The organism is Rhizobium esperanzae (assembly GCF_014197615.1).
GTDB lineage: Bacteria > Pseudomonadota > Alphaproteobacteria > Rhizobiales > Rhizobiaceae > Rhizobium > Rhizobium esperanzae_A.
Genome location: NZ_JACIFY010000001.1, coordinates 165,852 through 279,396, shown reverse-complemented (window position 1 = coordinate 279,396; position 113,545 = coordinate 165,852). Strand labels below are relative to the sequence as shown.

103 protein-coding genes, 1 tRNA gene and 4 pseudogenes (2 of these 108 only partly in view) are annotated in these 113,545 nt (G+C 61.9%); 59 read left to right on the top strand and 49 right to left on the bottom strand.

Annotation, left to right across the window (positions count from 1 at the left end; translation table 11 throughout):
* A protein-coding gene (locus GGD57_RS01405) for a LysR family transcriptional regulator (protein WP_184466132.1) crosses the window boundary here: on the bottom strand, positions 1-682 show its 5' portion. Its footprint begins 218 nt before the window's first position; only the first 682 of its 900 coding nucleotides appear in the window; the start codon lies at positions 680-682; its stop codon lies off the left edge, out of view.
* Between the two features lie 113 nt (positions 683-795).
* Here GGD57_RS01405 and GGD57_RS01400 point away from each other — a divergent pair, with 113 nt between their 5' ends.
* The 6 genes from GGD57_RS01400 (at position 796) to GGD57_RS01375 (ending at position 7,273) form a co-directional block, all read left to right on the top strand.
* Positions 796-1,728, top strand: a complete 933-nt coding sequence (locus GGD57_RS01400) for a VOC family protein (RefSeq protein ID WP_184466130.1) — start codon at positions 796-798, stop codon at positions 1,726-1,728.
* Between the two features lie 322 nt (positions 1,729-2,050).
* Positions 2,051-2,740 carry a hydrolase gene (locus GGD57_RS01395; RefSeq protein WP_184466129.1) on the top strand — a complete coding sequence of 230 codons (690 nt, stop codon included), beginning with the start codon at positions 2,051-2,053 and terminating at the stop codon, positions 2,738-2,740.
* Positions 2,741-2,805: 65 nt separating this feature from the next.
* A complete protein-coding gene (locus tag GGD57_RS01390) occupies positions 2,806-3,093 on the top strand; it encodes a XapX domain-containing protein (RefSeq protein ID WP_184466127.1) in 288 nt (95 codons plus the stop codon).
* Positions 3,093-5,075, top strand: coding sequence for an amidohydrolase (locus tag GGD57_RS01385; RefSeq protein WP_184466125.1), 1,983 nt, complete (start codon positions 3,093-3,095; stop codon positions 5,073-5,075). Before GGD57_RS01390 ends, GGD57_RS01385 begins: the two co-directional genes overlap by 1 nt.
* Before the next feature lie 159 nt (positions 5,076-5,234).
* Positions 5,235-5,678: a DoxX family protein gene (locus tag GGD57_RS01380; protein WP_184466123.1), complete on the top strand. Its 444-nt coding sequence runs from the start codon at positions 5,235-5,237 to the stop codon at positions 5,676-5,678.
* Positions 5,675-7,273, top strand: coding sequence for an MFS transporter (locus GGD57_RS01375; RefSeq protein WP_184466121.1), 1,599 nt, complete (start codon positions 5,675-5,677; stop codon positions 7,271-7,273). The genes GGD57_RS01380 and GGD57_RS01375 overlap by 4 nt, the downstream gene beginning before the upstream one ends.
* 164 nt (positions 7,274-7,437) lie before the next feature.
* Here the strand turns inward: GGD57_RS01375 and GGD57_RS01370 are convergent, their stop codons facing one another.
* Complete coding sequence (locus GGD57_RS01370; protein ID WP_184466119.1) at positions 7,438-8,505, bottom strand: cyclic nucleotide-gated ion channel; 1,068 nt, start codon at positions 8,503-8,505, stop codon at positions 7,438-7,440.
* A gap of 499 nt (positions 8,506-9,004) precedes the next feature.
* Positions 9,005-11,092, bottom strand: coding sequence for a DNA topoisomerase IV subunit B (parE, locus tag GGD57_RS01365; protein ID WP_184466117.1), 2,088 nt, complete (start codon positions 11,090-11,092; stop codon positions 9,005-9,007).
* 222 nt (positions 11,093-11,314) lie between these two features.
* On the opposite strand from parE, the gene GGD57_RS01360 reads away from it, so the two are divergent.
* The 5 genes and pseudogenes from GGD57_RS01360 (at position 11,315) to GGD57_RS01340 (ending at position 16,087) form a co-directional block, all read left to right on the top strand.
* On the top strand, positions 11,315-12,214 hold the full coding sequence (locus GGD57_RS01360; protein ID WP_184466115.1) for an alpha/beta hydrolase: 900 nt from the start codon (positions 11,315-11,317) through the stop codon (positions 12,212-12,214).
* A gap of 138 nt (positions 12,215-12,352) precedes the next feature.
* Positions 12,353-13,123, top strand: a complete 771-nt coding sequence (gene tpiA, locus GGD57_RS01355) for a triose-phosphate isomerase (RefSeq protein ID WP_184466112.1) — start codon at positions 12,353-12,355, stop codon at positions 13,121-13,123.
* 118 nt (positions 13,124-13,241) lie between these two features.
* Positions 13,242-13,772 carry a preprotein translocase subunit SecG gene (gene secG / locus GGD57_RS01350; RefSeq protein ID WP_184466110.1) on the top strand — a complete coding sequence of 177 codons (531 nt, stop codon included), beginning with the start codon at positions 13,242-13,244 and terminating at the stop codon, positions 13,770-13,772.
* Between the two features lie 144 nt (positions 13,773-13,916).
* Positions 13,917-15,545 (top strand): CTP synthase, encoded by a 1,629-nt coding sequence (locus tag GGD57_RS01345; RefSeq protein ID WP_097612815.1) that lies wholly within the window; start codon positions 13,917-13,919, stop codon positions 15,543-15,545.
* A 73-nt stretch (positions 15,546-15,618) separates the two neighbouring features.
* A pseudogene (locus GGD57_RS01340) lies at positions 15,619-16,087 on the top strand (SRPBCC family protein).
* A gap of 39 nt (positions 16,088-16,126) precedes the next feature.
* Here GGD57_RS01340 and GGD57_RS01335 read toward each other — a convergent pair.
* Positions 16,127-17,215, bottom strand: a complete 1,089-nt coding sequence (locus tag GGD57_RS01335; protein WP_184466108.1) for a citrate synthase/methylcitrate synthase — start codon at positions 17,213-17,215, stop codon at positions 16,127-16,129.
* Between the two features lie 84 nt (positions 17,216-17,299).
* Between GGD57_RS01335 and GGD57_RS01330 the strand changes: the two genes are divergently transcribed.
* The 5 genes from GGD57_RS01330 to GGD57_RS01310 all read left to right on the top strand — a co-directional run bounded on the left by GGD57_RS01330 (position 17,300) and on the right by GGD57_RS01310 (position 23,846).
* Positions 17,300-18,445, top strand: coding sequence for a citrate synthase (locus tag GGD57_RS01330; protein ID WP_184466106.1), 1,146 nt, complete (start codon positions 17,300-17,302; stop codon positions 18,443-18,445).
* Between the two features lie 137 nt (positions 18,446-18,582).
* Entirely contained in the window at positions 18,583-19,101 is a 519-nt protein-coding gene (locus GGD57_RS01325) for a FecR domain-containing protein (RefSeq protein ID WP_184466104.1), read from the top strand.
* A 3-nt stretch (positions 19,102-19,104) separates the two neighbouring features.
* Entirely contained in the window at positions 19,105-20,961 is a 1,857-nt protein-coding gene (locus GGD57_RS01320; protein ID WP_184466102.1) for a CHASE2 domain-containing protein, read from the top strand.
* 98 nt (positions 20,962-21,059) lie between these two features.
* A complete protein-coding gene (locus tag GGD57_RS01315) occupies positions 21,060-23,045 on the top strand; it encodes a DEAD/DEAH box helicase (protein WP_184466099.1) in 1,986 nt (661 codons plus the stop codon).
* 96 nt (positions 23,046-23,141) lie between these two features.
* Entirely contained in the window at positions 23,142-23,846 is a 705-nt protein-coding gene (locus GGD57_RS01310; RefSeq protein WP_184466503.1) for a class I SAM-dependent methyltransferase, read from the top strand.
* Here GGD57_RS01310 and GGD57_RS01305 read toward each other — a convergent pair.
* The 5 genes from GGD57_RS01305 to GGD57_RS01285 form a co-directional block, all read right to left on the bottom strand.
* Positions 23,815-25,038 (bottom strand): molybdopterin molybdotransferase MoeA, encoded by a 1,224-nt coding sequence (locus tag GGD57_RS01305; protein ID WP_184466097.1) that lies wholly within the window; start codon positions 25,036-25,038, stop codon positions 23,815-23,817. The two genes, GGD57_RS01310 and GGD57_RS01305, sit on opposite strands and share 32 nt — an antisense overlap.
* Entirely contained in the window at positions 25,035-25,532 is a 498-nt protein-coding gene (gene moaC, locus GGD57_RS01300) for a cyclic pyranopterin monophosphate synthase MoaC (protein WP_184466095.1), read from the bottom strand. Before moaC ends, GGD57_RS01305 begins: the two co-directional genes overlap by 4 nt.
* A 1-nt stretch (position 25,533) precedes the next feature.
* Complete coding sequence (gene trpC, locus GGD57_RS01295) at positions 25,534-26,346, bottom strand: indole-3-glycerol phosphate synthase TrpC (protein ID WP_184466093.1); 813 nt, start codon at positions 26,344-26,346, stop codon at positions 25,534-25,536.
* A 9-nt stretch (positions 26,347-26,355) separates the two neighbouring features.
* Entirely contained in the window at positions 26,356-27,372 is a 1,017-nt protein-coding gene (gene trpD, locus GGD57_RS01290) for an anthranilate phosphoribosyltransferase (protein ID WP_184466091.1), read from the bottom strand.
* A 121-nt stretch (positions 27,373-27,493) separates the two neighbouring features.
* The gene (locus tag GGD57_RS01285) at positions 27,494-29,386 is read right to left on the bottom strand and encodes a peptidylprolyl isomerase (protein WP_184466089.1); all 1,893 of its coding nucleotides are present in this window, start codon (positions 29,384-29,386) and stop codon (positions 27,494-27,496) included.
* A gap of 219 nt (positions 29,387-29,605) precedes the next feature.
* On the opposite strand from GGD57_RS01285, the gene GGD57_RS01280 reads away from it, so the two are divergent.
* Entirely contained in the window at positions 29,606-29,887 is a 282-nt protein-coding gene (locus tag GGD57_RS01280) for a hypothetical protein (RefSeq protein ID WP_184466087.1), read from the top strand.
* Between the two features lie 81 nt (positions 29,888-29,968).
* Here GGD57_RS01280 and GGD57_RS01275 read toward each other — a convergent pair whose 3' ends face one another.
* Positions 29,969-30,223 (bottom strand): GlsB/YeaQ/YmgE family stress response membrane protein, encoded by a 255-nt coding sequence (locus GGD57_RS01275; protein WP_010067678.1) that lies wholly within the window; start codon positions 30,221-30,223, stop codon positions 29,969-29,971.
* 551 nt (positions 30,224-30,774) lie between these two features.
* Between GGD57_RS01275 and GGD57_RS01270 the strand changes: the two genes are divergently transcribed.
* From GGD57_RS01270 to GGD57_RS01260, 3 genes are all read left to right on the top strand, one after another.
* Positions 30,775-30,930, top strand: a complete 156-nt coding sequence (locus tag GGD57_RS01270; protein ID WP_184466085.1) for an entericidin — start codon at positions 30,775-30,777, stop codon at positions 30,928-30,930.
* Positions 30,931-31,440: 510 nt separating this feature from the next.
* Positions 31,441-32,313 (top strand): transglutaminase family protein, encoded by an 873-nt coding sequence (locus GGD57_RS01265; protein WP_184466501.1) that lies wholly within the window; start codon positions 31,441-31,443, stop codon positions 32,311-32,313.
* A 105-nt stretch (positions 32,314-32,418) separates the two neighbouring features.
* On the top strand, positions 32,419-33,237 hold the full coding sequence (locus GGD57_RS01260; protein WP_184466083.1) for a transglutaminase-like domain-containing protein: 819 nt from the start codon (positions 32,419-32,421) through the stop codon (positions 33,235-33,237).
* Between the two features lie 15 nt (positions 33,238-33,252).
* Here GGD57_RS01260 and GGD57_RS01255 read toward each other — a convergent pair whose 3' ends face one another.
* On the bottom strand, positions 33,253-33,477 hold the full coding sequence (locus tag GGD57_RS01255) for an alkylphosphonate utilization protein (protein WP_010035073.1): 225 nt from the start codon (positions 33,475-33,477) through the stop codon (positions 33,253-33,255).
* On the opposite strand from GGD57_RS01255, the gene GGD57_RS29055 reads away from it, so the two are divergent.
* Positions 33,476-34,087 carry a hypothetical protein gene (locus GGD57_RS29055; RefSeq protein ID WP_246713522.1) on the top strand — a complete coding sequence of 204 codons (612 nt, stop codon included), beginning with the start codon at positions 33,476-33,478 and terminating at the stop codon, positions 34,085-34,087. The two genes, GGD57_RS01255 and GGD57_RS29055, sit on opposite strands and share 2 nt — an antisense overlap.
* Positions 34,088-34,499: 412 nt before the next feature.
* Here the strand turns inward: GGD57_RS29055 and GGD57_RS01245 are convergent.
* The 3 genes from GGD57_RS01245 to GGD57_RS29050 form a co-directional block, all read right to left on the bottom strand.
* A tRNA-Ser gene (locus tag GGD57_RS01245) sits at positions 34,500-34,589 on the bottom strand.
* A gap of 169 nt (positions 34,590-34,758) precedes the next feature.
* The gene (locus GGD57_RS29360; protein WP_281423709.1) at positions 34,759-34,884 is read right to left on the bottom strand and encodes a hypothetical protein; all 126 of its coding nucleotides are present in this window, start codon (positions 34,882-34,884) and stop codon (positions 34,759-34,761) included.
* A 140-nt stretch (positions 34,885-35,024) separates the two neighbouring features.
* On the bottom strand, positions 35,025-35,498 hold the full coding sequence (locus GGD57_RS29050) for a hypothetical protein (RefSeq protein ID WP_246713521.1): 474 nt from the start codon (positions 35,496-35,498) through the stop codon (positions 35,025-35,027).
* Between the two features lie 289 nt (positions 35,499-35,787).
* Here GGD57_RS29050 and GGD57_RS01235 point away from each other — a divergent pair, with 289 nt between their 5' ends.
* The 4 genes from GGD57_RS01235 (at position 35,788) to GGD57_RS01220 (ending at position 39,995) form a co-directional block, all read left to right on the top strand.
* Positions 35,788-36,894 (top strand): septal ring lytic transglycosylase RlpA family protein, encoded by a 1,107-nt coding sequence (locus tag GGD57_RS01235; RefSeq protein ID WP_184466081.1) that lies wholly within the window; start codon positions 35,788-35,790, stop codon positions 36,892-36,894.
* A gap of 73 nt (positions 36,895-36,967) precedes the next feature.
* On the top strand, positions 36,968-38,161 hold the full coding sequence (locus GGD57_RS01230; RefSeq protein WP_184466079.1) for a D-alanyl-D-alanine carboxypeptidase family protein: 1,194 nt from the start codon (positions 36,968-36,970) through the stop codon (positions 38,159-38,161).
* Between the two features lie 135 nt (positions 38,162-38,296).
* Complete coding sequence (gene tmk, locus GGD57_RS01225; protein WP_184466497.1) at positions 38,297-38,977, top strand: dTMP kinase; 681 nt, start codon at positions 38,297-38,299, stop codon at positions 38,975-38,977.
* Positions 38,970-39,995 (top strand): DNA polymerase III subunit delta', encoded by a 1,026-nt coding sequence (locus GGD57_RS01220; RefSeq protein ID WP_184466077.1) that lies wholly within the window; start codon positions 38,970-38,972, stop codon positions 39,993-39,995. Before tmk ends, GGD57_RS01220 begins: the two co-directional genes overlap by 8 nt.
* Before the next feature lies 1 nt (position 39,996).
* On the opposite strand, the gene GGD57_RS01215 is transcribed toward GGD57_RS01220, so the two are convergent.
* Positions 39,997-40,785: a sulfite exporter TauE/SafE family protein gene (locus GGD57_RS01215; RefSeq protein WP_184466075.1), complete on the bottom strand. Its 789-nt coding sequence runs from the start codon at positions 40,783-40,785 to the stop codon at positions 39,997-39,999.
* Positions 40,786-41,019: 234 nt separating this feature from the next.
* Between GGD57_RS01215 and metG the strand changes: the two genes are divergently transcribed.
* Genes metG through GGD57_RS01200 form a run of 3 tightly spaced genes read left to right on the top strand, consistent with a single transcriptional unit; the run spans position 41,020 to position 44,186 of the window.
* Positions 41,020-42,570 carry a methionine--tRNA ligase gene (gene metG, locus GGD57_RS01210; RefSeq protein ID WP_184466073.1) on the top strand — a complete coding sequence of 517 codons (1,551 nt, stop codon included), beginning with the start codon at positions 41,020-41,022 and terminating at the stop codon, positions 42,568-42,570.
* 4 nt (positions 42,571-42,574) lie between these two features.
* Entirely contained in the window at positions 42,575-43,357 is a 783-nt protein-coding gene (locus GGD57_RS01205) for a TatD family hydrolase (RefSeq protein ID WP_184466071.1), read from the top strand.
* Positions 43,358-43,361: 4 nt separating this feature from the next.
* On the top strand, positions 43,362-44,186 hold the full coding sequence (locus tag GGD57_RS01200; RefSeq protein ID WP_184466069.1) for an MBL fold metallo-hydrolase: 825 nt from the start codon (positions 43,362-43,364) through the stop codon (positions 44,184-44,186).
* A 15-nt stretch (positions 44,187-44,201) separates the two neighbouring features.
* On the opposite strand, the gene GGD57_RS01195 is transcribed toward GGD57_RS01200, so the two are convergent.
* Entirely contained in the window at positions 44,202-44,810 is a 609-nt protein-coding gene (locus tag GGD57_RS01195) for a TerC family protein (RefSeq protein ID WP_010065724.1), read from the bottom strand.
* A 271-nt stretch (positions 44,811-45,081) separates the two neighbouring features.
* On the opposite strand from GGD57_RS01195, the gene GGD57_RS01190 reads away from it, so the two are divergent.
* Together GGD57_RS01190 and GGD57_RS01185 are read left to right on the top strand one after the other, a co-directional pair.
* On the top strand, positions 45,082-45,795 hold the full coding sequence (locus tag GGD57_RS01190) for a hypothetical protein (protein ID WP_184466067.1): 714 nt from the start codon (positions 45,082-45,084) through the stop codon (positions 45,793-45,795).
* A gap of 76 nt (positions 45,796-45,871) precedes the next feature.
* On the top strand, positions 45,872-46,249 hold the full coding sequence (locus GGD57_RS01185; RefSeq protein WP_085737285.1) for a hypothetical protein: 378 nt from the start codon (positions 45,872-45,874) through the stop codon (positions 46,247-46,249).
* 58 nt (positions 46,250-46,307) lie between these two features.
* Here the strand turns inward: GGD57_RS01185 and GGD57_RS01180 are convergent, their stop codons facing one another.
* Positions 46,308-46,832, bottom strand: coding sequence for a PAS domain-containing protein (locus tag GGD57_RS01180; protein WP_184466065.1), 525 nt, complete (start codon positions 46,830-46,832; stop codon positions 46,308-46,310).
* Between the two features lie 255 nt (positions 46,833-47,087).
* Between GGD57_RS01180 and GGD57_RS01175 the strand changes: the two genes are divergently transcribed.
* From GGD57_RS01175 to GGD57_RS01155, 5 genes and pseudogenes are all read left to right on the top strand, one after another.
* Positions 47,088-47,780, top strand: a complete 693-nt coding sequence (locus GGD57_RS01175) for a DUF599 domain-containing protein (protein WP_184466063.1) — start codon at positions 47,088-47,090, stop codon at positions 47,778-47,780.
* 102 nt (positions 47,781-47,882) lie between these two features.
* Positions 47,883-48,062, top strand: a pseudogene (locus tag GGD57_RS01170) (helix-turn-helix domain-containing protein); the annotation flags it as partial.
* A gap of 337 nt (positions 48,063-48,399) precedes the next feature.
* Positions 48,400-48,791: pseudogene (locus GGD57_RS01165) on the top strand (epoxide hydrolase); the annotation flags it as partial.
* Between the two features lie 133 nt (positions 48,792-48,924).
* Entirely contained in the window at positions 48,925-51,075 is a 2,151-nt protein-coding gene (locus tag GGD57_RS01160; protein ID WP_184466061.1) for a mechanosensitive ion channel family protein, read from the top strand.
* Positions 51,076-51,384: 309 nt separating this feature from the next.
* Complete coding sequence (locus GGD57_RS01155) at positions 51,385-51,594, top strand: TOBE domain-containing protein (RefSeq protein ID WP_184466060.1); 210 nt, start codon at positions 51,385-51,387, stop codon at positions 51,592-51,594.
* 4 nt (positions 51,595-51,598) lie between these two features.
* On the opposite strand, the gene GGD57_RS01150 is transcribed toward GGD57_RS01155, so the two are convergent.
* Positions 51,599-52,090: a GAF domain-containing protein gene (locus tag GGD57_RS01150; RefSeq protein WP_184466058.1), complete on the bottom strand. Its 492-nt coding sequence runs from the start codon at positions 52,088-52,090 to the stop codon at positions 51,599-51,601.
* Between the two features lie 268 nt (positions 52,091-52,358).
* Entirely contained in the window at positions 52,359-53,231 is an 873-nt protein-coding gene (locus GGD57_RS01145) for a LysR family transcriptional regulator (RefSeq protein WP_184466495.1), read from the bottom strand.
* A 102-nt stretch (positions 53,232-53,333) separates the two neighbouring features.
* Here GGD57_RS01145 and GGD57_RS01140 point away from each other — a divergent pair, with 102 nt between their 5' ends.
* The 3 genes from GGD57_RS01140 (at position 53,334) to GGD57_RS01130 (ending at position 58,455) form a co-directional block, all read left to right on the top strand.
* Positions 53,334-54,344 carry a YeiH family protein gene (locus tag GGD57_RS01140; protein ID WP_184466056.1) on the top strand — a complete coding sequence of 337 codons (1,011 nt, stop codon included), beginning with the start codon at positions 53,334-53,336 and terminating at the stop codon, positions 54,342-54,344.
* A 111-nt stretch (positions 54,345-54,455) separates the two neighbouring features.
* On the top strand, positions 54,456-57,701 hold the full coding sequence (locus GGD57_RS01135) for an adenylate/guanylate cyclase domain-containing protein (protein ID WP_184466493.1): 3,246 nt from the start codon (positions 54,456-54,458) through the stop codon (positions 57,699-57,701).
* Positions 57,702-57,774: 73 nt separating this feature from the next.
* A complete protein-coding gene (locus GGD57_RS01130) occupies positions 57,775-58,455 on the top strand; it encodes a peroxiredoxin-like family protein (RefSeq protein ID WP_184466054.1) in 681 nt (226 codons plus the stop codon).
* A gap of 143 nt (positions 58,456-58,598) precedes the next feature.
* Here GGD57_RS01130 and GGD57_RS01125 read toward each other — a convergent pair whose 3' ends face one another.
* The gene (locus GGD57_RS01125) at positions 58,599-61,442 is read right to left on the bottom strand and encodes a M16 family metallopeptidase (RefSeq protein WP_184466052.1); all 2,844 of its coding nucleotides are present in this window, start codon (positions 61,440-61,442) and stop codon (positions 58,599-58,601) included.
* A gap of 312 nt (positions 61,443-61,754) precedes the next feature.
* On the opposite strand from GGD57_RS01125, the gene GGD57_RS01120 reads away from it, so the two are divergent.
* Positions 61,755-62,744: a substrate-binding domain-containing protein gene (locus GGD57_RS01120; RefSeq protein ID WP_184466049.1), complete on the top strand. Its 990-nt coding sequence runs from the start codon at positions 61,755-61,757 to the stop codon at positions 62,742-62,744.
* A gap of 62 nt (positions 62,745-62,806) precedes the next feature.
* Here the strand turns inward: GGD57_RS01120 and GGD57_RS01115 are convergent, their stop codons facing one another.
* The 7 genes from GGD57_RS01115 to GGD57_RS01085 all read right to left on the bottom strand — a co-directional run bounded on the left by GGD57_RS01115 (position 62,807) and on the right by GGD57_RS01085 (position 68,738).
* The gene (locus GGD57_RS01115; protein ID WP_184466047.1) at positions 62,807-64,072 is read right to left on the bottom strand and encodes an ABC transporter substrate-binding protein; all 1,266 of its coding nucleotides are present in this window, start codon (positions 64,070-64,072) and stop codon (positions 62,807-62,809) included.
* A gap of 26 nt (positions 64,073-64,098) precedes the next feature.
* Positions 64,099-64,935 (bottom strand): carbohydrate ABC transporter permease, encoded by an 837-nt coding sequence (locus GGD57_RS01110; protein ID WP_184466045.1) that lies wholly within the window; start codon positions 64,933-64,935, stop codon positions 64,099-64,101.
* Positions 64,932-65,855: a carbohydrate ABC transporter permease gene (locus GGD57_RS01105; protein WP_184466043.1), complete on the bottom strand. Its 924-nt coding sequence runs from the start codon at positions 65,853-65,855 to the stop codon at positions 64,932-64,934. Before GGD57_RS01105 ends, GGD57_RS01110 begins: the two co-directional genes overlap by 4 nt.
* Positions 65,848-67,029, bottom strand: coding sequence for an ABC transporter ATP-binding protein (locus tag GGD57_RS01100; RefSeq protein ID WP_184466041.1), 1,182 nt, complete (start codon positions 67,027-67,029; stop codon positions 65,848-65,850). Before GGD57_RS01100 ends, GGD57_RS01105 begins: the two co-directional genes overlap by 8 nt.
* Positions 67,026-67,856, bottom strand: coding sequence for a metallophosphoesterase family protein (locus GGD57_RS01095; RefSeq protein ID WP_184466039.1), 831 nt, complete (start codon positions 67,854-67,856; stop codon positions 67,026-67,028). Before GGD57_RS01095 ends, GGD57_RS01100 begins: the two co-directional genes overlap by 4 nt.
* A gap of 187 nt (positions 67,857-68,043) precedes the next feature.
* Positions 68,044-68,439 (bottom strand): hypothetical protein, encoded by a 396-nt coding sequence (locus GGD57_RS01090; protein WP_184466037.1) that lies wholly within the window; start codon positions 68,437-68,439, stop codon positions 68,044-68,046.
* Between the two features lie 110 nt (positions 68,440-68,549).
* Positions 68,550-68,738 carry a hypothetical protein gene (locus GGD57_RS01085; protein WP_010068214.1) on the bottom strand — a complete coding sequence of 63 codons (189 nt, stop codon included), beginning with the start codon at positions 68,736-68,738 and terminating at the stop codon, positions 68,550-68,552.
* Between the two features lie 621 nt (positions 68,739-69,359).
* Here GGD57_RS01085 and GGD57_RS01080 point away from each other — a divergent pair.
* From GGD57_RS01080 to GGD57_RS01055, 6 genes and pseudogenes are all read left to right on the top strand, one after another.
* A pseudogene (locus GGD57_RS01080) lies at positions 69,360-69,638 on the top strand (calcium-binding protein); the annotation flags it as partial.
* 130 nt (positions 69,639-69,768) lie between these two features.
* Positions 69,769-70,071 (top strand): hypothetical protein, encoded by a 303-nt coding sequence (locus tag GGD57_RS01075; RefSeq protein WP_184466035.1) that lies wholly within the window; start codon positions 69,769-69,771, stop codon positions 70,069-70,071.
* A 41-nt stretch (positions 70,072-70,112) separates the two neighbouring features.
* Positions 70,113-70,616, top strand: coding sequence for a winged helix-turn-helix transcriptional regulator (locus GGD57_RS01070; protein WP_184466033.1), 504 nt, complete (start codon positions 70,113-70,115; stop codon positions 70,614-70,616).
* Between the two features lie 12 nt (positions 70,617-70,628).
* Positions 70,629-71,894 carry a beta-ketoacyl-ACP synthase II gene (gene fabF, locus GGD57_RS01065; protein ID WP_184466031.1) on the top strand — a complete coding sequence of 422 codons (1,266 nt, stop codon included), beginning with the start codon at positions 70,629-70,631 and terminating at the stop codon, positions 71,892-71,894.
* 81 nt (positions 71,895-71,975) lie between these two features.
* Positions 71,976-72,404, top strand: a complete 429-nt coding sequence (locus tag GGD57_RS01060; RefSeq protein ID WP_126910686.1) for a DUF4864 domain-containing protein — start codon at positions 71,976-71,978, stop codon at positions 72,402-72,404.
* Between the two features lie 109 nt (positions 72,405-72,513).
* On the top strand, positions 72,514-73,599 hold the full coding sequence (locus tag GGD57_RS01055) for an acyltransferase family protein (protein ID WP_184466029.1): 1,086 nt from the start codon (positions 72,514-72,516) through the stop codon (positions 73,597-73,599).
* A 107-nt stretch (positions 73,600-73,706) separates the two neighbouring features.
* Here GGD57_RS01055 and tgt read toward each other — a convergent pair whose 3' ends face one another.
* The 5 genes from tgt to coaD all read right to left on the bottom strand — a co-directional run bounded on the left by tgt (position 73,707) and on the right by coaD (position 77,667).
* A complete protein-coding gene (tgt, locus tag GGD57_RS01050; RefSeq protein WP_085737258.1) occupies positions 73,707-74,837 on the bottom strand; it encodes a tRNA guanosine(34) transglycosylase Tgt in 1,131 nt (376 codons plus the stop codon).
* On the bottom strand, positions 74,834-75,919 hold the full coding sequence (gene queA, locus GGD57_RS01045; protein WP_184466027.1) for a tRNA preQ1(34) S-adenosylmethionine ribosyltransferase-isomerase QueA: 1,086 nt from the start codon (positions 75,917-75,919) through the stop codon (positions 74,834-74,836). The genes tgt and queA overlap by 4 nt, the downstream gene beginning before the upstream one ends.
* Before the next feature lie 69 nt (positions 75,920-75,988).
* The gene (locus tag GGD57_RS01040) at positions 75,989-76,498 is read right to left on the bottom strand and encodes a peptidylprolyl isomerase (protein WP_085737256.1); all 510 of its coding nucleotides are present in this window, start codon (positions 76,496-76,498) and stop codon (positions 75,989-75,991) included.
* Between the two features lie 28 nt (positions 76,499-76,526).
* Positions 76,527-77,099, bottom strand: a complete 573-nt coding sequence (locus GGD57_RS01035; protein WP_085737255.1) for a peptidylprolyl isomerase — start codon at positions 77,097-77,099, stop codon at positions 76,527-76,529.
* Between the two features lie 73 nt (positions 77,100-77,172).
* On the bottom strand, positions 77,173-77,667 hold the full coding sequence (gene coaD / locus GGD57_RS01030; protein ID WP_184466025.1) for a pantetheine-phosphate adenylyltransferase: 495 nt from the start codon (positions 77,665-77,667) through the stop codon (positions 77,173-77,175).
* A gap of 90 nt (positions 77,668-77,757) precedes the next feature.
* Between coaD and GGD57_RS01025 the strand changes: the two genes are divergently transcribed.
* From GGD57_RS01025 to GGD57_RS29355, 3 genes are all read left to right on the top strand, one after another.
* A complete protein-coding gene (locus GGD57_RS01025; RefSeq protein ID WP_184466023.1) occupies positions 77,758-78,048 on the top strand; it encodes a hypothetical protein in 291 nt (96 codons plus the stop codon).
* A gap of 131 nt (positions 78,049-78,179) precedes the next feature.
* Positions 78,180-78,335: a hypothetical protein gene (locus GGD57_RS01020; protein ID WP_003539654.1), complete on the top strand. Its 156-nt coding sequence runs from the start codon at positions 78,180-78,182 to the stop codon at positions 78,333-78,335.
* 36 nt (positions 78,336-78,371) lie between these two features.
* Positions 78,372-78,506, top strand: a complete 135-nt coding sequence (locus GGD57_RS29355) for a hypothetical protein (RefSeq protein WP_259671381.1) — start codon at positions 78,372-78,374, stop codon at positions 78,504-78,506.
* 180 nt (positions 78,507-78,686) lie between these two features.
* On the opposite strand, the gene gyrA is transcribed toward GGD57_RS29355, so the two are convergent.
* Entirely contained in the window at positions 78,687-81,509 is a 2,823-nt protein-coding gene (gyrA, locus tag GGD57_RS01015) for a DNA gyrase subunit A (RefSeq protein ID WP_184466021.1), read from the bottom strand.
* A gap of 236 nt (positions 81,510-81,745) precedes the next feature.
* On the opposite strand from gyrA, the gene GGD57_RS01010 reads away from it, so the two are divergent.
* Positions 81,746-82,393 (top strand): MarC family protein, encoded by a 648-nt coding sequence (locus GGD57_RS01010; protein WP_085737251.1) that lies wholly within the window; start codon positions 81,746-81,748, stop codon positions 82,391-82,393.
* Positions 82,394-82,476: 83 nt separating this feature from the next.
* Here GGD57_RS01010 and GGD57_RS01005 read toward each other — a convergent pair whose 3' ends face one another.
* A complete protein-coding gene (locus GGD57_RS01005; RefSeq protein ID WP_184466019.1) occupies positions 82,477-82,995 on the bottom strand; it encodes a single-stranded DNA-binding protein in 519 nt (172 codons plus the stop codon).
* A 282-nt stretch (positions 82,996-83,277) separates the two neighbouring features.
* On the opposite strand from GGD57_RS01005, the gene uvrA reads away from it, so the two are divergent.
* From uvrA to GGD57_RS00990, 3 genes are read left to right on the top strand one after another with little or no spacing between them, the layout of a single operon-like run.
* On the top strand, positions 83,278-86,199 hold the full coding sequence (gene uvrA, locus GGD57_RS01000) for an excinuclease ABC subunit UvrA (protein ID WP_184466017.1): 2,922 nt from the start codon (positions 83,278-83,280) through the stop codon (positions 86,197-86,199).
* Positions 86,196-86,657 (top strand): GNAT family N-acetyltransferase, encoded by a 462-nt coding sequence (locus GGD57_RS00995; protein ID WP_184466015.1) that lies wholly within the window; start codon positions 86,196-86,198, stop codon positions 86,655-86,657. The genes uvrA and GGD57_RS00995 overlap by 4 nt, the downstream gene beginning before the upstream one ends.
* Positions 86,658-86,681: 24 nt before the next feature.
* Positions 86,682-87,488 (top strand): DUF72 domain-containing protein, encoded by an 807-nt coding sequence (locus GGD57_RS00990; protein ID WP_184466013.1) that lies wholly within the window; start codon positions 86,682-86,684, stop codon positions 87,486-87,488.
* A gap of 92 nt (positions 87,489-87,580) precedes the next feature.
* Here GGD57_RS00990 and GGD57_RS00985 read toward each other — a convergent pair whose 3' ends face one another.
* Positions 87,581-89,053: an NAD(P)H-hydrate dehydratase gene (locus GGD57_RS00985; protein ID WP_184466011.1), complete on the bottom strand. Its 1,473-nt coding sequence runs from the start codon at positions 89,051-89,053 to the stop codon at positions 87,581-87,583.
* Positions 89,054-89,397: 344 nt separating this feature from the next.
* Between GGD57_RS00985 and GGD57_RS00980 the strand changes: the two genes are divergently transcribed.
* From GGD57_RS00980 to hspQ, 3 genes are all read left to right on the top strand, one after another.
* Positions 89,398-89,736: a P-II family nitrogen regulator gene (locus GGD57_RS00980; RefSeq protein ID WP_003539626.1), complete on the top strand. Its 339-nt coding sequence runs from the start codon at positions 89,398-89,400 to the stop codon at positions 89,734-89,736.
* Positions 89,737-89,815: 79 nt separating this feature from the next.
* Entirely contained in the window at positions 89,816-91,225 is a 1,410-nt protein-coding gene (gene glnA / locus GGD57_RS00975; protein WP_028756888.1) for a type I glutamate--ammonia ligase, read from the top strand.
* Between the two features lie 159 nt (positions 91,226-91,384).
* A complete protein-coding gene (gene hspQ, locus GGD57_RS00970) occupies positions 91,385-91,714 on the top strand; it encodes a heat shock protein HspQ (protein ID WP_003559363.1) in 330 nt (109 codons plus the stop codon).
* Positions 91,715-91,872: 158 nt separating this feature from the next.
* Here hspQ and GGD57_RS00965 read toward each other — a convergent pair whose 3' ends face one another.
* Positions 91,873-92,535 carry an invasion associated locus B family protein gene (locus GGD57_RS00965; RefSeq protein ID WP_184466009.1) on the bottom strand — a complete coding sequence of 221 codons (663 nt, stop codon included), beginning with the start codon at positions 92,533-92,535 and terminating at the stop codon, positions 91,873-91,875.
* 284 nt (positions 92,536-92,819) lie between these two features.
* Here GGD57_RS00965 and GGD57_RS00960 point away from each other — a divergent pair, with 284 nt between their 5' ends.
* From GGD57_RS00960 to GGD57_RS00950, 3 genes are all read left to right on the top strand, one after another.
* The gene (locus GGD57_RS00960; RefSeq protein ID WP_184466007.1) at positions 92,820-94,622 is read left to right on the top strand and encodes an extracellular solute-binding protein; all 1,803 of its coding nucleotides are present in this window, start codon (positions 92,820-92,822) and stop codon (positions 94,620-94,622) included.
* Positions 94,623-94,684: 62 nt separating this feature from the next.
* Entirely contained in the window at positions 94,685-95,356 is a 672-nt protein-coding gene (locus GGD57_RS00955; RefSeq protein ID WP_184466005.1) for a DsbA family oxidoreductase, read from the top strand.
* A gap of 8 nt (positions 95,357-95,364) precedes the next feature.
* Positions 95,365-95,922, top strand: coding sequence for a GrpB family protein (locus GGD57_RS00950; protein WP_184466003.1), 558 nt, complete (start codon positions 95,365-95,367; stop codon positions 95,920-95,922).
* Positions 95,923-95,931: 9 nt separating this feature from the next.
* On the opposite strand, the gene GGD57_RS00945 is transcribed toward GGD57_RS00950, so the two are convergent.
* From GGD57_RS00945 to GGD57_RS00935, 3 genes are read right to left on the bottom strand one after another with little or no spacing between them, the layout of a single operon-like run.
* A complete protein-coding gene (locus tag GGD57_RS00945; RefSeq protein ID WP_184466001.1) occupies positions 95,932-96,399 on the bottom strand; it encodes an OsmC family protein in 468 nt (155 codons plus the stop codon).
* A gap of 16 nt (positions 96,400-96,415) precedes the next feature.
* The gene (gene mfd, locus GGD57_RS00940; RefSeq protein WP_184465998.1) at positions 96,416-99,916 is read right to left on the bottom strand and encodes a transcription-repair coupling factor; all 3,501 of its coding nucleotides are present in this window, start codon (positions 99,914-99,916) and stop codon (positions 96,416-96,418) included.
* Positions 99,913-100,218 carry a succinate dehydrogenase assembly factor 2 gene (locus GGD57_RS00935; RefSeq protein WP_126910665.1) on the bottom strand — a complete coding sequence of 102 codons (306 nt, stop codon included), beginning with the start codon at positions 100,216-100,218 and terminating at the stop codon, positions 99,913-99,915. The genes mfd and GGD57_RS00935 overlap by 4 nt, the downstream gene beginning before the upstream one ends.
* Positions 100,219-100,310: 92 nt before the next feature.
* Here GGD57_RS00935 and recG point away from each other — a divergent pair, with 92 nt between their 5' ends.
* Entirely contained in the window at positions 100,311-102,416 is a 2,106-nt protein-coding gene (gene recG / locus GGD57_RS00930; protein ID WP_184465997.1) for an ATP-dependent DNA helicase RecG, read from the top strand.
* 57 nt (positions 102,417-102,473) lie between these two features.
* Here the strand turns inward: recG and GGD57_RS00925 are convergent, their stop codons facing one another.
* The 10 genes from GGD57_RS00925 to GGD57_RS00880 all read right to left on the bottom strand — a co-directional run.
* Complete coding sequence (locus GGD57_RS00925) at positions 102,474-103,181, bottom strand: DUF502 domain-containing protein (RefSeq protein ID WP_184465995.1); 708 nt, start codon at positions 103,179-103,181, stop codon at positions 102,474-102,476.
* Between the two features lie 134 nt (positions 103,182-103,315).
* Positions 103,316-105,142 (bottom strand): glutamine--fructose-6-phosphate transaminase (isomerizing), encoded by a 1,827-nt coding sequence (gene glmS, locus GGD57_RS00920; RefSeq protein WP_184465993.1) that lies wholly within the window; start codon positions 105,140-105,142, stop codon positions 103,316-103,318.
* Between the two features lie 113 nt (positions 105,143-105,255).
* Complete coding sequence (gene glmU, locus GGD57_RS00915; protein ID WP_184465991.1) at positions 105,256-106,617, bottom strand: bifunctional UDP-N-acetylglucosamine diphosphorylase/glucosamine-1-phosphate N-acetyltransferase GlmU; 1,362 nt, start codon at positions 106,615-106,617, stop codon at positions 105,256-105,258.
* A 179-nt stretch (positions 106,618-106,796) separates the two neighbouring features.
* A complete protein-coding gene (locus GGD57_RS00910; protein WP_184465990.1) occupies positions 106,797-107,567 on the bottom strand; it encodes a FadR/GntR family transcriptional regulator in 771 nt (256 codons plus the stop codon).
* A gap of 16 nt (positions 107,568-107,583) precedes the next feature.
* On the bottom strand, positions 107,584-108,552 hold the full coding sequence (gene yjfF, locus GGD57_RS00905) for a galactofuranose ABC transporter, permease protein YjfF (RefSeq protein ID WP_184465988.1): 969 nt from the start codon (positions 108,550-108,552) through the stop codon (positions 107,584-107,586).
* Positions 108,549-109,562 carry an ABC transporter permease gene (locus tag GGD57_RS00900; RefSeq protein WP_184465985.1) on the bottom strand — a complete coding sequence of 338 codons (1,014 nt, stop codon included), beginning with the start codon at positions 109,560-109,562 and terminating at the stop codon, positions 108,549-108,551. Before GGD57_RS00900 ends, yjfF begins: the two co-directional genes overlap by 4 nt.
* On the bottom strand, positions 109,559-111,082 hold the full coding sequence (ytfR, locus tag GGD57_RS00895; RefSeq protein ID WP_184465983.1) for a galactofuranose ABC transporter, ATP-binding protein YtfR: 1,524 nt from the start codon (positions 111,080-111,082) through the stop codon (positions 109,559-109,561). Before ytfR ends, GGD57_RS00900 begins: the two co-directional genes overlap by 4 nt.
* Before the next feature lie 218 nt (positions 111,083-111,300).
* Positions 111,301-112,263, bottom strand: a complete 963-nt coding sequence (ytfQ, locus tag GGD57_RS00890) for a galactofuranose ABC transporter, galactofuranose-binding protein YtfQ (RefSeq protein ID WP_126910658.1) — start codon at positions 112,261-112,263, stop codon at positions 111,301-111,303.
* A 143-nt stretch (positions 112,264-112,406) separates the two neighbouring features.
* A complete protein-coding gene (locus tag GGD57_RS00885) occupies positions 112,407-113,483 on the bottom strand; it encodes a BMP family ABC transporter substrate-binding protein (protein WP_184465981.1) in 1,077 nt (358 codons plus the stop codon).
* A 49-nt stretch (positions 113,484-113,532) separates the two neighbouring features.
* Positions 113,533-113,545 carry the 3' end of an ABC transporter permease gene (locus GGD57_RS00880; protein WP_184465979.1) on the bottom strand. It continues 908 nt past the right edge of the window, so the window shows 13 of its 921 coding nt (coding positions 909-921); its start codon lies beyond the right edge, outside the window — the gene reads right to left on this strand; it ends in the stop codon at positions 113,533-113,535.

The window sequence follows — 113,545 nt, the reverse complement described above, 5'->3', positions numbered from 1 at the left end:
TGTCCGCCAGTACCTCGCCACTGTTGGCGCTGAAGGCTCGGCCTGCCGAAATGGCGATACTCGAGCCGCCGTCGGAAAGAACCCAGTTCTCGCGCCGGCTCTCGCCACTATAGGCGAGGCAATCGTCCGGCTTTAGTTCGTTGGGATGTTGCATATCGGCAAAACGGCTCCCTGGTGCCGCGACCAGGATGCGCGGCACCACTCTGATCTTTCTCCAGATCGTGTACTTGTCCGAAGGCTGTGATGAGATGCGGATCGCCAGGTCATAGTCGTCATCGACGATATTCACCAAACCGTCGGACAACGAGATCTCGAAGCTCATCTTCGGATAGCGTTCCTTGAAACCTGACAGGATCGGCGGCAGCACTGTCTTGCCGAACCATGTGGGCGCGCTGATCCGCAGCCGCCCTTCGTCAGCCTTGTGTGCATTCATCACATCGCGCCGCGCCTCTTCCAGCGTCTTCACCGCTGGCTGGATCTGGGCGGCGAAGATTGCGCCGTCAGTCGTCAGCGAGACTTGCCTCGTCGTTCGCACGAAAAGCTGCACGCCAAGTTCCGCCTCGAGCGCTGCGATCGCGCGTGTGACAGCCGCGGGCGTCATGTCCAACTCACGGGCAACCTGGGCGAAGTTACGTTTCTCGGCGGCGAGGAGAAAGGTTCTGAGGGCTTTGTAGTCGTTCATGTCATTGTTTCAGGATTTGCAATTCAGTCCAGAGGAATATTGCAATTCCGGATGGCGATCAACGGGCGTAGTTTTGAGATCAACAATTTAAACGCCCACTGAAAGGCACCGACATGATCAAGGACATCAAGGGACTGCACCACGTGACTTCGATGGCATCGGACGCACGGCAGAACAACTGCTTCTTCACTAACACGCTTGGTTTGCGCCGGGTGAAGCAGACAGTCAACTTCGATGACCCGAGCGTCTATCACCTCTACTACGGTGATGGGACCGGGTCGGCTGGGACAGTGATGACTTACTTCCCGTTCCCGAACATGATGCTCGGCCGGCCCGGCGTCGGCGAAGTCGGCGAAACACAGTTCTCTGTGCCGAAGGGCTCGCTGAAATTCTGGCAGGATCGCTTCACCATGCAGGGCGTGGACGGACTGGAACTCGACACCGTGTTTGGCGCCAACCGGCTTCGCTTCATGGGGCCGGACGGCGACGGTCTTGCGCTGATCGAGTCCTCCGACGACACGCGGGCTCCGTGGGTTGCAGATGGAATCCCCGACGATGCGGCCATTCGCGGTTTCGCCGGCGCAAGATTCAGCCTTCATGACACCACTGCGACTGAAGAACTGCTCAGCTTCATGGGCTATCAGCGCGCAGGGAAGGAAGGCGACGTGACCCGCTTCGTCATCCCCAACGGCAATGGGGCGGATACCATCGATCTCGCAGCGTTGCCGAAGACGCCTTTTGCGCGTCCGGGCGCAGGTTCGGTGCACCACATCGCGTTTGCCGTCGACAACCGGGAGAAGCAGCTTGAGGTGCGTAAGGCCCTAATGGATACAGGCTATCAGGTCACGCCCGTCATAGACCGCGATTATTTCTGGGCCATCTACTTTCGCACCCCCGGCGGGGTGCTGTTCGAGGTCGCCACGAACGAGCCGGGCTTCAACCGGGACGAGGATACAGCGCATCTTGGGGAGGCTCTCAAACTCCCGAGCAGATACGAGGATTACCGCGACGAGATCCAGGCCAACCTTGTGCCGCTGGCAGCATGAGGAGCAATCTCCCCGACAAAGCCGCGATAAAAAGCGCCGCGTTCCGAAAGGGCTGCGGCGCTTGCCATTTCAGCAGCGCTAACAGTCTAACAATTGTTGCGTACATCGCAATTCAATAGAAATTTTTATTGCAATTCCGCGTGCTTCAGCTGCGCGATAAGTTCGTTTTCAGCAGCCAAGACAACGACTGAGCGGCTCCCAGACGGATCTAGGAACACTTCAAGGATTGCAGAACGAGCGTCGCACGGACGTCTGATCAAATGGCTGCTGCCCATTTATAACTCCGCAACAGGCGGTCCAAACAACCCAAGAGGAAGTGACCATGTCCAAGCTCGAAGTCCTGACCCCCCGCAACAGCCAGCTCATCTTCATCGACCAGCAGCCGCAGATGGCGTTCGGGGTCCAGTCGATCGATCGGCAGACGCTGAAGAATAACGTCGTCGGCCTCGCCAAGGCTGCCAAGATCTTCAACATCCCGACCACGATCACCACGGTCGAGACGCAATCCTTCTCGGGCCATACGTATCCGGAACTGCTCGCCGTTTTCCCGGAGAACGACCTTCTCGAACGCACCTCGATGAATTCCTGGGACGACCAGAACGTTCGCGACGCGTTGGCGAAGAACGCCGCCGAGGGCCGCAAGAAGATTGTCGTCTCCGGTCTCTGGACCGAAGTCTGCAACACCACGTTTGCTCTTTCCGCTCTCCACGATGTTCCGGATTACGAGATCTACATGGTCGCCGATGCTTCCGGCGGCACTTCCGCCGACGCGCACAAGTACGCGATGGACCGGATGGTGCAGGCAGGCGTGATCCCGGTCACCTGGCAGCAAGTCCTGCTCGAATGGCAGCGCGACTGGGCGCAGAAGGAAACCTACGATGCGGTCACCACGCTGGTGAAGGAGCATTCCGGCGCGTACGGCATGGGCATCGACTACGCCTATACGATGGTTCACGGCGCAGAGGAACGCGTCAAGCACGGCAGGCGCATCGGCCCGAACCCCGCAAAATAAGGGCCTGATCCGGCCGCTCCGACAACCCCGTCGGTGCGGCTCTTTCCGCAACCGGAGAACATCCCATGAAAGTCTATTTCCTCTCACTTGGCGCAGGCCTGCTTGTCGGTATCGTTTACAGTCTGTTGAATGTCCGGTCACCCGCGCCACCTGTCGTTGCCCTGGTCGGCCTTCTCGGTATTCTGGTCGGCGAGCAGATCCTTCCGCTCGCGAAGTCGCTTTGGACAAAGGAGCCGGCGGCCATTTCTTGGATCCATCAGATCAAGCCGCACGTGTTCGGCCACCTGCCGAAGGGCACCGATCGTATCGAGATTGCCCATCAGGCGAAGGCGAATATTGAGGGGCGGAGTTGATGACGACGCGTCGATCCTTTCTTGGAGGCGCATCGAGCCTGGCGTTCTCGAACCTCATCTCCCCGGCAAAAGCCGCCAATCCCAACCCGACCAGAGTAGGCACCATGCATCCCGACCTCATCCTCCACAATGGCCGCGTGACGACCCTTGACCGGACCAATCCGAATGCGACGGCGATCGCCATCAAGGATGGGCTGTTTCTGGAAGTCGGATCCGACAGCGAGATCATGGCGCTGGCTGGTTCCGGCACCAAGATCGTCGACCTCAAGGGCAAGCGTGTTCTGCCCGGCCTGATCGACAACCATACCCACGTCGTTCGCGGTGGCCTGAACTACAACATGGAACTTCGCTGGGACGGCGTGCGCTCACTTGCCGACGCGATGGACATGCTGAAGCGCCAGGTGGCGATCACGCCCGCGCCGCAATGGGTTCGCGTCGTCGGCGGATTCACCGAACATCAATTCGCCGAAAGGCGACTGCCAACCATCGAGGAGATCAATGCGATCGCGCCCGACACCCCGGTTTTTCTGTTGCATCTCTACGACCGGGCACTCCTGAATGGCGCGGCCCTGCGCGCCGTCGGCTACACTCGCGATACGCCGAACCCGCCGGGTGGTGAAATCACGCGCGATCCCAACGGCAACCCGACTGGCATGCTGCTCGCGAAGCCGAATGCGGGCATTCTGTACTCGACGCTCGCCAAGGGGCCGAAGCTTCCTCTGGACTACCAAGTTAACTCGACCCGTCACTTCATGCGCGAAATGAACCGCCTCGGCGTGACAGGCGTGATCGATGCGGGCGGAGGCTTCCAGAACTATCCAGACGACTACGAGGTCATCCAGAAGCTCTCCGATGAGAAACAGATGACGGTGCGTCTGGCCTACAACCTCTTCACCCAGAAGCCCAAGGAAGAAAAGCAGGACTTCCTGAAGTGGACGCGGTCGGTCCAATACAAGCAGGGCAACGACTACTTCCGCCACAACGGTGCGGGCGAGATGCTTGTCTTCTCGGCCGCCGACTTCGAAGACTTCCGCCAGCCCCGTCCGGAGATGGCGCCGGAAATGGAAGGTGAGCTGGAAGAGGTCATTCGCGTCCTCGCGGAAAACCGCTGGCCCTGGCGCCTGCATGCCACCTATGACGAGACAATCTCCCGCGCCCTCGACGTGTTCGAGAAGGTCAACAAGGACATTCCACTCGAAGGATTGAACTGGTTCTTCGACCACGCCGAAACCATCTCGGATCGCTCGATCGACCGTATCGCCGCCCTCGGCGGTGGCATCGCCACCCAACACCGCATGGCATATCAGGGCGAATACTTCGTTGAGCGCTACGGGCACGGCGTGGCGGAAGCGACCCCGCCGATCAGGAAGATGCTCGACAAGGGCGTGAACGTCTCGGCCGGTACCGATGCTACCCGCGTCGCCTCCTATAATCCGTGGGTCTCGCTGTCGTGGATGGTGACTGGCAAGACGGTCGGCGGAATGCAGCTCTATCCGCGCGCCAATTGCCTAGACCGGGAGACGGCGCTCAGGATGTGGACCGAGAAAGTGACCTGGTTCTCCAATGAGGAAGGCAAGAAAGGACGCATCGAGAAGGGTCAGTTCGCTGATCTCGTGGTTCCGGACAAGGATTTCTTCTCCTGCGCCGAGGACGAAATCTCCTTCCTCGTTTCGGAACTGACAATGGTTGGCGGCAAGATCGTATACGGCGCAGGTGACTTCAAGACGCTCGATGAGAACGACCTTCCGCCCGCGATGCCTGACTGGTCGCCTGTCCGCAAGTTCGGCGGTTACGCGGCTTGGGGCGAAGCGGAAGGGGCAGGCGCTCGTTCGCTGCGGCGCACCGCGATCTCTACATGCGGATGTGCGAGCAATTGCGGCGTGCACGGCCACGACCATGCCGGAGCCTGGACATCCAAGCTGCCGATCGCCGACATCAAGGGGTTCTTCGGCGCTCTCGGTTGTTCTTGCTGGGCGGTCTGACCAGGCCTCAACTCGGGTGACATAAAGTCTCGAGCGTCGTCAATAATTGCGGATTTTGCAATTAAATCGAAACTATTGCTGCAATTGTTGGCGACGCGGTAGCCAGCCAATATCGCTCCATCGAACACAGCCGCTTGCGGCGAACATACAGGAGCCGACATGACCTACCAATCTCAACCTTCGAATCCAGTCCGGAGCAGTGTCACAAACGTGGTTGGCTCGCCGGTTGCTCGGAGAATGTCTCTCCTCGCACTTTGCGCGGCCTACATCCAAGGCCCGATCACCAAGATCCTCAACTTCAACGGTGCCCTGGCCGAGATGGATCACTTCGGTCTTCGCCCAGCCGCTTTCTTCGCGGTCGCCGTCATAGTGTTCGAACTGATGGCCTCCGCGATGGTGATCTCCGGTTTCCTGCGCTGGGCAGGCGCACTCGCACTCTCCGGCTTCACGCTTATCGCAACTCTCATCGCCCTGCGCTTCTGGGAGATGGCGCCTGGTATGGACCGGATGATGGCGTCCAACGCCTTCTTTGAACATATCGGTCTTGCTGGCGCATTCGCCTTCGTCGCCGCATTCGACCTCGCGAAGGGAACAGGCAGGTGAGCGCCGCAAAAGCATCCGGGGGAACCTTTGCGCCCCTTGCCCAGCCTGTCTTCGCGGTCCTCTGGATCGCCACCGTGATTGGCAACACCGGAAGCTTCATGCGCGATGTCGCAAGCTCCTGGCTGATGACGGATCTTTCGGCATCGCCGGCCGCGGTCGCCATGGTCCAGGCGGCCGGAACTCTGCCGATTTTCCTGCTTGCCATTCCGGCAGGCGTTCTCACCGACATCCTGGATCGCCGCAAGTTCCTGATCGCCGTTCAGGTGCTACTGGCCTCCGTGAGCATTTCGTTGATGCTCCTCTCGCAGACCGGCACGCTCTCGGTCAGTGCTCTCGTCGGGCTGACCTTCCTCGGCGGGATTGGAGCCGCGCTGATGGGGCCGACCTGGCAGGCGATCGTTCCGGAATTGGTGAAGCGCGAGGACGTGAAGAGCGCGGTGGCGCTGAACTCGCTCGGTATCAACATCGCCCGCTCCATCGGCCCTGCCGCAGGCGGCCTGCTTCTCGCAGCCTTTGGCGCGGGGATCACCTATGGCGCGGACGTCGCCAGCTACATCGTGGTGATCGCAGGTCTCGTCTGGTGGCCGCGCGCCAAGAACGCGAACGACGCTCTCCAAGAGAATTTCTTTGGCGCGTTTCGAGCCGGACTTCGCTACACCCGCTCAAGCACGCCACTGCATGTCGTCCTCCTGCGCGCCGCGATCTTCTTCGCCTTCACCAGCGCCGTCTGGGCTCTTCTTCCGCTCGTTGCCCGCCAATTGCTCGGTGGCGATGCCAGCTTCTACGGTATCCTGCTCGGTGCAGTCGGTGCAGGCGCGATCGGTGGAGCGCTGGTGATGCCTAAGCTGCGCCAACGCCTGAGTTCCGATGGCCTGCTTCTCGGCGCAGCGGTTATCACCGCCGCAGTCATGGGAGTCCTTGCTCTCGCTCCACCGAAGTGGGTCGCCATCATCGTCCTTCTCTTCCTCGGTGGTGCATGGATCACCGCCCTGACAACGCTCAACGGCACTGCGCAGTCCGTCCTTCCCAACTGGGTGCGCGGTCGTGGGCTTGCCGTCTACCTGACCGTCTTCAACGGTGCGATGACTGCCGGAAGCCTCGGCTGGGGTGCGGTCGGCGAGGCTGTCGGTATCCAGTCTACCTTGATCATCGGGGCCATCGGCCTGCTCATCGCCGGGTTCATCATGCACCGGGTGAAGCTTCCGGCCGGCGATGCCGACCTGGTGCCGTCCAACCACTGGCCCGAGCCTCTGGTCGCCGAACCCGTTGCCCATGACCGTGGCCCGGTTCTGATCCTCATTGAGTACAAGATCGAGACCCAGAACCGGAGCGCCTTCCTGCATGCCCTCGACCATCTTTCCAAGGAGCGCCGCCGGGACGGTGCCTACGGATGGGGCGTCACCGAGGACTCGGCCGACCCGGAGAAGATCGTGGAGTGGTTCATGGTTGAATCCTGGGCTGAACATCTTCGCCAGCACAAGCGGGTGTCCAACGCCGACGCCGACCTGCAGGGCAAGGTGCTGGCCTACCATGTCGGTCCTGAGAAGCCCGTCGTCCGGCACTTCCTGACAATCAACCGACCCGCGGCGGCATAACGTAAAAGCAAGAGGTGGCAGCTACGGCTGCCTCCTCCAAGGCTTCCGAGTTTATCGAGAATCAGGGAGCAGACACCGTCTCGACTACCTGCAGAAATTTACTGAAGTACCATCACCTTGGGCGCCGGCGGGGCGGTTTGGCGATGCCCAGCCATCAGGTTGGATTATTCCCTCGGCGGCCCGCTCCGCCGCTCCAGCGCCGTCTTGCGGATGGTCTCCGCGATCTCCGGACTACTGCTCGACAACATCTGGAAATCCACGGCGTAGAGCGACAGCAGCGATACCTCGGTCGCTGCGCTGACCGTCGCTGAGCGCGGTTCGCCACTGATCAGCGCCATCTCGCCAAAGAAGTTTCCGGCACCGAGTTCCACTGGATGGTCGGGTGTCGCCACGGTGACCCGCCCCTCGACAATGAAGAACATCTGATCGCCAACATCGCCCTTGCGGCAGATCACGGCACCTGCAGGGACAATGCGCGGTCGCAACGCCCGAACGATCTCGATCAGTGCAGCGGAACCAAGCTTCCGGAACAGGGGTACGGCAGCGACCAATTGCCAGTTGCGAACGAAGTCTTGGCGACGAACCTCTTCGTAGAAGCCGGTGGCGAGGATGCCGGCCCAAAGTGCAAAAATACCGATCCCGCTCATCATCACCAATCCGGCCAGAACTCGACCTGCAAGGCTCTGCGGAATCTCGTCACCGTAGCCGGTCGTCGACAGCGTCACGACCGCCCACCACATCGCCTGCGGGATGCTGCCGAACCTATCGGGCTGGACGTCTCGCTCGATGATATAACCGCCCAACGCAGCGCCAAAAAGAACGATGCCGAACACCGATGTCACGCCAAGCAGATTGCGCGATTCATTCGCGACCACCTTTGCCAGCAGCCTGAAAAAGGTCGAGTCGCGCAACGGCTTGAGAAGCCAAATGGCGCAATAGAGGTTTCGATCACGGGACCCAACGAACAAGAATGCAGCAGCCGGAACCAGAACCGCGAGCAAATCGATCACCAGGGTCGGCATCCCGCCTGGCAAGCGGTGTCGCCGTGAAAGCAATGTCCCGCTCAATTGGAGGACATAGACCAACCAAATTGCCGCAAGTAGTAGCTCAAGGACAAGCCTCTCCTGTCCAGTAAGGCCCTGCGTCGTCAGTGCGGCAACGACCAAGAGACCTATTGTCACGAACAGCGCGTTGAGCGGCGTCGAAATCGTTGAGAAAGGCATTGCCGACATTAGATACTCCCAACCGCCCGGCATTCGTCGACAATAGATATCTTCGGGTTCCACGCAAGGGAACACGGGACGGATGCAATGTGCCTTCGCACCAAAGATTTGGCAGCCGGAACGCGTTACAACATTTTATAGGGATGCACCCGAGCTGTGACAGTGGTGCGCAGAACCTCGTCGTGCAGTTACAGAGATGTGCCTTGCGCGTCTGTCCGGACGATCCGGTGTCAAGACGTGGCGTGCGGTCTAGGATTGGGCGCAAACCGCAAACGCCATCGGAGAGACTTCGTCGAAACGAACTTCGTTGTTGAACTCGTTCATCATTCGGCTGATCAAAGGCGGTTTGCGGGAGCTAGCCCTACCTAAGCCAGTTCGTAGAGACATTAGGGAATGTCGAGTAGGATCATCAGTTCCCGCCCACGCTCCGATGCATTCTCCCGTTGGCTGACGATGGCTTCAACACAGGCCAGTTTTAGCGGTGGCCATAACCACCCTGGGTTTCTCATTAGATATCGAGATTCTCCGCGAAAGCCGCGCGTTCCTGGATGAAGCGGAAGCGGGCTTCCGGCTTGGTGCCCATCAGATCGTCGACGGCGCTGCGGGTGCCTTCGAAATCCACCTCGTCGATCAGCACCTTGAGCAGGGTGCGTTTGGACGGATCCATGGTGGTTTCCTTGAGCTGGGCTGGCATCATCTCGCCGAGACCTTTGAAGCGGCTGATCTCGACCTTGGCCTTGCCCTTGAAGTCCGTCTGCATCAGCTCGGCGCGATGATTGTCGTCGCGGGCATAGGCGGATTTCGCTCCTTGGGTGATCTTGTAAAGCGGCGGCACGGCGAGGAAGAGATGGCCTCCGCGCACCAGCTCCGGCATCTCCTGATAGAAGAAGGTGATGAGCAGCGAGGCGATGTGGGCGCCGTCGACGTCGGCATCGGTCATGACGATGATGCGCTCGTAGCGCAGGTCTTCCTGCCTGTATTTCGAGCGCGTGCCGCAGCCGAGCGCCTGGATGAGATCGGCGAGCTGCTGGTTGGCGCCGAGCTTTTCGCGGCCGGCGCTGGCAACGTTCAGGATCTTGCCGCGCAGCGGCAGAATGGCCTGGTTGGCGCGGTTGCGCGCCTGCTTGGCCGAACCGCCTGCCGAGTCACCTTCGACGATGAAGAGTTCGGCGCCTTCGGCGGTGTTCTGCGAACAATCGGCGAGCTTGCCGGGCAGACGCAGCTTGCGCACGGCGGTCTTGCGGTTGACTTCCTTTTCCTTGCGGCGGCGCAGACGCTCCTCGGCGCGCTCGATCACCCAGTCGAGCAGCTTGGCCGACTCGTTCGGGTTGTCGGCAAGGTAGTGGTCGAAGGGGTCGCGCAGCGCGTTTTCGACGATGCGCTGGGCCTCGACGGTGGCGAGCTTGTCCTTGGTCTGGCCGACGAACTCAGGCTCGCGGATGAAGACCGAGAGCATGCCGACGGCCGAGATCATCACGTCATCGGTGGTGATCTGGGCGGCGCGCTTGTTCTGCGTCAGCTCGGCATAGGCCTTCAGGCCCTTGGTTAGCGCGATGCGCAGGCCCGCCTCATGCGTGCCGCCTTCAGGGGTCGGGATGGTATTGCAGTAGGAATGCACCTGCGGATCGCCGCCATACCAGGTGATCGCCCATTCCATCGAGCCGTGGCCGCTCACCTTCTCGGTCTTGCCGGCGAAGATTTCGCGGGTGACGGTGAATTCCTTGCCCATCGTCGCCTGGAGATAATCCTTCAGGCCGCCGGGGAAATGGAAGACCGCCTTGTCGGGCACCTCGGAGCCTTCGGGCAAAACACCCGCCTCGCAGCTCCAGCGGATCTCGACGCCGCCGAACAGGTAGGCCTTCGAGCGCGCCATCCGGAACACCCGGGCAGCGTCGAACTTCATGTGATCCCCAAAGATCTGGGGGTCGGGGTGGAAACGCACGCGCGTGCCGCGGCGATTGTGGACGTCGCCAAGCTCTTCCAGCCCGCCCTGCGGCAGGCCGCGGGAAAAACGCTGGCGGTAGAGCTTGCGGTTGCGCGCCACCTCGACCTCGAGGTCGTCGGAGAGCGCGTTGACCACGGAGACGCCGACGCCGTGCAGGCCGCCGGATGTCTCGTAGGCCTTGCCGTCGAATTTGCCGCCGGCATGCAGCTTGGTCATGATGACTTCGAGCGTCGATTTGCCCGGGACCTGCGGATGGTTTTCGACCGGGATGCCGCGGCCGTTATCGGAGACGGTGAGATAACCCTCAAGGTCAAGATAGACCTCGATGAAATTGGCGTGCCCGGCGACTGCCTCGTCCATCGCATTGTCGATGACTTCGGCAAAGAGGTGATGCAGCGCCTTCTCATCGGTGCCGCCGATATACATGCCCGGGCGCATGCGCACCGGCTCCAGGCCTTCGAGGACGCGGATCGACGAGGCGCCGTACTCGTCCGCGTTCGACGCGGCGGGTGCGGGACGTGCAGGCGCCGAGGGGGCAGGGGCCGGCGCGACAGCGACGGGCGGCCGTTCACTCGGCGCGGCAGGCTTTTGTGCCTCCTCGCGTTTGTCAGAGAGGGGCACTGCGGAAAAGAGGTCGTTGCTATCGTCCATGGAGCCGTTCAGATCTTCATCCTGTCTTGGGTCTGGCTTGGGGCTTGCATCCTCCGCCGACCCAAAATCACCGCATTTCATGTCACGTTTGCGAATCAGGCAGATTTTGCCAGAAAGCACCTCTATACGCGACACCGCCCGTTTTGGCGGGGCTTTTCATACATGATTTGCGTTGCCGGGCGCGGAATGGCAAGCGGCGGCAGGCTTCAGGAAACCATCCGCATGCGAATGTCCACAAGTCATTACACTGTTATATCGGCAATTGCGGCGTTTTTCCTGTCCGCGGCCGTGCTTTCCGCCGGCGGACCGGCGCAGGCGGGCGATGCGCTGCCACCTTTCAAGGACGATCTGTTCTCGAAACAGACCGTGCTGCAGACAAGCGACGACGGCGCCTTCGACGTCATCGACTATGACGAGATGCGCGATATCAACGGCCGCGACCAGATCCCGCAAAAGCGGGTGCAGCAAAAATATGTGGCGCTCGGCATCCGCAAGACCCAGGCCGACGAGACGCTGTCGCTCGACGGCATCGCGCTCGATGTCACCAGGGTGGGACCGGCTCAGAATGCCGCCTTCACGGTGATTTTCATCCATGGCCGCGACGGCGACCGCCGGCTGGGGGCCAACGACTACAGTTTCGGCGGCAATTTCAACCGGCTTAAGAACCTCGTCGCCGGCAATGGCGGCGTCTATTATTCACCGACGGTCAGGAGCTTCGACAGCAACGGCGTTGCCGCGATCGCCGGCCTCATCCGTTATGCCAGCGCCCAGTCGCCCGGCCGGCCGATCATCCTTTCCTGCGCCTCGATGGGCAGCCAGGTCTGCTGGGGCATTGCGCGTGACGGCGAAAGCGTCAAGCGGCTGAAGGGCATGCTTGTCATGAGCGGCGTCACCGATCCCGATTTCACCAGGAGCGCCTTCTACAAGGCGAAGCTACCGCTGTGGTTCGCCCATGGCAGCCGTGACCCGGTCTATGCGGCAAGCGACCAGCAGGCACTGTTCGAAAGCCTGCACAAGGCAAAATACCCGGCGCGCTTTACACTGTTTCAGACCGGCAACCACGGAACGCCGATCCGGATGATCGACTGGCGCCGGGTGTTGAACTGGATTCTTGCCGGCTGAAGCGTGCTGCCCGTCGTTTTTCGGCAGAAATCTGCACGCGATCGCAGCTATTCCCCTTACGTCCAGGGGCATGATGCTTTTCTTTGCCGCAAGCTTTTGATATTGCCGCAGGCACAGACAGATTTTGGGAAGGCCGGCATGACACCTGACGTGCGACCGCTTGTGGCGGGAAATTGGAAAATGAACGGCACGCGTGCCTCGCTGGATCAGATCAAGGCGATCGCCGAGGGCGTGCGCCCGCCGCTCGTCGATAAGGTCGAGGCGCTGATCTGCCCGCCGACGACGCTGCTCTATGTGGCAACCGCGCTCTGCACCGACAGCCCGCTTTCGATCGGTGCGCAGGATTGCCATCAGAAGGCCTCCGGCGCGCATACCGGCGACATCTCTGCCGAAATGATCGCCGATGCTTTCGGTACCTATGTCATCGTCGGCCATTCCGAGCGGCGCACCGACCATGCCGAAACGGATCATCTGGTGCGCGCCAAGGCGGAGGCAGCCTTTGCCGCCGACCTGACGGCGATCATCTGCATCGGCGAGACGGCGGACGAACGCCGCGCCGGGCAGGCGCTCGACATCATCAAGCGCCAGCTTTCCGCCTCGGTTCCGGACGGCGCCACCGCCGAGAACACCGTCATCGCCTACGAGCCGATCTGGGCGATCGGCACCGGTGTGACGCCGACATCAGGCGACGTGGAAAAGGCACATGCCTTCATGCGCGCCGAGCTCGTGGCCCGCTTCGGCGATGAAGGCCGCAAGATGCGCCTGCTCTATGGCGGCTCGGTCAAGCCGGCCAATGCCGGCGAGCTGATGGGCATTGCCAATGTCGACGGCGCGCTGATCGGCGGGGCGAGCTTGAAAGCGTCCGACTTCCTCGCCATTTACCGGGCCTATGAGGCGTTGCTCGCCTGAGGCATTGTTCATTCCCAGTTTATTCCGGGCTGAAGGGCTTGGAATAGACGAAAGCCTCATGTAAAGAGCCGCCAGAATTCTTACTTATGTCCGTCTCCAGGCGGGCAGGACTGGACCCATGCAGACCGTATTGATTGTCATTCATCTCATGATCGTGCTCGCCCTCGTCGGCGTGGTGCTCATCCAGCGTTCGGAAGGCGGCGGCCTCGGCATCGGCGGTGGTTCGGGCTTCATGTCGGCCCGCGGCACGGCCAATGCGCTGACGCGTACGACCGCGATCCTTGCGACCCTGTTCTTCCTGACCTCGCTCGGCCTCGGCATTCTGACGCGTTACGAAGGCCGCCCGAGCGACATTCTCGACCGCATTCCGGCAACAGGCGGCCAGGGCAACGGCATTCTCGATTCGCTCGGCGGCGGCGCGCAGGCCCCGGCAAATCCGCCGGCCGGCAACGGCGTTCCGAGCAGCGGGGCGGCAACGCCCGCACCGCAGGCTCCGGCTGCACAAGCTCCTGCAACGACTTCACCGGCAACTCAGGCTCCGGCTGCCACTGCACCGGCGACGACCACCGCTCCGGCGGCGACTGCGCCTGCAGCTCCTGCCGCCACGCCGGCGCCGGCTCAGCCTTCCGGCGTCCCGACGGCACAATAAACCGGGCTTCGACATAAACCGCCGGCAGGCCCCAGGGTCTGCCGGTTTTCTTTTGTTCAGATTCCTGCGCGACGCTCCGAAAATTCCGGAAAAGAATTTTTGGGGCTGGTGGAATCGTTTTTGAAAAGGTATCCGGTGAATCCCATGGCGCGATACGTATTCATCACTGGCGGCGTGGTTTCCTCTCTCGGAAAAGGAATTGCGGCCGCGGCTCTCGGAGCGTTGCTGCAGGCCCGTGGATATCGGGTCCGGCTTCGCAAGCTCGATCCCTATCTGAACGTGGACCCGGGCACGATGAGCCCGACCCAGCACGGCGAGGTCTTCGTGACCGACGACGGCGCGGAAACCGATCTCGATCTCGGTCATTACGAACGCTTCACTGGGCGTTCGGCGACCAAGACCGACAACATCACCACCGGCCGCATCTACAAGAACATCATCGACAAGGAACGGCGCGGCGACTATCTCGGCGCGACGGTGCAGGTCATTCCGCACGTCACCAACGAGATCAAGGATTTCGTTATCGAGGGCAATGACGATTACGACTTCGTCATCTGCGAAATCGGCGGCACGGTCGGCGATATCGAGGCGATGCCGTTCATGGAGGCGATTCGCCAGCTCGGCAACGATCTGCCGCGCGGCACCGCCGTCTACGTCCACCTGACGCTGATGCCTTACATTCCGGCGGCCGGCGAGTTGAAGACCAAGCCGACGCAGCATTCGGTCAAGGAATTGCAGGCGCTCGGCATTCATCCCGATATCCTGCTGGTACGCGCCGACCGGGAAATTCCGGAAGCCGAGCGCCGCAAGCTGTCGCTGTTCTGCAATGTCCGCCCGTCCGCCGTCATCCAGGCGCTCGACGTCGCCAACATCTACGATGTGCCGATCGCCTACCACAAGGAAGGGCTTGATGACGAAGTGCTGGCCGCCTTCGGCATCGAGCCGGCGCCGAAGCCGCGTCTCGACCCTTGGGAAGAGGTCTGCAACCGCATCCGCACGCCGGAAGGCGAGGTGACGATTGCGATCGTCGGCAAATATACCGGCCTCAAGGATGCCTATAAATCGCTGATCGAGGCGCTGCATCACGGCGGCATCGCCAATCGCGTCAAGGTCAAGCTCGAATGGATCGAGTCCGAGGTCTTCGAAAAGGAAGATCCGGCGCCCTATCTCGAAAAGGTGCACGGCATTCTCGTGCCCGGCGGCTTCGGCGAACGGGGCTCCGAGGGCAAGATCCATGCAGCCCGTTTCGCCCGCGAACGCAAGGTGCCGTATTTCGGGATCTGCTTCGGCATGCAGATGGCTGTCATCGAGGCGGCACGCAATCTCGCCGACGTGTCCAGCGCCTCCTCGACCGAATTCGGTCCGACCAAGGAGCCGGTGGTCGGCCTGATGACCGAATGGGTCAAGGGCAACGAGCTGCAGAAGCGTACCGCGGCCGGCGATCTCGGCGGCACGATGCGCCTCGGCGCCTATAAGGCCGCGCTGAAGAAAGGTACGAAGATCTCGGAAATCTACGGTTCCACCGATATTTCCGAGCGTCATCGCCACCGCTACGAGGTCAATGTCGACTACAAGGACCGGCTCGAGAGCTGCGGCCTCGTCTTCTCCGGCATGTCGCCGGATGGCGTGCTGCCGGAGACGATCGAATATCCCGATCATCCCTGGTTCATCGGCGTTCAGTATCACCCGGAACTGAAGAGCCGGCCGCTCGACCCGCATCCGCTGTTTGCCAGCTTCATCGAAGCGGCGACGGAACAGAGCCGCCTCGTCTGACGAATGCCGGCACCAGATCGCGCGATTTCAAGCGCGATCTGGTCAATATTCGTGCTCGCGCTATGTCGCCGGCATGACCACTCCACGCAGCACCACCGTCTCACGCTTCATCGCCGCACCACGCGAGCGCATCTACCGGCTTTCCTCGACGAACAGGCGGTTGCCGCCTGGCTTCCGCCGGATTCGATGAAGGGCATCGTCCATGCCTTCGAGGGCAGGGAAGGCGGCGCCTTCAGCATGTCGCTCGTCTATCCCGACGACGAGACGTTTCAGTCGGGCAAAACCTCTGACAAGACCGACAGTTCGAAGGCCGTTTTGCAGGGCTCGTGCCTGACGAACAGATCGTCTGGGCGACGGTCTTCGATTCCGAGGATGAGAGTTTTTCCGGCGAGATGACGGTCAGCACAACATTGTTACCCGCCGATGGCGGCACTGACGTGACGATGGTCTGCCACAACATTCCCTCCGGCATTCGCCTTGAAGACAATGAGGAAGGCTGCCGTTCGACGCTTGACAACCTCGCCGTCTTCGTCGGCGGTTGAGCGAGGCGGCAGGGCATGCCCCACCGCCGCATTCCATCTTCAGGCGGCGGCCGGCAGCGGGCCGATATAGACCGAGCGCGGACGAATCAGCCGGCCGTCAAGCGCCTGTTCGCGGGCATGCGCCAGCCATCCGACGGTGCGGCCGATCGCAAAGACGCCGGTGAAGGCCTGACGCGGGAAGCCGAGCGTTTCGAGCAGCAGTGCGGTATAAAATTCGACATTGACGTCGAGCGGCCGGTCCGGCTTGCGCAGTTTGAGGATCGCCAATGCCGCCGCCTCCACGGCTTCGGCCAGAGCGCTGCGGGCGCTGTCCACCTGTCCTGATGCGATCAACGGCTTCAGCGCACCTTTCAGCGCATCGGCGCGGGGATCGCGGACCCGGTAGATACGGTGGCCGAAACCCATCAGCCTTTCGCCGCGATCGAGCGCTTCGCCGAGCCATGGCCCGGCATTCTCCGCGGTTCCGATCGCATCCAGCATGTCGAGGACCGGACCGGGCGCACCGCCATGCAGCGGTCCCTTCAGTGCGCTCAGCGCCGCCAGGACCGAGGAGGTGAGACCGGCCTGCGTCGAGGCGATGACGCGCGATGCGAAGGTCGAGGCGTTGAGGCCGTGATCGGATATCGTCACGAGATAGGCGTCGAGTGCGGACGTCTGCTCCCGGGTCGGCAATTCTCCTGTGAGCATGCGGAGGATGTCGGCCGCCTGCGGCAGCGAGGCGTCGGGCGCGATCGGCCCTTCACCGCGCTGCAGCCTGAGAATGGCCGGCAGGAAGACTGCGGGCGCGGCCAGCAGGCTGAGCGCGGTATCGAAATCGTCGCCGTCGGGCAGCCGGGCAATCAGCGCCCGCAGCGCATCGACGGGAGGCAGGGCCAGCAGGGCGGCGTCGGCGGCCCCGATATGGCCGAACACCTGTTTCCGGGCTTTCGCCAGCCAGTTGCGCAACTCCGCTTCGCCGAAGCTTCGTTCCATCAGCCCGTCGAGTAGCAAGGCTGCTACACCTTCATAGCTGCAGTCTGCGACGAGATGATCGAGCGATACGCCGCGGATGATCAGCCGTCCCGCTTCGCCATCGACATCCGACAGCTGCGTTTCGGCGGCGATGACGTCTTCCAAGCCATTTTTCATGTTGTTTTCTCCTTTACGGCCTGAATGATCCGACCTACTCTCATTGACGTCAATCTTGATGAAAATGATCAATGTGAGGCTCCGATGTCGTGGTTGACTGCCGAGGAGGCGCTGCAGGCGCTGAAAACCAAGCCGCAGACGCTCTACGCCAATGTCAGCCGCGGGCGCATCCGCGCCAAGCCGGATCCCGCCGACCCGCGCCGCAGCCTCTACCAGTCTGCCGACGTGCAGCGGCTGGCCGAACGCCATGCCGGCCGGCGCAAGACGGAAACCGTTGCCGCCGAGGCCATCCGTTGGGGCGATCCGGTTCTCTCTTCGGCAATCTCCACCATCATGGATGGACGGCTTTTCTATCGCGGACGGGACGCCGCCGATTTCGCCGAGGCGGCGACGCTGGAGCAGACGGCAGCACTGCTCTGGAATGGTGCCGAAGCGCTGTCCTTGAAGGCTGAGGCCGGGCACGCCGCCCCGTCGCTTGAGGCGGCGTTCGTGGCGCTTGCCGGGCAGGTAACATCGGATCTGCCGTCGCTCGGCCGGTCGCAGGCGGCCCTTCGCCGCGAGGCGCAAGCGGTCCTTTCCACCGTCGCCGATGCGCTGGCGCCGGGGCCTTCGGAGCAGCCGCTGCATCTCAGGCTTGCCGCAAGCTGGCAGCGGCCGGATGCCGCCGATTGCCTGCGCCGGGCGCTGGTGCTACTTGCCGATCACGAACTCAACGCCTCGGCCTTTGCGGCGCGGGTCACGGCATCGGCGGGTGCCGCCCTTTCGGCCGCCGTGCTGTCGGGTCTGGCAACGCTGACAGGGCCGCTGCATGGCGCTGCATGGCAGGGCGTCGACGCGCTGATCGAGAGGGCCTCAGCGCTCGGAGCCGAGCAGGCGATCCGCCGCTCGCTCGTCCAGGGCAATCACCTTTCAGCCTTCGGCCATCCGCTCTATCCCGATGGCGATCTCAGGGCTCAGGCGCTGCTTTCGCACTTTCGCCTGCCACCGCAGTTTGCCGAACTCCTGGAGGCGGGCGAGGAGATGGTCGGCGAAAAGGTCAACGTCGATTTCGCGCTTGCCGCTATGGCGGTCGCCTTCGATCTGCCGCGGGAGGCGCCGATCATTATTTTTTCGCTAGCCCGTTCCACCGGCTGGCTGGCACATGCGATGGAGCAGATCGGGAGCGGAGAGTTGATCCGGCCGCGGGCGCGTTATGCCGGGCCGGCGCCTGCAACAAGGAGCGCCCCTTAGGAATCCGCCTGCGATGACGCCAGTCTGCTTTTTCGCATAGGGAAATATCCGAATTCGGCTATCATGCCCGGTATGGGAGAAGACGGTTGGCGGGCGCTTTCGACATGAGCCGCTCCGCACGGTCATGGGGGCTTTCCATGAATATCACGCTTCGCTGCCTGTTTGCCGGCGCACTCGCGGTCGGCCTGTTTCCAGAAGGGGCGGCCTTTGCGCAGTCCGCCGGCTGCACGATGTCGCGCGAGGCCGACGGGCGCCAGGTGTTCACTTGTCCGGGCGGCGTCAAGGTGACGGCGGAGGCCGGCGCCTCCTTCCGCCTTGCCGACCGCAATGGTGACGGCAGCCCCGATTCGGCATCGCTGCGGCGCAAGGCCATCCTCGTCGATGTCGACAGCAGCCAGCATGCTGGCGGCTTCCAGGTGGTGACACCGCAGGCGATCGCCGCCGTGCGCGGCACGCAATGGGCGGTCGACGTCGCCGGCGGCAAAACCTCGGTGCTGGTCGTCAGAGGCAGCGTCGCGGTGCGGCGGCCGGCCGGCGAGCAGGTGGTGCTGTCGCCTGGCGAGGGCGTCGACGTTTCGGGCGGAACGGAGCCGCTCGTCGTGCGCCGCTGGCCGGCACCGCGCGTTGCCGCTCTTCTTGCCCGTCTCGGCCAATAATCCATGAACCATCGCCTGCAGACCGTGATCGCGCTGCTGCTCGCCGGTCTCTGGGCGACAGCACTCGGCTACGTCAACCTCAATGGCGGAAGCGGCCTACTCGACCGGATGGAGGCTTCGCTTGCCGATATTCGCAGCGCCGTCATCGGAGCAAAGACACCGCCGCCGGTCGTGTCGATCGTCGCCATCGATGACCGCACCGCCGCCGCCCACGGCTATCCGCTGGATCGGGCAACCCTTGCGCGGCTGATCGGCGCGATCACCGCGTTGAAGCCGAAGGCACTGGCGCTCGATATTCTGCTGGTCGATCCGGGGCCGGAGCAGGGCGATGCGGCGCTGGCAACCGCCCTTGCCCAGGGGCCGAGCGTGATTGCTGCGGCCGCCACCTTCGCGCAAAGCCGCCAGCAGGTCACCGATGCGGCGAACGATCCGCTTGCCGCCATTCCCGAGGCGAGCCAGCTTCTCCTGCCGCTTCCCCGCTTTGCCGAGGCGGCCGCAGTCGGCATCGTCAATGTCGCGACCGATCAGACCGGCACACCACGCTTCATTCCGCTGATTTCGCGGGCGGCGGACCGGCTGGATCCGGCCTTTCCGCTGCGGACCGCTTCGGTGTCACTTGGCGTCGACCCCACGATCGAACCCGGTGCCATCATGCTCGGCAAGCTGCGCATTCCCACCGATATCGGCCAGCAGCTGCCGGTGACCTTCTATGGCGGGCACGGCAGCATCGCCACGTCAAGCGCCGCCGATGCGCTCGACGGCAAGCTGGCGGCGGATGCGGTCGCCGGCCGCATCGTCGTCATCGGCTCGACGGTCACCGGCGGCGGCGACGTTTTCCCGACACCGTTCGATCCCGTCATGCCCGGCGTCGAGGTGATGTCGACGGCAATCACCCATTTGGTCACTGGCGACGGCATGGTGCGCGACCGCGGAACCAGACTGATCGATGCCGGCATCGCCATCGGCCTGACGCTCGTGCTGGTTTGCCTGATCGCCTGGCGCCGGAGTGCGGCAGGTTATGTCATCATCGTGCTGACGCTGATCGTCTGGGCGATGCTTAATCTGTCGGCCTTCGCGCATGGCTACTGGCTGAGTGCGGCGCTGCCGATCGCCGCTGCCTTGCCGCCGGTGCTGATCCTCGGCGCGGCCGAACTCTGGCTCGACCGCGGCCGCGCCCGCCATTTCGCCGAGCAGAGCGCGCTGCTGCAGCGCATCGAAGCGCCGGGCCTTGGCGAGTGGCTGGCGCGCGATCCGAATTTTCTGGCTGAGCCGGTGCGCCAGAACGCTGCCGTCATCTTCATCGATCTCTCGGGCTTCACGGGCCTCAGCGAAACCCTCGGACCGGTCAAGGTGAGCGAGGTGCTGAGCGGCTTCTTCGAAATAATCGACGAGGAGGCGCGCGCCCATGGCGGCGCCATCACCAGCTTCATGGGCGACGGGGCGATGATCCTGTTCGGCCTACCGGAGCCTGCCGAGGACGATGCCGCCCGGGCCGCCGCCTGCGCGGTCAGCCTTTGCGAGCGCACCCGGGCCTGGCTTGGCGCCCATGCCGGCTTTGCCCAAAAGAAGATCGGCTTCAAGGTCGGCGCCCATTGCGGCCCGATCGTCGCCTCGCGTCTCGGCACCGGCGACAGGCAGCAGATCACCGCGGCGGGCGACACCATCAATGTCGGCAGCCGGCTGATGGAGGTCGCAGCCCGCCACGGCGTCGAGCTGGCGCTGAGCGCCGAAATCGTCCGCGCAGCAGGCTCTGACAGCGTGCTTGCGCAGGCTGGCCGGATGGAGGGGCCGTTGGAAACGACGCTGCGCGGCCGGACAAGCCATATCGACGCCTGGCTGTGGCGCAGCCGCACGCTTTGACAATCGCCGCGGGAGCGGCTAGGAACGGCGCAAATATCCCGCCGGCTGGCTCCGGCCATGGCGCATTTCGCGCCTGACAGCTCCGAAAGATCGAACTCATGACAGAATTCAACGGCGTCGTTCCGGCGATCGCCAAGGCGTTGCAGAAGCGCGGTTACGCCGAACTCACCCCGGTGCAGAAGTCGATGCTCGATCCGGCGCTTGCCGCTTCCGACGCGCTGGTCTCGGCCCAGACCGGCTCCGGTAAGACCGTCGCTTTCGGGCTGGCGCTGGCGCCGACGCTGCTTGAGGGCAGCGAACGCTTCGGCAATGCAGGCGCCCCGCTCGCCCTCGTCATCGCTCCGACCCGCGAACTTGCCCTGCAGGTGAAACGCGAACTCGAATGGCTCTATGAAATGACCGGCGCGGTGATATCAAGCTGCGTCGGCGGCATGGATATCCGCAGCGAGCGCCGTGCGCTCGAACGCGGTGCCCATATCGTCGTCGGCACGCCCGGCCGGCTCTGCGACCATATTCGCCGCAGGGCGCTCGACATGTCGGAGCTGAAGGCTGCGGTGCTCGACGAGGCCGACGAAATGCTCGACCTCGGTTTCCGCGAGGATCTCGAATTCATTCTCGATTCGGCGCCGGACGAGCGCCGGACGCTGATGTTTTCGGCCACCGTGCCGGCAGCGATTGCCAAGCTTGCCAAGAGCTACCAGCGCGATGCCGTGCGCATCAGCACCGCGGCCGAGGAAAAGCAGCATGTCGATATCGAATATCGCGCACTGATGGTCGCTCCGAGCGACCGCGAGAACGCGATCATCAACGTGCTGCGCTATTACGAGGCGACCAACGCCATCGTCTTCTGTTCGACGCGTGCTGCCGTCAATCATCTGACCGCGCGGTTCAACAACCGCAATTTCTCCGTCGTGGCGCTCTCCGGCGAGCTGACGCAGAACGAACGCAGCCATGCGCTGCAGGCCATGCGCGACGGGCGCGCCCGCGTCTGCATCGCGACCGACGTCGCCGCCCGCGGTATCGATCTGCCGGGCCTCGATCTCGTCATCCATGCCGACCTGCCGACCAATCCGGAAACGCTGCTGCACCGCAGCGGCCGCACCGGCCGGGCCGGGCGCAAGGGCATCAGCGCCATGATCGTGCCGCTGAACGCGCGACGCAAGGCAGAGCGCTTGCTCGACAATGCCGGTATTTCGGCAGCCTGGGCGCGGCCGCCGTCGGCCGAAGAGGTGAGCGAGCGTGACGACGAGCGGTTGCTCGCCGATCCGATCTTCAGCGACGCGCCGCAGGAAGACGAACAGGGGCTGGTGCAGCAGCTGCTTTCCAGCCACGGCGCCGAAAAGCTAGCCGCCGCCTTCCTGCGCCTTTATCGCACCAATCATTCGGCTCCGGAGGATCTCATCGAGGTCACCGTTCAGGATGATCGCAGCCGCAAGCGCCGCGACAATGCCGAGCCCTACGCGCCGGCGCAGAAGGGTCCGCGCGAGGATTTCGGCGCCAGCGTCTGGTTCTCCGTCTCGGTCGGCCGCAAGCAGAATGCCGAGCCGCGCTGGCTGATCCCGATGCTCTGCCGCAACGGCAATGTCACCAAGCGCGAGATCGGCGCCATCAAGATGCAGCCCGAGGAAACCTTCGTGGAAATCGCGGCTGCAAGTGCCGATGGTTTCCAGGAAGCCCTCGGACCGAACAAGACGCTCGAACGCGGCATCCGCGTAAGCAGGCTTTCCGGCACGCCGGACTTCAGCCGGGCGCCGTCGCCGAAGCCTTATGCCGGCAAATCGTCGCGTGACGACAGGCCGAGCGACACGTTCCGCGACGAACGCCCAAAGAACAAGTTCGGCAAGGGCCCGGGCGGCGGATATGCTGCAGCCGACAATAGCGGCCAGCAAAGACAGGATGGCAAGCCCTGGAGCAAAAAACCGGGCAAGCCCGGTTTCGACGGCCCGAGATCCGACAAGCCTAAATACGACAAGCCGAAATTTGAAGGCGGGAAGTCAGAAGGCGCTAAGTCTGAACGCCCGAAATATGAGGGCAAGGGTGGCGCCGGGCCGAAGGGTAAGTTTTCGAAGAAGAAGCCCGGCTGATTGCGCCGGCAGCCTTTCGCCGGGTCAGGCGGAGGGCTTTGTTCCTCGACGGTGTGAAACGCCGGATTTCATGATGGGGCAGGGAGCATGACGACGATGAAACGCTCCGCCGTGCCAGATCCCGATCCTGCCTCTTTCATACAGGCCAACCTGCCGATCTCGCCCGTCCCTGCAATCCCCGACATCCTGCTCCATACGGCCGGGCCTGCGAGCGGGCTCTGGCGGCTTGCAGGCCGGAGAGAGACCGATCTCCCGCCTTACTGGGCCTATCCCTGGGCCGGCGGCGCGGTTCTTGCCCGCCATCTGCTCGACCGGCCAGAAGTCGTTGCCGGCCGCCGCGTCCTCGATCTCGGCGCCGGCTCCGGACTCGTCGCCATCGCCGCGGCGAAGGCCGGAGCTGCCGCGGTCACGGCGGTCGATGTCGATGCCAATGCGATCGCAGCAATCGGTCTCAACGCGGCGATCAACGGGGTGGATATCACGGCTATCGCTGCTGACATCATAGAAGCTTCGCTGCCGGAAACCGACCTCCTCGTGGTCGGCGATCTGTTCTACGACCCCGCCCTTGCCTTGAAGGTGATGGTTTTCCTGCGGCGCTGTCAGGCGAGCGGGATTGAGGTGCTGATCGGCGATCCCGAGCGCGCTCACCTGCCGCAAAGGGAACTCAGGCGAATCGCGACCCATGCGGTTGCGGACTTCGGTGCGGGCACGAATGGCGGAGCGGTTCAGGCGGGCGTCTTTTCGCTCTCCGCAATAGCTGAAGACACAACTAGACGAGAAGATCCGGCCGCAACAGCATGACCGGGCAGGGGGCTCCGGCCGGCAGTTCCGGCGCGTGCGGCGGGCGGATGATGAGGCAGTCGGCCTGCGCGAAGACCTTCATCATCGACGAATCCTGCTTGCCGAAGGGTTGGGCCAGCCAGTTTCCGGTCGTGGATTTCGCGAGTCTCGCCCTGATATAGTCCTGCCGGTGATCATTGGCGCGTAATGTGACGGCAGCCTCCACCGTTGTCTCGCGCTGCACCGGCGGCAGGGAGGCGAGTTTGCGGATCAGCGGCTCCAGGAAGAGCAGCGAACAGACAAGGCTCGAGACCGGATTGCCGGGCAGGCCGAGCACATGAGTTTGCCCGAAGCTGCCGACCATCAGCGGTTTGCCGGGGCGCATGGCGATGCGCCAGAAATCGAGCTGCATGCCGGCTTCGATCAGCGTCGCCTGCACCAGATCATGATCACCGACCGAGGCACCGCCGAGGGTGACGATGACATCGACCTTGGCGTCCCGCGCCGCGTCGATCGCCGCGGTGATCCTCGCCTTATCGTCAGGCACGATGCCGAGATCGAGCACATCGGCGCCGGCTTTGCGGGCAAGGGCTGCAATACCGAACGTATTGGAGGCGATGATCTGCGAAGGGCCGGGCGTGCTTCCGGGCGGCAGCAACTCGTCGCCGGTTGCGAGGATGGCGATCAGCGGACGCTTGAATATCGAGACCTCAGGCCGGTTCATGCCGGCGGCGACCGTCAGCCGCGAGAAATCGAGCACCGTGCCGGCGGGCAGCACAGCTTCGCCGTCGACGAAATCCTGACCGCGGGGGCGCACATGCTGGCCCTGCCGCACGGGGAAATTGGTTCGGATGCCGCCTTCGATCTTCTCCGCATCCTCCTGCAGCAGGACGCTATCTGCGCCTGACGGGACAGGCGCGCCGGTGAAGATGCGGACGGCCTCTCCCTTGCCAACGCTTGCCTCGAAGCCGTGGCCGGCGGAAGACGTGCCGATGACCTTCAGTTCAGCACCCGGCTCCGGTGCGTCTTCACCGCGCAGCGCATAGCCATCCATGGCCGACGCATTGAAGGGTGGCTGGGTGAGGCCGGCCGTGAGATCGACGGCAAGAACGCGGCCTTCCGCTTCTGCGAGCGACAGCGTCTCGGACGCGGCCACCGGATTTGCGCGGGAAAGCAAGCGATTGAGGGCCTCGGCGACCGGCAGAAGGTTCATTTCGCCTCCGGATGACGGAAATCGCCGGATTTGCCGCCGGATTTTTCGAGCAGCCTGACGCCGCCGATCTCCATCGCCTTGTCGGCTGCCTTGGCCATGTCGTAGATCGTCAGGCAGGCGATCGAGACCGCGGTCAGCGCCTCCATCTCCACACCGGTCTTGCCGGTCAGCTTGACGGTTGCGGTGACGCGCAGGCCGGGCAGGGCGGCATCCTCCTCGATCTCGACCGTGACCTTCGTCAGCATCAGCGGATGGCAGAGCGGGATGAGATCGGCGGTGCGTTTTGCCGCCATAATGCCGGCAAGGCGCGCCGTGCCGATCACATCGCCCTTCTTGGCATTACCCTGGCGGATGAGCGCGAGGGTTTCCGGCGCCATCTTCACATGGCCCTCGGCGGTGGCGATTCGCACCGTTTCGCCTTTGTCGGAGACATCGACCATATGCGCCTCGCCGGAGGCATCGATATGGGTCAGACCGGGTTTTGCGCCGCTCATGTCATTCGGCCGCGATGGCGGCTTCGCCAAAGAGCAGCGCGCGGGTGGCGGCCGTCACGTCGTCCTTGCGCATCAGGCTTTCGCCGACAAGGAAGGTATTGATGTCGACGGCCTGCAGGCGCTGGCAATCTGCATGGGTGAAGATACCGCTTTCGCCGACGAGCAGCCGGTCTGCCGGCACCATCGAGGCAAGCGTCTCGCTGACCGTCAGGCTGACGTCGAACGTGCGCAGATTGCGGTTGTTGATGCCGATAAGCGGCGAGGAGAGCTTCAGCGCCCGCTCCATTTCCGGCGCGTCGTGAACCTCGACCAGCACATCCATACCGAGCGAGAAAGCTTCGTCCTGCAGACGCTCCGCATCGTCATCGCTCAGCGACGCCATGATCAGCAGAATGCAGTCGCCACCCCAGGCGCGCGCCTCGTGGACCTGATAGGTCTCGAACATGAAGTCCTTGCGCAGAGCGGGCAGGGCGCAGGCGGCCCGCGCCGCCGTCAGAAATTCCGGTGCGCCCTGAAAACTCGGCGTGTCGGTCAGCACGGAAAGGCACGCCGCGCCACCGGCTTCATAGGCCTTTGCCAGCGCCGGCGGATCGAAATCCGGACGGATCAGCCCCTTGGACGGGCTTGCCTTCTTGATCTCGGCAATCAGACCGAAATGGCCGGCCTCCCGCTTGGAGACGAGCGCCTTGTAAAAGCCGCGCGGTGCGGACTGGCCGGCCTGCATCGCCTTCAGTTCGGCAAGCGACACGGCAGCCTTGGCGGCGGCGATTTCCTCGCGCTTATAGAGTTCGATCTTCTTCAGGATATCGGTCATCGGCCAATCCTAGTCGATATCGTTGGAAACGGCGATGAGTTTGTCGAGGGCGAGCGCGGTGGCGCCGCTGTCCAGCGAATGCGCAGCAAGCGTCATGCCGTCGCGGATCGTCTCCGCCTTGCCCGCTATAACAAGCGAGGCGGCGGCATTGGCGAGCGAGACATCGCGATAGGCATTCTTGGCGCCACTGAGCACCTCACGAAGCGCGGCGGCATTGGCGACGCCATCACCGCCCTTGATATCGGCGAGCACGCAGGGGCTGACGCCGAAATCGGCGGGCGACAATTCGAAAGTGCGGATCTTGCCGTCTTCGAGGGCTGCGACCTTGGTGATGCCGGTGGTGGTGATTTCGTCGAGGCCGTCGCCATGGACGACCCAGACACATTCGGAGCCCAGATCGCGCATGACCTCGGCAAGCGGCACCAGCCATTGCGGCGAGAAGACGCCGAGCAGCTGGCGGCGGACGCCGGCCGGATTGGAAAGGGGGCCGAGCAGATTGAAGATAGTGCGCGTGCCAAGTTCGACGCGAGAGGGTCCGACGTGGCGCATGGCGGAATGATGCATCTGCGCGAACATGAAGCCGACGCCGGCGTCTGCGATGCAGCGGGAGATGATTTCGGGACCGACATCGAGCTTGACCCCGAGGGCGGCCAGATTGTCGGCCGCGCCCGATTTCGAACTCAGTGCCCGGTTGCCGTGCTTGGCGACGGGGACGCCGGCGCCAGCGACGATCAGGGCCGCCAGGGTCGAGATATTGTAGGTGCCGCTGGCATCGCCGCCGGTGCCGACGATGTCGATCGCATCTTCAGGCGCCTCGACGGCCAGCATCTTCGCGCGCATCGCGGTGACGGCGCCGACGATCTCGTCGACGGTTTCACCGCGCACGCGCAGCGCCATCAGGAAGCCGCCGATCTGCGAGGGTGTCGCCTGGCCCGACATCAGGATGTCGAAGGCGGCGCGAGCCTCGTCACGCGTCAGCGGCTCGCGACTTGCGGCCTTGGCCAGGAACGGCTTCAGATCGGTCATAAGGCCTCCTGGAGCATGATGCCGAAAAGTGTGAGCGGTTTTCGGACGACATCATGCCCTAACTATTTAATTTAGAACAGGATTCAGATTTCAGGCCGACCCGGCCTGAAATCATCCTGTTCTAGCGGGTCGTTGCCTGTTCGGCGAGCGTCTGGTTGATCTGAGCGCCATACTGCGTCTGCAGCAGGTTGACCATCTGATCGAGAATATCGTCGCCGGCGGCGTTGGCCATGCTGGTGATCTGGGCGTCGCGGTTGTTCAGCGCGTCGCTGGTCGGCTGGCTGTTGACCTCGGTGACCTTCATCAGGATCTGCGTCGAGGGATCGGCGCCGACAGCGCTCGCAACCGTATCGATGGGCCCGGAGAAGGCGGCGGTGACGCCGGCGCGGCCCAGCACCGGATCATCGGTGGAGCGGGTGACGCCGCTCTTGCTTTCGACGGCGATGCCGAGCGGCGTCGCGATATCGGCAAGCGCCTTGCCCTTGGCTGCCTCGGCCTTCAATTCGTCGGCCTTCTTGGCGAGTTCGGCTTTCTGCTGTTCCGCCGTCCAGTCCTCGACCGCCTTTTCGTGCACCTCGGCGACCGGGCGCTCGCGGGTCGGAGTGATCTCGCGGACATTGAACCAGACATAACCGTCATTGCCGATCGGCAGAGGCGGCGCATCGACACCAACTTCGGTCTTGAAGGCTTCGCCGAGCAACTGCTGCTTGGCGGGGATATCCTTGACCTCTTTGCCGTCCTTGTCGGCGCCGGTCATATCGACGGCGTCGACAGCCACGGCGGTGAGCTTCAGCTGGCCGGCGATATCCTCGAGCGTGGCGCCCCCGGCGCGCAGGTCCTCGATGCGGTCATGAACGTTGATCACTTCCTGAGAGGCATTGGACAGCGCCAGCTGCTTGCGGATGTCTTCCTTCACCTCGTCGAAATTCTTCACCGTTTCTGGCTTGATGTTGGTGATGCGCAGGATGACGGAGCCGAAGGAGCCTTCGACGACAGGCGTCGTGCCGCCATCCTTCGAAACTGCGAAGGCCGCATCGGCAACGGCCTGGTCGGGAACCTTGTCCTTGGTGAATTCGCCGAGCAGCACGTCGCTTGCCGTCTTGCCCTGGTCGGAGACCAGCTGGTCGAAGCTGGTGCCGCCCTTCAGCGCCGTTTCGGCGGCGGCGGCAAGATCCTTGCTGGCAAAGGTCAGCTGTTCGATGGTGCGGCTTTCCGGCGTGCGGTAAGTATCCTTGCTCTTGTCGAAAGCTTCGTGGATCTGGTCGTCGGTGACCGTTGCGGCGTCGGCGATATCGGCCGGCTGCAGCTTGAGATAGACGAGCTTGCGGTATTCAGGCGCCTGGTAGCGCTGCTTGACGCCTTCGAACCACGCCGCCAGCACGTCGTCGGCAGGCGCCTTGATCGGCTCGATATTGGCGTTGGTGAGCAGGAGATAGTCGATGCTGCGGCTTTCATCGCCATAGAGCTTCAGGGCGTCGACCAGCGTCTTCGGGGCGGTGAAACCATTCGAAATGGCATCGACGACCTGGCTGCGGACGGCGACCTTGCTGCGCTCGTTGATGTAATCGTCCTGGCGGATATTGGCATTGCGCAGGCGCGAGATGAAGAGCTCACGGTCGAACTTGCCGTTGACCGCCTTGAAAGCCGGATCGTCGGCGATCAGCTGGGCAAGGCGATCCTGGGAGAGGCCGAGGTTCATGTCTTCGGCGAGCTGGTCGAGCGAGGCGCCGGCGACGAGCTGGGCGAGCACCTGCTGTTCGACGCCGAAGGCGCGGGCCTGTTCCGGGGTGAGACGCATGCCGAACTGCTGGCTGAGGCTTGCGACCTGGCGCTGATAGGCGAGGTGGAATTCGTTGACGTCCACATGCTGATCGCCGACGGTCACGACCGTGGTGCTGTTGCCGCCCGTTATCAGCGACCGGGAGACGCCCCAGATGCCGAAGGACCCGACCAGCAGAAGCATCAGCAGCTTGGCGACCCAAGTCTGAGCGGCTCTTCTCAGGATATGGAACATAGAAACGCAAACCTCGCAGTATCATTGAGCCGCGCGCGGGCGGACATTCGACGTTCCTTAAAACAAACCCGACAGGAAATGAAGGGTTTGTCACGCGAAAAGCTGCACAAGGCTGCCGCCCGGCCGAGGCGGCTTTGCGGCCAACAAAAGATCGGTTGCGGCGGAACCTTTCGGGCCGCCATTTCGTTGAAGCGGCATCCCATGAAACAGGAGCAGACCATGGCAGAATTGAAATCCGCTTCCGCCGAATCCACCGCTGCGCGCGTCAAGGCCGATATGGCGGCAGACGACCTCTCGGCGCAGGTCGCAGCCCTTCGCAACGATCTTGCCCGGCTGACGGAAAGCGTGGTCGCGCTCGGGCAGGGGGCAAAGTCGGCTGTAACAGACGAGGCATCGCTGATGACGGAACAGCTGCGCGACAAGGTTCGCGAAGAACCGCTCGTCGCGCTGGCCGTGACCGCAGGCATCGCCTATGTATTCGGCCTGCTGAGCCGCCGCTGAAAAGACTTCAGGACAATGAAAAGCCGGGCGCAATGATTGCCCGGCTTTTGGTGTTTCGATGGTCAGCTATCGCGACCGGGATCAGCGGCGGATGAGGCGGCCGACGAAAATCAGGATACAGGCGCCGACGAAACCGGTGATCAGATAACCCAGCCAACCGGCAAGCGGCTGGATGTGCAACAGACCCAGGATCCAGTTGGCGACAATGGCGCCGACGATGCCGAGCAATATGTTCATGAGCAAGCCCATGTTGCTGCTCATGACCTTTTCCGCCAGCCATCCGGCGATGCCACCGATAATGATGGCTGCAATCCAACCTACACCTGCGTTTTCCATGGTTAGCTCCCTCCTGGTAAAAGCGACTCCAAACAATGCATGAAACGCAAAGAAATTCCACTCCTGGCAGAATTAAAGCGCTTACGGCTGGAGGTGAGTGACCGGCGTCTCCAGCGCGTGAACGGCCAACTGGAACAGGAGGCCTGATATGGCGAGCAGTGCGAAGCCGAAAGGCATGATCAGGCTTTTGCTAAACATTCTTTCTCTCCCCTTTGAGGAAAGCATAAGCTGAAGCAGCCGCCGTGCAAGGTTATTACTAATAAATAGTTAAGTATCACATTTGAGTAAAACTTAAAATATCGAAATGATACACCTGTTCTTTTGCGATACGGAAGAATAAACGCTCGAATAACGGGTGAATGTCGTGCGGCAGATGACTCGAGGATGTTTTTTATCCTGACAAGGCTGCGATCGAAAGCGCGACGCCAAGCAACATCTTGGGAATACGCTATAGCTCACGGCAAATGTGGTCATGCCGGCCCCGACGGATTGATTTTGCTGCGAAGCGCATCATTTTATCCAGAGGCCATTCGATCCGAGGGGAACATTTGATGTCAAAAGCTGCAATCGCCGTCGCCTGCCTCTGCCTGCTCACCCTGTCCGGCTGCGGCAACACCGCATATGGGCTGAAGAAGGACGGACAGGAGGCAAGCCACGCAATGGACAATGCCACGCATCGGGTGCTTTCCGCCGGCGCCAAGAAGTGAGACGGGCGCCGGGAAAATAGGCGCGACAGAAGAATCACCACGAAAAAAGCCCGCCTGGGGTGAGGCGGGCTTGAAGCAACAGGGAGAATGGACGGATCGACGCCGTCTCGTCTAATAAAGCACTTGCTGAAGCGCATGGCGTTACGTCATTCGACGTATCCGCGACCGCCGCCGTTCCGGCGGCGAGGATGCGACAAGAACCGGAATCGAATCAGAAATTGCCCCAGTTCTGAGCGCGGGCACGAGCGCGAATAATCCGGTATTCGCGACCGCCATAGAGCGAGCCGATTGTCAGCAGAAGTGTCAGAACGTCCCAGATGATATGCATGTTATCCTCTTAGGTTGGACGGCCCTGCCGTCGATCGGTTGATGCACAATAGCAATCTTTCGAATGTGCTTATATGACAAGAAATCGGGATGAGCGGGGAAGCGGGCAGGGCGCTTTCGCAGAGGAGAGGCGGCGCCGCCGCCTTGGAGAAGCACGGTGAACAGATTACCGGACGGCGGGCGATGACAATTTTCTCCGTCCGCCACATCACGTCCTATCGCTATGTCAGGGAGGTCGATTTCGGCGAGCATCGGCTGATGTTCCGGCCGCGCGACAGTTTCGACCAGCGGCTGATCGAAGCGTCGTTGACGACCTATCCCGAGGAAAGTCATGTGCGCTGGATCCACGATGTTTTCGGCAATTGCGTGGCGCTGATCGATATTTCGCGGCCGGCATCCGAGCTTCGTTTCGAAACCTGGATCACGCTCGACCATACGCCGCAGGTCGCCCTGGATCTCAAGGTGGACGACCAGGCCCTGACTTATCCCTTCTCCTACGACAAGGACGAGATTGCCGATCTGACGCCGGCGATGCAGCGCCATTATCCCGACCCCAGCGACGAGGTCGGACGCTGGGCGCGGCAGTTCCTGCGCCGGGGACGTCCGACGGAGACCGGGCATCTGCTGATGACCCTGTGTTACGCCATTCGGGAAAGCTTCGTCTATCGGCGCCGGATGGAGCATGGAACGCAGACGCCGCTGCAGACTTTGCAGCTTCGCTCCGGCACCTGCCGGGATTTTGCGCTTCTGATGATGGAGGCGGCACGCGTGCTCGGCCTCGCGGCGCGCTTTGTCACGGGCTATGTCTATGTTCCCGATCGGGACGGCTCGACCGTGCTCGGCGGCGGCTCCACCCATGCGTGGTGCCAGATTTATCTTCCGGGCGCCGGCTGGGCGGAGTTCGATCCGACCAACGGGATCGTCGGCAACCGCGATCTCATTCGTGTCGCCGTCGCCCGCGATCCGCGCCAGGCCGTGCCGCTGAGCGGCAGCTATGACGGGCATGGAACGGATTTCGACAGCATGACGGTGCAGGTCAACGTCACCACCAGGTGAGCCTGGATTATCCCCAGTTTGGCCGCAGCCGCGGCTGCGGGAACCGGGCAGCGCGATCGACGTTGCATAGTCACGCAGCTATGCGGGGGACGCGAGGAAGCCACAATGAAGATACGCGCCGGGTTTCATCTGGGCTATGAATGCATACAGCCGACACCGATGCTGCTCGTTCTCAACATTCATCCTTCCCGCCGCGCCGATCTTCTCAGCGAGCAGGTCCTGACTTTCGACCGGGCGATCGAGGCCTGGGAATATACCGATGGTTTCGGCAATGCCTGCAGCCGGATCGTCGCCCCGGCGGGAGTAACGACGATCTCCACGCAGTTTGAGATCTACGACAGCGGCCAACCCGACATCGTTCCCGAAGATGCCGTCCAGCACGCGATCAACGACCTGCCGGACGAGGTGCTCGTCTTCCTGCTCGGCAGCCGCTATTGCGACACCGACAGGCTTGCCGATTTCGCCTGGGCAACCTTCTCGTCGACGCCGCTCGGCTGGGCGCGCGTCCAGGCGATCTGCGATTTCGTCCATGACCACATCACCTTCGACTACCTGAAGGCCGACCTGCTGCGGACCGCGCATGGCGGCTTCATCGACAAGGCGGGCGTCTGCCGCGACTTTGCCCATCTCGCCATCGCGCTCTGCCGATGCATGAATATCCCGGCGCGATATTGCACCGGTTATCTCGGCGATATCGGCGTCCCGATCGATCCCAATCCGATGGATTTCAGTGCCTGGTTCGAGGTCTTTCTCGGCGGCCACTGGCACACGGTCGATGCCCGCCACAACACGCCGCGCATCGGCAGGATATTGATGGCGACCGGCCGCGACGCCACCGATGTGGCAATGTCGACGGCTTTCGGCCCGGCAACGCTCGCCCGCTTCGAGGTGATCACCGAGGAGATACCGCAGGAAGGCGATTGATAGGGCGAGGCGGCCCTACGCCTTCTTCAAAAACTCGGTTTTCAGCACCAGGCCTTTGACCTGCTTGGTGTTGCACTCGATCTCACCGGGATTGTCGGTCAGGCGAATGCCCTTCACCAGCGTTCCACGCTTCAGCGTCTCCGAAGTCCCCTTGACCTTGAGGTCCTTGATCAAGGTTACGGAATCGCCGTCGTGAAGCTGGCTTCCGTTGCTGTCTTTTACGATGATGTCGTCGGCCATGATGTCCTCATTTGATGATCCCGGACGGAAAATCATGGCGACAGGGCATAGTCAACCATTACGCCCCGTATCGACCGCATGGGACGACGCTTGCCGCGGCGCCGCGAATCCTCGAAACTGCCGGCGTGCTGCGCGCGGGCTGATCAAGACGGGGTCGCAGACCGGCACTTCGTCCCCGATGCAATCAAGCACCACGGCCATGAGCGAATATCAATATTACGAGTTCCAAGCGATCGACCGCCCCCTCAGCGATGCAGCCGAGTTGCAAGCGCGTGCCGGCGTGATCCGCGATATGCGCAAGCGCAAGGAGGACGAACGGCTGGCGGCGGAACGAAAACGCAAAGAGGCGGAAGAGGCCCGTGCTCGCCGTACGCGGCTGAACGCGCTCATCGAGCGGGGCAATCACGTCTGGCGCGAGATCGAGACCGAAATCGAACGCCGCAATGCCCCCGGTTACATCGCCGCCACCGGCCTCCTCATCGACATGAAAACGATCGCCGACGAAAACGGCGATACCGCCGATTTTATGCGCCGTCTGCATTCGATCCGCGAACGCCACGCTCAGAAGGGGCGCTTCATCGAGCGGCTGAACGCTTCGTTTGGGCTTTGATGCCGTGTCACGCCGGCGGGCCTGAATCCAGGCTGATCGCGACGTATCTCCAGCGACCGAAACTCCAGACCAAGGTCCGATCTATCCCGGACTTTATGCCCATAGCAAACTCACCTGACTGCAATAGGTTTCGCGGCATGAGTCGAGTTGCGGAGTTTTGCAGTGATGAAGATTTTCGTTGTGGGAATGATAGTTACACCGGTTCTCTTCTGGGGTTCTGTCGGCATCCTGGTATATTCGATGCTGTCGTGATCGCGTACGGCGCTTTCTGTGCCCGATTACGATTGTCGTCTGGCAAAGGCTTTTAGTCCGGCTGCACCCAGACCCGACACTGCGTAAGGCGAATGCGATTGCCGCCAATATACGCGATAGGTGTGTGGCAAGCGAATTCCGCAACGAAATCAAGGCAGCATGGCGGAAGAGGTGGGATTCGAACCCACGGTACGGTTTCCCGCACGCCGGTTTTCAAGACCGGTTCCTTAAACCACTCGGACACTCTTCCATCTATCTGAAAAGGTTTAACAATCAACACATGGTTGATTTTCGAAAATCGGCATTTATTCCCGATTTTCTACCCAATCACTCGACCGCTGGCTTTTTAGCAGCTTTGATCGCAGCGTCAACTTGTTCCGCAGTGTTTCCCATGGCGGGCAAGGTGATCTGGGACGGCCTCACTTCGGCTCCGGCTGCTGGATAACAGCTGGGGGCGTGTCGTTCTTCCCGCCGCCTCGATCAAATGGTTTGATGACCAGAATACCGAAGATAGACGCTACCATCACCCCGATGACGATTACCATCAACATCCTCATGGCTTGCTTCAGCACCTCACCCGTCGCTTATTTGCGACTTAACAGATGTCGAAGCGAAACGTTCCGGAACAGGCTATGGACCCGCCCGCGACAGAAGACGGATCAATGCATCGTGAAAATTGGCGTGCCTATTTGAATTTCTTTGCAACCTGATACGACCCCTGTTCCCAAGATCGCAGCTCGCCGGCTTCGCAGCTGTAATTTTCATCCGTTTCAGCAATGCCTATTCCGATTCCGTCGATCTCAGGATCGTTGAACGTCACGTAGATGTCAGCCTTGCTGATTTTTCGCTCCAGGAAATCCTTCAATATGTAATCAAAACACCGGACGTTCTGCTTTGTATTGCTGCGCCGGATGGCGGCCTCGGTTTTGCGATCGATCTTCGAGAGCGGGAGCATGTCTGCCCAGCCCGGCGAGACGAACGCCATTGAGACGGCTGAAATCAGAAGGAAGGTCAAAGGCACTTTCGTCATTTCGGGATTCCGTTTCTGCGCGTGAAGCGGGGCGTCGAAATAGAATTGCTCAACAGGTGATAGCTTGACTTCACCGGGGGGAGCAAGGAGGGCGCCACCGTTCGCACGGCATGTTCCGATCTGTCTCAATTCGGAGCTTTTCCGGCATCGAAAACGTCCTTGCGTTTACCATATGCGCCGCTTCGGCACGAGGACTTCAGGCTCGTTTGCGGCGGCGCAAGGGCAGGGCGGAAAGTCTCGCGTTAGTAATTTATAAACCATAATCATTAGAATTGTCGCTATCGCAGCGAAATCCCTCGTAAATTTGCCACGAACTTAACAAGATTAAAGTCTCGTTAGGCGGGCGGGGATAAGGCGTATTGGCCCAGGATGGGGCAAAGTTCCTTAACCATAACGATCTTTGAGCGGCGTGGGGCATATGAAATTGGGATACGGGGCGGCGTCTTTCGCAACGACAGCACGGTGGCTGGCGATCTCGGCGATGTGTGCGGCGGTTGCGTCGTGCGGCACGACGCAGGCGGTGCCGAAGAAGAAAGCCCACGGCAAAGAATATTTCTCCGAATCCGAATATGGCGTGAAGGCGAGCCCGCGTGTCGCCACCGGCAACAATATCCCCAAGGGCGGCGGCCGCTACATGGTCGGCAACCCCTACGAGGTGAAGGGCAAGTGGTATTACCCGAAGGAAGATTTTTCCTATAACAAGGTCGGCGTCGCCTCCTGGTATGGCTCGGCCTTTCATGGCCGCCTGACGGCGAACGGCGAAGTCTACGACCAGATGCATCTGTCCGCCGCCCATCCGACCTTCCCGCTGCCGAGCTATGCGCGCGTCACCAACCTTGAAAGCGGCTCCTCCGTCATCGTGCGCGTCAACGATCGAGGCCCCTATCACGAAGGCCGCATCATCGACCTGTCCAACAAGACGGCCGACATGCTGGACCTGCAGCACAGCGGCACCGGCAAGGTGCGCGTGCAATATGTCGGTCGCGCCCGCATGGACGGCCACGATATGCCCTATCTGATGGCCTCCTACGTGCCGAAGGGCAGCCGTATTCCCGGCATCAATCCGGAGGGCCAGATCGCAACCGGCGTAATGGTCGCCTCCAACAGCCGCAAGATCACCCGCGACCAGCTGCAGAGTTCGGAAGATTACGAGACGCCGGCCAACGTGCCGGTGCCGATGTCGGCGACCTCCTATGCCGGCTCGACGCCGAGCGCGCGCTACAATGCAGCGCCGGCCGCCGCACCTGCCCTCGCAGCACCCGCCCATGTTCTGGTGGCGCCATCGGCACCCTCCGCCAACAATGCCCAGCAGGCCTTCGACCAGATGGTCGTGCTGCCGGAGATCGGTCCCATGCCCTATGAACGGCCGCTGGGCTCACTCGCACTGGGTTACCAGAACGAGGACGTGAAGACGGTGACCGTCGATCTCGCCTTCGATGCGGTGATGGTGCGCAATGACGGCCTGACGCAGGAGTCGATCCTTGCCTCTGCCAAGCGTCATCAGACCAAATTTGCCGCGCGCTGAGCGCGGCAATTGCATCGGATTTCCTCTCGCTTTAACCTCCTGACGACACGCGTTCGATCGATGGGAATTCTTGATGCTGAAGCCTTTGCTTCGCCTGCTTGTATGCATCATGCCGCTCGCCACTGGAGCAATTGCAGCCGATAGCGGTGCTGCCGGTTTCGCCACCAAGGCGGAGCAGGCCTATATGATCGAGGCCGCCACCGGCACGGTGCTTCTCGCCAAGAACGAGGATCAGAGCTTTTCACCGGCTTCGCTCGCCAAGCTGATGACGATGGATCTCGTCTTCGAGGCGGTGACGAAGGGCCAGATCACCTTCGATACGGAATATCCGGTTTCCGAATATGCCTGGAGAACCGGCGGCGCGCCGTCGCGGACGGCAACGATGTTTGCCAGCCTCAAATCGCGCGTGCGCGTCGAGGACCTGATCAAGGGCGTCGCCATTCAGGGCGCCAATGACAGCTGCATCATCCTTGCCGAGGGCATGGCCGGAACCGAGCAGCAATTTGCCGAGTCGATGACGCGGCGGGCCCGCGAGCTCGGCATGGAGAAGGCCGAGTTCGGCAATTCCACCGGCCTTCCCGATGGAAAGAGCAAAGTGACGGCGCGTGAGATGGTGACGCTGGCCACGGCGCTGCAGCAGTCCTACCCCAAGCTCTATCCCTATTTCGCCCAGCCGGATTTCGAGTGGAACAAGATCTTCCAGCGCAACCGCAACCCGTTGCTCGGGCTCGATCTCGGCGCCGACGGGCTGGCGACCGGTTTTACCGAGGGCGAGGGCTACTCCATCGTCGCGTCGGTTGAGCGCGACGGCAGGCGGCTGTTTCTGGCGCTGGCCGGCATCGCTTCCGACAAGGAGCGGACGGAGGAAGCCAAGCGGGTGCTCGAATGGGGGCTGACCGCCTTCGAGAGCCGGCAGATCTTTGCCGAAAAGGAAGTCATCGGCGCAGCCAGCGTCTATGGCGGCACGGCGCGCACCGTCGATCTCGTCGCCAAGGCGCCGGTCAGCGTCTATATTCCGATCAGCAATCCCGACCGGCTGTCGGCGCGCATCGTCTATCGCTGGCCGCTGACGGCGCCGGTAGAGGCGGATACCCAGGCAGGCACGCTGAGGATTTTCGCAGGGTCGCGGCTGCTCAGGGAAGTGCCGCTCTATACCGTGCAGGCGGTCGGCGAGGGCTCGCTCAGCAGCCGGGCGGTCGACGCCATGCTGGAACTCGGCGAATCGCTGTTCTTCTCCTGGCTCTGGGACAAGTCCGCGCCCGGCTGAACGGCAGGCCTTCCCATGCGTTTTGCTGGGAAAGGTGAATATGTCGCCGCGGCGAAAGGTTTTCCTCCCCGACATCTTCAGATAGATAGAAGAGGTGGGGCGCATATGCGGCGCCTGGAATGCGGGAAGTTGGCATTGTCATCCGGTACGGGATTGTTCGTTACGTTTGAAGGCGGGGAAGGCGCTGGCAAGTCCACGCAGATCCGCCGCCTCGCCGCGGCGCTGAAGGGCGAAGGCCACGACGTGCTGACGACGCGCGAACCGGGCGGATCGCCGGGGGCGGAGGCCGTGCGTCACGTGCTGCTGTCGGGGGCTGCCGAAGCCTACGGTACGCGCATGGAAGCGATCCTCTTTGCTGCCGCGCGCAACGACCATGTCGAAGAGGTGATCCGGCCGGCGCTGACCGCCGGCAAGATCGTGCTTTGCGACCGCTTCATGGATTCTTCGCGTGTCTACCAGGGCATCACCGGCAATCTCGAGCCGGATTTCATCGAGACGCTGCAGCGCATCGCCATTAACGGCGTCACGCCGGATTGCACCGTGATCCTCGACATTCCCGCCAAGATCGGGCTGGAGCGGGCGCAGAAGCGCGCCGCCGCCGATGCACCCGATCGCTTCGAGAAAGAGCGGCTCGAAACGCACGAGAAACGGCGCGAGGCCTTTCTCGATATCGCCGCTCGCGAGCCCGAGCGCTGCCACGTGGTCAGCGCCATGCAGAGCGAGGAGGCGATCGCGGCCGAAATCCTGACAATCGTCCAACAGCTGCTGTCGCCTGCCGATCGTGCCCGAATGCCGGAAGCCGCCCATCATGAGTGAAGAGAGGCCCGGACTGCTCGACGGCGCCATCTGGCCGGGCGAAAATACCAGGCTGTTCGGCCATGCGGAGGCCGAGGCTTTCCTTGCGCAATCATACAGCTCCGGCAAGGGCCATCACGCCATCCTGATCGAGGGGCCGGAAGGCATCGGCAAGGCGACGCTCGCCTTCCGCTTCGCCAATCACGTGCTCTCGCATCCCGATCCCGCCACAGCGCCTGAAACCATCGGCGACCCGGATCCTGCCTCCGCCGTCAGCCGGCAGATCGCCTCCGGCGCCTCGCATAATCTGCTGCATCTTGCCCGGCCGGTGGATGAAAAGACCGGCAAGGTGAAATCGGCGATCACCGTCGACGAAGTGCGCCGTGCCGGCAAGTTCTTCTCGCAGACCTCGGGCACCGGCAATTGGCGGATCGTCATCATCGATCCGGCCGACGACATGAACCGCAATGCGGCCAACGCCATCCTGAAGATCCTCGAAGAACCGCCGAAACGGGCGCTGTTCCTGGTGCTCTCGCATGCGCCGGGACGACTGCTGCCGACCATCCGCTCGCGCTGCCTGCCGCTGAAACTGGCGCCGCTTTCCGACGACGCGCTGCTGGCGGCCCTTGCCCATCTCGGCCTGTCAGGCGAGGGCGGGGCGCTGCTTTCCGCTGCCAAGGGCAGCGTCGGCGAGGCACTGAAACTGTTGAACTACGGCGGCGGCGAGATCATCGCCGCCTATGACGAGATGCTTGCCGCCGAAGGGCCGACGGCCCGTAAGGCGATGCATCGGCTGGCCGACGCGCTTTCGGGCCGGGAAAGCGACACGATCTTCGATTTCTTCGTCAACCATGTCGGCGACGACATCATGAACCGGGCGCGCGCAGCGGCAGGCGAAGGGCGGATCACCGCGGCGGAACGGCTGGCGCGGCTCTATTCCGAGATCACCGAGCGGCTGACCATCTCCGATGCCTATAATCTCGACCGCAAGCAGACGATCATCGGCATTCTCGCCGACATCAAGCAGCCGGGCCTGTAGGTCAGCTGGCCAGCAGCTTCCAAGCGACGACGGCAAGGGTGGCGGCAAGGACGATGCGGATGGTGCGTTCGTGCAGCTTCGGCGCCAAAAGGCTGCCGATGATGATGCCGGGGATAGAACCGACAAGCAGGGCAAACAGCATCGGCCAGTCGATCTCGCCGATCAGCCAGTAACCCATGCCGCCGATCAGTGTCAGCGGCACTGCATGGACGATATCGGAACCGACAATCTCGCGCACATCGAGCCTGGGATAAAGGACGAGCAGGATCGTCACGCCCAGCGCGCCGGCGCCGACCGAGGTCAAGGTGACGAGAACGCCGAGCAGGAACCCGAGTGCGACGGTGAGGGTGAGGATAACCGCCGGCCGCGGCGGCGTGCGATCGCCAATGGCGCGGCGTGCCAATTCGAGGATCGGGCCCCGGAAGACCAGCATGATCGCGGTCATGACGAGAAGCCAGCCAAGTGCTGTGGTGATCGTATTGGTGACGCCGATGCTCTTGCGGTCGACGCCCGCCAGCAGCCAGAGCATCAGCAGGGCGGCGGGCACGCTGCCGACGGCAAGGCCGCCGACGATCTTCCAGTTGATGCGCCCGTGCGCGCCGTGAACGGCGGTGCCGGCCGTCTTGGTGATCGCCGCGTAGAGAAGATCGGTGCCGACCGCGGTGGCGGGATGGACGCCGAAGAGCAGCACCAGCAGCGGGGTCATCAGTGAACCGCCACCAACGCCGGTGATGCCGACGAGCGCGCCGACGAAGAGGCCCGAAAGCGAATAGAGAGGCTCGAATGTCAAGCAAGCGCCTCCGACGGCGCGCGGCCACGACTATCCCGGTAGATGAAAACTGGCACTTGCTTCTGTTCCGCCCTCTTTTTCATGAGGGGTAGATTGCGGCTCAAGCTGAGTCAAGTTCACCGTGCCCACCTCCCGGAAATCATTGGCGAGGGTAAAACTTGATGTTTCGCTTGACGGTGACATGCGCTAAGAGCGGCTGACCATTTTTATAGAGTTAGCCGGACATTGGCCGCCATGACAGACAAGACACCCTTCTACATCACCACCGCGATTTCCTATCCCAACGGCAAGCCGCATATCGGCCATGCCTATGAGCTGATCGCGACGGATGCGATGGCGCGCTACCAGCGCCTGGACGGCAAGGACGTGTTCTTCCTGACCGGCACCGACGAACACGGCCAGAAGATGCAGCAGACGGCACGTGGCGAGGGGATCACCGCGCAGGCGCTTGCCGATCGCAACTCCGGCGAATTCCAGGCGATGGCCAAGCTGCTCAACGCCTCGAATGACGACTTCATCCGCACCACGCAGGAGCGTCATCACGAGACATCGCGCAACATCTGGAACCTGATGGCCGACAATGGCGACATCTACAAGGACAGCTATGCCGGCTGGTACTCGGTGCGCGACGAGGCCTATTATCAGGAAAACGAGACGGAGCTGCGCGCCGACGGCGTGCGCTACGGGCCGCAAGGCACGCCCGTCGAATGGGTGGAAGAGGCGAGCTATTTCTTCAAGCTCTCCGAATACCAGGAGAAGCTGCTTGCCCATTACGAGGCGAACCCGGATTTCATCGGTCCGGCCGAGCGCCGCAATGAGGTGATCTCCTTCGTCAAGTCGGGCCTGAAAGACCTGTCGGTCTCGCGCACGACCTTCGACTGGGGCATCAAGGTGCCGAACGATCCCTCCCATGTCATGTATGTCTGGGTCGACGCGCTGACCAACTACATCACCGCGACCGGCTATATCGAAGACAAGAACGGCCCGCGGGCGAAATACTGGCCGGCCGACGTGCACATCATCGGCAAGGACATCATCCGCTTTCATGCCGTCTATTGGCCGGCCTTCCTGATGTCGGCAAAGCTGCCGTTGCCGAAGCGGGTGTTTGCCCATGGCTTCCTGCTCAACAAGGGCGAGAAGATGTCGAAGTCGCTCGGCAACGTCGTCGATCCCGTCAATCTGGTGAACCATTTCGGCCTCGACCAGGTTCGCTACTTCTTCCTGCGCGAAGTCTCCTTCGGCCAGGACGGCAGCTACAGCGAAGAGGCGATCGGCATCCGCATCAATTCCGACCTTGCCAACGGCATCGGCAATCTCGCCAGCCGCTCGCTGTCGATGATCGTCAAGAACTGCGACGGCAAGATCCCGGAATGCGGGCCGCTTAGCGACGAGGACAAGGCGATGCTGGCCCAGGCCGACGCGCTGCATGCCTCGACGCGCGAGGACATGGGTAAACAGCAGATCCACCGGGCGCTCGCCTCGATCATCGCGGTGGTTTCCGAGACCGACCGTTATTTCGCCGGCCAGGCGCCGTGGGCGCTGAAGAAGACCGATCCGGAGCGGATGGGCACGGTGCTCTATGTCACCGCCGAAGTCGTGCGCCAGATCGCCATCCTGCTGCAGCCCTTCATGCCGGAATCATCCGGCAAGCTGCTCGACCGGGTCGCGGCACCGAAAGACAAACGCGACTTCGCCGCTCTTGGGCCGGCCGGCCGTCTCGTTGCCGGAACGCCGCTCGAAGCGCCGACGCCGGTCTTCCCGCGCTACGTGGCTCCGGAGGCTTGAGGCCGTGCTGATCGATACGCATTGCCATCTGGATTTCGCCGATTTCGAGGCGGAGCGCGACGAGATTGTCGCGCGCGCCCATCAGGCCGGCGTCAGGCAGATGGTGACGATCTCGACACGGGTGCGCAAGCTCGACGCCCTTCTTGCGATCACCGAGAAATATCCTTCGGTGTTCTGCTCGGTCGGCACGCATCCGAACAATGCCGACGAAGAGCTTGATGTCCAGACGGAAGATCTGGTCCGCTTGGCGAACGCCCATGAGAAGGTCGTCGCCATCGGCGAGGCCGGCCTCGACTATTTCTACGACACGCAGAAGCCCGAGGACCAGCAGACCGGCTTCCGCCGCCATATCGCCGCGGCGCGCGAGACCCGGCTGCCGCTCGTCATCCACAGCCGCAGCGCCGATGAAGACATGGCCGCGATCCTGACCGAGGAAACCGGGAAGGGGGCCTTCCCCTTCATCCTGCACTGCTTCTCGGCCGGCCCGGAACTGGCGCAGACCGGCGTTGCGCTCGGCGGCTACATCTCCTTCTCCGGCATCCTGACCTTCCCGAAATCGGAAGAGCTGCGGGAGATCGCCAAGACGATCCCTCGGGATCGGCTGCTGGTGGAAACGGACGCGCCGTATCTGGCGCCGAAGCGCTGGCGCGGCAAGCGCAATGAACCGTCCTATGTCGTCAACACCGCCGAGGTGCTCGCCGAGACGATCGGCCTTTCCTATGCAGAGGTCGCGCGGATCACGACGGAGAACGCATTGCGGCTGTTTACGAAGATGCCGAGGGTCTGAGAGCGTGCTCTATCGGCGGCGCTTCACCATTCTCGGCTGTTCGTCGTCACCCGGCGTACCGCGCATCACCGGCGACTGGGGCGCCTGCAATCCCGACAATCCGAAGAACCGGCGTACGCGCGCCGCCTTCATGGTGCAGCAATTTGCGCAGGATGGCGGTGTCACCACCGTGGTCATCGACACCGGGCCGGATTTTCGCGAGCAGATGATCAGGGCAGGGGCCGACCATGTCGATGCCGTGCTCTACAGCCATCCGCATGCGGACCATATTCATGGCATCGACGATCTGCGCGGCTATTTTCACAATACGCGCCGCCGGGTGCCGATCTTTGCCGACCAGTTTACGATGGACAGGCTGCGTGACGCTTTCGGCTATTGCCTGGAAACGCCGCCGGGCAGCAATTATCCGCCGATCGTGCTGCCTGTCGTCATCGAAAACCTCGACGAACCCGTCGAAATCCGCGGCCCCGGCGGCAAAATACAGTTTCATCCGCATATTCAGCAGCACGGCGATATCCACTCGCTCGGTTTTCGGATCGGCGATGTGGCTTATTGCAGCGATATCAGCGATTTTCCGCCGCAGACCGTCGACAAGCTTCAAAATCTCGATGTGCTGATTATCGACGCGCTGCAATATACGTATCATCCGAGCCATCTGTCGCTGGAACAGTCGCTCGACTGGATCGGCCGGCTGAAGCCGAAACGGGCGATCCTCACCCATATGCACACGCCGCTCGATTACGACGTGGTGATGGCCGAGACGCCGGACCATGTGGTGCCGGCCTATGACCAGATGAGCTTCGAAACCGAGGTCAGGATCGAGGCCTGAGCCCCGATCCCACGGTTACTTTACGTAGGGCATAACCTCGACGGCGCCGCGATAGATCATGTCGAGCGAGACGTAGAGGATGATCAGCAAGCCGACATAGGCGATCCAGCGATGGTTGTTGAGCAGCCGGGCGATCAGGTTGGCGGCGATGCCCATCAGCGCGATCGACAGGGCAAGGCCGACCATCAGCACGCTCGGATGCTCACGCGCGGCACCGGCGACGGCCAGCACGTTGTCGAGCGACATGGAGACGTCGGCAATGACGATCTGTGTCGCCGCCTGGAAGAAGGTCTTCTTCGGCGCGTGTTCGGCGCCCGCCGCGTCGTGGCTTTCGCCGTGGCCGGCGCGAAGCTCACGCCACATCTTCCAGCAGACCCACAGCAGCAGAAGTCCGCCGGCCAGCAGCAGACCGACGATCGCCAGCAGATAGACCGCAACGCTGGCAAAGAGAATGCGCAGGACGGTCGCGGCCGCAATGCCGACGATGATCGCCTTGCGGCGCTGCGTGGCCTCGAGACCGGCAGCCGCAAGACCGATAACCACGGCGTTGTCGCCGGCGAGAACGAGGTCGATAGCAATGACCTGCAGCAAAGCCGTCAGGCCGGCTGCCGTAAAGATGTCCATATGAAATATCCCCAATGCGTCAAGAGCCGTGCTAGCGTCTCGACGGTTTGACGTCAACCGCTGGCGGTGCCGCCGGACAACGATCCACGGGGCCAAACCGTTCCTCAATTCGCTATCGACGAGCCACTGAAAGCGCGGGCAGGCAGTGCCGCCGATGCCCGTCTCTCTGTCTCGTATTCGCTTGGAACATTCCTGCTATCCGCCGGTTTTCCGGTCAGGGAACCAGACGTCGGGTCGACGGCCTGGCTCTATGCATCGAGAGGAGATTCCCATGAGCAACATTCACAGCGATAGCCATTCGGCCTTTTCAGGCGCGGCAGGCGGCAGCAGCCTCACCGCATTTTTCGACAGCCGATCGGAAGCCGAATCCGCCGTCTCCCGTCTGGAGGACGCCGGTGTGCCGGTTGCGAGAATAAGGCTGATGCCGGGCTATGAGGCGGACGGGAAAAATGCCGGGGCCATGAGCGATGACCGCAGCGGCTTTTTCGACGCGCTGGCAGACTTCTTCTTCCCCGACGAGGATCGTGCGGTCTACGCAGAAGGGCTGAGGCGAGGCGGCTTCCTCGTTCAGGTCAATGATATCGATGACGCGCTCTATGAGACGGTCCATGATATCCTGGACGACGAGGGCAGCATCGACATGGATGAGCGGGCGGATCTCTGGGCGTCGGAGGACGGGACAGAAAGCGGATCCAACAGCAGTTTTGCCGGCCAGACCTCTGGCGGCAAAGCGTCGGATGATCTTGCCGTCTCGGAGAACGCGCTCGACGAGCGGCCATCGTCGGTTTCCGGCAGTGTTGCGTCCGGCGGCATGCGCCCGATGGCGATGCGAGACAGCACGCATGGAAGCGCCAAGGTGCGCGCCTACACCTTCAGCGGTGATCCCGCATCAGCGACCGACGCCAATCGCCCGTCTCAGGGCCAATCACAAACTCAGTCGCAAGGCGGAGCTCATCAGAGCCAGGGGTTCCGACGCGACCACTGATGCAGCGAAGCAAGCCCAGGCTCGGCTGGAATGCCGAGCCTCATCTCAATGCGCATTTCTATTCGAGGATATGTCCATGCAGTCATCTGTCAACCGCGACGGTCGCCTTCCTGATCCCGACGAGCTGATCGCAGAGGGTGAGCCGCCTTTTGCAGATGCCGCCGTGCCGACCGCGCGTGAAAAAGCCGATCAGGATCTGACCGCCCTGCAGCAGGAGTTAAGGCTGCTGAAGGCCCGGATCGGCGTATTGCGCGAGGACGCCGAGGCGGCGCTGAAAGCCAAGGCAAGATCGGTCGATTCCGACGCCCACGTCCAACTCGGCGACTATCCCTGGCTGAAACTTGCCGCGGCGATCACTGCAACCTTCGTTGCTGCCAGAGTTGTTCGGAGTATTCCGTTCGCGGTCATGCTCACCGGGTTTGCCGGGCATCTCTCGGAGGCAAGACGGCTGTGACGGAGACCCGGAAGGCGGGCAACGGGGTTCGGATCATCGGCACTGCTGCGTGGTGGAATCAATGAACCGCCACGGGGCCGGAAGCTGTCGGCTTGGCAAGCTCTTTCAGAATTGCTTCAAGCGCATCGGCCGTCGCTTGCAGGCCGGACGACTGTGCGATTTTCAATGCCTCCCGGCAGTGAGCCGTCAATTCGTCTGGCTGGGCGTGATCCGTCGTCTGAAAGACGATGCCCGCATAATGCGACGGGTTGCCGGTTTCATTCCTGAAGCACCGACCGAAGGCAGCCACGGTTATTATTTGCCCGCTTCGATCAAACACCCGGTAGTCGCAGCGGTACGGATCACCGGTAATCACCGCATCTGAAATCGCCTTGGCCACGGATGGCTTGTCGTCCGGATGAATTCGGTCGAGGTATTTTATAACAGGCAGTCCCGAAATGGTCTGTTTCGGATCGAGCCCAAAGAGGATTGCCAGCGCCGAATCCGCATAAACCGTGTCGGTCGCCAAATCCCATGTAAAGATGCCAGGCTCTTCGGAAAGAGGAAATTCGGGCGTTCCAAAGGCTCCTTTGACAAGGTTCATTCCGCATCCCCCAGTCTGCGCGCCGATGATCACGCCAGCCCGGCTCTTGAGCGACCGCAACGCTCGATCAAAGACAGGAGGGCAACCATTTCGCCCCCCAATCATACCCCCGTTTCCACTGGACGCAACTGAACGCATTCGAAGCCCGACCAGGGCTTCCTCGCCTGGGAACGGCGCCGGGACGGTGATCTCGCTTGGAGCTGCCGCCGCCTCGAAGTAGTGTTTCAGTGAATCCAGATTCAGTTCGGGGGCACCATGGATTTTCTGAACGTCGCGGCGATCGTTTTCTTCCTTTTCGTCTGGGTCGCGCTCGAGCCTTTGATGGCAATGGGATGGCCGCGGAAGAACGACAGTCTTTCCGTCGACATGGTGCGGATTCGTACGGCCTGGATGCGTGAGGTGCTGACGCGCGACAATAATTTCATCGGCGACGCCGCGATCCTCGGACACACGATCAATTCGGCATCCTTCTTCGGATCGGCCAATCTCATCGTCATCGTCGGGCTCAGCGGCGCGCTGTTCATGGAACCGAACTATGGAGCGGGTGGCGGGCTGATCGCGATGTTTGCGGCTCAGGATCCCGCCTGGTTTTTCCAATGCAAGGTGCTGCTGGTGATGGCCACGCTGCTGCGAGGTCTATCCGATTTCATATGGGCGGTCCGTCAGATCAACTATTGCCTGGCGGCGATCGGGGCGAGCCCCTCGCGCGATGAAGACAGGGACATCGTCAGCTGGACAAATGCGCTGACCCTGGTTTTGAACCCCGCGCTTCGATCGTTCAGCGTCGGTGTCCGGTCTTACTACTTCACCTTCGCAGCCGCCTTCTGGTTTCTCGGGCCGATCCCCTTTGCTGTGGCGACCGTGCTCAGCATCGGCATGCTGATCTGGCGTCAATCCTGGTCGGATGCTGCAAAAGGGATCATGGCCATACGCAAGCTGCTCGACTAGAACCGAGCCTTCCGTCGGGCTGAAGCGGCATTTGTTCGGGACCGTGTGCAGCCGCGCGCCCCGAAGGGCAAGACAGAAGCGGTATCTTATGGGCGGTGTCCGATGGATCGTCTCGAAGCAATGCGCATATTGCTGGCCGTCGTCGGCGCCGGGAGCATCTCAGCCGGCAGCAGGCGGCTGAACGCGCCTTTGCCCAGCGTCAGCCGCAAAGTGGCGGACCTCGAACGCCATCTCGGCGCAAACCTGATCGTCCGCACCAGCCGCAATCTTCAGCTCACCGATAGGGTTCCCGACGAGCTGGTGTCTGGCGCGCTCCCATCCCCCGCATTTGACGGCCCACTACAGCCCATCCCTATCGTCTACGCCGGCCAGGGGATTGTGGAGCTGAAGAAACGCGTTTTGTCGACTGAGCTTTGCCACGATCGCGCCCATCATTTAGTTTGCAGGATAAATCAATATAAATCTGGATGATGTGCGGATTTCTTCGACCATATTTTCCGAATTCCGAAGATGTGGAAAGTGGGCGATCCCGACAGGATATCGATTTTCGCACCGATCGTGACGGCGAATTCTTCGGCTCATCGACAGCCAGCTGCAGAACGGGGAGGGCGGCGATAGCGGCATTGCGGATTTTCCGGTCGGACTCGCCGCCTGGCTTTACGAAGATCGCCGACTGGGTGTTCACCCCAGGCGATCCCGAACAGGCGCTTGGCAAGGATGCCATTCTCGACAACATCACGCTTTACCGACTGACGAACACCGGCCCCTCGAGCGGCCGTATCTATTGGCAAAATGCCATGGCCGGCGCCAAACTCACCGCCGTCAAAGTGCCGGTCGCCGTGACGATATTCCCCGGAGAGGTCTACAAGCCGCCACAGCACTGGTTGTCGAGGACCTATCAGAAGCTGATCTACTACAGCCGCGTCTCCAGGGGCGGCCACTTCGCGGCGTTGGAAACCGGTACTTTTCAGTCAGGAGATCAGGGCAGGGTTCAAGACAGTGCGTTCATAAGCAGGGGCAACCGCCAACTTTGCCTCCGCCCGACAAGTTCGTCGATTGACGTTGATTGTGCAACGCTTCACAAAGTCGGAAGTTGCGACCAACCAGGCAGACGCGACGACAACTTCGCGGAGATCACGGCTACATGCGCACCAACGACAACCGTCATTTCTTCGGCAGAATGTCCACATTCCTGACGGTGGTGTTGTCAACGCTTCTGCTCGCCGGTGCAAACCCCGTGCCGGCGGCCGAAGCGACCAATTCCTCGGCGCCGATCCGGGTTATCATCGAATTGCCGAATGACGATGCCGGACGCGCGCTGGTCAACCGGATCGTTCCCGGCAATCAGCAACCGGCTGAGCCGACAGCGGCCCCGCAAGAGGCGCCACCGCCGTCGATTGCCACCTCACTCCAGGATTTGCGCCAGAGGCTGCTCGCACTCGTCAATGCAGTGCCAACCCTCCCGGGGCAGATCCAGGCGGCAGTTCGCGCCTTCAAAACGGATAATCATATCGACCCTGTCGGCCTGATCCTGGCGGTTGCACTCTTCGTCGCAGGCGGTTTTATCGCGCAGCGGCTTGCCTGGTGGTCGGGGCGAGGGCTTCTCCATTTCGTGCTGACCGCGCCTGCCGACACCGTCCGGCAGCGGATCAAGCTGCATGCGGCCCGGCTTTCGATGGGTGTCCTCGCGTTGATCGGTTACCTGATCGGAAGCCTCGGCGCATTCATTCTCTTTCCATGGCCTGCCGTGTTTCGCGATGTCGCACTCATCCTGCTGTCAGCCGCGCTGATGGTGCGCCTCGGCGTGCTTGTCGGCCGCATCGTCATCGCGCCGGGCGCCCGCCTGCCGCATATGCGGCTTTTGACGCTTGTCACGTCGCTTGCCTGGTTCTGGTACTACTGGCTTCTCGGAATCGTCTCGGTGCTGGCGGCCGGCTGGGCTACCATCGAAGTGATAAAGACGATCGGGGCTTCGCCCATCCTGGTCGACCTCTTTACCGCGGCCTGGCTTGCTGTCGTTTCGATCGCGCTGGTCGCGATGATCTGGCTGCGGCAGTTTCGTTCCGACGGCCCGCCGGTGAACCGGCTGGTCTGTGTCGGCTTCAGTGCGGGCATCGTGCTATCGTGGCTGTTATGGGTATCCGGGCTCCGCGCTGCTTTCTGGACGGTGGTCGTCATCGCGCTTCTGCCGCTGACCGTTTCCGTGGCCCGCGATATTATTCGTCGCATCATACAATCCGGCGGCGAGCACGCCGTGGAAGATCCGGCCATCGTCGGATGGTCTGTCGTCATCATGCAAACCCTGCGCAACGGCCTCATCGTGGTCGCCGCGCTGCTCATTGCCCGCTCGTGGAACGTCAATCTCAGCGACCTCGCCGCCGCCGAAACGGTGACGACGCGTTTGATCCGCGCCGGAATCCGCATCGTTATCGTGTTGCTGGTGACCGACGTCATCTGGAAGCTCGCCAGCACGCTGATCGACAGCCAGATGGCGGCGGCGGCGAGAAGTGCAGAGGCGGGGCACCACGACGGCCCCGAAGCGCGCCGGCGTCAGCGGTTGAACACTCTGCTTCCCATCCTGCGCAATGTGCTGTTCCTGGCGATCGGGGCCGTCGGCTTCCTGATGATCCTCGATGCCATCGGCATTCAGATCGGACCGCTGCTGGCCGGCGCCGGCGTCGTCGGCATAGCCGTCGGCTTCGGTGCACAGACACTCGTCAAGGACATCATATCGGGCGTCTTTTATCTGTTCGACGACGCCTTTCGCATCGGCGAATATATTCAGGCGGCGAAATATAAAGGGACGGTGGAGGGGTTCTCGCTGCGATCGATCCGTCTGCGACACCACCGCGGCCCGGTCACCATCGTTCCGTTCGGCGAACTCGGCGCCGTGCAAAACCTCAGCCGCGACTGGGTGATCGACATCATCACGCTCACCTTGAATTACGACAGCGATCTCGAGGAGGTCCGCAAAACCATCAAACGCATCGGCGCCGAGCTTCTGGAGGATGCCGAACTCGGGCCCAACATCATCGAGCCTCTGAAGATGCAGGGAATTGAGCAGATGGCGGACTATGGCGTGCAGATCCGTCTGAAGTTCATGGCCAAACCCGGCGAACAATTCGGCGTTCGCCGAAAGGCACTCGCCATGCTCAAGAAGACATTCGCGGAAAAAGGAATCCAGTTTGCAACTCCGACGGTTCACGTTTCGGGCGGACCGGCCGAAGCAGCAGCGTCCGCGGCCGCATCGGAGCTGCAGAGGCCAGCAAAGGTCATCCCAACACTTCAGGAATAGCCACAGGCGCGCTTCGCCGGGAGCCCGCAAAGCATCCGCCACGGAGTTCGATGTGCTGGGTCGTCAAGACGCAAATTCGAATGGGTCGACATGTCGTTGTAATCAAACGGCATTCTCTTGTTCCATAATCTGTCTTATGCGATTTTTGTTTAGCCGCAAAGTTAAAGTGTCCTGTTTCTGCAAAATTGGAATGTCACTCTCTCCGCGTTTGATGACGTGGGAGTTTGCGGATTGGGTCGAGCCCTGTCTTACCCTCCTATCCCATGGTAAGGCAGTCGTCCGAATTGCATGAACCCGAGGAGAAACGTCATGAAAATCAGCGCCCGCAATCGCCTGAAAGGCAAGATTGTCGAAGTCACCAAGGGCGCGACAACCGCGCATGTCCGCATCGACATCGGCGATGGCGTCATCGTCACTTCCTCCATCACCAACGAAGCCGTGGACGAACTCGGTCTCGCCGTTGGCGGAAATGCCTATGCGGTCGTCAAGGCCTCCGACGTGATGGTCGCGGTCGACTGATCCTTCAGAGAGCGCTTGCTGCGACATAGATTGCGGCAAGCGCCTCGAACCCGGCTTGATCCTCGGCATCGAAACGACGGGCCGTTGGACTGTCGAGATCGAGCACGCCGACAACTCGGCCATCCTTGACCAGCGGGATCACCAGCTCCGATCGGGAAGCGGCGTCGCAGGCGATATGTCCGGGAAATTCGTGAACGTCCGGAACCAGCACGGAACGAGCTTCCGCAACCGCTGTCCCACAGACGCCCTTGCCGACGGCAATGCGCACGCAGGCGACCTTGCCTTGGAACGGTCCGAGGACCAATTCGTTTTCCGATTTCAGGAAATAGAATCCCGCCCAGTTCAGATCGGGAACAAGGTCGAAGACAAGTGCCGAGAGGTTTGCGGCATTGGCGACGGCATCCCGTTCGCCTTCCAGAAGCCCCTGAAGCTGGCCTGCAAGTTCGCGGTAGAAGGTGGGTTTGTCGCCCTGCCCTATACTCTTGGTGACGTACATGTCGGTTACCCCAATGGCTGATCCGGAGCTTCGACGGCTAACCTTCTTGCAAATGCACCGTGTGCCGTGGGCTCAGGGCCGTCCCTGCCTCGACTATCACGGCCACGGCGGAAGGCGATCCAACGACCGCCACGATATTGTACGCCATCAACTCCCCTCGGAACACAGCCACCTGAGATAACATTTGATATGACTGCCTTCAACGGAAGGTTCTCGCTGCGAATGGATTCCCCGCATGCAAGCGGACAGAAAGGCTTCCATCCACCCATCAAGCGTGGGCGCGGCAGAATGCCTCGAATTCCCGCGCAGGCGCCGTCCGATGTCGCTCTTTGTGCCTCAGCAAGGTGAACCGTCGCGGCGGAAGCTCGATGTCTAGCATTCGCAACTGCCCGTTCTCGATGAAGGGCATGACGATCGCCTCGGAAAGCGCCGTGGCGCAGCCGCAGCTTCGCACGGCTGAAAGCACGGCTTCGTTCGAAGGGAGCACCAGCGAGATGTCGAGGGTGGAAGGGTCGACGTGAAGCTCGCGCAGCGACTGTTCGAGCACGGAACGTGTTCCGGAACCCGACTCGCGCATGATCCACTTCAAGTGACCAAGATCCCCGGCTTCGATATCGTCGCGGTTTTCAGATCCGACGACGAGAACCAGCCTGTCGCTTGTTATCATCGAGTTCGAGAGCGCGGGCTCATCGACAAGCCCTTCGATGAAGCCCAGTTCCGCGTCGCCCTGCACGACAGCCGCAGCAACGGTCGTCGTATTGCCGATCGTCAAATTGATATCGATGCCGGGATAGGCGTGGGAGAAACCGAGAAGCCGCGAAGGCAGCCAGTAATTGGCGATGGTGTGGCTGGCATGGATATCGAGCGTCCCCGTCTTGAGCATGCCAAGCTCGGCGAGAACCGCCTCGGTTGCTTTCACTCTGGCCAGCGTCTCCTTGGCCTCCCGCAGAAGGACGGCCCCTTCCCTGGTCAATTGAATGCCGCGGCCAACCCGGTCGAAGAGCTTCACGCGATAAAACGTCTCCAGCGCCTTGACGGACGCGCTGACTGCGGAGGGCGTCAGCCCAAGAGCCGAAGCAGCCCGCGTGAGATGCTGCCGCTCCGCGACTGCCACAAAAATCGAAAGCTGCTCGAAAGTCATGGACAATCGTTCTCCATATAAGAATGAAATGTCAAGAATTATTCGATGGATGAGGACGAATCGGAGGAATAACCTACAGATAGAAATTCTGTTGGATATTTCATGTCGTCACTATCCAAATTATTAGAAATGCTTCCCGGCCTCATTGCATCCGTTGTTATAACCGTATTGGCGCAAGCCATGGTTTCTCTGGAGAAAGCCGTGGCTGGCTTCGAAATCATCGACGGCCTGGTCTTCGCCATCATCCTGGGCACTGTGTTGCAGACATTCCTGGGTCTGCCGCCCCGTTTCCATGCGGGGGTCGCCTTCTCGAGCAAGATTCTGCTGGAATTTGCCATCTTGCTTCTCGGCGCATCCGTCAGCCTGGCAACCGTTGCCGCGGCCGGCACCACCATGATCGTGATCGTCATCGGAACGGTGCTTCTGTCGCTGGCGACGAGCTATGGGATCTGCAGGATGCTTGGTCTTCACGACCAGTTGGCAACACTCGTTGCCTGCGGCAATTCGATTTGCGGGAATTCTGCGATCGTCGCTGCGGCGCCGGTGATCGGCGCCCGCCCGGACGACGTGGCATCGTCGATTGCCTTCACGGCGGCACTCGGAATAGTCGTCGTGCTGGCGCTGCCGCCGGCCTTTGCGATAATGCATCTCACAGAATGGCAATATGGCGTTCTTGCCGGGATGACGGTCTACGCGGTTCCGCAGGTTCTTGCGGCAACCACCCCTGTCGGCGCCGTCAGCGTACAGGTCGGCACGATCGTGAAGCTCATGCGGGTCCTGATGCTTGGGCCTGTCGTGCTGCTGTTGCGGTTCAAGAGGGATGCAGAACATCCCGCCCAAATCTCGCTCGCGCACCTCGTGCCATGGTTTATCGTCGGATTCTTCGCGATGATGGGCTTGCGGAGTTTCGACCTCATCCCCCAGCAGCTCGCGACAGCAGCGAAGGAGACCTCCTCCGTGCTGACGATCGTCTCGATGGCCGCCCTTGGCCTGTCCGTGAACATGCGGACGGTATTTGCCTCCGGCGGGCGCGTGCTGCTGGCGGGCGTGTTGTCGATGCTGGCACTGGCATGCATGAGCGCCATCGGGTTGACGATCCTTCACACCCACTGAAATCCCGCTTGCGGGCCTCTCGCAGCAGGTTCATGCTGGTTCCTTGTTGGAAGCCCGCCGGCTGTGGCTGGAAATAGCCGTCATATCCCGGGTGTTCGTGAGACGCGTGCGATGGAGTGCGCCGGCTGCGGTTTGGAGATTCAGAGCGGTTTTGCTTTCTGTCCGCAATGCGGCGCAAGGCAGCCTGTCTCGTGTGCCGCATGCGGCTACCCTTGCCAGCCCAACTTTGCCTTCTGCCCCCAATGCGGCGCGTCGATATCCGGTAAGGTCCAATCCGTATCGAAGCCCAGCATCGAGGCGGTGCCGTCCAAATCGGAGGGCGATGCCGACCGGCGGCCGGTCACGGTGCTGTTTGCCGATCTCTGCGGCTTCACGGCGCTGAGCGAGCAGATCGATCCTGAAGTCATGCGGGTGCTGCAGAACGAATTGTTCGAAGAGATGACGCAGGCGGTCGATGCCTATGGCGGCTTCGTCGACAAATTCGTCGGCGATGCGCTGCTGGCGCTGTTCGGCGCACCGGTCGCCCATGAGGACGATCCGGTCCGGGCTCTCGGCGCCGCCCTCGATATGATCCGCCGGGCAACCGAGGTCGGCGAGCGCTGGCACGCACGCGCCGGCGTGCCGTTGCGTCTGCATATCGGCATCAATAGCGGCCCTGTGGTCACCGGCGGTTTCGGCGCGGTCAGTGCAAAATCCTATTCGGTCACCGGCGATACGGTGAACACCGCCCAACGCCTGCAATCCATGGCCGGTGAAAACGATATCCTGGTCGGGCCGCTGACCTATCGCCTCACCCGCCATGCCTTTGCCTTCGACAGTCTCGGCGCGCAGACCTTGCGCGGCAAAAGCGGAAACGTCCTCGTTCACCGGCTGACAGGGCTGCTGGAAGCGCCGCATACGGCGCGCGGGCTGGAAAGTTTCGGCCTTCAGGCGCCGATGGTCGGACGGGATGCGGAGCTGTCGCGGCTGCTGACATGCCTCGACCTTGCCTGCGGCGGTGCAGCACAGCTCGTCCGCCTGATCGGCGAAGCCGGTATCGGCAAATCGCGGCTCGCCAACGAATTCATCGCCATCGCCGGCACGGCGACCCGTTTCCCGGGTCTTGCCATCCGCAAGGCGACCTGTTCTCCGCTCGGCGAACAATCCTACGGCACGCTCGCTGCGGTCGTGCGCAGCGCTTACGGCATCGGCGAGCGGGATGATCTCGACCGGACACGGCAGCTGCTGACCACGGGGTTCCGCGCGCTCGATCTCACCCAGGAGGATGTCGAGGGACTGTTGCCCCTGTTTCAGCACGTCCTCGGTCTCGGTGATCCCGAGGGCGCGTTGCGCCACATCGAGCCGGAGCAGTTGAGGCGGCAGATCTTCTATGCGGTCCGCACCGTCTTCGAGCGGCGGCTCGCGCAAAGTCCGCTGCTGCTCGTCATCGAGGATCTGCACTGGGCGGACGCCGCCTCGCTCGAGGTGCTGCGCTTCATGATGGATCGGCTGGAGCGCAGCCGGCTGATGCTGCTTGCGGTCTACCGGCCGACATCGCAGACCGACCCGCTCGATTCCAATCGCGTCAACGTCACTGTCCAACGCCTCGGCGCCCTCGCCGCAGCCGATGGGCAGAGGCTGCTTGCCGCCTTTTTCGGCGAGGGTCATGGCAAGTTGCCGGTCGCGATGCGCAAACACATTCTCGACCGGGCCGGCGGCAACCCGCTTTTCATCGAAGAAATCCTTCGGGCGCTGATCGATATGGGCACGTTGCACAATGATGGGCAGCGCTGGCAACTCGCCGCCGACGACACGGACGTCGATATACCGGTCAACCTGCAAGCCCTGTTGCTTGCCCGTGTCGATCGTCTGCCGCAGGAGATCAGACGCCTGGCCCAGGAGGCAGCGGTGGTCGGCCCGAAGTTCGACACCGCCCTGCTCCGCACCATCGCCGCCGACCCGTCCGCCGTCGATGCGGCGTTGGATTATCTCTGCGACGCCAATATCACCGAGGAATTGCGCGGGCCCGATGCCGCGATATCGCCGGGCTACCGCTTCAGCCAGACGCTGATGCACGATGTCGTCTACCACAATCTCCTTCTGCAACGGCGCATGGAGCTGCATCTTCGGATCGGCCGGGTTCTGGAACGCCAATATGGCCTGGCGCCCGAGCGGCCCGAGCATCTGGCCCAGCTCGGCCATCACTTCAGCCTGACCGCGGAAAAAGCCAAAGGCGCCGGCTATCTGATGGCGGCGGGCGATCTGGCGCGCAAGACCTACGCCAACGACGACGCCATGCGGCTCTACCGCCAGGCCCTTGCGACCTTCGCAAACGAGCCGGAGGCCACGACAGAGCAATTGGCGCTGCTGGAGCGTCTTGCCGATCTCTGCGCCCCGGCCGGCCGCCGCGACGATGCCTTGAACCACTATCAGCAGGCGCTTGCGATCCATCGCGCCAGAGACGACCGGATCGCCGCGGCGAGGATATTGCGGAAGATCGGCCGCCTGCATCTCGATGCAGGGCGGCGCGACCAGGCGGAGACACATTGCGCCGCGGCCGAGGTGATGATCGCAACGATCGATGCGCCGGTCGAACATGCGCATCTCTTGCAGGAGCGCGGCCATCTGGCCTTCCGCATGGGCGATCAGGCTGCAGCCGCCGAGTGGGCGACGCAGGCGCTGCAATGCCTGCAAACCTTGCCGATCGACGGAACGACCGAGGTCGGACGGGAGGCGGCGCGCGCAATGGCGGAGGCGCTGAATACCAAGGGGGCCGCTCTTGCGCGGCTCGGACGCCGCCGCGATGCCGTGCAGGAAGTGGAGCACAGCCTCTCTGTGGCCGAAAAGGCCGATCTGCAAAGTGCCGCCTGTCGCGCCTATTCCAATCTCGGCGTGCTCTACACGATCGTCGATCCGGCCAATGCCATCAAGATCTGCCGGCGCGGTCTTGAGGTCGCGACCCGTATCGGCGATCTCGGCTTTCAGGCGCGCCTTCTCGCCAATCTTGCGGTTTCCTGCTGCACCTTCACCGATCGCTGCGCCGCCGAGGGTGTGCCGGCAGCGGAAAAGGCCGTCGAAATCGACCGGGCGCTCGACCAGCGCGACCACCTCTCCGTACCGCTGATCGTCCTCGGGCAGATCCATCAATGCCAGGGGCAGCCGAAGCTAGCCCGTAAGTATTACGAGGAAGCCCTTGAGGTTGCACAGGAAATTGACGAGCCGCAGCTGCTCTTTCCGTGTTATGATGGCTTGGCGACACTGAGCCTCGAACATGACGACATGGACGAGGCGGAACGGTATTTCACGCTGGCACAGGAAGTGTGCATCCGCCACAACCTCGATCCAGGCACACTCGTCGTTTTGCCGTTTCTCGACTGAACGTCCTCGTTCGGAGGATTGCTGGAGATCGATTAATCAAATCGATTCAAATGCATATAGGGAGGAATTCATCATGCAGGAGAACCATTCGGAACGACCGTTGCAGCCTGGAGATCGCGCGCCCAACGTGGTGCTGGATGCGATCACCCGCCAGGGCAAAATCGCCATCGACGATTTTCGCGGCCAGAAGCCGGTGCTCGTCGGCTTGTTCCGCGGGCTGCATTGTCCCTTCTGCCGCCGGCAGATCGCCGCCATGGCCGAACTTACTGGTGCATTGCAGGAGAAAGGCATCGACAGCCTGACGGTCGTCAATACGCCGATCGACCGCGCCCGCCTCTATTTCCGCTATCATCCGCTTCCCAATCTGCTGGCGGCCTCCGACCCGGAACGGGTTTCGCACAGGGCCTTCGGCTTGCCGAATCTTCAGTTCACGGAGGACGAAAACGACTGGCCGCACAAAGTCAGCATGAGCACGGTGACCTCGATGCGTATCGACATGCCGGGTGAACTCCCCGAGCCGATGGACGTGATGGCGGCGGTGGAATATCTCGACAAGGCGGATGGCTATGAATTCACCGAGGATGACACCCAGATGATCGCTACCGGCCATGGCCAGTTGGTCGGCGAATTCCTGCTCGATCGCGATGGCGTCGTGCGCTGGTGCTTCACCGAAGTCGAGGACGGCGGCCGTCATATGTTCGGCGGTCCCGCCCCCCGGGAGGTGATGTCGGCAGCGTCGAATATGGCTGTTTGAGACGGAGGCCTGAAATCATCCTGATTTAAGGACGCGAAGCCAGCCACCACCCCTGAAAGGCTGCGATCTCCCGCGTGCGCAGCGCCCTTGGCGCGGCGGCGATGTCGTGCGCCCACTTCGATATCGCAACCGCGCCTCGCCCGCTATCTTACCGCCGCCGGCAGCACTTCGAATTTCCAGAATTTTTCCGGACTGAAATAGGTTGTGGCGAACTTGCGGATATCCCCGGCGGTCACCTTGCCGTAGCCGCTGAGATTGTCGCGTATCCGGTCTAGACGACGCGAATCCGCCTGAGCGTGATGCAGGTATTCAATCCAATATTCGTTGCCCTGCTGCTGATGCTTCAGTGTCTCAATAATGGGTTCCCGGGCACGCGCGAGCTCATCCGGAGAGACATCATGAGCGCTGAGATCATTGGCGATCTCGTCGACAAGTGCGTAGAAGCGCGCGACTTTTTCCGGCTCCGTCTCGACGTAGAAATAGGCGTAGCCGTAGCCGGGAACTTCTCCTGACAGGTCGACGTCGCCCTGCAGGGCATAACTTGCTCCTTCGGCGATACGAAACTGGTCGATCAAACGGTTCTGAAAAATCTGGGTGGCGACATTGGCGGTGAAGGACCGCGGCAGATCGGAGAGCAGATCGCCAATGGGAGCCCCGACGACGGCGCCGGCACTATCCGATCTTCCGTTGTGGGTCTGCAAGACGGGCGTCTTGGTCGTGGGAAAACGCACCTCGTTCGAATTGTTGCCCGGCGCCGCCTCCAGGCGTGGCGGCAAGGCGCCGAAGGTTTCAGCCGTCAGCCGGATTGCTTCGTCCACGGTTACATCGCCGACGATGGTGATATCGATCGGGCCGTCGGAAACCATCGGCCGGAACAGTGCCTCGAAACTGTCCGGCTTGGCGGCTGACAATTGCTGGCGATCGGGGAAGGTCCAGCGCGGGTCGCCCGAATGCGCGAGGCCTGCGAAATCTCGGCTGATAACGCCACCGGGGGTGGAATCATATTGATCGAGGCCGCTCAAATAGGCTTGCTGCACACGCTTGAACGCCTCGGAACGGTAGGCGGGATCAGAGGTGTAAGCCGTCATCAGTTGCAGTTGCGTGGCAAGATCTTCAGGCCGTGTGCGGCCGTCGAACTTGAAGGAGCTGTCGCCGATCGAGAAATCGACGCCGACGATATTGGCCGCCAGCGCCTTCTGTATATCCTGGTAATCCATGGCCTTCAGGCCGGACAGCGCGACGGCCGGAGATGCCCAGATCGGGACGGAGCGGTCCTGCGGCAGGTCCAGCCGACCGCGACCGATATCCTCGCGCACCAGCACTTCGTTGGCACGCAGCTTGGTTGGCTTGACGGTAAGGCGCACGCCGTTGGAAAAGCGCACCATGGTCAAACCGAGATCGTCGACGGAGCGCCGTTCGATCACGGCCCCCGGTTCGCCGAAATGGGTGTAGGGCCAGACGACATCGGCGGCACCGGACGGCGCCGAAACGGCAATGGCTTTCGACGTATCATAGACTTGCCGAACCGTATCGGCTCCGCCCTGCGGCGATTGGGCCGTCTGCAGCACGACCTGCGGGCCATTGCCGGAGAAAGCCTGTTGCAGGGCCTGATTGACCTCGGCCGCAGTGACGTTCTTCGTGATCGTCTCGAACAGCGAAAGGTCTTCGGCGGGCGAGGTGAAGACTTGACCGTCATCGACGCTGCTCGCCAGCGAGGAAGCAATGTCGGTGGTCGTGCGCGTCGCGGCTCCGGCCGCAGCAGCCTGGAGGAACGAGCGATATTCGAGAATTTCGCGATCGAGCTCAGCCTGCGCGACACCGAACTGCTGGATGCGCCGCTGTTCCTGGTCAATGGTCGTCAGCGCCGCCTGCCATTTGTCGGTCTCTGAATTTGCCGTGATCAAAACGACATGAGCGGAATCGAGCAGATCCTGTGAGCCGGCGATCGCACTGATGAAAGGGGCATCCGCCTTGCTGGCGATGGTGCTCAGCCTCCGCTTGAGCACCAGAAGGCCGAGATCTTCAATAAGCTGAGTTCGGCGCTTGGCAGAGGTGTCGGGCGCAGCGTCATAGGGGCGCGTCCAGGCGATCTGAACGCTGGTCATACCGCCCGGAACAACGAGAGCGTCGACGCTCTCATCTTTCGTCTCCAACGTGCCAAGATCCGGTTCTGCCGGCGCCGGACCCACGGGCTTCCAGTCGCCGAAGCGCTGCCGGATTTCCTTTTCCATGGCGGCCGGGTCGATATCGCCCACCACCATCAGCGTTGCCCGATCGGGCCGGTAATTGGCCCGGTAATAATCGCGGACGAGATCCACCGGCGCATTGCTGATGATGTCGGCTTTTCCGATCGGCGTGCGGATGGTCGCGCGCCGGCCGGCGAGCAACGAATTCATGATTCCGAGCCCGGCGCGATACTGCGGCGTATCGCGCAGCCGCTCTTCCGACAGGATGACACCGCGTTCGCGATTGAAGGCGCCGGCATCGAGCGTCAGCTCGCTCGCCGTTTCCCGCATCAGCATCAGGCCCGTCGAAACCGTGTCGGCATCGACCTCGGGAAGATCGAGCGCGTAGACAGTTTCGTCATAAGAGGTATGGGCGTTGGTGTCCGGTCCGAATGCCAGGCCCTTGCGCTGCAGGATACGGATCATCTCGCCTTCGGCGACATGCGTCGACCCCTTGAAGGCCATATGCTCGAGGAAATGCGCAAGGCCCTGCTGGTTGTCGTTTTCCTCAAGCGAGCCGGAGCCGATGCGAAAGCGGATCGATGCCTGTCCGGGCGGCGTGGCGTTACGCATGATCGCAAACCGCATACCGTTGGCGAGCATGCCGAAATGGACATCGGAGTCGGCTTGGAGGTCGCTTTGCGTTTGCGGCCAAGCCACGGACGGCGTGTCCGAATAGGCAGGCGACGCGAAGTTTACGACAAGGGAGACCGTCGCGAGAAACCACCAAGCGGCGGCACGTTGCGTTTGTTTTAAAGACATCTTATCCAGGCAATGAGCATGAGGGGGGAAATGACGTTGATCGGACTATTCCACAGGTTGTATATCGCTTCAACTTTCCTGTTTGCGAATGGATAAGAAGCAGATAATTCCGGCGAGACTACGGAACCTGACATAAATCTCAGATTTTTTATGTAAGCAATTAAAATAGCTTCATTTTTCATAATTGCAGCTGAGCGAAACAGAGCTGCGTCTCACCGATCCGCCTCACAGTCTTCGTTCAAGTGTCAGATCACTGTCATCGAGCCCGCCTAAAGGCTTGCGCTTTGACGCTGTCAGCAGGAGGCGTTTTCGATGGCGACATTGCAGCAGGTCGCGTTCCGGGCGGGATGCTCGCTGGCGACCGCAAGCCGCGTTCTCAACCGCAATGGACCGGCCAGCGACCTGATGGTGCGCAAGGTGCGCCGCGCCGCCGCCGAACTGGGTTATCGCTCGACCAGCCATTCCGTCGGACGGCTCGGACGCAGGCCGGTGGTCGGCGTACTGATCCCGAGCATCACCAATCCGGTCTTTGCTTCGTCACTGTCGAGTATCCAGAACCGCATGCTGGTAGCCGGCCATGGTGTCTTGATCGCCCAGTCGAATTACGATCCGGCCCGTGAGGCCGATGCCGTTGCGGCGCTGCTGAACGACCGGCCGACAGGGCTGATCCTGACCGTCTGCGATCCGTCGACCAGCGAGGCGCTGCTTGCCCGGCTGCCGCCGACCGTGCTGCTCCACAACCTGCCGACGGCGCAATTTCCGGCGGCGGTCACCGCCGACAATCGCGGTGCCGGCCGGGAGATCGCCACCTTCCTGATCGGTATGGGCCATCGCCGCATTCTCTTCCTCTCCGGCAATTTCGCCGCCTCCGACCGGGCGCGGCTTCGCTACCAGGGCTATCTCGACGCGATGGCCGAGGCCGGGCTGGAACCACTCGATGTCGTGCAGATCCCCTTCGTCGGCAGCTACGACCAGCTCGATCTCAGCACTGTCATGACCTCGCTTTCGCCGACGGCAATCATCGCCTCCAACGATCTTCTGGCGCTCGGCGTCATCGGCGCGCTGAAGCGCGAGGGGTTCTCGGTACCGGGGGATGTTTCGGTCGCCGGCTTCGACGGCATCGCCATCGGCCGGCTGATCGATCCGCCGCTGACGACGATCGAAATGCCGGATGCCAGCATGGGGGCGACGGCAGCATCGCTGCTTCTCGACATGGCGGAAAATGCCGCCCCTGCCCGCCATCTCGATGTCGCCTATACGTTGCGCCGCGGCGGCACGGTGCGGCCCATCCGAGACGCTTGAAAACAAGAAGGGCCGCCATGCGCTCGGCGTGGCGGCCCGGCTCTTTCCTATCGGAAAAGCGATCAGCTGCGCGGCAGCATGCCCTCGACATCGGCGGCCGCGTCGTCGAGCGCTTCCTTCGGCTCGGCCGACTGATCGACGATGCGCGAGAGGTTATCGACGATCGTCTGCGTGACCTTGACGCCGTTCGAGCCCGGGAAGGCATACCAGGGGGTCATCACCGGCATCTGGCTGAGGCCGGCCTGGAACAGCGGGTTCTGCTTGTAGAAATCGCCGAGATACTCGGCCGACTTGGCGGCAAGCTCGTTGTTCGGGACATAACCGGTGCCCGGCACGACGACGGAAGCGCCGTAAGGGCCGGCGGCGAACTTGGCGAACTTCCACGCGGCATCCTGCTTGGCGGCGTCATGGGTGAGGATGACGACGGCGTTACCACCGGTCGGCAGATGGCCGTTCACCGGATCGATTAGCGGGATCTTGGCGGTGCGCAGATCGAATTTGCCGCCGACATTCTTGATGGTGTTGCGCAGCGCGCCTGTCGTCTGGAATTCGAAACCGACCTTGCCGGCTGCGAAAGCCTGTTCGCCGGCGGGCTTGGTGAAGACGGGCATGCCGCCTTCGGCGACCAGGCGATGCAGGACCTCGACAGCCTTCTGGCCTTCCGGACCGTTGAAGGCGACCTTGCTTTCGTCCTCGCTCAGCATCCTGCCGCCGGCGCCGAAGAGCAGTGCGGAAAACATCCAGTCGTCGCCCTGCCAGCGGAAATCGATGCCGTCGACGCCATTGCCAAGCGCCTTGATCTTACCGCCGAGCGCGATGACCTCATCCCATGTCTTCGGCGGATTGTCGGGATCGCCGCCGGCCGCCTTCACCAGATCGGCGTTGTAATACATGATCGGATTGGAGGTGGCGAAAGCGAGACCCACCTGCTTGCCCTTGACCTGGGCGAGCTTCAGGATCGTGTCGGAGAAGCCCTGCTCGGCCATGTTGCCGTCCTTCTTGACGAGCGGGCCGAGGTCGACGGCGACGTCGCGCTCGTCGAGCATGCGCAGGCGGTTCAGGCCGATGAAGGTGATGTCGGGCATTTCGCTGGTGCCGACCTGGCGAAGGATCGTCTGGATGCCTTCTTCATAGGTTGCCGAGGGGCTGGCGAACTGGATCTTGATGTCGGGGTTTTCTTCCATGAACTTCTTCGAGATCGTGTCCATCACGTCCTTGAAGAAGCCGGGCATCGGGTAATGAACCGTCAGCGTCGTCTCGGCCTGCGCGGGAAGCGCGACTGCCATCGATACGGCCGCTGCGGCGAGCAGCTGGGTGATAAGTTTCATCGCTCGTTCTCCTGAGTTGAAACCGGTCAGCCTTTGAGACCGGTCATGGTGATGCCCTCGACGAACCGCTTCTGCGCAAGCAGGAAGGCGGCGACGAGGGGAAGGGTAATGATCAGGGTGGCCGCCATCAGTGCGCCGTAGTCGTCGCCGGCCTCGGCGGCGCGGAAATACATCAGCCCGAGCGGCGGCGTGGCATAGTCCTGTTTGCTGACGACGATCAGCGGCCAGTAGAGATCGTTCCAATGGGCAACGACCGAGAAGATGGCAAAGGCAGTGACCGCCGGCCAGGCATTCGGCACGATGACACGGGCGACGATGCCGAGCTCCGACATGCCGTCGAGACGGGCGGCATGGATGAGATCGTCCGGCATGGCGCGAAAGAATTGCAGGAACATGAAGATCGCGAAGACCGAAATGGTGAAGGGCGCGACAAGGGCGGCGTAGCTGTTGAGCAGCGAGGCGCGATCGAAGGCGACGTAAAGCGGCAACGCCGTCGCATGGATCGGCACCAACAGGCCGAGCATGACCAGCACCATCAAGGCACGGGCAGCACCGAAACGCAGCTTCGCCATGGCGTAGGCGCAAGGGATCGCCACCAGCACCTGGAAGAAGAAGATCAGCCCGCAGACGACGACGCCGTTCCACAAGAGGCGGCCCATCGGCACCCGGGTCAAGGCCTTGGCGAAATTCTCGATATAGGCGAGATGCGCCGGAAACAACGACAGCGACGAGGTGAAGATGTCGCTTTGCGTCTTGCCGGCCGCCGAGATCATGAAAATGTAGGGCGACAGGAAAACGATCGCCCCAAGCGAAAGCAGGCTCAGGCGGATGAGCCTGCCGAGGGAAAAAGCGCTCGTCATCATGTGTAATGCACCCGGCGGTCGAGAATTCGGTACTGCAGGAACATCAGCACCACGAGGATCAGCAGAAACATCACCGTCATCGCCGAGGCATAACCGACACGCAGATAGACGAAACCCTCCTGGTAGATGGTGAAAAGCAGCACTTCCGAGCCTTTGTTCGGGCCGCCATCCGTCAGCATCTTGACTGTCTCGAAGACCTTGACCGCATTGGTGATGCTGATGGTGATGACGAAGAGCGTCGTCGGCCCGAGCATCGGCCAGGTCACCAGCAGGAAGCGGTCGAGGGACGATCTGGCGCCATCGACTTCGGCGGCCGCATAAAGCTCGCGCGGGATCGCCGTCAGCCCGGCCAGGAACAGCACCATGTTGAAGCCGGTCGATTGCCAGACGCCGATGATCGACAGGCTGTAAAGCACCGTGCCGGAGCTGCCGAGCCAGTTCGGGCCTGGCAATCCGACGAGCGCCAGCAGCGCGTTGACCGGGCCGATCGTCGGGTGGAACATATATTGCCACACCGTCGCCATGGCGACGATCAGCGAGGCGACCGGCAGGAAATAGGCGGTGCGGAAGACACTGCGCGCAGCCGTCTCGCTCTCGATCAGCATGGCGATGCCGAGGCCGAGCAGGATCGAAACCGGCGCGACGATCGCCGTATAGACCGTCGTGTTCCACAGCGACTTGCGGAAGGTACGGTCGGTGATCAGATGCGCGTAATTCTCGAAGCCGACGAAACGGAACTTGCCGTAGCCGAGTTCGAAATCGGTGAAACCGAGCACGACGACAGCTGCGACCGGCAACAGCACGAAGAGAAAAAGCAGGATCATCGCCGGCAGCACCAGCATCCAGGCGATGCGGGCCTCACCGCGCCGATGGGCAATGGCGGAATTGTCAAGGATGGCCAGGGAGGCGACGCTAGCCATGCGCCCTCTCCCGCTCTGCCTCGCCGCCAGCGTGATCGGCCGGCCCGGCGACGAAGCCGGCCAGCCGGCTGCCGTCCTCGGCAAAAATCAGCGTGCGGCCGGGCGACAGTCGCAGCCCGACCGGATCGCCGGCCGCAAGGCCTGCGGCTTCCGACGGCTGAACCTTGGCGACGACGGTCTCGCCGACTGCATCGAGCCGGCAATGAAGAATGACCTCGGACCCGAGGAACTCGGTGCGTTCGATATGGGCGGCAAGGCCGTCGTGCCGGTTCTTGGAGAGAAAGACGAATTCGGGGCGGACGGCGAGCGTCACCGGCATCTTCCTGCCGGGGGCATTTTCCAGTGTCAGGCGCAAGCCGCCGAATGCAATGGTTCCGCCATTGGCTTCGGCCGGCAGCAGGTTAATGCGCGGCTGGCCGATGAAGCGGGCGACCTCGATATGAGCGGGATCGTCATAGATGACCTCGGGGCTTGCGATCTGCAGCAATCGGCCGCCCAGCATGACGGCGACGCGGTCGGCCATCGACAGCGCTTCCGCCTGGTCATGGGTGACATAGAGCGTCGGCACGCCGGCGCGCCGATGCAGGTCGACGATCTCGCCACGGGCATGGACGCGCAGGTTGGCGTCGAGATTGGACAGCGGCTCGTCCATCAGGAAGATGCTCGGCTGGCGAACCATGGCGCGGGCGAGCGCCACGCGCTGACGCTGGCCGCCCGACATCTGGCCGGGCTTGCGGTCGAGCAGGTGGTCGATCTTGAGCGATGTCGCCATCTCCCTGACGTCGCGGGCGATCGCCGCGCGGGTGGCGCGCTGGCCCGGCATCAACGACCCCAGAAAAGGCAGCCGCTGCATCCTTGAAAGCCGGCGCATCGCCAGCGGCACGGCGATATTCTCAGAGGCCGTCAGGTGCGGATAAAGCGCGTAGGACTGAAAGACCATGGCGATGTTGCGGTCGGCGGCCGCCACACCGGACATATCTTGCCCGCTAATCAGGATTTCGCCGCGGTCGGCATGGTCGAGGCCGGCAAGCACACGCAGCAGCGTGCTCTTGCCGCAGCCGGAGGGGCCGACCAGCGCGATGAATTCGCCGGCCTCGACGTCGAGGCTGACGCCATCGAGGATTTGGTTGCCGCCGAAGGCCTTGGTGATGCCGCGAAGCGAAAGCGCGCTCATTCGGCAGGCTCCCGCGGTTTGACCGCCTGGGGATAGACCTCGTGCACCACATCGTCGAGCACGTAAGCGGTCATGCCGGGAACGGCGACGATCTCGCTTTCGACCGATGTATCGAATTCATGAACGACGGCGCCGATCAGGCGCTCGCCCGGCATCTCGCGTTCCATCTTGTCGATGACGAAGGCAGCCGAAGGCCCCCAGGTCAGCTGGGTATTGTCGAAACGACCCTGCCAGGCCCAATGGAGATGACCGCTGGCAAACAGCGCCACGTCATGGGCCGATATCAGATCATAAAGCCGCCGGCGCTGGGCCGGGCGAACGCTCCAATAGCCGGTATCGCCTTCATCGGCTGCATCGACGAACAGAGGTTTATGCGCAAAGAGTGCCACGCGCCGCCCTGCCCGGTCTTCGAGCGCCTTGGCGAGCCATTCGAACTGGGCCTCTTCCTCGTCATCCTCATGGCCGAGAAGCAGCGAGTTCAATCCGATGAAACGCCAGCCGGCCGCATCCTCCAGCCAGCGATCGTCACCGGCAAGGCTGCGCCAGCGGGCCAGCCGCTCGGCGTTGACGGGCTGGTCGGTTTCCCTGAAATGACCGACATCGTGATTGCCGGGAACGATCAGCATCGGGATCGACACCTGGCGCATCAGATCCATCGAGAAGGTGATATCCTCGGCCTTGTCGGCGCCATCGACGGTGAGATCGCCTGTGTGGACGATCAGGTCGGCGCCAGTCGCTTCGATCCAGGTCAGAAGCGGCGCCCAGTTGCCGTTGAAATGCGGCTTGTTCGGGCTGAAATGCGTGTCGGTAATCTGAATGATTTTCATGAGGGCGCGTCTCCGAGACCTGGAAGCGCGTCATGGACGCTCCCTTCTCGGGCCCTCTCTAGAAGGCTCCCATGTCAATCAGACATCCGCGGTTTTCAGCTGTTTCTCATTATCGACATCGATTTGTCACATAGGCGAAGGCCAGCCGCCGAAATGGGGCCGGCCAGTCTTCACGATTATATGGCGATCAGTGCCTCGGCGCGTTGGCGGGAATGGACGACACCGTTGCCGAGACAGGGTCGCTTGCTGGAAACGAGTCCTCGAGACCTTCGTTGAGTTCCTCCTCCAGCGTTTGGCTGTCATGGCTTGAGCGTGCGCTCGGCTGGCCGATCAAACCCTTGCTGCCTTCGTCGAAATTGCTGTTGCTCAAGGCATCGTAACGGTTGATGCTGCCGTCTGCTTCACGGCCGGAAAAGGCGGTCAGCTGAACCATCATCACCCTGGCGTGGTCGAGCGCCGTCGAGCTGTCGAGCTCGCCATGGGAATTATCGATTTTGACGGAAACCGACTCGCCTCCCTCGCCCAGGAATTCGACGGTGAAGAAGTCGCCGGCCTGCGTCACCCGAGTATCGATCAACTGCATGGTAACCTCCTGTGTTCATGCCGGATCAACGGCAATCGGGATCAGGAGTTCCACGGCAACGCCATTTCAGCGCAGGCGGCCCGCGTCAGGCGGAGGGGAAGCGAGAACCTTCAGGCGAAGCCAAGCGGCAGTTTGTCCAGTTTTCTGTCGGCGCCGTAGTCGCGCTCATGCGGCGAGCGGCGACGGCCGTCGTGGCGGCTGGAAAGGTCGATCCGGTTTTCGGCAAAGATCCCATCGGGATAGGTGCCGGTATCATGGCAATCGGCGTCGATCTTCGGGGCAAGGATTTTCAGGATCATCGGGTTTCCTCCGCGGCGCACCATCAACATTCGGAAAGGCCGCTTCGTTCCATTTATAAATCCTGAATTATTAATAAATTAACCATAAGCGCCCGCCCGGGCGCGGACAACAATACGGCATTGAGCGCTCCTGCCATGGCTCTGATCTTCGCCGCGATAGCGTCTGATCAACCTCCCCGCTGCCGTCAGCTTCACCGAGAATATTCTCTCGATTCTCGAGGAAGCAGCGTCATCGCCGCCGTCGCCATCACACAAAAATGCAAGCATAGATTACATAATAAATATCGCCCGAAATGGGCCACATTGGCAACAACATAGCATGGTCAACGGAGCAGAACTGCACGGCCCTCCCCGTGTATTAAATCGAATTGGTTATAGCAAATGGGTATCCATTCCCATCACCAATTCCCTTGTAAACCGGGAGAAAAACATATGCCTCAAGCCGTTTGCATAAACGATATTATCCGCTCCTTTGGCATTGATACGCATATCGACCACACAGACGGAAATTATTCCAACGCCGGAGACGTCGTTAAGGCTCTCGACGATCTCGGCCTCGACACGGCTCCCGATCACGCTCCCAACTCCGCTTCCGACCCCAACGGACAAACCCGTCTCGGCGATGTGGGCGTCGACAAGATCCAGGATTTTTCCTCGGCCGCGGGCGACAAGCTGTTGCTCGACCATGCGATTTTCGTCGAACTCAGCCTGTCCGGATTTTCGGATGCGAATTTCGTTGTCGGAACGAAAGCGCTCCAGGCCGATGATAGGCTGATCTACGATCGGGCCAGCGGCATTCTAGCCTTTGACGCGGATGGAAGCGCGGCGGGCACAGCGATCCATGTCGCCGATCTCGACAATTCTCCGGCGCTTCACTTCAAAGATATCGTGCTGATCTGACTCGGCCAGGCACGCCCTCTTCAGGGGCGGCTGATGTTTCCCCGGCAATTGCTTGATCAATGTCCTCTTGCCGGAGCGGGAATCCCTGCCAGATTCTCCGTTGACGCCACTCGCATCAGCGGAGAAGCCTTTGCCCTGGATCGCCTATATCGCTCATTTCATCGCCGCCGCCTTTCTGACCAACGGCATCCCGCATTTCGTCAACGGCGTCAGCGGCCGGGCTTTCCGCATCCCCTTGGCGCAACAGGGCAGACTCGGTTCGCCCATGGCGAATGTCGTCTGGGGCTGGGTGAATTTCCTGATCGCCTTCCTGCTCTTTGCCAATATCGGTCCGCTCTATATCGGAACGCCGGGTGATACGATCTTCGTGGCGGCCGGCATGCTCGTCGCCGGCGTGCTGCTCGCCCGGTTTTTCGAAGGCAGCGCTCGATAGTAACTTGCATGATGATAGTCACTGATATAGTGACATTGGCCATGCAACGGACAAGCTTCAGTCAATTCAAATGCCCGGCGGCGCGTGCGCTCGACAGCGTCGGCGATTGGTGGAGCATCCTGATCCTGCGCGACGCCTTTCAAGGGCTGTCGCGCTTCGACGATTTTCAGAAGAGCCTTGGCGTGGCGCCGAACATCCTGACGCGGCGGTTGAAACATCTGACGGATCAGGGGCTGTTCGAACGGCGGCTCTACCATCAGCGCCCTGCCCGCTACGAATATGTGCTGACGGACAAGGGCCGCGATTTCTTTCCGGTGCTGATGACGCTGTTTTCTTGGGGAAGCCGTCATATTCCGGAAGAAGACCTCGCCTTTCTGCTCGGCGATGCCGCAGGCAAAGCGCGCGAAACGATGCTCGTGGACGCACGGACCGGCGAGGAAGTGACACCCGAAAACACCCGCCTGCTTGCGGGCCCCGCAGCCGACGACGAGGTGCACGCGCGGATCGCCCGTATGCGCGCCTGGTATCTCGGCATCGACGCCTAGAAGGAGAATAGAATGGATCGCATCGTCGTCACAGGCATGGGACTTGTCTGCCCACTCGGCACCGGCGTCGAGCCGGCCTGGAAACGCCTCCTCGACGGCGCCTCGGGTCTCAGAGTGCTGACCGACGATGTCGTCGGTGAACTCTCGGCCAAGGTCGGCGGTGTCGTTCCCGGCATCGCCGAGGACGACCAGGCAGGTTTCGATCCCGACCGTTACATCTCGCCCAAGGACCAGAAGAAGATGGACCGCTTCATCCAGTTCGCCATGGCGGCGACGGAGGAAGCGGTGAAACAGGCCGGCTGGATGCCGACCGACGAAGCGGCGCGAGAGCGCACCGCGACGATCATCGCCTCAGGGGTCGGCGGCTTTCCCGCCATCGCCGAAGCGGTGCGCATCGGCGAGGCACGCGGCGTGCGGCGGCTGTCGCCCTTTACCGTGCCGTCCTTCCTCGTCAACCTCGCTGCCGGCCAGGTCAGCATCCGCTACGGCTTCAAGGGGCCGCTCGGCGCGCCGGTAACGGCCTGTGCGGCAAGCGTCCAGGCAATCGGCGATGCGGCGCGGCTGATCCGCTCCGGCGAAGCCGATGTGGCGATCTGCGGCGGCGCCGAGGCCTGCATCGACAAGGTGAGCCTCGGCGGCTTTGCCGCTGCGCGAGCTCTTTCCACCGGTTTCAACGAGACGCCGGATCTTGCCTCCAGACCCTTCGACACGGCGCGCGACGGCTTCGTCATGGGTGAAGGCGCCGGCATTCTGGTCATCGAAAGGCTGGAGCATGCGCTGGCCCGCGGGGCGACGCCGCTTGCCGAACTCGTCGGCTACGGCACGGCGGCGGACGCCTACCACATGACGTCGGGTCCCGAAGACGGCGACGGCGCCCGCCGGGCGATGGCAGCAGCGCTCCGGCAGGCTGAGATCCCGGCATCCGAGGTCAAGCACCTCAACGCACACGCCACCTCGACGCCGGTCGGCGACAAAGGCGAGATCGCGGCAATCGCCACGATCTTCGGCCGCGATGGCGACATTGCCGTCAGCGCCACGAAATCGGCGACCGGCCATCTGCTCGGAGCGGCCGGCGGGCTCGAGGCGATCTTCACCATCCTTGCGCTGCGCGACCAGATCGCGCCGCCGACCCGCAATCTCGACGAAGCCGATCCCGCCGCCGACGGCATCGATATTGTCGGCAAGACGGCGCGGCCGCTGGCGATGGACTACGCGATCACCAACGGTTTCGGCTTCGGCGGAGTGAATGCCAGCGCCCTCTTCCGCCGCTGGCCGTAAAGTCCGCTTTCCTTGCGCTGAAATTCGCTTACACTTCCGCTCTATCGGGGCTCGCTCCCCGATGGAGCCGGAGATCAATCCATGCGCGCCTTTCTCGCAGTTCTCATTCTGTGTGCCGCGTCCGCCCTCTCTCCTCTCGCAGCCCGTGCCGAAGATCCGATCGACACGACACGAACGATGATCGAGGAGCAGATCAAAGCCTTCCTCAAGGACGATGCCGAGACCGCCTATTCCTTCGCCGCTCCCGGCATCAAGGCGATGTATCCCGACAAGAACCTGTTTTTCGCCATGGTGAAGAAGAGCTACGAACCGGTCTATCACCCCGGCAACTACGCCTTCGGCCGCAGCCGCTCGATCGATAACGGCGCGCTGATCTATCATGAGGTGCTGATTTCAGGCCGCGACGGCAAGGACTGGACAGCGATCTACCAGCTCACCCGCCAGCCTGACGGCAGCTACAGGATCAACGGCGTGCAGATCATGCCGGATGCGGACAGCAAGGGCATCTGACGCGCTGTTTCCTTTCTCGGCCAGACACCCAATAGAGTGCACGGTGCCGTTGTGCTAATGATTTCTAAATCCTCCTGCAGTAACAAAATGCCAACGGAGGGTTGTTACGGTGAACACTGGCAAGCAATTTTTCACAGCTCTTGAGGGCTTGCGAGGCATTGCGGCCGTCATGGTCATGTTCCTTCATACCGGCGGCACGCTCGGTCCGATGCCGGCGAATATCAGCTACCTCGCCGTTGACCTCTTCTTTCTGCTGAGCGGCGTCGTTCTTGCACATTCATACGAAAAGCCACTGATAACGGGACAGATTTCGCCTGCCGGATTTCTGTTGCAGCGTATCATTCGGCTTTATCCTCTTTATCTTCTTTCGCTTCCGATCGGCGTTTTCAGCTTTGCACTTCAAAACGGCTTGGACTACTCCACGCTGGCAGGGCTTGTGCTAAAGGCGATCCTGTTCATTCCAAGCACAAATTTGGAAAGTCTCTTTCCTCTCAACGGACCGACCTGGTCGCTCTTCTTCGAGCTTTGGGCGGGGATGCTGTTCTCCGTTCTTCTGATACGACTATCACTCAGAAGCCTGCTCGCCATCGCCTTGGGGACTGCGGGCATGACCATGTATGGGGCATTGGCCGGAGGCAACCTCGACATCGGTCACCAGCCGAGCTACTTCATCTTTGGCTTTTCAAGAGTGCTGTTCTCATTCACGCTGGGGATCTGCCTTTACAGGCTATATGACATCCAGAAGCCGACGACAGCCAATAACGGGAATAGGATCGGCCTTCTCCTATGTGGATGCCTGATCTCCATCGCAGGCATTTCGGCCCGCATTTTCTTCGGTTTCCCGTATTTTGATTTCTTTATATGCCTCGTGGTTTTTCCGGCCATCGTCTGGCTGGGGATGCACACAAGGCAGACCGGGCTGGTCGAGCTGCTCTTCCGTTGGCTCGGCAGACTTTCCTATCCGATTTATATTCTCCATGCGCCGATCTTCAGTGCGCTGCAGACACTGCGGCAGATGGGCTTTGATCTTCCGGCCTCCCCGGCAGCCGGCATGGCCGTCGTGATCGCGATTTTCATTGCGGCTGGCATCGTCGCCATTCGCTTCGACGAACCTGTGCGCAAAAAGCTCCGAAAGATGGTTGCGCCAATTCGGGTGTCTGTGGTCCCAGCGGTCGGCAACGCGGGAGCGAATTAGAGCATGTCGCGCAAAAGTGTGCAGCGGTTTTGCGGCAACGACATGCGGAAAACAAAGACCTAAAGCGCGAAGAGCGAATCTGAAAGATCGCGACGCGCTTTAGCCTTTTACACCGGCTGCAGATCGCCCCTCGCCCATTCCTCCTGTGTTTCCGCCATGAAATCGGCGAAGCGGCCTTCGGCGATCGCCTTGCGGATGCCCTGCATCAGTTCCTGGTAATAGGCGAGATTGTTCCAGGAGAGCAGCATGCCGCCGAGCGCCTCGTTGGAGCGGACGAGATGGTGCAGATAGGCGCGTGAATAATCGCGCGAGGCCGGGCAGTTCGACTGCTCGTCGAGCGGGCGCATATCCTCGGCATGGCGGGCATTGCGGATATTGACCTTGCCGCGGCGGGTAAAGGCCAGGCCGTGGCGGCCGGAACGGGTCGGCATGACGCAGTCGAACATATCGATGCCGCGGGCGACCGATTTCAGGATATCATCCGGCGTGCCGACGCCCATGAGGTAACGCGGCTTTTGCCCGGGCAGCACCGGCAGAGTCGTGTCCAGCATCTGCAGCATGACATCCTGCGGCTCGCCGACGGCAAGGCCGCCGATGGCATAACCCTTGAGGTCGAGCTCGCTCAGCGCCTGCGCCGAACGAACGCGCAGCGCCGGAATATCGCCACCCTGAACGATGCCGAACATCGCCTTTCCCGGCTGCTCGCCGAAGGCGACCCGGCAGCGCTCGGCCCAGCGCAGCGACATTTCCATGGCGCGCTCGATCTCCCGCGGCTCGGCCGGCAGCGCCACGCATTCATCAAGCTGCATCTGGATGTCGGAACCGAGTAGGCCCTGGATTTCGATGGAGCGCTCCGGCGACATGTGATGCAGGCTGCCGTCGACATGCGACTTGAAGGTGACGCCCTGCTCGTCGAGCTTGCGCAGGCCGGAGAGCGACATGACCTGGAAACCGCCGGAATCCGTCAGGATCGGGTGCTCCCAGCGGATCAGCTTGTGCAGGCCGCCGAGGCGGGCGACGCGCTCGGCCGTCGGGCGCAGCATCAGGTGATAGGTATTGCCGAGGATGATGTCGGCACCGGTTTCGCGCACCTGGTCGAGATACATGGCCTTGACGGTGCCGACAGTGCCGACCGGCATGAAGGCCGGCGTGCGGATTTCGCCGCGCGGCATGGAGATTTTGCCGAGGCGGGCGCCGGCGTCGGTCTTTTCAAGCGTAAATTGGAAGTTCTCTGTCATTTGTCTTTCCGGAAAAGAAGGCTCGCGTCGCCGTAGGAGTAGAAGCGGTAGCCTGTGGAAATGGCGTGTTTATAGGCCGCATGCATGGCCTCGAAGCCCGAAAAGGCCGAGACCAGCATGAACAGCGTCGAGCGCGGCAGATGGAAATTGGTCATCAGAATGTCGACCGCCTTGAAGCGGTAGCCGGGTGTGATGAAGATGCCGGTGGCGCCGGCCCAGGGCTTGATCTCGCCGCTTTCCGCCGTTGCACTCTCGATCAGCCGCAGCGAAGTGGTGCCGACACAGACGATGCGCCCGCCCCTTGCCTTGACGGCATTCAGCCGGGCGGCGATTTCGGCGCTGACATAGCCGCTTTCCAGATGCATCTTGTGATCGTCGGTATCGTCGGCCTTGACAGGCAGGAAGGTGCCGGCACCGACATGCAGTGTGACGAAATGGCGTTCGATGCCGGCCTTGTCGAGCGCCTCGAACAGCGCAGGGGTGAAATGCAGGCCGGCGGTGGGCGCGGCGACGGCGCCCTCCTCCCGGGCATAGATCGTCTGGTAATCCGCGCGGTCGCGCTCGTCTTCCGGGCGCTTGGCGGCAATATAGGGCGGCAGCGGAATATGGCCGACCGCGGCGATCGCCTCGTCGAGCGCCGGGCCGGAAAGATCGAAGAGCAGCGTCACCTCGCCGGCCTCGCCTTTTTCCTCGACTATGGCATCGAGCGCGCCGAGATAGCAGCTTTCGCCGGAATGGCCGAAGGAAATGCGGTCGCCCTGTTTGATGCGTTTGCCAGGCTTGGCAAAGGCCTTCCAGCGGCTGGGGCCGATGCGCATATGCAGCGTCGCCGAGACCTGCTGGCCGCCGGCGCCGTCGCGGTGGCGGATGCCCTCGAGCTGGGCTGGAATGACCTTGGTATCGTTGAAAACAAGCGCATCGCCCGCCCGCAGAAAGGAGGCGAGATCGCCGACACGATGATCGGAGAGCAGGTTAGCCGCATTGGGATCGACAACGAGCAGGCGCGCACTGTCGCGCGGCTCGGCGGGCCGCAAGGCGATGCGTTCATCGGGCAGATCGAAATCGAAAAGGTCTACGCGCATTGGGGCACTTTCAAAGCGAAACCCGCCCTCGCGCAGTGACGCAAGGGCGGGTTTCAGCAGAAATCACAATCAGACGTCGGCGGCAACCCGCATCGAGACGATCGAGTCCGGATCGGAAACCGGCTCGCCGCGCTTGATCTTGTCGACGTTTTCCATGCCTTCGATGACCTGGCCCCAGACGGAATATTGCTTGTTCAGCCAGGGCGCGTCGGTGAAGCAGATGAAGAACTGCGAATTGGCGGAGTTCGGGTTCTGCGAACGGGCCATCGAGCAGGTGCCGCGCGTATGCGTCGTCGCGGAGAATTCAGCCTTCAGATCCGGCTTGGAGGAGCCGCCCATGCCGGCCCGGCCGGGATTGAAGGTTTCCGAACCCTTCTTGCCATATTCGACATCGCCCGTCTGGGCCATGAAATCCTGGATGACGCGGTGGAAAACGACGCCGTCATAGGCCTTCTCGCGGGCGAGTTCCTTGATGCGGGCGACATGTTCGGGGGCGACCTGCGGCAGAAGCTGAATGACAACCTTGCCCTTGGTGGTTTCCAGAATGATGGTGTTTTCGGGATCCTTGATCTCGGCCATTGTCTTCTCCTCTTGTTTGTCTCGTAACTTACTTCTTGCCCAGGGTGACCTTGATCATCCGGTCGGGACTTTTGACTTCGCCGTTCTGGCCTTCGCCGCGCTTGATCTTGTCGACATTCTCCATGCCGGACACGACCTTACCGACGACGGTGTACTGGCCGTTCAGGAAGGAGCCGTCGGCGAACATGATGAAGAACTGCGAGTTGGCGGAATTCGGATCCTGCGAACGGGCCATGCCGACCGTGCCACGCACGAATGGGGTCTTGGAGAATTCAGCCGGAAGGTCCGGAAGGTCGGAGCCGCCGGTGCCGGCCAGGCTCGCATCAAAGTTCTTTTCCATGTTGCCATATTTGACGTCGCCGGTCTGAGCCATGAAACCCTCGATGACGCGATGGAAGGCGACGTTGTCGTATTCGCCCTTCTTGGCCAGCGCCTCGATCTGGGCGACATGCTTCGGCGCAACATCAGGCATGAGCTGGATGACGACGGGGCCGTTCTTCAGCTGGATGGTGAGGTAATGATCGGCAGACTGGGCGAAGGCATCGCCTGCGAAGGAGGCGAGATACAACACGCCGGCAAATGCGAGATAAAAGAGTTTCATATGGGCTCCATAACGGCGGGTTCCGCCTGGTCTTTGCGCTTGCCGGTCTTGTGCCTGCAAGTCTTTGTAGTTGTTAATTTTGGCGCTTGGCTGTGAGGGCTTCTAGGACGGCGGCCGGCACGAAGGCGCTGACATCGCCGCCCATGGCGGCGATCTGGCGGACCAATGTGGCGGTAATGGGCCGAGAGGCCGTGCCCGCCGGCAAAAAGATGGTCTGGATATCAGGCGCCATCGTCCTGTTCATGCCGGCCATCTGCATTTCATAATCAAGATCGGTGCCGTCGCGAAGACCGCGGATCAAAAGCGTGGCGCCATGGGTGCGGGCGGCATCGACGACCAGATTGTCGAAGGCGACGACCGTGATATCGCCGGCCTTGCCGGGCAGCGCTTCAGCCAGAGAGCGGCGGATCAGCTCGGCCCTTTCCTCGAAGGAAAACAGCGGCGCCTTGCCGGGATGGATGCCGATCGCGACGATCACCTTTTCGGCGACGTTCAGCGCCTGGACCAGAACATCCACATGCCCATTGGTGATCGGGTCGAAAGACCCCGGATAAAAAGCTGTCGTCATCTGGCCCGACCGTTGGTTTGACGCCTTTTGTCATGGATGCCGCTTTGCCGCAAGTGATTTGGCCGATCGCCCCGGACGGTTGAACGGCGGATGAATGACCCGTTCAAGGCGGTTTCAGACAGGATCTGCTTAACTCAAACCATCAACGCAGCCGATGCCATCCCGGCATCCGGCGCTCCCCGAAAGTCCAGATCCATGCTGATCGTGCTCGTTGCACTTGCCGTCGTTTCCTCCTTCGTTGCCGAGTTGGCTTATGGCTATTTCGTCGATCGCTACGAGGTGAGCTGGGTGCGGCCGGAACTTGCCGAACATGCGGCGATCGTGCGCGCCCAAGGTCGCCTGCGCGGGGAAAACCGGGCTTCGAATCTGAACGCCAGATGAACGAGACATTCAAGGAGGCTTCAGATCGGCATTGGTAAACACCCCCTCAATATCCGACGGAACCATTCCAACACGGATGCGTTCATTCAACCGACATATAGATGCGATTATCGCGGCAGGAAGGACTAAAGATGCCCGGCAAGATTACGATGATTAACGTGCTCTGGATGGTAATGGTCACGGGCATGCTGACCGCAACTGTCGCTCTCTATGATCAGAAGGTCGATACGTCCAAGGTTTATGGTCCCTATGCTTCGGCCCGGACGGCCGTACTGGGCCAGTACTGAGGGGCGAGAACGCAACTCCCCAGGAAAGGAATGCCCATGTTCACGATCTTGACAGTGCTCACGGCCCTTATCAGCGTCATGTTCATCGTGTCCGTAACCTCGACGATCTCGGCGCTCCGGCGCGAAGGCGAAGAGGTAAAGGCGCTGAACGAAAAACACAGAGCGTTCTGACTTTCCTCTTTCCAACCCTTCCCCACCTTGAGCGGCCCCTTCCGCTGCCCAAGGCCTTTCAAAGCCGGATGCACCCAGCGTCCGGCTTTTTCTTTGGCGTGGCCTGAACCATCCCCCGCTTGAAAGCAAAAGCGCGAGCTGAAAAGAAAAGGGCGGCCCGAAGCCGCCCCGTTCATCTGATCATTCCTCGGCAGGTCCGGCGGGATCACCCTCGGCAATCGGCGCTTCGCCGGCAGCACCGTCCTCGGCAGCAGCGGCGCCTTCGGCAACCTCGACAGCCTCCTCCGCCTCGTCGTCCTCCGGTTCACTGATGCGCTCGACCGAGACGACCTTTTCGTCCTTGTGCGTCGAGAAGATGGTGACGCCCTTGGTGGCGCGGCTGGCGATGCGGATACCGCCGACCGGTACGCGGATCAGCTGGCCGCCATCGGAAACCAGCATGATCTGGTCGCCGTCATCGACGGGGAAGGCCGCAACCAGTTCGCCGATCTCGCCTGTTTTCGACGTGTCGGTGGCGCGGATACCCTTGCCGCCACGGCCGGAGATGCGGAAGTCGTAGGAAGACGAACGCTTGCCGAAGCCCTTTTCCGAGACCGTCAGCACGAATTGTTCGCGGGCTCTCAACACTTCATAGCGCTCGTCGGAGAGTTGTCCCTCTTCGGTGACTTCTTCACCGACCAGAGCGATGTCCTCTTCATCAACGCCCGTTGCACGCCGTTCGGCGGCGGAGCGCTTCAGGTAGGCGGCGCGCTCCCACGGCTCGGCATCGACATGGCCGACGATCGTCATCGAGATGATGCGGTCGCCTTCGCCGAGATTGATGCCGCGCACGCCGATCGAGTTGCGGCCGGCAAAGACGCGCACGTCGTCGACCGAGAAGCGGATGCACTGGCCGAGCGCCGTGGTCAGGAGAACGTCGTCCTGATCGGTGCAGGTCTCGACGGAGAGGATTTCGTCGCCCTCCTCCTCGAGTTTCATGGCGATCTTGCCGTTGCGGTTGACCTGAACGAAGTCCGACAGCTTGTTGCGGCGAACCGTGCCGCGCGTGGTCGAGAACATGACGTCGAGATTGTCCCAGCTCGCCTCGTCCTCAGGCAAGGGCAGGATGGTGGTGATGCGTTCGCCGGGTTCGAGCGGCAGCATGTTGATCAACGCCTTGCCGCGCGAGGTCGGCGTGCCGATCGGCAAGCGCCAGACCTTCTCCTTGTAGACGATGCCACGCGAGGAGAAGAACAGAACCGGGGTATGGGTGTTGACCACAAATAGCCGGCTAACGAAATCCTCGTCGCGGGTGGTCATGCCGGAGCGACCCTTGCCACCGCGGCGCTGGGCGCGGTAGGTGGTCAACGGCACGCGCTTGATATAGCCGAGATGCGAGACGGTGACGACCATGTCCTCGCGGGCGATCAGATCTTCGTCGTCCATTTCGAGGCCGCCATCGACGATCTCGGTGCGGCGCGGCGTGCCGAATTCGTCGCGAACGGCAATGAGTTCATCCTTGACGATCGTCTGGATGCGGATGCGCGAGGAGAGAATATCGAGGTAATCCTTGATCTCTTCGCCGATTTTGTTGAGTTCGTCGCCGATTTCGTCGCGGCCAAGCGCCGTCAGGCGGGCAAGACGCAGTTCGAGGATGGCGCGCGCCTGCTCTTCGGAGAGATTGTAGGTCAGATCCTCGTTGATGCGGTGGCGCGGATCGTCGATCAGACGGATCAGGCTCTCGACATCTTCAGCCGGCCAGCGGCGGGTCATCAGCTCTTCGCGGGCCGACTGCGGATCGGGCGCCTGGCGGATGACGCGGATGACTTCATCGATATTGGCGACAGCAATCGCAAGACCGACCAACACATGGGCGCGGTCACGCGCCTTGCGCAGCAGGAATTTCGTTCTCCGGCTAACGACTTCCTCGCGGAAGGAGACGAAAGCGCGCAGCATGTCGAGCAGCGCCAACTGTTCGGGCTTGCCGCCGTTCAGCGCTACCATGTTGCAGCCGAAGGAGGTCTGCAGCGGCGTATAGCGATAGAGCTGGTTGAGGATGACCTCGGCATTGGCGTCGCGCTTCAGCTCGACGACGACGCGGTAACCCTGGCGGTCGGATTCGTCGCGCAGGTCGGAGATGCCCTCGATGCGCTTGTCGCGCACCAGCTCGGCCATCTTTTCGATCATCGTCGCCTTGTTCACCTGGTAGGGAATCTCGGTGATGATGATCTGCTCGCGGTCGCCGCGCATCGGCTCGATGGCGGCGACGCCGCGCATGATGACCGAGCCACGACCGGTCTCGTAGGCCGAGCGAATGCCGGCACGGCCGAGGATCTTGGCACCCGTCGGGAAGTCGGGGCCGGGAATGATCTGCATCAGTTCCGGCAGCTCGATGGCCGGATCGTTGATCAGCGCGATGCAGCCGTCGATGACTTCGGAAAGATTGTGCGGCGGAATGTTGGTCGCCATGCCGACGGCGATGCCGCCGGCGCCGTTGACGAGCAGGTTCGGGAACTTGGCGGGCACCACGACCGGCTCGGACAGCGTGCCGTCATAGTTGTCGCGGAAATCGACGGTTTCCTTGTCGAGATCGTCGAGCAGCGAATGGGCGGCCTTTTCCAGGCGGCATTCGGTGTAACGTTCGGCCGCCGGCGGATCGCCGTCGACCGAGCCGAAATTGCCCTGGCCATCGATCAGCGGCAGACGCAGCGACCAGGGCTGGGCCATGCGGGCCAGCGCATCATAGATCGCGGTATTGCCGTGCGGGTGGTATTTACCCATCACGTCACCGGTGACGCGGGCGCATTTGACGTATTTCTTGTTCCAGTCGATGCCGAGCTCGGACATGCCGTAGAGGATGCGCCGGTGCACGGGCTTCAGGCCGTCGCGCACGTCGGGCAGCGCGCGGCTGACGATGACGCTCATGGCGTAATCGAGATACGACCGCTGCATTTCCTCCATGATGGAGATGGGCTCGATGCCTGGCGGGAGCTTCCCGCCGCCGGGGGGTGTTTGCTCAGTCAAAACAGATCACGATCTCTTCTAGAATCACTTGAAGATTTATAGCGGAAAGCCCGTTCCCGCGCCAATTTCACAGGGCGTTTTGAACAGGCTTTTGCGGCTTAAAGACGGTAAAACATGCAAGATGCGCGGCCTGAGCGGACAAATCCGCCGCGGGCGGCCGCGGGATATTTGCCAAATCGGAATCCCCGCTTCACAATCATAAAAACCATGGCACCATATGGGCTTCCGGAGAGACGATGGCAAGCGCCGACCAATTGATCAACGCCTTCACGACGCTGCTCGTCACCATCGATCCGCCCGGGCTCGCCCCGATCTTCCTGGGGCTGACGGCGGGCATGAGCCGGACCGAGCGCACGCAGGTGGCGCTGCGCGGCTCGACCATCGCCTTCATCATCCTCGCCGTCTTCGCCCTGTTCGGCGCCAGCGTGCTCGGCGTTCTCGGCATCTCGATCGGCGCCTTCCGCATCGCCGGCGGGCTGCTGCTCTTCTGGATCGCCTTCGAAATGGTGTTCGAGCGGCGGCAGGAGCGCAAGGAGAAGGCTTCCGAGGCTGCCGTCACCAAGGATCACATCGAAAATATCGCCGTCTTCCCCCTCGCCTTGCCGCTGATCGCAGGCCCCGGCGCGATCTCGGCGACAATCCTGCTTGCCGGCACGCTGGCGACCTCCGTCGGAAAAGCCCAACTCATCGCCGTCATTGCCGCCAATCTGTTGCTGACGCTGCTGATGCTGCTGATCGCCGACAGGCTCGACCGCTTCCTCGGCGTCACCGGCCGGGCGATCCTGACACGGCTCCTCGGCGTCATCCTCGCGGCGCTGGCGGTGCAATTCGTCGTCGACGGCGCGAAAGCCGCACTCAACCTGATCAGCGCGACGCCACACTGAACGGCGAATTCCAAAGAAAAAGAGCATGACGCCATCAAGGCATCATGCTCTCAACTCTTTTCCAAGCGAGGAAAAGCGGTCGATCAGAACGGGATGTCGTCGTCGAGATCGCGCGAGAAGTTTCCGCCGCCGCCACCGCCGCGGCTCGGCGATGAAGACGGAGCCGGGGCGCCGTAATCGTCGCCATAATCATTGTTGCTGCTGCCGCCACGACCGCCGCCGAAGCCGGAGCTTGCGCCGCCGCCATCGCCGCGGCCATCGAGCATCGTCAGCGTCGAGCTGAAGCCCTGCAGCACCACTTCGGTGGAGTAGCGGTCCTGGCCCTGCTGGTCCTGCCATTTGCGGGTCTGCAGCTGGCCTTCGATATAGAGCTTGGCGCCCTTCTTCACATATTGCTCGACGACCTTGCAGAGGCCTTCGTTGAAGACGACGACAGTGTGCCATTCGGTCTTTTCACGGCGCTCGCCGGAATTTCGGTCGCGCCAGGTCTCCGAGGTCGCGATACGAAGATTGGCGATCGGCCGGCCATCCTGAGTACGGCGGATTTCGGGGTCTGCACCCACGTTTCCAACCAGAATTACCTTATTCACGCTACCAGCCATGCTTCTCACCCTGCCTGCCGCCCTGCCCGGCGGCGTTAATCGATCAGCGCACCTTAAACCATCGCGGACCGCCGATGCGCGTAAACGGTCGTTCATCCACATGTTTATCCATCAGAAGGCCGCATGCACTCATCAGGAATTTTGTTCTTTCTTTGTTCTAGTTTATCCGTATGATCCTGTCAACAGAATCGAAAACCTTTCGTGTAGCGGACATTCAGCCTCGACTCGCCCGTCGGCATCACTAAATAAGGGCTGTTATCCCAAAGGACCAAAGCTGAGACGATGAGCGAACTGAAGACGATCTCCATCCGCGGCGCGCGCGAGCACAATCTCAAGGGCATCGATCTCGATCTGCCGCGCAACAAGCTGATCGTGATGACCGGTCTTTCGGGTTCCGGCAAATCCTCGCTTGCCTTCGACACGATCTATGCCGAGGGCCAGCGCCGTTATGTCGAGAGCCTGTCGGCCTATGCCCGCCAGTTCCTCGAAATGATGCAGAAGCCCGATGTCGACCAGATCGACGGACTGTCGCCGGCGATTTCGATCGAGCAGAAGACCACCTCGCGCAACCCGCGCTCGACGGTCGGCACCGTCACCGAGATCTACGACTATATGCGCCTGCTCTTTGCCCGCGTCGGCGTTCCCTATTCGCCGGCGACCGGTCTGCCGATCGAGAGCCAGACGGTGAGCCAGATGGTCGACCGCGTCCTCGATTTCGGCGAAGGCACCCGTCTTTATATTCTCGCGCCGCTCGTGCGCGGCCGCAAGGGCGAATACAAGAAAGAACTCGCCGAGCTGATGAAGAAGGGCTTCCAGCGCGTCAAGGTCGACGGCCAGTTCTACGAGATCGCCGAGGCGCCTGTTCTCGACAAGAAATACAAGCACGACATCGACGTGGTGGTCGACCGCATCGTCGTGCGCTCGGATGTCTCGGCCCGCCTGGCCGACAGCCTGGAAACCTGCCTGAAGCTCGCCGACGGGCTGGCAATCGCCGAATTCGCCGACAAGCCGCTGCCGCCGGAAGAGACCTCGGCCGGCGGCTCGGCCAACAAGTCGCTGAACGAAACGCACGAGCGCGTGCTGTTTTCGGAGAAATTCGCCTGCCCGGTTTCCGGCTTCACCATTCCCGAGATCGAACCCAGGCTGTTTTCCTTCAACAATCCCTTCGGCGCCTGCCCGACCTGCGACGGCCTCGGCGCCCAGCAGAAGATCGATCCGGACCTGATCGTGCCCGAGCCCGAGCGGACGCTGCGCGACGGGGCGATCGCGCCCTGGGCCAAATCGACCTCGCCCTACTACAACCAGACGCTGGAAGCACTCGGCAAACATTACGGCTTCAAGCTCGGCACCCGCTGGAACGATCTCTCCGACGAGGCCAAGGACGTCATTCTCAACGGCACCGACGACAAGATCGAATTCCATTACGCCGATGGCGCCCGCTCCTATACGACCCATAAGAATTTCGAGGGCATCATCACCAATCTCGAGCGCCGCTGGAAGGAGACGGATTCCGCCTGGGCGCGCGAGGATATCGAGCGCTTCATGTCGGCCGCTCCCTGCCCTTCCTGCAATGGCTTCCGCCTGAAGCCGGAGGCCCTGGCAGTGAAGATCGGCACGCTGCATATCGGCGAAGTCACCGGCATGTCGATCCGCGTCGCCCGCGACTGGTTCGAGACGCTGCCGGCAAGCTTCAACGCCAAGCAGAACGAGATTGCGGTGCGCATCCTCAAGGAAATCCGCGACCGGCTGCGCTTCCTCAACGATGTCGGCCTGGAATATCTCAGCCTGTCGCGCAACTCGGGCACGCTGTCGGGCGGCGAGAGCCAGCGCATCCGGCTCGCCTCGCAGATCGGCTCGGGGCTGACCGGCGTGCTCTACGTGCTCGACGAGCCGTCGATCGGCCTGCATCAGCGCGACAATGCCCGGCTGCTCGATACGCTGAAACACCTGCGCGACATCGGCAACACCGTCATCGTCGTCGAACATGACGAGGATGCGATCATGACGGCCGACGACGTGGTCGATATCGGTCCCGCCGCCGGCATTCACGGTGGTGAGGTTATCGCCCATGGCACGCCGCAGGACATCATGGACAATCCGAAGTCGCTGACCGGCAAATATCTCTCGGGCGAACTCGGCGTTCCCGTTCCCAACGAGCGCCGCAAGCAGAAGAAGGGCCGCGAGATCAAAGTGGTCGGCGCGCGCGGCAACAATCTGAAGAACGTCACGGCGTCGATCCCGCTCGGTGTGTTCACGGCGGTGACCGGCGTTTCCGGCGGCGGCAAATCCACCTTCCTGATCGAGACGCTCTATAAATCGGCAGCGCGCCGCGTCATGGGCGCGCGTGAAAATCCGGCCGATCACGACCGCATCGACGGCTTCGAACATATCGACAAGGTGATCGACATCGATCAATCGCCGATCGGCCGCACGCCGCGCTCGAACCCGGCGACCTATACCGGCGCCTTCACGCCGATCCGCGACTGGTTCGCCGGCCTGCCGGAGGCGAAGGCCCGCGGCTACCAGCCCGGCCGCTTCTCCTTCAACGTCAAGGGCGGGCGCTGCGAAGCCTGCCAGGGCGACGGTGTCATCAAGATCGAGATGCACTTCCTGCCCGATGTCTACGTCACCTGTGACGTCTGCCACGGCAAACGCTACAACAGAGAGACGCTCGACGTCACCTTCAAGCAGAAGTCGATCGCCGACGTGCTTGATATGACGGTGGAGGAAGGCGTCGACTTCTTCGCGGCGGTGCCGGCGGTGCGCGACAAGCTGCAATCGCTGAAGGATGTCGGCCTCGGCTATATCAAGGTCGGCCAGCAGGCCAATACGCTCTCGGGCGGCGAGGCGCAGCGCGTCAAGCTCGCCAAGGAGCTGTCGAAACGTTCGACCGGCCGCACGCTCTATATTCTCGACGAACCGACGACCGGCCTGCATTTCCACGACGTCGCCAAGCTGCTTGAAATGCTGCACGAGCTAGTCAACCAGGGCAATTCGGTGGTGGTGATCGAGCACAATCTCGAAGTCATCAAGACGGCCGACTGGGTGCTCGATTTCGGCCCCGAGGGCGGCGATGGCGGCGGCGAGATCGTGGCTGTCGGCACGCCCGAAGCGATCGTCAAGGAGAAGCGCTCCTATACCGGCCATTTCCTCAAGGAATTGCTGGAGCGGCGGCCGGCGAAGAAGGCGGTTGCGGCGGAATGACGATGAGGCTGGCGTCGCCCGATGATCTGCAAACGATCGCGACGCTGACGGCAGCCGCCTATCGGCCCTATACCGAGCTCTTCGGTGCTCCACCGGTCCCGGTGACGGAAGACTATGCGCCGCGGATCGACCGCGGCGAGGTCTGGCTGCGCGAGATCGGCGGCGAAGCGGCCGGCCTCGTGGTCATCGAGCGGCATTCCGATCACCTCATGTTGTTCAGCATCGCGGTCTCGCCGGCCTTTCAGGGTGCCGGACATGGGCTCTCGATGCTGCGTTGGCTGGAAGGCAAGGCGCGGGAATGGGCCGTGCCGAAGATCCGGCTCTACACCAATGCGCGGATGGAGCGGAATATCGCGCTTTATCGCGCCTTCGGATTTCAGGAAACGGGTCGCCGGCCGAGCCCTTATCGGCCAGGGTGGACGCTCGTCGACATGGTAAAGCAGATCGATGCGGCCTGAACGGCTGCAAACAGGGAGGAAGACATGACGAAATCCGGCACTATCCGCACCGGCATCGGCGGCTGGACCTTCGAGCCCTGGCGCGGGCATTTCTTTCCCGATGACCTGAAACAGAAGGACGAGCTGAATTATGCCAGCCGCCAGCTAAAGGTCATCGAGGTCAACGGCACCTATTACAGCACGCAAAGACCTGCGGTCTTCGCCAAATGGGCGGCTGACGTGCCCGATGGTTTCATCTTCTCGCTGAAGGCGACGCGGTTCGTCACCAATCGGCGGGTGCTGGCCGAAGCCGGTGAATCGATGGAGCGGTTCCTGTCATCGGGAATCAGCGAACTTGGCGATCATCTCGGGCCACTGCTCTGGCAGTTCGCGCCGACGAAGAAGTTCGATCCGGACGATTTCGAGGCCTTTCTGAAACTGCTGCCGGCAAAACAGGACGGGCTGGCGCTTCGCCATGTGGTCGAGGTCCGGCACGATTCCTTCAAGGTGCCGGAATTCGTGGCGCTGCTTGCGAAATACGGGGTGGCGCCGGTCTGCGCCGAACATTTCGAATATCCGATGATCGCCGACGTCACCGCCGATTTCGTCTATGCCAGGCTGCAAAAGGGCTCGGACGATATTGCGACCTGCTATCCGGACAAGGAGCTGAAGGCCTGGGCGAACCGGCTGGAGGTCTGGGCCGAGGGCAAGATCCCCGACGACCTGCCGCTGATCGATCCGGATCGCAAGGTCAAGGCCGAGCCGCGCGACGTCTTCGCCTTCATGATCCATGAGGGCAAGGTCAATGCGCCGCATGGAGCGATCGCTCTGCAGCAGGTGCTGGCGAAATAGGCCAAAGGCTGAAGCATCGGCCGGCGCAAAGCTGACGCATCGGCGGCGCGAAGCTGAAGCGTCGGCGGCCCGAAGCTGAAGCATCGGGTGGGTTAAAGAGGCAGGACTTGGGTTGCGAGGTCTTCCGCCGTCAGGCCCTTGCCGGCGCGATGGCCGGCCTCTGCGTGCAGCCAGACGCCGGCGGCGGCGGCTTCGAAGGCCGGCAGGCCCTGGGCGAGCAATGCGCCGATGATACCGGCGAGCACATCACCGGAACCGGCGGTGGCAAGCCAGACGGGAGCATTGGTATTGATCAGCGCCCGGCCGTCCGGCGCAGCAATGACGGTATCGGCGCCCTTATAGACAATCGCGGCATTGGCGCGGCGGGCGGCGGCGACGGCTTTATCCACCTTCCCCAGCGCATCGTCGCTACCGATATCGGGAAAGAGTCGCGAGAACTCACCTTCGTGTGGCGTCAGCACCAGGCGTGGTTTGCCGCGGAAGAGATCGAAAAGCTGCTGCGGATCGTCCTTGAACGAGGAGATGCCGTCGGCATCCAGCACGAGATGGCGATCGGCAAGGGCGGTGACGAAGCCGCGTGCCCTGGCGCCGATGCCGAAACCGGGACCGAGCACGAATGTCTGCAGCCGCTTGTCGGCGAGCCAGTTTTCGAGGTCGGCCTCGTCGTCGATCGCATGCAGCATGACGGCGGTGAGATGCGCGGCATTGGCGGCCATCGCCGCATGAGGGGCTGCGATCGTCACCAGGCCGGCGCCGGCCTTCAGGCCCGATATCGCCGACATGCGCGCAGCCCCCGTCTTATCGGCCTCGCCTGAGAAGACGACCAGATGGCCGCGCTTGTATTTGTGGGTTTCCAGCTGCTCGGCCGGCAGCACGCTCTTCCAGGCGTCCGGCCTGTTCTCGGCGATATCGCCGCCTGCTGTGGCCCTGACGATGCGGGCGGGAATGCCGATGTCGAAGACCTCCAACTCGCCGCAAAGCTCTCTGCCCGGCATCAGCAGATGGCCGGGCTTTCGTGTCATGAAGGTGATGGTGTTCTGCACCCGGAAGGCCGCACCCAGCACCTTGCCGGTACGGCCATCGAGGCCGGAGGGCAGATCGATGGCGAGGACCGGAATACCGGCTGCGGTGACCCGCCCGATCAGTTCGCCGACATCGGCCGGCACCTCACGGCCGAGCCCGGCGCCGAACAGGCCATCGATGACGACGTCGCCGGCTTCGGGCTGGTAAAGGCGAAGCTCCTCTCCCCGGAGCGTGCAGCCGGCGCGGGCGCGGGCGGCATCGCCCTTCAGCCTTGATGGATCACCGAGATGGAAGAGCGCCACCGTCGCCCCGCACTCCTGCAGATGCCGTGCCGCGACATAGGCGTCGCCGCCATTGTTGCCTGGACCGCAAAGCACGACAAAACGCAGCGCGTCCGGATGAAGCCGCAGTGCGGCGGCCGCAACCGCAGCCCCTGCCCTTTCCATCAGGCCGAAGGAATCGATACCGGATGCGGCAGCGGCCGCATCGACGGCGGCCATTTCGGCGGGCGTCAGAAGAAGATCGGACAGATGTTGGCTCATTGGCCCATTCAATTCAATAAACGCCTAAAAAACAACCGTCCGAGACGATAAAGAAAAGCGCTTTATTTATGCATTTGCCTATATTTTAATCTTACGTCACCATGCTTTCGCAGTTGCTGATATTCGAGATTTTTTCGGTTTTGGATGTGATTCTGGCCCGGAGGTAATGTTTTTCCACTTCTCCGTCACCAAAACGACATGGAATCCCCCGCAAACGCGCCGGTTTTGACGGAATTGACGTCTTTTTTCGATAAGACGGATTTCAAACTGGCACGATATCTGCATCATATCCGGCGAGCGGGAACATTCCTGCCATAACGGGAGAAGCGGAGAGATATTTTCTCATGAAAAAGATCGAAGCGATCATTAAGCCTTTCAAGCTGGACGAAGTGAAGGAAGCCCTTCAGGAAGTCGGCCTGCAAGGTATTACGGTCACGGAAGCCAAGGGCTTCGGCCGTCAGAAGGGCCACACGGAACTCTACCGCGGCGCCGAATACGTCGTCGATTTCCTGCCGAAGGTAAAGGTCGAGGTGGTGCTGGCCGACGAGAACGCTGAGGCCGTCATCGATGCGATCCGCAAGGCGGCGCAGACCGGCCGCATCGGCGATGGAAAAATCTTCGTCTCCAACGTCGAAGAGGTTATCCGCATCCGTACCGGCGAGACCGGCATCGACGCCATCTGACCCACTTTGCCAACCGCGCAAAGTTCGATACGGTCAGCGCGGCCACCTATTGTCATTGCAAATCGGAGGAAGGTATTTAATGGCGACCGCAAGCGAAATTCTGAAGCAGATCAAAGAGAACGACGTGAAGTTCGTCGATCTGCGGTTCACCGACCCGAAGGGCAAGCTGCAGCATGTGACGATGGACGTCGTCTGCGTCGACGAAGACATGTTCGCTGACGGCGTGATGTTCGACGGCTCCTCGATCGGCGGCTGGAAGGCCATCAACGAGTCCGACATGGTGCTGATGCCCGATACCGAGACGGTGCATATGGACCCGTTCTTCGCTCAGTCGACCATGGTCATCATGTGCGATATCCTCGATCCGGTTTCCGGCGAGGCCTATAACCGCGATCCGCGCGGCACCGCCAAAAAGGCCGAAGCCTATCTCAAGGCATCCGGCATCGGCGACACGATCTTCGTCGGCCCGGAAGCCGAATTCTTCGTCTTCGACGACGTCAAGTACAAGGCCGATCCCTACAATACCGGCTTCAAGCTCGACTCGACCGAACTGCCGTCGAACGACGACACCGATTACGAAACCGGCAACCTCGGCCATCGCCCGCGCGTCAAGGGCGGCTATTTCCCGGTTCCCCCGGTCGACAGCGCCCAGGACATGCGCTCGGAAATGCTGACGGTGCTCTCCGAAATGGGCGTCGTCGTCGAAAAGCATCACCATGAAGTCGCCGCCGCCCAGCATGAACTCGGCATCAAGTTCGACACGCTGGTGCGCAACGCCGACAAGATGCAGATCTACAAATACGTCGTGCACCAAGTGGCGAACGCCTACGGCAAGACCGCGACCTTCATGCCGAAGCCGATCTTCGGCGACAACGGCTCGGGCATGCACGTGCACCAGTCGATCTGGAAGGGCGGCAAGCCGACTTTCGCCGGCGACGAATATGCAGGCCTTTCCGAAAGCTGCCTGTTCTACATCGGCGGCATCATCAAGCATGCCAAGGCGATCAACGCCTTCACCAATCCGTCGACGAACTCCTACAAGCGTCTCGTCCCGGGTTATGAAGCGCCGGTGCTGCTCGCCTATTCGGCCCGCAACCGCTCGGCCTCCTGCCGCATTCCGTTCGGCTCCAACCCGAAGGCCAAGCGCGTGGAAGTCCGCTTCCCGGATCCGACCGCCAACCCCTATCTCGCTTTCGCCGCCATGCTGATGGCCGGCCTCGACGGCATCAAGAACAAGATCCATCCCGGCAAGGCCATGGACAAGGATCTCTACGATCTGCCGCCGAAGGAACTGAAGAAGATCCCGACCGTTTGCGGCAGCCTGCGCGAAGCGCTCGAAAGCCTCGACAAGGACCGCAAGTTCCTGACCGCCGGCGGCGTCTTCGACGACGACCAGATCGATGCTTTCATCGAACTGAAGATGGCAGAGGTGATGCGTTTCGAAATGACGCCGCATCCTGTCGAATACGACATGTACTATTCGGCCTGATCGGCTGCGAACATCGAAAGTCCCGGTTCGCCGGGGCTTTCGCCTCCAGGTCATGGACGCCAAATGGCTGGGATATGACGTTCATGTGACGAACGGCGCGCAAAATCTTGATTTGCGTCGCACCGATCACCAAATTGGGTGATGAAAGGAAGTCGTACCATGAAAGAAAGAATAGCAAAGTTCAGTATCGGCGAAGTGGTTCGGCACAAGGTATTTCCGTTTCGCGGCGTCATCTTCGATGTTGATCCGGAATTCGCGAATACGGAGGAATGGTGGAACTCTATTCCCGCAGAGGTGCGCCCGAGCAGGGATCAGCCCTTCTATCACCTTCTCGCCGAAAATGACGAAAGCGAATATGTCGCTTATGTCTCCGAGCAGAACCTGATGAACGACGAAAGCGGCACGCCGCTTCGCAATCCGCAGATCTACCAGATTTTCGATCAGGCCCCGTCAGGGCAGTTCAAACCCAAGATGAGCTTCGCCCACTAAATCAGTGTGCCGATCGGTGAAACAAGGCCTCGCCTCTCCCAGCGAGGCCTTTTTCTTTCAGCTTACGACGGGATGCCCCTCATCCGCGTAGAGCGCAGAGATTGCCAACAAAAAACCCGGCACGAAGCCGGGTTTCTGTTCAAGCCTGATGGCCGGGATTACTGAGCCTTGGCTGCCTTCTGGGCGTCTTCCAGCTTCTTGCGGGCCTCTTCAGCCTTCTTCTGCATGCCTTCCTGCAGGCTGCGCTGGCTTTCGGCGAGCTTGGATTCGGAAACCGGTTCGCCGTCATAAGCGCCGGTGAAGCCTTCAAGCGAAATCTTGATCGGGTTCGGAGCGCGACGGAAGTTGATCGAGGTGAAAATCACGTCGCTGCCCTTCTTGAGGCTGGCGATCATCGCGTCGGTCAGCGGGATTTCGGCCGTGCACTTGTCTGGCAGGCAGACGGCGTAATCGAGCTTCTGGCCCTTGCCGCCGTCGATCTGCATGAGGATGCCGGGGGGAACCAAGCGTGCCGTGGGAACCGAGACCTGCAGGAGCTTGCGGTTGATCTTGCCAGTGACGGAGATCAGGCCGACGGCCGTGACGAGCTGGCCGCCATTGGCGAGAATCAGGTTCTGGACAACACAGATGTCGTTGTCTTCCTGCTTGCTGCAGGTCTTGTACCAGCCGAGCTTCGGCGCGCCGGCGGCCTGCGCCGGAGCATCGGCCGGAGCCGGCGCCGCCGCATCCTGTGCGAAGGAGGAGACCGGTGCCGAAGCGCCGAACACCACTGCCAGAACGGACAGTGCTGCCCGCATTTTCTTTTCAGACTTGAACATCATAACGAATTCCGTCTCCTGATATCCGTTCGGGGCCGCGTCTTGCCGCCCCAACCATCGGGTCGTTCGGCACTCACCTCTTAAAAAAATAAGGCAAATGCATGACCCCAAACTTCGGGTTCACCTGTTACATCGCAGCGTTCAAGATATCCAGCATTTCTTTGGCAATTCGAGGCGCAATTTCATCGCGATGCCGAAGAAATCGCCGCTCCGTGTTGGAATTGAGCGACCCCATGCTAATCTCCGCGGTGAATCATGCCCGTTTTCGTGGTCTTAAGGATTACCGAATGCTCCGGATCGTCGTCCCTCTCGTCCTCTCGCTGCTGTGCGGCGCTGTTGCCGCCGAGCCGCTGCACGGCATCGCGATGCATGGCGAGCCGGCCCTGCCGCCGGACTACAAACACTTCCCTTACGTCAATCCCGACGTGAAGAAGGGCGGCAAGATCACCTATGGCGTCGTCGGCACCTTCGACAGTCTGAACCCGTTCATCCTGAAAAGCATGCGTACGACGGCGCGCGGCATGTGGGACCCGGAATATGGCAATCTCGTCTACGAATCACTGATGCAGCGATCGAGAGATGAGCCCTTCACGCTCTACGGCCTGCTTGCCGAGACTGTGGAATGGGATGACGCCAGGAGTTTCATCCAATTCAATCTCAACCCGACGGCGAAATGGTCCGACGGTCAGCCGGTGACACCCGAGGACGTGATGTTCACCTTCGAACTGATGCGCGACAAGGGCCGCGTTCCCTTTGCCAACCGCCTCAACGTCGTCGCCAAGATGGAAAAGATCGGCGAACACAGTGTGCGCTTCACCTTCAACGACAAGGCCGACCGCGAGACGCCTTTGATCTTCGGCCTTTTCCCGGTGCTGCCGAAACATGCGATTGATCCCGAAACCTTCGACCGTACATCGCTGGCACCACCGGTCGGCTCTGGTCCCTACAAGGTAAGGACGGTCAAGCCCGGCGAGAGCATCACATTTGAGCGCGATCCGAACTACTGGGGCAAGGACATTCCCTCGAAAGTCGGCACCGACAATTACGACCAGATCACCGTGCAATATTTCCTGCAGGACACGACGCTGTTCGAGGCCTTCAAGAAGGGCGATATCGATGTCTATCCCGATGGCAATCCCGGCCATTGGGCCAATGCCTATGATTTCCCAGCCGTCACCTCGGGAGCTATCGTCAAGGAGGTGTACACGCCGAAACTGCCGAGCGGCATGCTCGGCTTCGTGTTCAACACGCGCCGGCCGATCTTTACCGATCCAAAGGTGCGCGAAGGCCTGTCGCTGGTATTCGATTTCGAATGGGCGAATAAGAACCTCTATTCCGGTGCCTATAAGCGCACGCAGAGCTTCTGGCAGAATTCCGAACTTTCGAGTTTCGGCGTTCCGGCCAATGCGGCAGAGCTTGCTCTGCTCGGACCGATCAAGGACAAAATCGCGCCCAGTATTCTCGACGGCACCTACAAGCTGCCGGTGACCGATGGCTCGGGCCGCGACCGCAATGTGCTGAAGCAGGCGGTCGAGCAGTTGAAACAGGGCGGCTATACGATCCAGGGCGGCAAGATGGCTGATGCTTCAGGCCGCCAGCTCGCCTTCGAAATCATGACGCAAAATGCCGACCAGGAAAAGCTCGCCATCGCCTACCAGCGGTCACTGCAGGCGATCGGCATTGCCGCCTCGATTCGCACGGTCGACGATTCGCAATATCAGAGCCGGACGAACAGCTTCGATTACGATATGATCATGAAATCCTACACTTCGTCGCTGTCGCCGGGTAACGAACAGCTCGGCCGCTGGTCTTCCGCCGCACGCACGCGCGAGGGGACGGACAGCTTCGCCGGCGCCAACGATCCCGATCTCGACACGCTAATCGACCATCTGCTCAGGGCGCGCTCGGCGGAAGATTTCACCGCGGCAGTGCGCTCCTACGATCGGATGCTGCTCTCCGGCCATTACGTGCTGCCGCTCTATCATATCGACCAGCAATGGGTAGCCCACAGCAAGCGCATCGGTCGTCCCGACAGCGCGCCGCTCAATGGTTATCAGCTGCCGGTATGGTGGGATGCAAGCGTGCAGTAAACGCCGCCGAACCGCCTCGGCCCAATGTCTCCCAGGAGACGGATAGAATAAGGAAAGTCCTCATGGAACGCATCACCATCGACGTCGTCTCGGATGTCGTCTGCCCCTGGTGTTATCTCGGCAAGGCGCGGCTGGAACTCGCCATCGCCGAGGTGCAGGACGAGATCGGCGTCGATATCAACTGGCGGCCGTACCGGCTCAATCCCGACTATCCCAAGGAAGGTGTCGACCAGAAGAAGGCGCTGGCTGAGAAGCTCGGCGGCGAGGAGCGCGTGGCCCAGGCCCACAAGATGCTCACTGACCTCGGCCGCGAAGTCGGCATCGCCTTCGATTTCGAAGCGATCAAGATCGGCCCGAATACGCTCGACGCCCACCGGCTGGTCCACTGGGCGATGATCGAAGGCCGCGAGAAGCAGGACAAGGTCGTCACGGCGCTGTTCAAGGCGAATTTCGAGGAAGGCCGCAATGTCGGCGACCATCAAGTACTGCTCGATATCGCCGAAAAGGCCGGCCTCGACCGCTCGGTCATCGCCTCGCTGCTTGCCTCCGATGCCGATCGCGACCTGATCGTCGCGGAGATCAAGGCGGCGCAGGAAATGGGCGTCAACGGCGTGCCGTTCTTCATCTTCGACCAGCAATATGCCGTCAGCGGCGCGCAGACACCGGATGTGCTGGCGAGTGCGCTGCGCGATATTGCCAAGGCCAAGGCCGAGGCGCGGTCGGGGCTGAACTGAGTCTATCGATGCGGATCGAGATCGAACAGCCGCGACAAAGTTGGGCCGAGGATTTCGCAGCGCTCAAGCGCGCCGTCATGGGTGCGGCACCCGCCGGAGCCTATCTGCATCATATCGGCTCGACGGCCATTCCCGGCCTTCCCGCCAAGGATATCATCGATCTCCAGCTGACGGTGAACGAGCTGGCTGATGTCGATGCCGACGCATTCGAACAGGCCGGCTTCGAGCGCCGGCCCATCACCATCGATCACTGCCCTCCGGGACTTGAACTGGCAGACGGCGAACTGCGCAAGGCCTTCTATCGCAGCAAAGGACGCCCGGCCAATCTGCATATCCGGCAAAGAGGCCGCTTCAACCAACGCTACTCCCTGCTCTGCCGAGACTTCCTGCGTGCCCATCCGACGGCGGCGAACGCCTATGCGCTGATCAAGCAGCGGCTCGCCCAGCGCTTTCCCGAGGACGTCGATTTCTACTACGACATCAAGGACCCGGTGTTCGACATCATCATGGACGGCGCCAATGAATGGGCAAAGCTGATCGGCTGGTCGGAGCCGCCGGGCGACTGAAGCCGCGCGTCACCCCAGAACCGGAACGCAGCGCACTTCAGTCTTCACCGAGTTGGCGATGAAACATTCGTCATGGGCGCGGTGATGCAGGGCTTCGAGCTCGCTCAGAGAGGGCTGCTTCTCACCGCTGAAGACGACATGCGGCCTCAGCGTCACGACGGTCATGGCCAAACGGCCTTCGGCATTCCTGTCCATGACGCCCTCGGCGGCATCGGTGTAGCTGTCGACGCAAAAGCTCTGTTTGGCGGCGATCGACAGGAACCACAGCATATGGCAGCTGGAAAGCGAAGCGACGAAAGCCTCCTCCGGATCGACGGCGTCCTCGGCTGAATAGGGCAGCGGGACGACATGCGCGGAAGAAGACGCCCTCACCTCGATGCCGCCATCGAAGGTCCAGAGGTGGGCGCGGCTGTAGCGATTGTCGGTGAAAGTCTCGCCCTTCCGCTGCCAGGCGATCGTTGCGCCATATGTCGCCATATCAATCTTCCTCTGTTTACTTCGCCATCTCCGCCAGCTGCGTCATGATAACAGCCGCACCCTGCAGGCGTTTTTCCGGGGTCGGCAGGTCGCGGGTCAGGAAGAGGCTGTGATCGGGGCGGATCTTCGCCATCGTGCCCTGCCTGCCGATATAGCCGACGAGGTTTGCCGGGTTGGGGAATTCCTTGTTGCGGAACTGCACGACCACGCCCTTCGGGCCGGCATCGAGCTTTTCGACATTGGCGGTGCGGCAGAGCGACTTGATGTAGACGATCTTCAGCAGATGCTGGACTTCGATCGGCATCGGCCCGAAGCGGTCGATCATCTCGGCGCCGAAGCCGTCGATCTCCTTGAGTTCGGTGATTTCGCCGAGACGGCGATAGAGCGCCATGCGCAGATGCAGGTCGGGCACATAGTTTTCCGGGATCATCACCGTGGTGCCGACCGAAATTTGCGGCGACCAGCCGGTATCCTGGATCTCGTCGACACCCTTGACCTCGGCAACCGCCTCTTCCAGCATCTGCTGATAGAGTTCGAAGCCGACCTCCTTGATGTGGCCCGACTGCTCCTCGCCGAGCAGATTGCCGGCACCGCGAATATCGAGATCGTGGCTTGCCAGCTGGAAGCCAGCGCCGAGCGTGTCCAGCGATTGCAGCACCTTCAGCCGGCGGTCGGCCGTGGCCGTCAGCACCTTGTTGACAGGCAGGGTGAAGAGCGCGAAAGCGCGCACCTTCGAGCGGCCGACGCGGCCGCGCAGCTGATAGAGCTGGGCGAGGCCGAACATATCGGCGCGGTGAACGATCAGCGTATTGGCTGTCGGCACGTCGAGGCCGGATTCGACGATGGTTGTGGACAGCAGCACGTCGTAGCGGCCTTCATAGAAGGCGTTCATGATGTCTTCGAGTTCGCCGGCCGGCATCTGGCCATGGGCGACGGCGACCTTCAGCTCCGGCACATCGGACTGCAGGAAGGCATGGATATCCGCGAGATCGGCAAGCCTCGGGCAGACATAGAAGCTCTGGCCGCCGCGATAATGCTCGCGCATCAGCGTCTCGCGGATGACCAGGCTGTCGAAGGGCGAGATGAAGGTGCGCACCGCCATGCGGTCGACCGGCGGCGTAGTGATCAGCGACAACTCGCGCACGCCGGTCATGGCGAGCTGCAGCGTGCGCGGAATCGGCGTTGCCGACAGCGTCAGCACGTGCACATCGCTCTTCAGTTCCTTCAACCGTTCCTTGTGCTTCACACCGAAGTGCTGCTCCTCGTCGATGACGAGCAGGCCGAGATTGGCGAATTTGATGCCGGCGCCGAGCAGCGCATGGGTGCCGACGACGATGTCGGTCTTGCCGTCGGCCACTTCCTTCTTGGTCAGCGCCAGCTCCTTGGCGCCGACCAGGCGCGAAGCCTGCTGGATGCGCACCGGCAGACCGCGGAAACGCTCGGAAAAGGTCTTGAAATGCTGGCGAGCCAGCAGCGTCGTCGGCACGACGACGGCAACCTGGACGCCGTTCATCGCCGCGACGAAAGCGGCGCGCAGCGCCACTTCGGTCTTGCCGAAACCGACGTCGCCGCAGACCAGACGGTCCATCGGCCGGCCGGCGCCGAGATCGGAGCGGACCGCCTCGATGGCGTTGTCCTGGTCCTCGGTCTCGTCATAGGGGAAGCGGGCGGCGAATTCGTCGTAGAGACCTTCCGGCGTCGTCAGCATCGGTGCGTGGCGTGTCAGGCGCTCGGCGGCGATGCGGATCAGCGCATCGGCCATATCGAGCAGGCGCCTCTTCAGCTTGGCCTTGCGCATCTGCCAGGCGCCGCCGCCGAGCTTGTCGAGCTGGGCCTCGGTGCCCTCGCCGCCGTAGCGCGAGAGGAGATCGATGTTTTCGACCGGCAGGAAGAGCTTGGCCTCGTCGGCATATTGCAGTTCGAGGCAGGCATGCGGGGCGCCTGCCGCCTCGATGGTCCGCAGGCCAATGAAACGGCCGATGCCGTGTTCGGCGTGGACGACGATCGAACCTTCATCGAGGCCGGCGACCTCGGCGATGAAATCGGCCGCACGCTTGCGGCGCTTCGAGCGGCGCACCATGCGGTCGCCCAATATATCCTGCTCGCCGATGACGACGAGATCGCCGGCCTCGAAGCCGGATTCGAGACTGAGCACGGCAGCAGCAGCCTCGCCCCGCGCCAGCGAAGCGACATCCTTCAGCGCCTCGATCGGCTTGACCTTTTCCAGGCCGTGCTCGTTCAGCACCTGCAACAGACGTTCCAGCGAGCCTTCGGTCCAGGCGGTGACGAGCACTCTCGCGCCGCCGGCGCGGCGGTCGGCAATATGCTTGACGACGATGTCGAAGATGTTGATGCGTTCGGCATCGCCGCCTTCGGCATTCGAACGGGCCCAGCGCTGGCCCTGGCGGGCATCGATATTGACGACCCGCCTCGCCTCGCCTTCGATTTCGTTGAAGGGGCTGATGCGGATCGCACCGAGCGCATCCAGGGTTTTTGCGAAAAGCTTGCTGTCGAGATAGAGCTGGCCCGGCGTCACCGGCTTGTAGGGTGTGCCCTGGGCCATCTGGTTCTTGGCCGGCTGGCCGGAATTCAGGCGGGCGTCGTAATAATCGAAAACGAGCTTGGAGCGCTCTTCGGCCGCTTCACGCACCGTATGGTCGGTGACGACACGGAAGCCGCTGAGATAATCGAAGACGGTATCGAGCTTCTCATAGAAGAGCGGCAGCCAATGCTCCATACCGGGATAACGGCGGCCTTCGGAGACGGCGAGATAGAGCGCGTCGTCGCGCGTCGCCGCGCCGAAAGCCGAGAGGTAGTTCTTGCGGAAGCGGCTGATCGTATCCGGCGTCAGCGTCACCTCGCTCATCGGATTGAGATCGAGGGAGCGGACCTGGCCGGTCGTGCGCTGGCTGGCCGGATCGAAGCTGCGGATCGATTCCAGCGTATCTCCGAAGAAATCCAAGCGGACCGGCTCTTCCGAGCCTGGCACGAAGACATCGAGAATGCCGCCGCGCACGGCATATTCGCCGACCTCGCGGACGGTCGCGACACGGTCGAAGCCGTTGCGCTCCAGGCGCCCGGCGAGATCGTCCATGCGCAGCTGGTTACCGGGACGGGCCGAAAAGCTGAGGCTCTCGATCACATCCTGGGGCGCCACCTTCTGCAGCATGGCATTGGCGGTGACGAGCACAATCGCGGCATGCGGCTTTTTGCGGTGGGCAATCAGGCCACCGAGTGCGGCAAGCCGGCGGGCCGAGGTATCGGCGCTCGGCGAGACGCGGTCATAGGGCAGACAGTCCCAGGCCGGCAGGGTGAGAACCGGAATGTCGGGGGCGACAAAGCTCAGCATCTGTTCGATATCGGCCATGCGGTGGCCGTCGGACATGACATAGGCGACCGGCTCTCCCGCACGGGCGAGCTCGGCGAGCAGCAGCGTTTCAAGGCCGGCAGGCACATTGCCGATCGTCAGCGGCTCGGCAATGGCCGCAAGCTTCTTCGCATCAAAACCAGGGATCATTCCGGCGTCCTGAGGGGCTTGTCGAAATCGGGCGTATAGGCGGCCAGGCGGGCAAACATCGGTGTCTGGAAACGTTCAGGCACCGGCCATGTTCCCATGATCCAGCGGACGAGATCATTGTCCTCTTCCGCCATGATCGTCTCGAACTCGTCGAGCTCGGCATCCGACAGTCTGGCGAGCTCGGCTTCGGCAAACTGGCCGAAAACCAGATCCATCTCGCGAATGCCGCGATGCCAGCAACGGAAAAGGATCCGGCGGCGGCGCGGGTCGAGACCGGCACTCGTGAGCGTGACACCTGTCATGGCATTACCTTCCTGTTGATGCGCCTCTATAGACCCTGGAAAGCGGCTTGTCAGCCTTGCCAAGGCCGCATTGTTCATCGCATTTTGGCCGCATGCGCCCCGCCATTCTCGATCCGCTGTTTTCTCCCATTTCGGGCCTTCCGGGCGTCGGCCCGAAGATCGCCGAACTGCTGGTCAAGCTGCTCGGGCGCGATACGACGGAGGACTGCCGGGTCATCGACCTCCTCTTCCACGCGCCCTTTTCGCTGATCGACCGGCGCAACCAGCCGGGAATCGCCCGCGCGCCGCAGGGCGCGATCGTGACGATCACAGCGCGGGTCGACCGACACCAGGTGCCGCCACGGGGCAAAAGCAATGTCCCCTACCGCGTCTTCCTGCATGACGAGACCGGCGAGTTGACGCTGGTCTTCTTCCGCGGACAGGCGGCGTGGCTGGAAAAACAGCTGCCCGTCGACGCCGAGGTGACGGTCAGCGGCAAGGTCGACTGGTTCAACGGCCGCGCCTCGATGGTGCACCCAGATTATATCGTCAAAGCGGAGGAGGCGGAGAACCTGCCGCTCGTCGAGCCGATCTACCCGCTGACGGCGGGTCTCTCGCCGAAGACATTGCGCAAGATCATCGACGGCGCGCTGCCGCGTTTTCCAGAGCTGCCGGAATGGATCGATCTCGCCTTGACCGAGAAGCAGGGCCTGCCATCGATCCGCGACAGCTTCCACATGCTGCACGAGCCGCGCGACCCCGGAGATATAGATCCGCAGGCCCCTGCCCGGCGCCGGCTTGCCTATGACGAATTCCTCGCCGGCCAGCTGTCGCTGAGCCTGGTGCGCCAGAGGCTGCGCAAAGTGGCGGGCCAGCCGGTGCATGCGACCGGCGAAATCAGCGGCAAGATTTTGAAGACATTGCCTTTCCAGCTCACATCAAGCCAGAACGAGGCGATCGCCGACATTCTGAAAGACATGGCCGGCACCGAGCGCATGCTGCGGCTGCTGCAGGGCGATGTCGGCGCCGGCAAGACGCTGGTGGCGCTGATGGCGATGGCGGCGGTGATCGAGAGCGGCGGCCAGGCGGTGCTGATGGCGCCGACCGAAATCCTGGCACGCCAGCACCATGCGACGATCTCGAAATTCGCCGCCTCATCAGGGCTCGGCATCGAGGTGCTGACGGGGCGCACCAAGGGACGTGAACGGGAAGACATCCTGGAGCGCATCGCCTCCGGCGCCGCCCAGATCATCATCGGCACGCATGCGCTGTTCCAGGACAGCGTCACCTACGCCAACCTGATGCTTGCCGTTGTCGACGAACAGCATCGCTTCGGCGTGCATCAGCGGCTGCGGCTGACCGCCAAGGGCATCTCGCCGCATATGTTGGTGATGACGGCAACGCCGATCCCGCGCACTTTGGTGCTTGCTGCCTTCGGCGATATGGACGTCTCCAAGCTCACCGAAAAACCGGCCGGCCGCAAACCGATCCAGACGATCACCGTGCCGATGGAGCGAACCGGCGAAATCGTCGGGCGGCTGCAGGGCGCAATCGCCGAGGGCAAGAAGGCCTACTGGATCTGCCCACTGGTCGAAGAATCCGAAGAACTCGACCTGATGTCGGCCGAGGAACGGCATGCGACGCTGGTCGCGACACTCGGCCCCGATATCGGCCTCATCCACGGCCGCATGAGCGGGCCGGAGAAGGATGCGGCGATGATGGCGTTCAAGACCGGCGAGACGCGGCTTCTCGTCGCCACGACAGTCGTCGAAGTGGGCGTCGACGTGCCGGATGCGACGATCATGGTGATCGAACATGCCGAGCGCTTCGGCCTGGCGCAACTGCATCAGCTGCGCGGCCGGGTTGGGCGCGGCGACGAGGCTTCGACCTGCATCCTGCTCTATAAGGGGCCGCTTGGCGAAACCGGCCATTCCCGGCTTTCGATCATGCGCGAGACGGAGGACGGTTTTCGCATCGCCGAAGAGGACCTGAAGCTGCGCGGCGAAGGCGAATTGCTCGGCACAAGGCAATCCGGCACGCCGGGCTTCCGCATTGCCAGCCTCGAGGCGCATGCCGATCTGCTCGAGATTGCCCGCAAGGATGCGGCCTACCTGATCGAGCGCGATCCGGAACTGACCAGCGAAAGAGGACAGGCGATCCGCACCCTGCTCTATCTCTTCCGCCGCGATGAGGCGATCCGGTTCCTGAGAGCAGGATAAGGCGCGCCACTACGCGCCATGCCTGTTGTTATCCCAAACGCTTTTGGGCGGCATGCATCATTCGGCCTTGGAAACCGCCACCGGCTTCGGCCGCGGCAAATGCTTCGGCTTCGGCTCGGACTGAGGGATTTCAGGAGCCACGAGCCCGCCTGAGATCAGGAATTTGGCCGCGTCTTCCGGCGACATGTCGAGCAGCACGATCTTCTCGCGCGGCACGAAGACGAGGAAACCGGCGGTCGGCACCGGCGTCGGCGGCAGGAAGACCGCAACCATATCCTGGCCCATGGCGTTGAACTTCGAAGCGATCTCGCCCTTGGCGTCGGTGGCCACGAAAACCAACGCCCAGAGGCCGGGACTGGGATATTCGATGAGGCCGACTTTCTTGAAGGAGTTCGACTGCTCCTTCAGCACCGTTTCGAAAATCTGCTTCACGCTTCTGTAGATCGTGCGCACCAGCGGCATGCGCTGGACGACCGATTCGCCGAAACCGACGATGCTTTGGCCGATCAGGTTCTTGCCGAGGAAACCGACGACGGTGATCAGCACGACGGCCGTCAGCAGGCCGAAACCGGGAATGGCGAAATTGAGATAGCTTTCCGGATTCCAGCGCGCCGGAATATAGGGCCTGACCCAGCTGTCGGACCAGTGGATGAAGGTCCAGGTCAGCCAGATGGTGATCGCGATCGGCGCGCAGATGATCAGGCCTGCGAGAAAATTATTCCTCAGCCGGGTCGCGACCGGCATTCTGGGGGTGTTGTCGGTCATCTCTCCTGATGAGCTCCATCTCAGTCGTGGACAGGCCGGAACGCCGGCCTTTCCCCCTTGTCCGCACACCAAAATTGCCAGAATTCGAGGGTCCGCACAATATGTTTCGCAGCGGAGGCCGCGGCCTTGCAGGCTTATTCCACTGTTACGGATTTCGCCAGGTTGCGCGGCTGATCGACGTCGGTGCCCATGAAAACAGCAGTGTGATAGGCGAGCAGCTGGATCGGCAGCGAGAAGATCATCGGCGCGATGATTTCGTCGACGACGGGCAGGATGATCGTCGCCATGGTCGGCAGTTTCGAGGCCGCAGCACCCGCCTCGTCGGTGATGAAGATAATTCGGCCGCCGCGGGCCGCGACCTCCTGCATGTTCGAAACGGTCTTTTCGAAGAAACGGTCGTAGGGAGCGATGACGATGACCGGCATATTCTCGTCGATCAGCGCGATCGGCCCGTGCTTCAATTCGCCGGCGGCATAACCTTCGGCGTGGATATAGGAAATTTCCTTGAGTTTCAGCGCGCCTTCCATGGCAAGCGGGAAGCTGGTGCCGCGGCCGAGATAGAGCACGTCCTTGCACTTCGACAGTTCGCGCGACAGGCTTTCCATCTGCGGCTGGATGAGGTTCAGCACCCGGCTCATGACGCGCGGCATTTCGGCGAGATGGCGCACGAGCGCCCTCTCCTCCTCCGCACTCACCGTGCCGCGCGCCTTGCCGGCGCCGATGGCGAGCGACGCCAGCACGGCAAGCTGGCAGGTGAAGGCCTTGGTCGAGGCGACGCCGATTTCCGGGCCGGCCATGATGGGGAAGACGGCGTCGGATTCACGCGCGATCGTCGATTCGCGGACATTGACGACGGCGCCGATCTTCAGGCCGTTGTCGCGGCAATAACGCAGCGATGCCAGCGTATCGGCGGTCTCGCCGGACTGCGAAATGAAGAGTGCTGCCTGCGAGGACGACAGAGGCATTTCGCGGTAGCGGAATTCTGAGGCAACGTCGATTTCAACAGGCAGGCGGGCATAACGCTCGAACCAGTATTTGCCGACGAGGCCGGCGAGATAGGCGGTGCCGCAGGCCGAGATCGCAAGGCCGGTCGCCGCCTTGAAGTCGATCGCCTCGGCATTGGCGCCGATCGTATTTTCGGCGAAATCGACATAGTGGCTGAGCGCGTGAGAGATGACCTCCGGCTGCTCGTAGATTTCCTTTTCCATGAAATGGCGGTGGTTGCCCTTGTCGACGACATAGGCGGTCGCCTGCGAGATCTGGCGGGCGCGCCTGACCGGCTTGCCGGTAAAATCGATGACGGCGACACTGTCACGGGTGATGACGGCGCAATCGCCGTCGACGAGATAGGTGATCTCGTTGGTGAAGGGCGAGAGCGCAATCGCATCCGAGCCGAGGAACATTTCGCCGCGGCCGTAGCCGACGGCAAGCGGCGGGCCGGAACGGGCGGCCATGATCGTACCGGGATCGGCCTTGAGCATGATGGCCAGCGCATAGGCGCCGGTCACCCGGTTCAGCATCTTCAGCATGGCAGCGCGCGGCTCCAGGCCTTCGCGCAGATATTTCGCCATCAGCTGGGCGACGACTTCGGTATCGGTCTGGGTCTGAAAGACCGCGCCCTCCTCGGTCAATTCATCGCGAAGCTCTGAGAAATTCTCGATGATGCCGTTATGGACGACGGCGACACCTTCGACGAAATGCGGATGGGCGTTGGTCTCGTTGGGCACGCCATGGGTCGCCCAGCGCGTATGGGCGATGCCGACCATGCCCGGCAGCGGTTCGGCATCGAGGCGCTTTTCCAGATTGAAGAGTTTGCCTTCGGCGCGGCGGCGATCCATCACCCCCTCATGGATGGTGGCGACGCCGGCGGAGTCATAACCGCGATATTCGAGACGCTTCAGCGCATCGACCAGGCGCCCGGCAACAGGCTGACTTCCGACAATCCCCACAATACCGCACATGCAATATATTCCCCATGAAGGCTTCGATGACGAGGCCAGTCCTAACGATTCCTGCTTATTTCTCAATCACCTCGGCGGTCACTTTCAATTTCCGCCGGTTATGGAAAGCGGCCTCAAGCCTTCGCCTTCTTCGCCGCCTTGATGGCGAGCGCGCGCTCGCGCAGCAGGATCGCGCGGCCGGGCTTGATCTCCTGGCGGGCCCGGCCGAGCGCCAGGGCGTCGGCCGGCACATCGGCGGTGATGACGCTGCCGGAGGCGATATAGGCGCCGTCGCCGATCGTCACCGGCGCGACCAGCGAGGAGTTGGAACCGATGAAGGCGTTTTCGCCGATCACCGTCTCGCTCTTGTTGACGCCGTCATAGTTGCAGGTGATCGTGCCGGCGCCGATATTGCTGCCGGCGCCGATGACCGCATCGCCGATATAGGTGAGATGGTTGACCTTGGCGCCCTCGCCGATCCGGCCGTTCTTGACCTCACAGAAATTGCCGACCTTCGAACCGTCGGCGAGATCGGCACCCGGGCGCAGCCGCGCGAAGGGGCCGACGGTCGCGCCCTGGCTGACATGGGCGCCTTCGATATGCGAGAAGGCATGGATGACGGCGCCGCTGTCGATCACCGCGCCGGGACCGAAGACGACATTCGGCTCGATCAGCGCATCCTGGCCGATGACGGTGTCATAGGACAGAAAGACCGTTTCCGGCGCGATCATGGTGACGCCGGCCAGCATCATCTGGTGGCGGCGGCGCTCCTGCCAGAAGCGCTCGATGACGGCGAGTTCGGCCCGGTTGTTGCAGCCGGTCATCTCGATTTCGGGAGCATCGACGGCGGTGACGCGGCCGCCGAGCGAACGGGCGATCTCGACGAGATCGGTCAGATAGAATTCGCCCTTGGCATTGGCATTGCCGATGCGCTGGAGAAGATCGAGCGCCTTGCGGCCGTTGATCGCCATCAGCCCGCTGTTGCACCAGGTGACGGTGCGCTCGGCATCGGTCGCGTCCTTCTCCTCGCGGATGGCGATCAATTCGCCATCCTTGACGAGCAGGCGGCCGTAGCCTGTGGGGCGGTCGGTGTGGAAACCGATGACGACGACATCGCTGCCCTCCGCAAGGCCCTGGCGGGCGGCCTTCAGCGGTGCGTCGGTCTGCAGCGGCACGTCGCCATAAGTGACGAGGATATCGTCATAGCCCTTGGCGATCGCTTCGCGCGCCGCCAGCACCGCATGGCCGGTGCCGAGGCGCTCCTTCTGCAGATAGGCTTCGATGCCGACGCCGGCAACGCTTGCAGCCTTTGCGACATCCTCAGCATCGCGGCCGACGACGAGGGCGACGGAGGAGATGCCGGCGGAGGCGACCGCCTCGACCACATGGGCGATCATCGGCCGTCCGGCGACCGGATGCAGCACTTTCGATTTCGAGGATTTCATCCGCGTGCTGTCACCGGCGGCAAGGATGACGGCAAGACAAGTACGTTCCATGATCTGCTCCGCGAATCCGCGCCGTGAGGCGGCTTTGTTGCCTCATACTGCATAATTCCTGAAATCGGAATCGATTTTCGGAAAGCACGCGCGATGGATTGAAAGCCTTGCAGCGTCCTTTGCGCGCCCGAAAACATCAGTGGCGCGGCAGACACGCAAAGCCTTTGCAAGCGTGAAATTTAGGTCGAAATCGGCACTCTGACGGTCTCGGAACCGCGGGCGGCGAAGGCCTCGTGCACATGATGGCGGCCATCCAGGATGACGAGTTCCATGGCACGGCGTGCGGCAGCGCTGTCACCGGAAACGATCGCATCGACGATGCGCATATGGGTATCGGCGATATTGGCGAAACCGTTTTCGGCGGGCGGCGTGCTCATGCGGAACATGCCGACGAGGGCCGCTTCGATGAGGCTGCCGAGCGTCCGCATGAAGGGATTGTGCGAGGCTTCGGCGAGCGCCAGGTGGAAACGAAGGTCGGCGAGCGCCAGGCTGTCGGCAGTGTGGCCACTCGCCGCCATATCGAGCGCCAATGCGCGCAGCGTCTCGATATCATCCGCATTCGCCCGCTCGGCGACGAGACCGGCAGCGAAAGGTTCGACCGCAAGACGGATATCGTAGAGTTGCAGCAGGAACTCTTCCGTCACGCCATTGTCGAAGTGCCAGGCAATGATCTCGCTGTCGAACATGTTCCAGAGGTTCTTCTCGGTCACACGCGTACCGACCCGCGCCTTCGCGACAACCATGCCCTTGGCGGCGAGCGTCTTCATCGTCTCGCGCAAGACGGTACGGGACACTTTGAAGCGCTGCGCCAGTTCGGTATCGCCAGGCAAGATCGAGCCGACGGGATAGGTGCCGGCGACGATCTCCTTTCCGAGCTCGTCAACCACTTGCGCGTGGCTCGTCCGGGTTCTGCGCCCCGTCTTACGTGTCTCGTCCAATTTGTTGCGCAAGCGATCCGTCTCCCCCTCAGGCATACCTCTTGTTCAGACTGGAAACGAACAGGATCGCCTTCTGCATCAGGATAAATGCAAACAGCAGGAGGCCAATCAGGATCTTGGTCCACCAGCTCGACAGCGTGCCGTCGAAGGTGATGTAGGTCTGAATGAGCCCCTGGATCAGGATACCGATCAAGGTACCCGCCACGAATCCCGCTCCTCCGGTCAGCAGCGTCCCTCCGATGACGACCGCCGCAATGGCGTCGAGTTCGACGCCGACTGCTGCAAGAGAATAACCAGCTGAGGTGTACAGCGAAAAAACGATCCCGGATAGGCCTGCAAGAAAGCCCGACAGCGCATAGATCTGAATTGTCGTGCGGCCGACCGGCACACCCATCAGCCGCGCCGTCTGCGGGCCGCCGCCGAGCGCATAGACATTGGTGCCGAAGCGGGTGCGCTGGGCGATGAAAATGCCGGCGGCAAAGACCAGGAGCATGATGGCGCCGATCAGCGTCAGCCGCCCACCGCCGGGCAGGCGCCAATAGAGGCTCGTCAGCGTCGAATAATATTCATGGTCGATCGGGATGCTGTCGATCGAGAGCACGAAGGCCATGCCGCGCGCCAGGAACATGCCGGCGAGCGTGACGATGAAAGCCGGCATTTCGAGATAGTGGATGATGGCGCCCATGATACCGCCAAAGGCAGTGGTGATCACAAGCACGATCGCAAAGGCGAGCAGCGGATGGATCGAGGTCTTCTGCAGGATCACCGCCAGGAAGACGCCGGTGAAGGCGATGACCGATCCGATCGACAGATCGATGCCGCCGGAGATGATCACGAAGGTCATGCCGACGGCTGCGATGCCGAGAAAGGCATTGTCGGTCAGCAGATTGCCGATGACACGTGTCGACAGCATGTTCGGATATTGCAGCGTGCAGCCGGCATAGGCGAGCACGAAGATGACGATGGTCGCAAGCAGCGGCAGGTATTTGGAATTCATTTCGGCTGCTCCCTTCCGCCCGGCCGGCGGCTGGCGAAGATGGCGAGCGACTGCACCGCCGGCGACTGGATGACGAGGATGACGATAATGATGATGGCCTTGATGATCAGGTTGAACTCCGGCGGGAAGCCGGAAGACAGGATGCCGGTATTCACCGCCTGGATGATCATCGCGCCGATCAGCGATCCGAGAATGCTGAAGCGGCCGCCGAGCAATGAATTGCCGCCGACGACGACGGCGAGGATGGCGTCGAGTTCGAGCCACAGGCCGGCATTGTTGGCATCGGCGCCCTTGATGTCGGCGGCGACGATGATGCCTGATATCGAGGCACACAGCCCGCTCAGCATATAGACAGCCATCAGCAGCACCGGCGTTCGAATGCCGGATAGCGTGCTGGCGCGGCGATTGATGCCGACGGCCTCGATCAGCATGCCGAGCGCTGTCCGGCGGACGAGCAGGATGACGAGCAGGCCGACGAGAAACCAGATGACGACAGGCATCGGCAGAAGGGCCATGGAGCCGCTGCCGAAGAAGGTCAGCCCGTCATCATTGAAGGTCAGGATGGCGCCTTCGGTGATGAGCTGGGCGATGCCGCGGCCGGCGACCATCAGCACCAGCGTGGCGATGATCGGCTGGATATTGAGCACGGCCACCAGGAAACCGTTCCAGACGCCGCAGGCAATGCCGACCGCCAACGTCAGGACAATGGTGTAGGCCACTGAATTTCCTGAGACAATCGACGATGCGGCAACGGCACCGCAGATGGCGACAACAGCCCCGACGGACAGATCGATGCCCTTGGTGGCGATGACCAGCGTCATGCCGATCGCCAGCAACGCCACCGGTGCGCCGCGGTTGAGCACGTCGATCAGGCTGCCATAGAGGCGGTCATTTTGAACCACGACATTAAAAAACTGCGGTGACGTGATGAAATTCAACAAAAGAATAACAACGAGCGCAATCAATTGCGGCGCCAGGCGATAAGCCAGCGCGTTTAGCGAGGACCTCATGCCTCCTCCATCTTATGCTCGGCCGCAGCGATGGCATCGACGATGCCGGCGGCCGTAATCCGTTCGCCCGTGAGTTCGGCGATATGCTGTCTGTCGCGAAGCACGATGATACGTGAACTATAGGCGACAAGCTCTTCAAGTTCCGAGGAAATCACGATCAGCGACATGCCTTCGCCGCAGAGCTGTTCGATCAGCCGGATGATCTCGGCATGGGCGCCGACATCGATGCCGCGGGTCGGCTCGTCGAGGATGAGAAACTTCGGATTGGTCGCCAGCCAGCGGGCGAGGATCGCCTTCTGCTGGTTGCCGCCGGAAAGCAGCCGGATCGGCTTCTCGCGGTCGGTGGTGCGGATATCGAGCGCCTTGATGTAACGGTCGGCAAGCGCATTCTGCTCGGCGCGCGACAGCGGCCGCGTCCAGCCGCGCCGGGCCTGCAGCGCAAGCGCGATATTCTCCCTGATCGACAGATCGCCGACGATGCCGTCGGTCTTGCGGTCCTCGGGGCAGAAGCCGAAACCTTTTTCGATGGCGGCGCGTGGGCTGGAAAGGGTCACCGGCTGGCCGTCGATCGTGGCGCTGCCGCTGTCGGCATGTTCGATGCCGAAGAGCAGTTCGGCGGTTTCGGTGCGGCCGGAACCGAGCAGCCCGGCTATGCCGACCACCTCGCCGGCGCGCACATCGAGGTCGAAAGGCTTGACCTTGCCGCGCTTGCCGTAGCCTGCGAAGCGGTAACGGACGTCGCCCGCCGTGACACTCCGCTCCTTCGCCGTCTCCTCGGCATGCGCCAGTTCGCGGCCGAGCATCATGGCGATCAGGCCCTGGCGCGGCAGATCGGCAGCGTCCCGGGTGCCGACGAGCTTGCCGTTGCGCAGCACGGTGATGCGGTCGCTGATCGCATAGACCTGCTCGAGGAAATGGGTGATGAAGACGATGCCCAGGCCGCGCTTCTTCAGGTCCTCGATGATGCGGAAGAGCAGCGCCACTTCCTGATTGTCGAGGCTTGCCGTCGGCTCGTCCAAGATCAGCACCTTGCCGGAGAGGTCGACGGCGCGGGCGATGGCGACCACCTGCTGGACGGCAACGGAAAAGCGGCCAAGCTCGGCGGTGACGTCGATATCGATGCCGTAACCGGTGAGCAATTCGCGCGCCTTGCGGTTCATCGCGCGGACATCGGTCATGCCGAAACGCCTTGGCTGGCGTCCGAGAAAGAGGTTTTCGGCAACGCTCAGATTGGCGAGGAGGTTGACCTCCTGGTAGACGGTGCCGATGCCGAGATTCTGGGCGGCGAGCGTATTGGCCGGATTGATTTCATGACCGTCGAGCGTCAGGCTGCCCTCGTCACGATGATAGGCACCGGTGATGCATTTGATCAGCGTCGACTTGCCGGCGCCATTCTCGCCAAGCAGCGCATGCACCTCGCCCTTGCGCAGCGTGAAATCGACCTTGTCCAACGCCACTGCGCCGGGAAAGAATTTCGATATTCCGGAAGCCGCGAGAACGTTCTCGAAATCGTGAGTCATAGGGGTCTGTTTTCCTGATATTGACGGCAAAAGCCGCGCCGCGGCCGGACATGACGTCCCAAGGCGGCAAGGCAGTTCCGCACCGGTCCATGACGGGCCGGTGCGGTTCTACAGCGCCGCCCGTGTCTTTTCAGGCACGGGACGCTGTAGCGCTTTGAATTCTGCCCAATTCCCTTCTCGATTGCGATTGTGGAATTGGGCAGGAGCGTCAAATCAGATCAGTAGCCCTGACCCTTCTTCTCTTCGTAGACCTTCATCGGCTCGTCGGCAGGCGTGTAGAGCTTGGATTCGGTCTGGATCCACTTCGGCGGAGCCTTCTTGTCCTTCAGGTAGGCATCGAGCGCATCGAAAGCCGGACCTGCCATGTTCGGCGTGAGTTCGACCGTGGCGTTGGATTCGCCTTCGGACATAGCCTTAAAGATATCCGGAACGGCGTCGATGGAGACGACGAGGATATCCTTGCCGGGCTTCAGGCCGGCTTCCTTGATCGCCTGGATGGCGCCGACGGCCATGTCGTCATTATGGGCGTAGAGCGCGCAGATATCCTTGCCGCCATTCTCGGCCTTCAGGAAGCTTTCCATGACTTCCTTGCCCTTCGTGCGGGTGAAGTCACCAGTCTGGCTGCGAACGATCTTGAGGTTGTCGTGACCGGCAAGAGCTTCTTCGAAGCCCTTCTTGCGGGCGATAGCCGGCGACGAACCGGTGGTGCCCTGCAGTTCGACGACGTTGCACTTCTTGTCGCCGACAGTCTTGACCAGGAAGTCGCCGGCGACCTTGCCTTCATGGACGAGGTCGGAGGTAACAGCCGTCAGGTAAAGATCGTCCGGAGCCTTGATGGTACGGTCGAGAAGAATGACCGGAATCTTGGCTTCCTTGGCTTCCTTGAGAACGTCGTCCCAGCCGGTTTCAACGACCGGCGCAATGAGAATGGCGTCGACGCCCTGAGCAATGAAGGAACGCAGAGCCTTGATCTGGTTTTCCTGCTTCTGCTGCGCATCGGCAAATTTCAGATCGATGCCGCGCTTCTTGGCCTGTTCCTTGGTGACGGTCGTTTCAGCCGCACGCCAGCCCGATTCCGAGCCGATCTGCGAGAAGCCGACGGTCAGTCCGCCGGCCGAAGCCGAACCGAACATGCAGGCAGCAAGAATCGTGGCACTCATAAGTGCAGTCTTCAATTTCATGATTTCCTCCCAAGCCGCATCTCGCGGCGCAGGGTCAAAAAATCATATAGTATTACTTTTGTAAATCGGAATCTTCGCATGCACCGCAGCAAAAAAAAGGCGCCCACAGGGGCGCCCTTCGCAACTGCAAAAACGATGTTCGGTTATTGCGCCGGCAGCTTGTCGTCGACGCCTTCGACATAGAAATTCATGCTGAGCAGCGTGCCGTCGTCGGCCTTCTCGCCGGCCTTCAGCCAGGGCGTTCCGTCCTGCTTGTTGATCGGGCCGGTGAAGGGATGCAGCTCGCCGGACTTGATCTTGGCTTCGGTTTCCTCGGCCATTTTCTTCACGTCGTCAGGCATGTTGGTATAGGGCGCCATCTTCAGGATGCCGTCCTTCAGGCCGTCCCAGCTCTGCTCGGACTTCCAGGTGCCGTCGAGAAGCGCATGTACGCGCTTGGAGTAGTAATTGCCCCAGGTGTCGACGATCGCCGTCAGCTGCGCCTTCGGGCCGGCCGCGATCATGTCGGATGCCTGACCGAAGGCATGGATGCCGCGTTCTTCGGCAACCTGCATCGGCGCTGTCGTATCGGTGTGCTGGGTCAAGACGTCGACGCCCTGGTCGACCATGGCCTTGGCGGCGTCGGCTTCCTTGCCGGGGTCGAACCAGGTGTTGACCCAGATGACCTTCAGCTTGAAGGTCGGATCGATCGACTTGGCGCCCTGCTCGAAGGAGTTGATGCCCATCACCACTTCGGGAATCGGGAAGGAGGCGATGTAGGCGGCACCATGATTCTTCGAGGTCTTCGCAGCGATCTGGCCGAGGATGTAGCGGCCTTCATAGAAGCGCGAATTGTAGGTGGCGAGATTGGGGCCGGCCTTGTAACCGGTGCCGTGCTCGAACTTGACCTTCGGGAACTTGGCGGCGACCTTGACGGTCGCATCCATGAAACCGAAGGATGTGGTGAAGATCAGCTTGCAGCCGGAACGGGCAAGACGCTCGATGGCGCGCTCGGCATCCGGGCCTTCCGGCACGTTTTCGAGGTAAGGCGTTTCGATTTTGTCGCCGAATTCGGCCTGGACCTGCTGGCGGCCGAGATCGTGGGCCTGCGAATAACCGCCGTCGGTGTGCGAACCGACATAGACGAAGCAGACCTTCGTCTTGTCGGCGGCCTGTGCGGCAGACGAGATGCCGATCACGGCGGCAGCCGAGGCGGCGAGTGTGAGTGCTAACTTCTTCATAGTAACCCCTGTTGGTTTGAAGTTGGGAAACCCGTCTTATGTTGTTGCTTCATCGCTCCGGT

What these genes read in the sequence shown, in the direction of transcription:
- GGD57_RS01400 (WP_184466130.1), top strand. Translation starts at nt 796, where the DNA reads ATGATCAAGGACATCAAGGGACTGCACCACGTGACTTCGATGGCATCG.
- GGD57_RS01395 (WP_184466129.1), top strand. Translation starts at nt 2,051, where the DNA reads ATGTCCAAGCTCGAAGTCCTGACCCCCCGCAACAGCCAGCTCATCTTC.
- GGD57_RS01390 (WP_184466127.1), top strand. Translation starts at nt 2,806, where the DNA reads ATGAAAGTCTATTTCCTCTCACTTGGCGCAGGCCTGCTTGTCGGTATC.
- GGD57_RS01385 (WP_184466125.1), top strand. Translation starts at nt 3,093, where the DNA reads ATGACGACGCGTCGATCCTTTCTTGGAGGCGCATCGAGCCTGGCGTTC.
- GGD57_RS01380 (WP_184466123.1), top strand. Translation starts at nt 5,235, where the DNA reads ATGACCTACCAATCTCAACCTTCGAATCCAGTCCGGAGCAGTGTCACA.
- GGD57_RS01370 (WP_184466119.1), bottom strand. Translation starts at nt 8,505, where the DNA reads ATGTCGGCAATGCCTTTCTCAACGATTTCGACGCCGCTCAACGCGCTG.
- parE (WP_184466117.1), bottom strand. Translation starts at nt 11,092, where the DNA reads ATGGACGATAGCAACGACCTCTTTTCCGCAGTGCCCCTCTCTGACAAA.
- GGD57_RS01360 (WP_184466115.1), top strand. Translation starts at nt 11,315, where the DNA reads ATGCGAATGTCCACAAGTCATTACACTGTTATATCGGCAATTGCGGCG.
- tpiA (WP_184466112.1), top strand. Translation starts at nt 12,353, where the DNA reads ATGACACCTGACGTGCGACCGCTTGTGGCGGGAAATTGGAAAATGAAC.
- secG (WP_184466110.1), top strand. Translation starts at nt 13,242, where the DNA reads ATGCAGACCGTATTGATTGTCATTCATCTCATGATCGTGCTCGCCCTC.
- GGD57_RS01345 (WP_097612815.1), top strand. Translation starts at nt 13,917, where the DNA reads ATGGCGCGATACGTATTCATCACTGGCGGCGTGGTTTCCTCTCTCGGA.
- GGD57_RS01335 (WP_184466108.1), bottom strand. Translation starts at nt 17,215, where the DNA reads ATGAAAAATGGCTTGGAAGACGTCATCGCCGCCGAAACGCAGCTGTCG.
- GGD57_RS01330 (WP_184466106.1), top strand. Translation starts at nt 17,300, where the DNA reads ATGTCGTGGTTGACTGCCGAGGAGGCGCTGCAGGCGCTGAAAACCAAG.
- GGD57_RS01325 (WP_184466104.1), top strand. Translation starts at nt 18,583, where the DNA reads ATGAATATCACGCTTCGCTGCCTGTTTGCCGGCGCACTCGCGGTCGGC.
- GGD57_RS01320 (WP_184466102.1), top strand. Translation starts at nt 19,105, where the DNA reads ATGAACCATCGCCTGCAGACCGTGATCGCGCTGCTGCTCGCCGGTCTC.
- GGD57_RS01315 (WP_184466099.1), top strand. Translation starts at nt 21,060, where the DNA reads ATGACAGAATTCAACGGCGTCGTTCCGGCGATCGCCAAGGCGTTGCAG.
- GGD57_RS01310 (WP_184466503.1), top strand. Translation starts at nt 23,142, where the DNA reads ATGAAACGCTCCGCCGTGCCAGATCCCGATCCTGCCTCTTTCATACAG.
- GGD57_RS01305 (WP_184466097.1), bottom strand. Translation starts at nt 25,038, where the DNA reads ATGAACCTTCTGCCGGTCGCCGAGGCCCTCAATCGCTTGCTTTCCCGC.
- moaC (WP_184466095.1), bottom strand. Translation starts at nt 25,532, where the DNA reads ATGAGCGGCGCAAAACCCGGTCTGACCCATATCGATGCCTCCGGCGAG.
- trpC (WP_184466093.1), bottom strand. Translation starts at nt 26,346, where the DNA reads ATGACCGATATCCTGAAGAAGATCGAACTCTATAAGCGCGAGGAAATC.
- trpD (WP_184466091.1), bottom strand. Translation starts at nt 27,372, where the DNA reads ATGACCGATCTGAAGCCGTTCCTGGCCAAGGCCGCAAGTCGCGAGCCG.
- GGD57_RS01285 (WP_184466089.1), bottom strand. Translation starts at nt 29,386, where the DNA reads ATGTTCCATATCCTGAGAAGAGCCGCTCAGACTTGGGTCGCCAAGCTG.
- GGD57_RS01280 (WP_184466087.1), top strand. Translation starts at nt 29,606, where the DNA reads ATGGCAGAATTGAAATCCGCTTCCGCCGAATCCACCGCTGCGCGCGTC.
- GGD57_RS01275 (WP_010067678.1), bottom strand. Translation starts at nt 30,223, where the DNA reads ATGGAAAACGCAGGTGTAGGTTGGATTGCAGCCATCATTATCGGTGGC.
- GGD57_RS01270 (WP_184466085.1), top strand. Translation starts at nt 30,775, where the DNA reads ATGTCAAAAGCTGCAATCGCCGTCGCCTGCCTCTGCCTGCTCACCCTG.
- GGD57_RS01265 (WP_184466501.1), top strand. Translation starts at nt 31,441, where the DNA reads ATGACAATTTTCTCCGTCCGCCACATCACGTCCTATCGCTATGTCAGG.
- GGD57_RS01260 (WP_184466083.1), top strand. Translation starts at nt 32,419, where the DNA reads ATGAAGATACGCGCCGGGTTTCATCTGGGCTATGAATGCATACAGCCG.
- GGD57_RS29055 (WP_246713522.1), top strand. Translation starts at nt 33,476, where the DNA reads ATGATGTCCTCATTTGATGATCCCGGACGGAAAATCATGGCGACAGGG.
- GGD57_RS01255 (WP_010035073.1), bottom strand. Translation starts at nt 33,477, where the DNA reads ATGGCCGACGACATCATCGTAAAAGACAGCAACGGAAGCCAGCTTCAC.
- GGD57_RS29360 (WP_281423709.1), bottom strand. Translation starts at nt 34,884, where the DNA reads ATGGTAATCGTCATCGGGGTGATGGTAGCGTCTATCTTCGGTATTCTG.
- GGD57_RS01235 (WP_184466081.1), top strand. Translation starts at nt 35,788, where the DNA reads ATGAAATTGGGATACGGGGCGGCGTCTTTCGCAACGACAGCACGGTGG.
- GGD57_RS01230 (WP_184466079.1), top strand. Translation starts at nt 36,968, where the DNA reads ATGCTGAAGCCTTTGCTTCGCCTGCTTGTATGCATCATGCCGCTCGCC.
- GGD57_RS01220 (WP_184466077.1), top strand. Translation starts at nt 38,970, where the DNA reads ATGAGTGAAGAGAGGCCCGGACTGCTCGACGGCGCCATCTGGCCGGGC.
- metG (WP_184466073.1), top strand. Translation starts at nt 41,020, where the DNA reads ATGACAGACAAGACACCCTTCTACATCACCACCGCGATTTCCTATCCC.
- GGD57_RS01195 (WP_010065724.1), bottom strand. Translation starts at nt 44,810, where the DNA reads ATGGACATCTTTACGGCAGCCGGCCTGACGGCTTTGCTGCAGGTCATT.
- GGD57_RS01190 (WP_184466067.1), top strand. Translation starts at nt 45,082, where the DNA reads ATGAGCAACATTCACAGCGATAGCCATTCGGCCTTTTCAGGCGCGGCA.
- GGD57_RS01185 (WP_085737285.1), top strand. Translation starts at nt 45,872, where the DNA reads ATGCAGTCATCTGTCAACCGCGACGGTCGCCTTCCTGATCCCGACGAG.
- GGD57_RS01180 (WP_184466065.1), bottom strand. Translation starts at nt 46,832, where the DNA reads ATGAACCTTGTCAAAGGAGCCTTTGGAACGCCCGAATTTCCTCTTTCC.
- GGD57_RS01175 (WP_184466063.1), top strand. Translation starts at nt 47,088, where the DNA reads ATGGATTTTCTGAACGTCGCGGCGATCGTTTTCTTCCTTTTCGTCTGG.
- GGD57_RS01160 (WP_184466061.1), top strand. Translation starts at nt 48,925, where the DNA reads ATGCGCACCAACGACAACCGTCATTTCTTCGGCAGAATGTCCACATTC.
- GGD57_RS01155 (WP_184466060.1), top strand. Translation starts at nt 51,385, where the DNA reads ATGAAAATCAGCGCCCGCAATCGCCTGAAAGGCAAGATTGTCGAAGTC.
- GGD57_RS01150 (WP_184466058.1), bottom strand. Translation starts at nt 52,090, where the DNA reads ATGTACGTCACCAAGAGTATAGGGCAGGGCGACAAACCCACCTTCTAC.
- GGD57_RS01145 (WP_184466495.1), bottom strand. Translation starts at nt 53,231, where the DNA reads ATGACTTTCGAGCAGCTTTCGATTTTTGTGGCAGTCGCGGAGCGGCAG.
- GGD57_RS01140 (WP_184466056.1), top strand. Translation starts at nt 53,334, where the DNA reads ATGTCGTCACTATCCAAATTATTAGAAATGCTTCCCGGCCTCATTGCA.
- GGD57_RS01135 (WP_184466493.1), top strand. Translation starts at nt 54,456, where the DNA reads ATGGAGTGCGCCGGCTGCGGTTTGGAGATTCAGAGCGGTTTTGCTTTC.
- GGD57_RS01130 (WP_184466054.1), top strand. Translation starts at nt 57,775, where the DNA reads ATGCAGGAGAACCATTCGGAACGACCGTTGCAGCCTGGAGATCGCGCG.
- GGD57_RS01125 (WP_184466052.1), bottom strand. Translation starts at nt 61,442, where the DNA reads ATGTCTTTAAAACAAACGCAACGTGCCGCCGCTTGGTGGTTTCTCGCG.
- GGD57_RS01120 (WP_184466049.1), top strand. Translation starts at nt 61,755, where the DNA reads ATGGCGACATTGCAGCAGGTCGCGTTCCGGGCGGGATGCTCGCTGGCG.
- GGD57_RS01115 (WP_184466047.1), bottom strand. Translation starts at nt 64,072, where the DNA reads ATGAAACTTATCACCCAGCTGCTCGCCGCAGCGGCCGTATCGATGGCA.
- GGD57_RS01110 (WP_184466045.1), bottom strand. Translation starts at nt 64,935, where the DNA reads ATGATGACGAGCGCTTTTTCCCTCGGCAGGCTCATCCGCCTGAGCCTG.
- GGD57_RS01105 (WP_184466043.1), bottom strand. Translation starts at nt 65,855, where the DNA reads ATGGCTAGCGTCGCCTCCCTGGCCATCCTTGACAATTCCGCCATTGCC.
- GGD57_RS01100 (WP_184466041.1), bottom strand. Translation starts at nt 67,029, where the DNA reads ATGAGCGCGCTTTCGCTTCGCGGCATCACCAAGGCCTTCGGCGGCAAC.
- GGD57_RS01095 (WP_184466039.1), bottom strand. Translation starts at nt 67,856, where the DNA reads ATGAAAATCATTCAGATTACCGACACGCATTTCAGCCCGAACAAGCCG.
- GGD57_RS01090 (WP_184466037.1), bottom strand. Translation starts at nt 68,439, where the DNA reads ATGCAGTTGATCGATACTCGGGTGACGCAGGCCGGCGACTTCTTCACC.
- GGD57_RS01085 (WP_010068214.1), bottom strand. Translation starts at nt 68,738, where the DNA reads ATGATCCTGAAAATCCTTGCCCCGAAGATCGACGCCGATTGCCATGAT.
- GGD57_RS01070 (WP_184466033.1), top strand. Translation starts at nt 70,113, where the DNA reads ATGCAACGGACAAGCTTCAGTCAATTCAAATGCCCGGCGGCGCGTGCG.
- fabF (WP_184466031.1), top strand. Translation starts at nt 70,629, where the DNA reads ATGGATCGCATCGTCGTCACAGGCATGGGACTTGTCTGCCCACTCGGC.
- GGD57_RS01060 (WP_126910686.1), top strand. Translation starts at nt 71,976, where the DNA reads ATGCGCGCCTTTCTCGCAGTTCTCATTCTGTGTGCCGCGTCCGCCCTC.
- tgt (WP_085737258.1), bottom strand. Translation starts at nt 74,837, where the DNA reads ATGACAGAGAACTTCCAATTTACGCTTGAAAAGACCGACGCCGGCGCC.
- queA (WP_184466027.1), bottom strand. Translation starts at nt 75,919, where the DNA reads ATGCGCGTAGACCTTTTCGATTTCGATCTGCCCGATGAACGCATCGCC.
- GGD57_RS01040 (WP_085737256.1), bottom strand. Translation starts at nt 76,498, where the DNA reads ATGGCCGAGATCAAGGATCCCGAAAACACCATCATTCTGGAAACCACC.
- GGD57_RS01035 (WP_085737255.1), bottom strand. Translation starts at nt 77,099, where the DNA reads ATGAAACTCTTTTATCTCGCATTTGCCGGCGTGTTGTATCTCGCCTCC.
- coaD (WP_184466025.1), bottom strand. Translation starts at nt 77,667, where the DNA reads ATGACGACAGCTTTTTATCCGGGGTCTTTCGACCCGATCACCAATGGG.
- GGD57_RS01025 (WP_184466023.1), top strand. Translation starts at nt 77,758, where the DNA reads ATGAATGACCCGTTCAAGGCGGTTTCAGACAGGATCTGCTTAACTCAA.
- GGD57_RS01020 (WP_003539654.1), top strand. Translation starts at nt 78,180, where the DNA reads ATGCCCGGCAAGATTACGATGATTAACGTGCTCTGGATGGTAATGGTC.
- GGD57_RS29355 (WP_259671381.1), top strand. Translation starts at nt 78,372, where the DNA reads ATGTTCACGATCTTGACAGTGCTCACGGCCCTTATCAGCGTCATGTTC.
- GGD57_RS01010 (WP_085737251.1), top strand. Translation starts at nt 81,746, where the DNA reads ATGGCAAGCGCCGACCAATTGATCAACGCCTTCACGACGCTGCTCGTC.
- GGD57_RS01005 (WP_184466019.1), bottom strand. Translation starts at nt 82,995, where the DNA reads ATGGCTGGTAGCGTGAATAAGGTAATTCTGGTTGGAAACGTGGGTGCA.
- uvrA (WP_184466017.1), top strand. Translation starts at nt 83,278, where the DNA reads ATGAGCGAACTGAAGACGATCTCCATCCGCGGCGCGCGCGAGCACAAT.
- GGD57_RS00995 (WP_184466015.1), top strand. Translation starts at nt 86,196, where the DNA reads ATGACGATGAGGCTGGCGTCGCCCGATGATCTGCAAACGATCGCGACG.
- GGD57_RS00990 (WP_184466013.1), top strand. Translation starts at nt 86,682, where the DNA reads ATGACGAAATCCGGCACTATCCGCACCGGCATCGGCGGCTGGACCTTC.
- GGD57_RS00985 (WP_184466011.1), bottom strand. Translation starts at nt 89,053, where the DNA reads ATGAGCCAACATCTGTCCGATCTTCTTCTGACGCCCGCCGAAATGGCC.
- GGD57_RS00980 (WP_003539626.1), top strand. Translation starts at nt 89,398, where the DNA reads ATGAAAAAGATCGAAGCGATCATTAAGCCTTTCAAGCTGGACGAAGTG.
- glnA (WP_028756888.1), top strand. Translation starts at nt 89,816, where the DNA reads ATGGCGACCGCAAGCGAAATTCTGAAGCAGATCAAAGAGAACGACGTG.
- hspQ (WP_003559363.1), top strand. Translation starts at nt 91,385, where the DNA reads ATGAAAGAAAGAATAGCAAAGTTCAGTATCGGCGAAGTGGTTCGGCAC.
- GGD57_RS00965 (WP_184466009.1), bottom strand. Translation starts at nt 92,535, where the DNA reads ATGATGTTCAAGTCTGAAAAGAAAATGCGGGCAGCACTGTCCGTTCTG.
- GGD57_RS00960 (WP_184466007.1), top strand. Translation starts at nt 92,820, where the DNA reads ATGCTCCGGATCGTCGTCCCTCTCGTCCTCTCGCTGCTGTGCGGCGCT.
- GGD57_RS00955 (WP_184466005.1), top strand. Translation starts at nt 94,685, where the DNA reads ATGGAACGCATCACCATCGACGTCGTCTCGGATGTCGTCTGCCCCTGG.
- GGD57_RS00950 (WP_184466003.1), top strand. Translation starts at nt 95,365, where the DNA reads ATGCGGATCGAGATCGAACAGCCGCGACAAAGTTGGGCCGAGGATTTC.
- GGD57_RS00945 (WP_184466001.1), bottom strand. Translation starts at nt 96,399, where the DNA reads ATGGCGACATATGGCGCAACGATCGCCTGGCAGCGGAAGGGCGAGACT.
- mfd (WP_184465998.1), bottom strand. Translation starts at nt 99,916, where the DNA reads ATGATCCCTGGTTTTGATGCGAAGAAGCTTGCGGCCATTGCCGAGCCG.
- GGD57_RS00935 (WP_126910665.1), bottom strand. Translation starts at nt 100,218, where the DNA reads ATGACAGGTGTCACGCTCACGAGTGCCGGTCTCGACCCGCGCCGCCGC.
- recG (WP_184465997.1), top strand. Translation starts at nt 100,311, where the DNA reads ATGCGCCCCGCCATTCTCGATCCGCTGTTTTCTCCCATTTCGGGCCTT.
- GGD57_RS00925 (WP_184465995.1), bottom strand. Translation starts at nt 103,181, where the DNA reads ATGACCGACAACACCCCCAGAATGCCGGTCGCGACCCGGCTGAGGAAT.
- glmS (WP_184465993.1), bottom strand. Translation starts at nt 105,142, where the DNA reads ATGTGCGGTATTGTGGGGATTGTCGGAAGTCAGCCTGTTGCCGGGCGC.
- glmU (WP_184465991.1), bottom strand. Translation starts at nt 106,617, where the DNA reads ATGGAACGTACTTGTCTTGCCGTCATCCTTGCCGCCGGTGACAGCACG.
- yjfF (WP_184465988.1), bottom strand. Translation starts at nt 108,552, where the DNA reads ATGAATTCCAAATACCTGCCGCTGCTTGCGACCATCGTCATCTTCGTG.
- GGD57_RS00900 (WP_184465985.1), bottom strand. Translation starts at nt 109,562, where the DNA reads ATGAGGTCCTCGCTAAACGCGCTGGCTTATCGCCTGGCGCCGCAATTG.
- ytfR (WP_184465983.1), bottom strand. Translation starts at nt 111,082, where the DNA reads ATGACTCACGATTTCGAGAACGTTCTCGCGGCTTCCGGAATATCGAAA.
- ytfQ (WP_126910658.1), bottom strand. Translation starts at nt 112,263, where the DNA reads ATGAAATTGAAGACTGCACTTATGAGTGCCACGATTCTTGCTGCCTGC.
- GGD57_RS00885 (WP_184465981.1), bottom strand. Translation starts at nt 113,483, where the DNA reads ATGAAGAAGTTAGCACTCACACTCGCCGCCTCGGCTGCCGCCGTGATC.